An 87,095-nucleotide genomic window follows, 5' to 3' on the forward strand; every position below is an offset into this window, starting at 1 on the left:
TGCTTGGTGTAAATGACTATGACAAATTAAATTCCAGCATAGAGAATTATATTGAAGGCAGAGAGCGGATATACAAGTTTACAGGGTATAAAAATTCAGTGAATGACGGCGACAGAATGCCTGTGGGAGCCTGTAGCACAGCTTATGTTAGAATTGCGGAAGGATGTGATAACTTTTGCACCTATTGTATAATTCCTAAAATAAGAGGTAAATATAGAAGCAGGGATATGGAATCAATACTTGAAGAATGCAGAAATTTATCACGACTTGGCACAAGGGAAATAATACTTATAGCACAGGATGTAACCAGGTATGGAATTGATATTTATGGAAAAAAGGTACTTCATGAACTTATACGCAAGATATCTAAAATAGATGGTATAAAGTGGATAAGACTATTGTATTGTTATCCGGAAGAAATAACTGAAAATCTGATTGATGAGATAGCAAGAAATGATAAAGTCTGTAATTATATAGATATACCGCTGCAGCATATAAGCGATAAAATTTTGAAGGCCATGGGAAGAAAAGGAACAAAATCTCAAATAATAGACAATATTGAAAAGTTGAGGTCCAGGGTTCCGGGGATTACGATAAGAACGACGCTTATAGTTGGCTTTCCGGGAGAAGATGAAGAAAGTTTTCAGGAACTGAAAGACTTTGTAGCCGGTATGAAGTTTGAAAAGCTCGGGGTGTTCAAATATTCCAGAGAGGAAGGAACTCCGGCGTATAGTATGAAGTGGCAGGTAAGTGAAAGCTTAAAGCAAGAGCGCGAAGAAGATATAATGCTTCTTCAACAGAACATATCTAGAAAAATAAACAGAAGTAAAGTTGGAAAAACATATGATGTAATAATAGATGGAATAAAAGATGAATTTTACTTTGGAAGAAGCTGTGAAATGTCACCTGAGATAGATGGGTGTATATTTGTAAAAAGAGAAAGTGGAAGAGAAATCAAAGATGGTACTATATTAAAAGTAAAGATAACGGATAGTTTAGAATATGATTTGGTAGGAGTTGTATGTGATGAATTTAGCGAATAAACTTACAATTATTAGGATAATACTTGTCCCTGTTTTTTTGGTGTTTATGGCAGTAGAAGGGATACAGTATTTCAAGATTATTGCGATTGTGGTATTTATTATAGCTTCTATAACCGATAAACTTGACGGATACATAGCAAGGAGCAGAAATCAAATAACACGATTTGGAAAGCTCATGGATCCTCTTGCAGATAAACTTCTTGTAACAGCAGCACTTGTATCCCTTGTAGAATATCACATAATACCTGCATGGGTGTCAATGATTATAATAGCAAGGGAGTTTGCAGTTACGGGACTTAGAACAGTTGCAGCGGCAGAGGGAATAGTAATAGCTGCAAGCCCATGGGGAAAGGCAAAAACTTTTACACAGATAATTGCAATTGTAATTGCGCTTTTAAATCTCAACAGTAAAGATGTTTCAATCGATTTTTTAGGAAAAATTACATGGAATTTCAGCAGCTTTTTTAATGTACTCACACTTGTTACAATGGGAATTGCAATAGTTATAACCATAATATCCGGTGTAGATTATTTTGTTAAAAATAAAGAGGTTATGAGACCAGACAAATAAGAGTTTAAAGTAGAGTTTTAATTCATCTGCCAAAAGTCAAGGTTTGTGGATTAGAACTCTAAAATTATGTCCATAATTAAAATACAGCTTTGATAATTTAAATAAAAGTATAATAACTGTTGACTACAAGTTTGCTATGGTATATAATTAACAGGAACATACGTTCGAGTATGAAAGGATGTGAAATTTTTGGCAAGTTTAAATAGTGAAAAATTAAAAGCCATAGAGTCCGCAATGGGACAAATAGAAAAACAGTTTGGTAAAGGTTCTATAATGAAGCTTGGGGAGCACAGCACGCTTGACATTGATTCTGTGCCAACAGGATGCCTTGATCTTGATATAGCACTTGGCATAGGTGGTGTTCCAAGAGGAAGAGTAGTTGAGATATTCGGACCTGAATCTTCAGGAAAAACTACGGTTGCACTGCACATTGTAGCAGAAGCCCAAAAATGCGGAGGAGCAGCAGCATTTATAGATGCGGAACACGCACTTGATCCGGCTTATGCTAAAAATCTTGGAGTTGATATTGAAAATTTGATAGTTTCTCAGCCGGATACTGGAGAGCAGGCGCTTGAAATAGTTGAAGCACTTGTAAGGTCAAATGCTATAGATGTGATTGTAATTGATTCTGTTGCAGCTCTTGTTCCAAAGGCTGAAATAGAAGGTGATATGGGAGATTCCCATGTTGGACTTCAAGCAAGATTGATGTCTCAGGCACTTAGAAAGCTTACTGCATCGATAAACAAGTCAAGGTGCGTGACTGTATTTATAAATCAGCTTAGGGAAAAAGTAGGAATTATGTTTGGAAATCCTGAGACGACTCCGGGAGGAAGAGCTCTTAAGTTTTATTCGTCAGTGAGAATGGATGTAAGGAGAACTGATTCTATTAAACAAGGAGACAGTATAGTTGGAAACAGAACAAAGGTAAAGGTTATAAAAAACAAAGTTGCACCTCCTTTCAAACAGGCTGAATTTGATATAATGTACAATCAGGGTATATCACAGGAAGGAAATGTGCTTGATGTAGGAGTTCGTGAAGAATTCATACAAAAAAGCGGATCCTGGTTTTCATATGGAGAGGTAAGGCTTGGTCAGGGAAGAGAAAATGCAAAACAGTTTTTCAAAGAAAATCCTGATATAAGGTATGAAGTAGAGAATAAAATACGAAAAAAATATAATCTCCCTCTTGCAAAATTTGAAAAGAAGGACGTTGCCGAGAAGAGTGTAGGTGAAAATGGGACTGTGAAAGAGGAAAAGCAGAATAACAAATAGCTGCTCAATATTTTGCAGGCTGAAATTTACTGTATTATATTAACTTGACAATGATGAAAATATAATATAAAATTAAGACAAATTCTGGTTTATCATGTATTTAGAAATCGCCAATTGAATAATATGACACCTTTTCTATGCTTGTATACAATTAACCTATTATATAGATGCATAAAATGTAGAGCAAAGGAGGTGTTCATGTGAATTCTGTATTGATATATGAAATTATTGCTGGTTTAATAATAGCAGTTATAATATTAGTCGAGTTTTTTGTAACAAAGAAAAAAGCTTCTGATATAAAAGAAAAGGCTCTCGAGGAGTCTAATAATTTGAAAGATAAATCTAAAAAAGAAGCTGAATCCCTGAAAAAGGAATCTATACTTGAGGCAAAAGATGAAGTTCATAGATTAAGAAATGATTTTGAAAAAGAATCTAGAGATAGAAGGAATGAAGCTCAGAGACTTGAAAGAAGACTCATCCAAAGAGAAGAACTTCTGGACAGAAAAAACGATGCTCTTGAGAAGAGAGAAAGCAATTTGGATAAAAAACAGCAGAGTATTCAAAATATGCAGTCTAGTGTTGAAGAACTTTACAAGAAGCAGAATGAAGAACTTCAAAGATTATCTGGACTTAGTAGTGAAGAAGCGAAGGAAATGCTGCTTGAAAAAGTTCAAAAAGAAATAAAACACGAGTCTGCAATTATGATTAAGGAAGTTGAAACCAAGGCTAAGGAAGAAGCCGATAAAAAGGCAAGGGAAATTATAACCTGTGCAATTCAAAGATGTGCAGCGGACCATGTAGCTGAAACTACAGTTCATGTAGTAGCTCTTCCTAATGATGAGATGAAGGGAAGAATAATAGGAAGAGAAGGTAGGAACATAAGAACTCTTGAAACACTTACAGGCGTCGATTTGATTATTGATGATACACCGGAGGCTGTAATATTATCCGGTTTTGATCCTATAAGGCGTGAAGTAGCTAGAATAGCACTGGAGAAGCTTATAATTGATGGAAGAATACATCCTGCGAGAATTGAAGAAATGGTTGAAAAAGCTAAAAAAGAAGTGGAAAACGATATTAAAGAGGAAGGCGAGCAGGCTACCTTTGAGACAGGGGTGCATGGTCTGCATCTCGAAGTAATAAAGTTGCTTGGAAGATTGAAATACAGAACCAGCTATGGTCAGAACGTATTGAAACATTCTATAGAAGTTTCATATTTAGCTGGTTTAATGGCATCAGAAATAGGTATAGATCCTACTGTTGCAAAAAGGGCAGGATTGCTTCATGATATAGGAAAAGCTGTAGATCATGAGGTAGAAGGACCACATGCTGTTATAGGAGCAGAAGTTGCCAAAAAATATCATGAATCTGCTGTTATAGTAAATGCCATAGCAGCACATCATGGAGATGTAGAATTTCAATCTTTGGAGGCAGTACTTGTTCAGGCTGCAGATGCAATTTCGGCAGCAAGGCCTGGAGCTAGGAGAGAAACGCTTGAAGCTTACATCAAACGTTTGGAAAAGTTAGAAGAAATAGCAAATACATGTGAAGGCGTAGAAAAGTCATATGCCATTCAAGCGGGAAGAGAACTTAGAATTATGGTTAAACCAGAAGATGTTGACGATGCAGGAGCCGTTGATATGGCAAGGAATGTAGTTAAGAAGATAGAAAATGAGTTAGAATATCCTGGTCAAATCAAAGTAAATGTAATTAGAGAAACTCGTGCAATTGAATACGCAAAATAATAAAATTAATAATTGAAGGACAAATATTCCTTTTGGATTTACTTAAATTACAAGGCTTTGAGAAATCTAAAAGGAATTTTCAATTTTTTGTAGAATATTATAAAGTAACAGCAATAACAAATAAAGTTATTATATAGGAGGATTATTATGGAAGTATTAAAAGTTTCAGCAAAATCAAGTCCAAATTCTGTAGCAGGAGCGCTGGCAGGGGTATTGAGAGAGCGAGGAGCAGCTGAAATACAGGCTATAGGGGCAGGTGCCTTAAATCAAGCAATAAAAGCTGTAGCAATAGCAAGAGGGTTTGTTGCACCTAGTGGAATCGATTTAATATGCATTCCGGCTTTTACGGATGTTGAAATAGATGGTGAGGAAAGAACAGCAATAAAATTGATAATTCAACCAAGATAATATTTTTTTTTGTGGGGTCTGATAAGGTTATCAGGCCCTTATTATTTAAAAGTAAAATGCTATAATACATATATATTTTATATTGACTATATTGTACACTGTGTTAAAATTAAAAAGATGTACAACTTTATTGTATATAGGTAGGTTAGTAGGGACATATTTGTTTTGGGAGGAATTTTATGATTGATTTTTTTAAGCTTATGAGACCAAAACAGTGGATTAAGAATTTTTTTGTATTTGCTGCAATTATTTTTTCAGGAAATCTTTTGAATGTGGATCTTATTGTTAAAAATATATTGACATTTGTTACCTTTTGTATTACATCTTCAGTTATATATGTGTTGAATGATATAGTTGATGTTGAAAAAGACAGGTGTCATCCGGTAAAAAAGAATAGGCCTATTGCCAGTGGACGTATAAAAATGGTATGGGCTGAAATATTTGATGTGATTTTATTTGCAGTTGTTGTTTTTGTCAGCCTTAAATGGTTGAATGCAAAAGTATTTGCTGTAATGATTATTTATATTGTAATTAATGTATTATATTGCTTTAAACTGAAAAATGTAGTTATAATAGATGTTATGGTAATAACCTTTGGTTTTGTGCTGAGGGTGGAAAGTGGTAGTCTTTCTACTGGAGTGTCGGTTTCACCGTGGTTGTTTTTGTGTACAATACTTTTGTCGTTGTTTATAGCTCTCAACAAAAGGAAAAGCGAGATTGTAACTTTAAAGGACAGAAGTGGAAACCATAGAAAAATACTTGAGCAATATTCAATTCAAAACATTGATAAAATGCTTACTATAGTAAATCCGTCAATATTGATGGCATATTCACTATATACCTTTAGTTCTGTACAAAGCAGAACAATAATGTTTACAATACCCTTTGTACTTTATGGGATGTTCAGGTATGAATATCTTGTAGATAAAGAAAATATAGGAGGGAAACCAGAGGATGTTTTTGGGAAAGATAAACCTTTTTTAATAAATATGATTTTGTGGATTTTGAGTGTATTGATTATAATATATTTAAAACTCTAGAAAGGACGTCATTTTTACATGGAAATAACAAGCTTATTAAAAGGCGGAGCCTTTAAAAAGACAAGAGGACGTTTTTTACAAAAAAACGGATCGCATAAGAGTAGCAGTAGTCATTATTATGGTCTCATTATGACAATCGGAATGATATTATCGGTATTATGGGTTGTGTTTATAAATTCGATGCCTTTTTCTGATTTTAGTTATTATTACAATATGGCAGTTGATATAGCAAATGGAAAACCGTGGGGCGATACGTATACTTCGCTGGGATATTCCATAGTTCTTGGAGGAATATTCAAGTTGTTTGGAGCAGGTGTTCTTAAAGCAAAAATATTTAATATATTTTTGACTTTCATAAGCTATGTTCTTTTTAAAGCAATGTTATATAGGATTGATTTAAAAGAAAGAGACAGGAAAATAATATTTGCAATATTTGTTTTTATTCCAAATAACATATTTTATAATAGTATTCTTGGAACAGAACTTCTTTTTACAACTATTCTTATTGCAATCACGTGCATATATATGAGTGATGTTAAATTTAAATATGTCTTTATCGGAATACTTTCCGGACTTAATACTATGATAAAGCCGTTTTTTATAGTGTTTTTCTTTCTTATATTTCTTGTAGAGCTTATAAAATATAAAAAGTTAATCTCTTCTATAAAAAACGCAGTAGTAGTTCTCTTATTGACAGCTGTTGTAATCGCCCCGTGGATATATAGAAATTCGAAAATGATGGGCCAGATTACATATGTTTCAAATAATGGTGGCATAGTGCTTTATATAAACAACAATTCACAAAATACAAAAGGAAGATGGATGTCTGCTGCAGATGTAGAAGATTCAATTGTAAATACAGATGCATATAATAAGGCGAATATGACTGAGAAAAATCATATGCTGGCTTCTGAGGCAAAAAAGTGGATAAAATCGCACCCTGTCAAGTTTGTTAATCTGGGTTTTAAAAGACTCTTTAACACTTATTTTGTAGGAGACGATGTAATTTACAGTACATATGGAAGTGGAATAAGTCATAGTTTAAAAAATATATTTATATTGATTGCGAATTTAGCCAGAAGTGTAGTATTTTTAATAGCTATAGTATATATACTTTCTTACAGTGTATATATACTTGCCCAAATTATTGCTGGAAAGTCACAGAAATTGAATTTATTTGATTTATATGGTGTGGTATTGTTCTTTATGTTTACATGCGTTTATTTTATAACTGAAGGACAGGGCAGGTATTCTTATCCTTTGATATTTATATTTATATATTGGTTTTATAATGCTATTCGAAAAACAATCCTCAGAAATATCTAGCAGAGGATAGGAAATGGAAGGTTTTATATGTTTTTTTTAATACTTGTTTCGGTGTTTTTGGGCGCGGCAGGCCAGATACTTGTAAAGTATGGTGCCTCAGGTCTTGATATTGATTTTACTTTTAGACATATCATTCCAAGCATTTTGAATATACTTGGGAATTTGCCGGTTATGCTTGGCATAATATCTTATGGTATAAGTTTTTTAATATGGATAAAAGTTTTAAGCAAGGTTGAACTTAGTTATGCATATCCAATGGTGAGCATGGGATATATAATAACTATGATATTTTCATATTTTCTTTTCAAGGAAAATATATCACCTGCAAGAATTATAGGGGTAGTTCTTATAATAGCAGGAGTGGTGCTAATTTCAAGAAGTTAGCTTAATTTTTAAAATACTTTATTATAAAGTAATGGAGGAGTTAAAATGATTTTATCAAGAAAAGCTGAAAAAATTCAAGCTTCAATAACTCTGGAGATAACAGCCAAGGCAAAGCAGATGAAGTCCCAAGGTATTGATGTAATAGGTTTTGGCGCAGGAGAACCGGATTTTAACACACCGGAGTATATTCAGAATGCGGCAATTGAGGCTATGAAAAATGGATTTACAAAATATACACCGGCATCTGGAATTATAGAGCTCAAGAAGCAGATAGTAAGCAAGTTTAAAAATGAAAATAAATTAGAGTATGATACGAGCCAGGTTATAGTATCTACCGGTGCAAAACAATGTCTGGCCAATGCATTTATGTCAGTTTTAAATCCAGGAGATGAAGTTATTATACCGGTGCCTTACTGGGTAAGTTATCCTGAACTTGTCAAACTTGCAGATGGGATTCCTGTTTTCGTAACTACAGATGAGAAAAATGGATTTAAGTATAAGGTAAATGAGCTGCAAAAGTATGTAACTGAAAAAACAAAATTAATCTTGATAAATAGTCCAAACAATCCGACAGGTAGTATATATACACGAGATGAGCTTGTGGCAATAGCTGACTTTGCAAAGAAAAATGACATTTTAATATTGTCGGATGAAATATATGAGAAATTAATATATGGATCTCAGAAACATACGAGCATAGCAAGCATATCAGAAGATGCGTTAAAAAGAACCATAGTTATAAACGGTGTTTCAAAAACCTATGCCATGACTGGATGGAGGATAGGATATGCTGCATCTGGAAACAAAGATATAATAAAGCTTATGTCAAACATACAGAGTCATACAACATCAAATCCAAATTCCATTGCACAGTATGCATCTCTTGCTGCTTTAAAGCAGGATAGCCAGGAAGTTAGAAACATGATATCGGAGTTTGACAAAAGAAGGAGATATATGGTTTCTACGATAGACGGGATTGAAGGAGTGTCACAGTTTAAACCGGATGGTGCTTTTTATGTGATGCTTAATATATCGGAAACTTTTGGTAAAAAATATAATGGGAATATAATAAAAGATTCACTTTCATTTTCGAAGCTTCTTCTTGAGAATGAAAAAGTGGCAGTGGTTCCTGGAATTGGTTTTGGAATAGAGGGGTATGTAAGATTGTCATATGCAACTTCAATGGAAAATATAGTTGAGGGACTTGAGAGAATAAAGAAATTTATATACAATATTGACTGATTTTATACTAAATTTGTTGAATAAGATAGAAAAATGAAACAAAATCTAGTTGAAACATATAGAAAAAATGGTATAATTAATAGAGAACGTTTTAAATGCTAAATCTATAAATTAGGGGTGAATTGAATGGTATCTAAAGAAGTTGTAGTTAAAAGTGCTACTGGACTCCATGCGAGGCCTGCTACATTATTGGTAAAAAAGGCATCATCTTTTAAATCTGACATGTCAATTGAATTTGATGGAAAAAAAGCCAATATCAAAAGTCTTATAGGAGTGCTTTCACTAGGAGTTACAAAGAATTCAACTGTAAAAGTTGTGGCATCTGGAGACGACGAGTCATTGGCAGTTGAAGAAATAGCTAAGTTAATAAATTCATTGGAATAGTGAATTAAATAATTTACATAATAAAGGGCCGTATAGGCCCTTTATTTATATCATTTTTTCCTGCAGGTTTTGAATAAGAATATAATCATATCTATTGCTGCTGCTCCTATAATTATGTAAATTATTCTTCCAATCAGGTTAAGTGGTTCCCCGAGAAGTATTTGTAATAAATTATAGTTTAAAATCCCCGTTATTCCAGTATTTATTCCTGTAAGTACTATGAGAATAAGCGAAATCTTGTCTATTATATTGAATTTATACATTATAGTTTTAGCCTCCCTATACTTGTTCTTCATTAAATTATATTATGGGCTATGAAATATAGAACTATAAAATATTTTAATGTAAAATTATTATATGGTATAATATGAATAAAACTATAAAATCAATTACCTACGGAGGAATTTTCAATATGAGAGATACATATGACACACCTTTGAATTCAAGGTATGCATCAAAGGCAATGAGTTACATATTTTCTGAAAATAAAAAATTTACAACATGGAGAAAACTTTGGATAGCACTTGCAGAATGTGAAAAGGAGCTTGGACTTAACATTACAGACGAGCAGATAAAAGAGCTTAAGGACAATGCAGATAATATAAATTATGAAGATGCTAAAAAAAGAGAAAAGGAAGTAAGACATGATGTAATGAGCCATATTTATGCCTATGGACTTCAGTGTCCTAAGGCAAAGGGAATAATACATCTTGGGGCCACAAGCTGTTATGTAGGTGACAATACTGATCTTATAATCATGAAAGAGGCACTTGTTCTCATTAGGAAGAAGGTCATAAATGTTATAAATCTCCTTTCAAAATTTGCAGTTAAGTACAAAGATCTCCCAACCCTTGGTTTTACACATTTTCAGCCGGCACAGCTAACTACAGTTGGGAAAAGGGCATCGCTTTGGATACAGGATTTATATCTTGATCTTGAAAATCTTGAATTTGTAATAGAAAATATGAGATTTAGAGGTGTAAAAGGGACTACAGGTACACAGGCAAGTTTTATGGAACTTTTTGATGGCGATGAAGAAAAAGTAAAGAAGCTTGACAAGATGGTAACTTCCAAGATGGGATTTAAAAAAGAATTTATGGTTACAGGACAGACATATTCAAGGAAAGTCGATTCTATAATATTGAATACCTTGTCTGAGATAGCGCAGAGTGCATATAAATTCAGCAATGACATGAGACTTCTTCAGAACATGAAAGAGATGGAAGAGCCATTTGAGAAAAATCAGATAGGTTCATCAGCCATGGCATATAAGAGAAATCCTATGAGATGTGAAAGAATGGGATCACTTGCAAGGTATATAATAGTTGATGCGCTTAATCCTGCCATAACGGCATCTACTCAGTGGTTTGAAAGAACGTTGGATGATTCTGCCAACAAAAGAATAGCAATACCAGAGGCATTTCTTGCACTTGATGGGGTACTTAATTTATATATGAATGTATCCGAAAACATGGTTGTATATGAAAAAGTTATTAAGTCACATGTAATGAGAGAGCTGCCTTTTATGGCAACTGAAAATATAATAATGGAATCTGTCAAAAAAGGGGGAGACAGACAGGAACTCCATGAGAGGATAAGAGTTCATTCTATGGAGGCTGCCAGAAAAGTTAAAATGGAAGGTGCTGAAAATGACTTGATAGATAGAATAACCAAGGATTCTTTCTTCAAACTTACAAAAGACGAGATAGATAATCTTGTTGATCCTGGAAAATTTATAGGCAGAGCCAGTGGACAGGTTGATGAGTTTATAAAAAATGATATAAAACCAATACTTGACGGCAATAGAGATTTGCTTGGCGAAGAAGCACAAATAAATGTATAAAAAATAAAAAATTATAGGGTGCAATTTGCATGATGAGTTTCATATTATATAATATGTGCTTCTATGGAGGGGTAGTCTTTGAGCAGACATTATGGTGATGATGATTTTATGCAGCTTGCACTTTACATGTTTCCAAGGTACATGAAGAGGATAAGAAGATATTATAAAAAATATGACAGAAGGCATATAGAAAATAAAAAGCCTGTCGAAAATGAAGAAAATATATTAATAGATAAAAACATGTTGAGGGAACTTATAAAGAAGAGCCTTTTAAATCCTCCAGAACCGAATCCAAAGTTAAAAAGTGAGAATGGCAAAAGCCAGAATGATAAAAGTCAGGATAAAGGCAGCAACAGGAAGAATGGCAGTTCAAAAAAAGAAGTGGCCAGCGGCAAGACTTTGAAAAAGGAGAAAAGAAAACACATGTATAAAAGTACTACAAAAGTAAAGGTGAGATATGCAGAGACAGACAAGATGGGAATAGCTCATCATTCTAATTATTATGTATGGTTTGAAGAAGCAAGAGGGGACTTTATAGAAAAGACTGGTATTACTTATAAAAATATAGAGGAAAAAGGTATAATGATGCCTATCGTTGAAACTTACTGCAAGTATTTAAATGCGGCCAAGTATGACGATGTATTGAAAATTGAAACGTCAATCTTCAAATTGAGTCCAGTGAGAGTGTCACTTGAATACAAGGTGAAAAACAATGGAAAACTCATAGCAAAAGGAAAGACATCACAGACTTTTATAGACAAGAAGTTTAAGATAATAAATATAGAAAGGGAATATCCTGATCTATGGGAAAAATTTAAATCACTTGAATAGAAATAGTGCTGCAGTGAAAACTTGATTTAAGCTTTTATCGCAGCACTTTGTTTCAATGTATTTTATTTTGATGTGGATTTTAATTTTTCAAGACCTATGTTCAATCTTCTAAGAGATTCTTCTTTCCCTATTATATCTGCAATTTCGTATGCACCGCCGGCGGAGGACTTTTTACCTGAGAGAGCAGTTCTTACAGGCCAGAGTACAACACCGTTTTTAACTCCGAGTTCTTTTACAAGGTCCATGCAGGCTTTTTCTATATTCTCTATAGTCCATGGATTTATTGCTTCAAACATAGGAATTGTTTTTTCTAAAACCAAGGTGGAATTTTCAATGTTTGTTTTCATCCTCTTGTGTGTATAAATATCTGTTGTATATTCAGGAAGACTTCCAAAGAATTCAACCATGTCTGGAATTTCATCAAGAGTTTCAATTCTCTGCTGTACAAGTTCGCTTATTTTGTTAAAATCAAGTTCTTTTGAAATACTGCTCTTATAATAAGGCAGAGCCAGCTCGGTAAATTTTCCTGAATCCATCTTTTTTATATATTCGCCGTTCATCCATTTAAGCTTTTGACTGTCAAATATTGCAGGAGATTTGTTTATATTTTTGTAGTCAAATATATCTACAAGTTCTTCAAGACTGAAAATTTCATTTTCACCGCCGGGATTCCATCCAAGAAGGGCTATGTAGTTTAAAATTGCATCTTTTAAATAGCCTTTATTCATCAGGTCTTCGAAGGAAGCGTCACCGTTTCGTTTGCTTAGTTTGTTGTGTTCATCTTTCATTATTGGAGGACAGTGAACATATATTGGAACATTCCATCCAAAAGCTTCATACAATCTGTTGTATTTTGGTGATGATGAAAGATACTCACTTCCGCGTACAACATGAGTTATGCCCATAAGATGGTCATCTACAACATTTGCAAAATTATAAGTTGGAAAACCATCAGATTTTATAAGAATCATGTCGTCAAGTTCAGAGTTGTCTACTGATATGTCGCCGTATATTTCATCGTGAAAGACAGTTTTACCGGTTTCGGGATTATTTTGACGTATTATGTATGGAACTCCTGCTTTCAAATTTTTTTCTACTTCGTTCTTTGATAAATGTAAACAGTGTTTGTCGTATTTATAAGTGTCTTTTTTATCTTCAGCATCCTGTTTGAGTTTTTCCAGCCTTTCTTTTGGACAAAAACAGTAATATGCTTCACCTTTTTCTATTAGTTTTTTGGCATATTCAATATATATGTTTTTTCTTTTGCTCTGAACATATGGGCCTACAGAACCACCTATATCAGGACCTTCATCGTATTTGAGATTTGTAATTTTTAAAGTATTGTAAATTATATCTAAAGCACCTTCTACAAATCTACCTTGATCTGTATCCTCTATTCTGAGTATAAAGTCGCCATCTGCATGTTTTGCAATCAGATAGGCATACAGAGCTGTTCTTAGATTACCAACATGCATATAACCTGTTGGACTTGGTGCAAATCTTGTTCTGACATCAGACATTATTATATCCACTCCTATTATTTTTAAAGTAAAAACCTCTCATCAAAAGACGAAAGGCCAATTTAATTACTATTAAATCATATAATAGTTGGCTTTTTGTGTCAAGACGATTTTAAACATGACAATATAAATCCAGGCTTTAAAATTATTGGAATTATTGGTATAATTAAAAGAGTATACATACAAAATTTTATAACAGCAGGAGGTAAATCTATAAATGAAGAAGAAACTGATATTAATATGTACATGTTTCTCTATAATTCCAATTTTACTGATTAATCTAGTGTACTATTTTTCTGTAATCGCGAATGATTTTAGTACAAGTTATCCTGTAATAGGATCAGTAATTGTTGGAATCGTTTTTTTTATTGCAGCATGTACAGTAGGAAACAGCATAGGAACTGCAGAAAAAGATGATGCTACTCAGGAATATACAGATGAAATTGGCGAAAATAACGGATATGAGGGAAATAAGACCAATTTTGAGGAAGCTAATGTAGATGAAAACAAAGTTGAAGCTCTAAAATCTTCTACAGGTGATTTGAGAAACAAGTCGGAAATGACAGCATCCACTGCTGGTGAAGTTGCATCTTCGATACAGGAAATATCAAAAAATGCAGAAAGTCAATCTAGCAGAATAGTCGATGTTGTAACTCTTATACAAAATTTAAAGGATGAAATAGACACTGTAAAGAATAAGCTTGTCACCATAGCTGAAAGTACTAAAGATACAGAAGGAAAAGCTCAGGAAGGCGAAAATAAAATTTATAAACTTATAGATTTTATAGTCAATATAAAGGGATCATTTGATACAGTAATGACTAAAGTGGACAACTTGTCTAAAACAGTTTCAGAAATAGGTAAAATAACAGACGTAATATCTGGAATATCAGAACAGACAAATCTTCTGGCACTTAATGCATCCATAGAAGCTGCACGTGCAGGTGAACATGGAAAAGGATTTACAGTGGTAGCTGATGAAGTAAGAAAACTTGCAGAAGAGTCAAAAACTTCTTCCGAGAAAGTAATAAATCTTGTAAAATCCATAAGCACAGAAACAAATGATGTTATTGAAAATTCAAAAGAAATAAGCTCCATGCTTGAAAATCAAGCCGAAGCGGCAAATGATACTATAATGTCTTTTGAAGAAATTGTAGGATCTATAAAGTCAGTACCAGGACTTGTAGATGAAGCAGGAGAGTTTATGGACAGGACACTTGACGATAATAATAAGATTCTTGACACCGTAGAAGAAGTGTCGGAAGCATCACAGAATGTGTCTGCTGCATCTCAGGAAATAGCGGCATCGTCTGAGGAACTTCTAACTACGACGGAAGAACTTTCAAACTTGTGTTCAAAGATAGATGAACATATGGTTGGACTTATATCCAACGGAAATTAAAAAAAGGAGTAGCTTTCTAGCTGCTCCTTAAACATTTAAAAATGCTTTTACTTTCCGTCTTATAAAATACGCAACTATTGCTATTACAGCAAGTACAGCTATGTAGAAGGGGAGACTTTTCTCGAATATGACTTTTGATGAAATATCCGAATAAAGATAGTAGTCTTTTGAATAGTTTCTCTGCTTCACGTTTAATTTTCCAATAGGTGTATTGCCCTTAAGTTTACTCGTATCTACATTGTATATCGATGTAGTTTCCTTGATTTCACTATTGTTTATAGAGTTATTGTAGTATTTTACATCCTGTGATATGCGTATTGGAACTTTTAATTTTACAGATGGCCCGAATCCTAGCGGCTTATATTTTAATGTTTTATTGCTTACTATTGAACCTTTCTTTATTAATATTGAAGGTTTTTCTTTATAGCTCCAGTCTATTATTCTTTTCATGTCATTAAAAACGTAACTATCTAAAGGATCATACACCGAGTCCATCACAACCCCTAAAATTTTTCTGCCGGAACGTTCATACACTGTTACAAGGCATCGTCCAGCAGGAACAGTGTATCCGGTTTTACCGCCTATACATCCGTCTTTTCCGAGAAGCTTGTTTGTATTTTTAAGAGGAAGGGTTACTCCCTTTGAAGTTTTTATTGTTTTAGTCTTTGTATTTATTGTTTTTCTTATCCATGGTATTTTAAAAGCGTGTTTTGTAATTATGCTCATGTCATATGCGGTTGAGTAATGATTTGCGTTGTGAAGTCCATTTGGTGTAACAAAATGTGTATTTTGAAGCCCAAATTCCTTTGCCTTTGCATTCATCCTAGAAGCAAAATCGGGAACTGTTTTAGATACATTTTCAGCTATCATGTATGCTATATCATTTGCAGAATGCATTAACATGCCGTACATTGCAGATGAAGCCGTCATTGTATCTGAAACATCAATCTTGTGAATGTCACTGTTTAAGGAGGAAGGCGGCTGAAGCTTGGCTCCTTTTGTGTATTTTAAAATTGAAGTTTCTTTTTTGGTTTCGCTTAAAATTATTGCCGTCATAAGTTTTGTAGTACTTGCAGGGTATACTTTTGTATCTATGTTTTTTTCGTATATTATTTCTCCGGTTTGCATATCTACTGTAATTGCAGATTTCCCGTATATGCTTGGAGGAGGGGTGTTTTCTGCAGCTTGGACACCAATGTTGCAGCTAAAAAATATTGTAGCAAATACGGATAAATTTATAATGAATTTATTTTTAATCAATTTAATCAGCTCCGTTTATTCAAGTTAATATATATTTATTATGAAAGAATATTATAATATGAATATAACATTAAAAGTATATCATTAAGAATTATATTTTACAATTATATGAATAGGGTGATTTATATGAGGAACATAGGCGAAATATTCAAACATAGAAAGGCGGATATCATGGGAAGTTCAAACCAAGCCGCAGTTATGATACTTCTTGCAGATTTCGAAGATAACCCAAACATAATATTTGAGGTAAGGTCAGGAAAGCTTTTACACCAGCCTGGAGATATATGTCTGCCTGGAGGAAAGATAGAGAGTGGTGAAAGCAGAAGAGATGCAGCTATAAGGGAGACTATGGAGGAACTGAGCCTGAAAAGGGAGAACATTGAGTTTTTGGGAGATTTGGACTATATGATAACGCCATTTAATTTTGTAATGTTTCCATTTGTGTCGAAGCTTAAAGAAGGGTATGAAATAGCTCCCAGCAGGGATGAAGTGGACCATGTATTCAAAGTGCCACTCAGTTTTTTTATGGAAACTGAGCCTCTTGTGTATAAATGTCCGCTTGTTCGCAAGATAGATGACAAGTTTCCATATCATTTGATAAACAATGGAAAAAAGTATAGTTTCAGGGAAGGAAGCATAGTAGACTACTTTTATAAGTATGATGATTATGTTATATGGGGATTTACAGCAAAAGTGATGAAAAGTTTTGCTGATATAATAAAATCATACAGTTAAATGTTTAAAAGCTTTCTTGCTAGAATAAAATATTGTAACAAGAAAGCTTGATTTTAATTATTCTTCGTAGGTTTTTGAATATTTGTGAAGAAGATCTCTCTTTAAGTTCCAAAGTTTCTCTGAGAGGTCAACGTAATAGTTATGAGGATTTTCAAGTCTTAAAACCTCTGGCCACATTTTTTCTGTTTCAGATTTTACAACTTTTTTGATTTCAGCCACGGAAGGACTGTTATAGACAAGTTTTCCATTGTCAAATATTTTCACCATTAATTCTCTGGCATAGTAATTTTTTAACTTTTTCTTTTTCCACGTGAATACAGGGTCAAATATTTCAATTGGTTTATCGGTGTCTATTTTTTCGTCACGCAGGGTTATAAGATCTGCTATGGCTTTGTTTTCTTGGTTATCGTACAATCTGTATATTTTTTTGAATCCTGGATTTGTTATCTTTTCTTCATTTTCGCTTATTTTTATCTTAGGAACTATGTCTCCATTTAAGCCCTCAACTGCAGATAGCTTGTATACACCCCCAAATACGGGTTCAGACTTTGCAGTTATAAGCCTTTCCCCAACTCCAAAGGAATCTATATAGGCACCCTGACTTAGGACATCTCTTATTATGAACTCGTCAAGTGAATTTGAAATCACTATTTTCACATCCGGGAAGCCGGCATCATCAAGTATTTTTCTGCATTTTTTAGTGAGATATGTAATGTCTCCGCTGTCTATCCTTATTCCTTTTGGTTTTATTCCCTTTGGAAGAAGATATTCTTTGAATACTTTTATAGCATTCGGGAGACCTGATTTAAGAACGTTATATGTATCTATTAGAAGGACACAGTTTTCAGGATATATTTCAGCCCAGGCTTTAAAGGCTTCATATTCCGATGGAAAAAGTTGAATCCAGCTGTGAGCCATGGTTCCTACTGCAGGTATTCCAAACATCTGTTCAGATATGGTACAGGCAGTTGAACTACATCCGCCTATAACGGCAGCTCTTGCCCCATATACGGCACCATCATATCCTTGGGCACGTCTTGAACCAAATTCCATAACAGGCCTTCCTTTTGCAGCACGACATATTCTGTTTGCTTTTGTAGCAATGAGTGTCTGATGATTTATTGTGAGAAGTATCATGGTTTCAACAAATTGGGCTTGTATTGCAGGTCCTCGCACGGTTATCAGAGGTTCATTCGGAAATACAGGATTGCCTTCTGGAATTGCCCATACATCGCAGGCAAATTTGAAATTTTCTAATAACTCTAAAAATTTTTTCGAAAACTCACCTTTTGTTTCTAAATAATCTATGTCTTCTTTAGAGAATTTTAAGTTTGACAGATATTCTATTACCTGCTGTACTCCTGCCATAATACAGTAACCGCCGTCATCAGGGATTTTTCTGAAAAACATATCAAAATAAGCAATTCTATTGCCTAGATTACTTTCTAAATACCCGTTTCCCATGGTTAATTCATAAAAATCAACTAGCATAGTTAGATTTCTACTATTCCTTACGTCAAAATTTTTAATGTTCTCCATAAATAAAATCTCCTCTATTATGTTTTGATTATTTTCAATAAGACAATAATTATGTATATACACATTGTAATACTTTGGAGAATTTATTACAATAGTTAGATTTAAATGGATTACATTATTTAGGGAAGTGAAAATTGTGAGGCTGGATCAAAAACAAAAAGACGCAGTTTATACGAATTATGGAAAAGTGGTTGTATGTGCTCCGCCAGGTTCGGGAAAAACTACGGTTATAATAAATAGAATTTGGAACCTTGTTCAAAATATGGGAGCCGATCCTAAATCAATACTTGTAATAACTTTTACGAGGGCGGCGGCTTTAAATATGAGAGAAAGATATGCTAAAATTTCGGGAATTGTAGATAATACGCCTTGTTTCAGTACATTTCATTCATTTTTTTATAAAGTTTTATCCAGAGCAGAAAACAAAGATATAGATATAATAGAGCAAAATTGTTCAATCGGTATAATAAAATCCACGTTGGAACAATATATGGATTTTGTAGATGATGAATACGCAGTAAGGGTGATTGGAGAAATATCACGATTCAAGACAGGACATTCAAATCTTGAAAATTTTAAGAGTAAAATGGACAAAAGTGTTTTTATAAAGTGCTTTAAATGTTACGAAAGATATAAACGTGAAAACAATAAGGCCGATTTTGATGACTTGCAACTTCAAGTGGGAAAGCTTTTTCTAGAAAACAGGGCAGAACTTGATTATTGGAGGAATTTGTTTAAATATATACTTGTAGATGAGTTTCAGGATTCCGACAGGTTTCAAATAGATATATTGAAGCTTATATCAGATGGAAATTCAGTATTTGCAGTTGGAGATGAAGATCAATGTATTTATGGATTCAGAGGTTCCGATCCTGTATGCATGATAGATTTCGAAAAGTATTTTCCTGGAGGAAAAACCCTGTTTCTTGATGTAAACTACAGAAGTATGAAAAATATAGTGAACTTGTCAATAAGGCTTATAGGCTGTAATGAGAAAAGAAATGATAAAGTTATAAAATCGGATAAGTCAGACAGCGGAGAGATAAATATTGAAAATTTTAAGGATGAGTATGCAGAGATTTCACATTTATCGTCAAAGATAGAGAAACTAGTAAGTTTAAACAATTATAATTATCAAGATATAGCGGTTTTATACAGGAGTAATTATGAAGTACGGAATATAATTGATGATTTTTTAAAATCAAATGTTGATTTTAGATTTCTTGGGGAAGGGTATGATTTTTTCGAACATTTTATATGCAGAGATATTGTTTCATATCTTAAACTTTCACTTGAAGGATATGACAAAGATAGCTTTTCAAGAATAATAAACAGACCTTCAAGGTACATTAGCCGAATTAATATTAAAAAAGTTTGGGATTACCCTGTAAGGGAAAATTGCTTTGACACACTGAGGACTATAGGAGAAATTTCGATACCACAAATCAAAGTTGTATCAAAACTCAAGAAAGGTATAAAAAAGTTGAGTAAAGTTCCACCGCTTAGGGCAATAGACATGATATTATACAGGCTTGGGTATTACATATACATTGAAGAATACTGCAAAGGCAGCAATTTAAAAATGTCACAGCTTAAATATATAGTGGATGAATTAAAGGAGGAGGCTTCAAAGTTTTCAACTATCCTGGATTTTATAGAACATGTAGAAAAGTTCTCGGAAAAGGTGAAAGTGGCTCAAGAATCAGAAAAGGGGGTTCTTTTGAGTACCATTCATGGTGTAAAGGGAATGGAGTTTAAGAATGTTTTTATTATAAATTGCTGTGAAGGAATTATACCACATGAGAGCAGTATGGAAAGTATGATAGAGGAGGAGAGAAGACTTTTCTATGTAGGAATTACAAGGGCTATAGACAATTTGTATTTATATTCTACAGACAGTATCAGGGGAAGCAAAAAGAAAGTGTCAAGGTTTATAAAGGAGATTACAAGGAGTGTATGAGATATATATTTCCACTTTTTTACTGTAAAAACATATTAATATGTTATAAAATAACAATATAATTTGAAATTTTATGTAAAACTTTAAATAATTATATAAGAGATATAAATATAAGTGGTAAAAGAACCAAAAGACTTATGAAAAAATTAGGCATAAAGTCCACTGTTTGCAAGAAATTCAGGATATATAACTGGAGGAAAAATGAGAAATGAGAATAGTAATAACTTTTAAAGTGGAAGATTCTATAACAATAAATATACAATATAATCACATGCTACAAGCTATAATTTTAAAATGGTTAAATGACGAAAATTATCAAAAATTTATTCATGATACAGGTTATAAATTGGGAAATAGAAAGTATAAGTTATATACATTCTCAAGACTTCAAGGGAAATTTAAAATAGATTCAACAAAAGGGGTGATAACATATTATGATGAAGCTAGACTTGAAATTGCTTCTCAGGATGATAAATTTTTAAGCTATCTAATAAATGGGATTATTATCAAAGATGATATATATATCGGTAAGAATAAATTGACAATACAAAATATAGAATGTCAAAATGATCATTTAAAATCAGGAGTAAAAATATATACGAAATCTCCTATTACAGTTTATAGTACTTTTGAAATTTTGGATAAAAAGAAAACGTATTACTATACACCTTTTGAAAGGGAATTTTCAAAACTTATAAGGGAAAATTTGATTAAAAAGTATAGAGCGTTATACAATAAAGAACCATCAGATGATAGCTTTGAAATAAATTGCATTAAAAACTCAAAATTAAAGGAAAGGATAATAATTTATAAAGGGATAGTTATAAAAGGATGGGTTGGAGAGTTTGTTTTAACTGGATCAGAAGAGCTCATAAATATTGGGTATAATTCGGGCTTTGGATCTAAGAATTCTCAAGGATTTGGTTATGTCTCAAAATGCAAAAATAAAGAGGTGAAGGTAAAGTGCTTGAGGGAATAATTCAAATAGGTAATTCTATGCTTTTAAATAATGGAGACATGCTTTCAAATTTAATAAAAAATGTTCCATTGACTAATAAAAAAGGAAATCAGATGTATGTATTAAAATTATGTTTTGATACAGTAAAAGATGAATTTTATATAGATACAAATGAAGAGATTAATTCAAAAACGGCAGAAAACTATTTATTTATAGGATCAGCAGATGCATCAGCGTCGGCACAGTGGTTTGTATCAAGCAATTCATATGTATATCATTTAACCGAAACATTTAGTAATTTAATAAACATAGATTTTGGGTGTGAATTAAATGCAAAAATTAAAAAAGTATTTGAAAATTTTTATGTTGATTTAGGAGATAAATTTAAATCAAATAAAAATCGATATGTGTTAAATTATAAAAAATGTGGAGTTGGAGAAGACGTATTAGATACACTAGATAGAGTTACCGGTGCTGAAACAGAAGAGGATGAAAAACAAAAACTTAAAAATATAATAACGAAGCTTAGAAAAGAATATTTTAGACAATTTGAGAATTATATAAAAACTGAATTTAACATAAAAAAGGATGAAATAGGTCTATATACTATTTTTATAGATGGGATTTCGTTAAGTAATTTTAAAGAATATAAGGATGCCGTATTAAAAAGTAAAAAGAAAAACAAATCTAAACATAATATAAAGGGTTTCTGCAGCATGTGTGGAAGCAGTGAGAGACTTACATCAGATTTATCAAAAATGAAAATTAAATACTATACTACAAATCAAATAATATTTGCAAGTGGTTTGAAAGATTATGGAAAAAACATGCTGCTTTGTGAGAAGTGTTTGGATAAGTTGATTGTCGGTGAAAATTATATACAAAATAAATTGAACACACGGCTCTCTGGGTTTACAGTGTATTTAATTCCACATTTTGTATTTGGAGAGCCTATAAGTAAAAAAGATATGGATAGAGTATCAGATAGAATAAATAACTCCTTTAATACAGTTAAAAATTTAACTGGAATAGATGACTTTAAAACTGAAATTCAAAATATATCTGATATAGTTAATGAAAACAATTATTTTTTAATAAATATAATATTCTATAAAAGAGCTAATAAAGTTACTAGAGAAACCAAAATTCAAAAATTCATTAAAGATGTAAATCCATCTATATTTGAAAAGATAATGAATGAGTCATATACAATATCAAAATTGGGGAAGAAGATAGTGAACAAAAACTATAAAGTAACTGTGGATTTACAGACATTTTATTTTATGACACCAATTAGAGTTAAAAATTCTAAACCCATGAATTACAGAAAACTTCTTCAAATTTATGATGCAGTTTTAACACAGAGAAGATTGAAATTAGGAGAGTTTATACAGGGTGTACTTTCGTGTATTAGAATTCAGTTTTTTGATAAACAGGGATACAATGTAAATTCAAAGACAGGAATACATTCAACAATACTTAAATCTAATTTTTGTATAAAATTTTTGAAAGATATAGGATGTATTGAGGAGGAAGAAAAAATGGACACTTCTGATTTAAAAGTAAAGGATGATATTAAAGATTATATTTTGGAAATGGAATATGATGAGCAGCAAAGTGCAATGTTTTTGCTGGGATATCTTATAGGAGAAATAGGAAATGCTCAGTATAAAAGAATGGGAGAAGATAGAAAGCCAATTTTGAACAAGCTTAACTTTGGAGGAATTGATAAAAATAAAATTATAAGACTAACTAATGATATTTTTAATAAATTAGTTCAAGAAAAAATAAGAAAATATAATGAAGTTACTTTTTCAGAGTGTAAGAGGCTGCTAGATTTAAATAAGGATTCATGGAAACTCAATAAGCAGGAAAATTTATTTTATGTATTGTCAGGATATGGATATGATACTACAAGGGCAATGTTAAACAAGGGAGGAAAAGAGAATGAATAATAGTGAAATTTTATATTTATATGATGCTAAACTTACTAATCCAAATGGTGATCCAGACGAAGAAAATAGACCTCGAATGGATTATGAAAGAGAAATAAATCTTGTTTCTGATTTGAGAATGAAAAGATATATAAGAGACTATCTAATTGATATGGGATATGAATTGTTTGTTTCAAAAATTGATGGACAATCTGTAACTGCAGAAAGAAGAATAGAAAAATTGGGCAAAAGTGACAGTGATACAATTTTGGACAGTCTTATTGATGTAAGACTTTTTGGAGCGACAATTCCCATTAAAAAAAACAATAAAAACTTTATAGGACCAGTTCAATTTAATTGGGGATATTCCTTAAATAGAGTGGAACTTTTAGAAGCAAGTATAACATCACATTTTGCATCGGGAGAAGGAAATAAGCAAGGAGCAATAGGAAAGGATTATAGAGTCAAATATTCTTTTATTGCGTTCAGTGGAGTTATAAGCGGAAAAAGAGCAGAACATACAAGGCTTAAAGATGATGATGTAAAAATTTTGGATAAGGCCATGAGGTATGCAATACCTGAATTAGCAACAAGAAGTAAGATTGGTCAGTATCCAAGGCTATATATTAGAGTTGAATATAAAGATAGTGAGACTATACTTGGAGATCTAAGAGACTATCTTAAATTTTCATCTAATGATGAAAGTGTACGTGATATAAAAGAAGTAAAGCTTGATGTAACAGAGCTTAAGAAGTTTCTAATCAAACATAAAGATAGAATATTTAAGCTTAATTACTTTGCAGATGAAAAGCTAAATATTTTAATTGATGGGAATAAGGTTACATTTGAGGAGGCATTTTCTGAATTTGAATTAAATGAAGTAAAGTAAGGTGAAAAATATGGATTTATTGATATTAAAAGTAAAAGGCAGATTTGCACATTTTAAAAAGTTTTATACCAATTCATCTTCTCTGTCCTATTCAGTACCTCCAAGAACAACAATAGCAGGATTAATTGCAGCTACTCTAGGATATGAAAGAGACAGTTACTATGATTGTTTTTCTAAGAAGAATATGAATATAGCTGTAAAAAAACTTGGGGTTATAAGAAGGATAATGCAGAGTGTAAATTACATCAAAGCTACAAATCCTAAGGGGATACTGTGTCCAAAGGAACACACACAAATTCCTATAGAAATTTTAACTGGAGATGAGGGAGTTCAATATATTATTTATATTAACTGTACTGATAGAAATATAATGGACAAGTTAGAATATAGGGTTAAAAAAAAGAAATATGTTTATTCACCATATCTTGGAGCTGCAGCATTTAACTGTACATTAGAATTTTGTTCAAGAGTAAATGCACAAATATGCAAAGAAAAAGAAGTTATAGAGGTATCTACACTAGTAAATTCAGATTATATAGTTAAAGGAAGCATAGACATATTTTCAAATGAGAGAGCTAAACTTTTGAAAGAAAGAATGCCTGTTGAATTTTCAAAAGACAGGGAAATAGGTAAGATGGCTTCGTATATATATGACGACAATGGAGGAAAATTAAAGTTGAGTATTGCTTCAGAATTTGTAAAACTTGAAGATGAAAATATAGTGTTTATGTAGGAGTTGATATTTTGAAATTTTATTCACATCCAAACAAACTGCTATTAACCCATTTAAAAGAGGTTAATAATATATCTCAAGCATACTGCGATAAAGAATATAGTAAAGCTCAGGAAATATTGAGCTTTACACATGACTTTGGCAAATACACTACATTTTTTCAAAAGTATATACTTGGCAGTGATAAGATAAAAAACGACTTAAATGGACATGGATTTATTTCTGCACTATTTGGGGCATATATTGCCCTAAATTTATATGGAGATAATATTTTGCCTGTTATAATATATAACTCCATACTGCATCACCATGGCAGTATAAAAAATGTTGAATTAAATTTGCCTAAAAATTTTAGAAGAAATGTAATAGATAGACCGGATCTTCGAGAAAAAGTTGATACTGCGTATACTCAACTTGATGACATAGAGAAAAACAGGGAATTTATAAGAAATGACTATAAGAGAATTGGGTATGATATTTATTTTGATGATTTTCTAGCAGAAAAGCCAGTTGAAAAAATATTAATTAGGCTTAGAAAAATTCATTATAAATTTGATTATTATAATGAAAATGAAGAGGCATATTTTGTAAATCAGATGTTGTATAGTTCTCTTATAGCGGCTGATAAAATCAGTGCTGCCAATATATTAATTCCAGAAGTTAAATTTGCAGATTTTAACACCTTAAATTGCACTAAAAACAGTATATTTAGAGATAATGAAAAGAAAAATATCGATGTAATTAGAGAACAGATATTTAAAGAAGTACAAATAAAACTTAAAGAGGTATATAAAGATAGCAATCTATTTTCAATAACATCACCAACTGGCACAGGAAAAACCTATTGTGGATTCTTTGCGGCTTTAAAGCTTAGAGAACTTCTTACGGAAAATAGAAAAATAATATATTCACTTCCATTTACATCTATTATAAATCAAAACTATTCATCAATATATTCTCTTTTTGAGAAGATCCCTAATTTTAAAAAAGAAAGCAGTGAATATATAATAAAACATCATAGTTTGGCAGATGTGGAGTACAGCAGTGAGTATGAGAATTATACGAAGGTTAAAGCTGAAATGTTAATAGAAAATTGGAATAGTGGTATTGTAGTAACTACTTTTGTACAACTTCTTCAGACATTAATAGGAAATAAAAATAGGATGCTCAAAAAATTTAATGCACTTAAAAATTCAATAATTATTTTGGATGAAATACAAGCTATAGATATAAAATATCTGAAACTTATAGAATTTATTCTTATATCGTCTAGTAAATATCTAAATTGCAAGATAATAATGATGACCGCAACTAAGCCTATTATACTTTCAGAAGCAGTTGAACTTTTAAAAGACAATAAAAAGTATTTTGACATGTTTAATAGAACCTCAATTATTCCGGAGATTAAACCTTTGAAAGTAGAAGATTTTATTGAAGAGTTTTATGAAAAGGTTCAGGATAAATCTTATCTTATAATATGCAATACGATAGGGCAGTCTTTAAAAATTTATAGAGAAGTAAAAAACAGTGGAAGAAAAGTGATGTATTTATCAACGAATATTTTACCTTGTCATAGAAAGGAACGCATAGATGAAATTAAACAAAGGCTTGAAAAAAATCAAAAAATAATAGTAGTATCAACTCAGGTTGTTGAAGCTGGAGTTGATTTTGACTTTGATATTGTAATTAGAGATATAGCGCCGATTGATTCAATAATACAGGCAGCGGGAAGATGTAATAGAAATGGAGAGAAAGATTTAGGTAAGGTATATGTTTATTCAATGATAGATGACAGAGGAATGTATTATGGGAGTAGGGTTTATGGCAAAACCTTGATAAATATAAGCAAAAAGCTGCTGGAGTGTAGAAATACTATAAGCGAAAATGAGTATTTTTATTTTATATCAACTTATTTTGGTGAAGTTAATAAAAATAAAAATCAAGAAGCTTCTGAAGAATTTATAAAGTCCATTGTAAATATGTATTTTAGTGATAGGGATTACAGCATAGATAAGTTTTCACTCATAGAAGAAAAGAGTAATTATGCAGAGGTGTTTTTTAGAATAAATGATGAGGCTGAAGATATCTATTGTAGATTGTTAAAGGTTCTTAAGATAAAGGATATTCAGATTAAAAACGAAAAAATGCTTGAGATAAAAAATAAAGTTAGAGAATATACTTTGTCTATTCCTTTTAAGTATATAGATAGAGTAAATGACAAAGATGATATTATATTGAATCTTCCCAAAAGTGCTTGTGATGTCTATTATGATGATATGACCGGGTATAAGAGAGAAGATGATGATGACTTTTTTGTTATGTAGGGAGTGATATTATGTATGTAAATGGAACGATGGTTTGGTATTATAATGTGTGTAAAAGAGAAGTATGGCTTATGTCAAGAGCTATAGTTCCTGACCAGCATGATGAAAATATAGATATAGGACGTTTTATACATGAACGTACATACAGCAGAAATGATAAGGAAATCAGTTTTGGAAATGTAAAGTTTGATGTTATTTTTAAATCTAAGGATCAGATAACAATCGGTGAAACTAAGAAATCATCTAAATATGCTGAAGCTTCGAAATGGCAGCTTATGTATTATTTAAATGAATTAAAAAATGCGAATATAAAGGCTAAGGGTGTTTTATTGTATCCAGAGGAAAAAAAGAAAACTAATATAAAACTTACAAAAGATGACATTTGTAAATTAAATGAAATAAGTATTGATATAGAAAAAATTTGTAAGATGGATAGTCCGCCTACCGTCAAAAAAGTGGCGTTTTGCAAAAATTGTGCTTATAGAGAGTATTGTTATTCATAGGAGGATATTATGAAAAAGGATATTTATATTTTCAATGATGGTGATTTGAAAAGAAAAGATAATACAGTTTATTTTGAAACTCAAGGCAGAAAAAAATATTTACCTATTGAAGAATTGAACAATATATGGGTGTTTGGTGAGATAAATTTAAATAAAAAGTTTCTTGATTTTGTCTCGCAAAAGGAAATATGTATACATTTTTTTAACTATTATGGATATTACACTGGAACTTTTTATCCACGAGAACATTTAAATTCTGGATATGTAATATTAAAGCAGGCAGAGAATTATCTTGATTATGACAAAAGGCTTAGAATTGCGAAGATGATAATAGAAACTGCTGTTGAAAATATAATAGTCATTTTAAGGTATTATAATTCAAGGGGAGTAAAACTTGAACTAGAGCTTGATGACATTAGACAGAAAAAGGCATCTATGGATACATGCAGTACGATAGAAGAGCTTATGGCTGTTGAAGGAAATATTAGACAAGAGTATTATACATGTTTTTCTAGAATAATAAAAAATCCTGAATTTGAATTTAAGGTTAGGAGTAAAAGACCTCCAAGAGATAAGATAAATGCACTTATTAGTTTTGGAAATTCAATGATGTATACTACTGTTTTAGGAGAAATATACCAGACGCAACTAGATCCAAGAATAGGATACCTTCATTCTACAAATATGAGACGTTTTTCGCTAAATCTTGATATAGCTGAGATATTTAAACCTATAATAGTTGACAGAACTATTTTTACTATTTTAAATAGGAATGAATTAAATGAGAAGGACTTTGAATCTGAGCTTAATGGAATAATGTTAAATACCAGAGGAAGAAAAAAGTTTATAGAAGAATATAATAACAAATTATTAAAGACAATAAAACATCCTAAGATAGGCACTACTGTTAGCTATAAGCGTATAATAAGACTTGAACTTTATAAACTTCAAAAGTACATAACTGAGGATGAACCTTATAATGGATTTATTGCGAGGTGGTAGCTATGTTTGTTATACTAGTATATGACTTTGGGGAAAAACGTGTTGGAAGAGCCCTTAAAAAATGTAGAAAGTACCTAACTTGGGTTCAAAATTCTGTTTTTGAGGGAGATATAAGTGTTGCTAATTTAAAAAAGTTAAAATGTGAGCTTTCTGATATTATGGAGCGAAGTGAAGATTCCGTAATAATTTATACTTTCAGAAGCACAAAATATTCTAATAGAGAAGTTCTTGGAGTAACAAAGAATAAGCAGGATATATTTCTATAAATAATAATGAATTATTTTGTCGTCGACCTTTAGTAGTGCAAAAAACACTGAGGGTCGACGACTTTTTATATTGGCTTAATCACAAGGATTAAAAACTTTGAGGCGATTTTTGAAAAAATTTTCAATACAGTTGCTTTTTTAAAGAAGCTGATGTATCCTATATTCGATGGGGTTTTTAGAATACCTATGAGGAATTGAAACACGTTCTTCTATAAAAGCAAAAACGTTAAAAGGCTCCGTTTTTAGAATACCTATGAGGAATTGAAACTTGCAAATAAGATATAATTCTTTTCTGTCACCTTTTGTTTTTAGAATACCTATGAGGAATTGAAACTCCAACATATCATCTAAAACAAAATAATCTGTATTTGTTTTTAGAATACCTATGAGGAATTGAAACTTCACTAGGGGAAGAGCCAGAATCTGGTTGTGACTGCGTTTTTAGAATACCTATGAGGAATTGAAACCAGGAAAAAAATAAGACAGATAAAGTCGATTGGACAAGGTTTTTAGAATACCTATGAGGAATTGAAACCTGTGGTTCCTATATGCTAGTACAGCATGGGCATATGGTTTTTAGAATACCTATGAGGAATTGAAACCAAAACCAAGTCGAGGAGATGAAAGCGGATGGCACAAGTTTTTAGAATACCTATGAGGAATTGAAACATGACAATGACACTTTGGATTATAACGCTAAACTGCGTTTTTAGAATACCTATGAGGAATTGAAACGCCTATAGAGTTAACAAAGCTAATTCCATAGGCTCGTTTTTAGAATACCTATGAGGAATTGAAACTGACATTTACGCTTGGAGCGTTCTTTTGAATTGCTAAGTTTTTAGAATACCTATGAGGAATTGAAACCCAAGCATTCCTCTCGGATGCCCATGTTTCCATGTAGTTTTTAGAATACCTATGAGGAATTGAAACCAGCAGTAAGTTGTATACAGAGGCTAATGACTATAGGTTTTTAGAATACCTATGAGGAATTGAAACTGCTGATGTGTAAGTTCTGACAATTCTTCAGCCGAAAGTTTTTAGAATACCTATGAGGAATTGAAACAGGCTAGGAGCCAATTGTCCAACCAGTTTCATGGTTTGTTTTTAGAATACCTATGAGGAATTGAAACATAGTTGGACAAGCTAATTTATCTGCAAGATATTCAGGTTTTTAGAATACCTATGAGGAATTGAAACCGAGCTAAACCTGAGGCGTCCGCTGAATTAAGTTCGTTTTTAGAATACCTATGAGGAATTGAAACCATAAAGGTATTGTATGTGTAGTGCATTTGTAGTACTGTTTTTAGAATACCTATGAGGAATTGAAACTTTGTTACCTTGTTCTAATTTATAGTTGGTTACATAAAGTTTTTAGAATACCTATGAGGAATTGAAACATAGTCTCCAATCACGTAAGTTAAATATTTTTATATGTTTTTAGAATACCTATGAGGAATTGAAACCGGAACAAATTGCATAAAATAATAGATTCTAAAAATCGGTTTTTAGAATACCTATGAGGAATTGAAACCAAGTTTTCCTACATTATTTAACTTATAGGAAAGCAGGTTTTTAGAATACCTATGAGGAATTGAAACAAAGGAGATATCCCGGATATAAGTTTTGTAAATGGGTTTTTAGAATACCTATGAGGAATTGAAACATTGTTTCTAATGCTGTAGATAAATCGGGAAATGTTGAGTTTTTAGAATACCTATGAGGAATTGAAACTCTCCTGTATGATATAATTTTAATACTAAATTTTTAAGGTTTTTAGAATACCTATGAGGAATTGAAACTAAATAATAAGAATAGCAAAGAGAACGTTCAAGCCGCGTTTTTAGAATACCTATGAGGAATTGAAACTAGGCATTGACATGCATGCACAAATGCAGACTAGAGCGTTTTTAGAATACCTATGAGGAATTGAAACAAATATTCCTGTTCTTTCTTCCAGTCCTTCATTTTTTGTTTTTAGAATACCTATGAGGAATTGAAACTACTATAATAGCATATAAAGCAAATAAGAATGCTATTGTTTTTAGAATACCTATGAGGAATTGAAATTTATAATAACCCTCTCCGGTAATCTTTTTTCTTTGTGTTTTTAGAATACCTATGAGGAATTGAAATCTTAAACCATATTTGGCTTTAAGCACATGATCTGAGAGTTTTTAGAATACCTATGAGGAATTGAAATTTTGCCTTTGCAGTCCATTTAATTTTATTTCTAACATGTTTTTAGAATACCTATGAGGAATTGAAATATACACTCTGTAATGCACTTGTTTCTGTCTCTAATGGTTTTTAGAATACCTATGAGGAATTGAAATAATTCTCCATCAAGTTCAAATGATTACTTACGCTTCGTTTTTAGAATACCTATGAGGAATTGAAATACATACTTGGTTGAGTTACTATATATTTTTCTTCCGTTTTTAGAATACCTATGAGGAATTGAAATCTGTATAGCACAAAGTCCTCTTTCGCCTGCTCCTTGGTTTTTAGAATACCTATAAGGAATTGAAATGAACGTGACGCTGGCTTTTTATAAAGATATAAATTATCTTCTGCTGTACTTGGCAAAGATGGCTGTAGCTTTTTTTAATATATCAACTGATTCCTCTAGGCCAGCTATCTTTTTTGCTTTTCTATAAGCTGTCGTTCAAGTTTATCTATCCTTGACTTTTCTGGATCTTCTTTTCTTTTTCTATTATTTATCCAGTTTCTTAAAGTCTGATCGTTTATTCTCAAATCATTTGATACACTGATTATAGACCTACCTTCTTCTAATACAAGTCTTATAGCATCAGTTGTAAATTCTGCATTATACCTTCTACCATTACCTGATATTTCTTATCTCCTTCATATGATTATTATATCTAACTCATATGTGTTCATCAATTCGAGTATATGTCAATGCCTTTAAATTTGCAGTCAAAACTTTTAAGAGTTCTTCAGGAAAAAGAAATAATGAGGCTTGGAGGAACTAAGAGTGTTAAGATAGATGTAAGAGTAATTGCTGCTACAAATGAGAATTTAAAGAACTTAACAGAAAATGTTAAGTTTAGAGAAGATTTATTTTATAGACTAAATTTTGTGCCTATAAAAATACCTCTTCTTAGGGAAAGAAAAAAAGATATATCTATTCTTTGTAGAAAAAATTAATACAAATTATGGGAAAAACAAAATATTATAGAGTGACTAATGGTAATGGATGATCAAGGCTATATAACTTTTAGCAGTGTAAAGAAAGTACTTGGAATTAACAATTATGATGAAGTAAAAGTTGAAGCAGATAATTTGAACTTAAAGTCGGCAGTGAGTTTATTAGAAAAAGATTTAAAAAAGTATGGGAGTACATATAAAGCTGCAAAAGTTTTAGGTGTTACACAACATACAGTTTCTAGAAAAGCGAAAGCGTTGGGTATAAAATTTGGCAATAAGTAGTGCATTTATTATTATATTTATAATCATACGCAAAGAGTATGGACATAAAAGAAATAGTGTATAAAATATATACATGCATGAAAAATATACAATATTTTATAATTACCTAGTACTATGATAAAAATATAACCAATAGTATATTATGTATAGAAAATATACACATTTATAATGTATAAATTATAAAGAAATAAATTAGTAGTTGTTACCTAGAATAAATTAGAGGGGTATCAGTGCATATTTTTAATGTTTATTTTGTTGATCACAAATTATTGGCACGATTTTTGCTTAATATATTGTGCAAGGGGTGAGTATATGGAATATAAAAATATTAAATTTGGGACGCAGAATAATGTGGGTATATTAACCATTAATAGACCTAAAGCATTAAATGCACTTAATACAGAAGTATTGAATGAAATTAATCTATGTATAGATGAGATTAATAGTAATAAAAATGTTTACATACTTATAATTACAGGAGAGGGCAAGGCATTTGTGGCTGGAGCAGATATAGCTGAGATGAAAGATAAAACTCCAGATCAGGCAAGAAAATTTGCTGAATTAGGATTGTCTGTATTTAGAAAAATTGAGCTTATGGAAAAGCCTGTTATTGCAGCGGTTAATGGTTTTGCATTAGGCGGAGGCTGCGAACTATGCATGAGCTGCGATATAAGGATAGCATCAGAGAAAGCTAAATTTGGACAACCTGAAGTTGGTTTGGGCATTATACCAGGATTTGCAGGTACTCAAAGACTTTCAAGATTAGTTGGTACTGGAAAGTCAAAAGAATTAATATATACAACTGATATGATTAATGCTGAAGAAGCAGAAAAAATAGGATTAGTTAATAAAGTAACTCCACCTGATCAATTAATGATTGAAGCAAAAAAAATGGCAGAAAAAATTGCTCTGAAGGCTCAAGCAGCTGTAAGGTATGCTAAGATATCAATCAATAAAGGTATTGAGACTGATATAGAAACAGGCATGACAATTGAAAATCATCTATTTAGCTTATGTTTTTCAACTGATGATCAAAAAGAAGGAATGGAAGCCTTTTTGAAAAAAAGGAATCCAAATTTTAAACTGTAGATAGTTATGATCTTTATTATAAATAATAATTTTAGGAGGAAGCTACATGAAAGAAGTTGTTATAGTAAGTGCAGTTAGAACCGCAGTAGGAAAATTTGGAGGAACACTCAAGGATGTACCAGCAGTCGAATTAGGTGCAGTTGTAATTAAAGAGGCATTGAAAAGATCAGGCGTTAAACCAGAAATGGTAGATGAAGTTATAATGGGAAATGTTCTTCAAGCAGGACTTGGACAGAACCCAACAAGACAAGCTCTTATAAAAGCGGGCATTCCAGAATATGTACCTGGATTTACAATAAATAAAGTATGTGGATCAGGTCTTAGAACGGTAAGTCTGGCAGCCCAAATGATAAAAGCAGGAGATGCAGACATAATAGTTGCAGGTGGAATGGAGAACATGTCAGCGGCTCCATATGTGCTTCAAAAAGCAAGATGGGGACAGAGAATGGGAGACGGAAAGTTAGTAGATGAAATGATAACAGACGGATTATGGGATGCTTTTAATGGATACCATATGGGTATAACTGCTGAAAATGTAGCTGAGAAATGGAACATAACTAGAGAAGAACAGGACGCTTTTGCAGCAGCTTCACAGCAAAAAGCAGAGGCAGCAGTAAAAAGTGGAATATTTAAGGATGAAATTGTCCCAATAGTTGTAAAAGCTAGAAAAGGTGAAATAATATTTGATACAGATGAATTTCCTAGATTTGGAACAACTAAGGAATCACTTGCAAAATTAAAGCCTGCATTTAAAAAAGATGGTACAGTTACAGCAGGAAATGCTTCAGGAATTAATGATGCAGCAGGAGCAATAGTTGTTATGAGTGCGGATAAGGCAAAGGAATTGGGAATAAAACCAATGGCAAAGATACTTTCTTATGGATCAAAGGGCCTGGACCCATCAATAATGGGATATGGACCATTCCATGCAACAAAGAAAGCGCTGGAGAAGGCTAATTTAACAGTAGAAGACTTGGATTTAATAGAATCAAATGAAGCTTTTGCTGCACAAAGTTTAGCTGTAGCTAAGGACTTAAAGTTTGATATGGATAAGGTAAATGTAAATGGAGGAGCAATATCAATAGGCCATCCAATAGGAGCATCTGGAGCTAGAATTCTTATAACACTTTTATATGAGATGCAGAAGAGAGATTCCAAAAAAGGTTTAGCAACTCTGTGCATAGGCGGTGGAATGGGAACAGCCATTATAGTTGAAAAATGTTAGAAAAAATAAAATAAATATATTATAGGAGGACTTTTTATGGATTTCACATTGACAAAGGAACAAGAACTTGTAAAACAAATGGTAAGGGAATTTGCTGAAAATGAAGTTAAACCAATAGCTGCTGAAATAGATGAGACAGAAAGATTTCCGAAAGAAACTGTAGAAAAAATGGCTAAGTACGGAATGATGGGAATACCTTTTTCAGAAGAATATGGTGGAATGGGAGGAGATGTGCTTTCTTATATAATAGCTGTAGAAGAATTGGCAAGAGTATGCGGAACTACTTCAGTAATACTTTCTGCACATACATCTCTTTGTGCATCAGTAATAAAGGAACATGGTACAGAAGAGCAAAAGAAAAAATATTTAATTCCTCTTGCAAAAGGAGAAAAACTTGGTGCCTTTGGACTTACAGAGCCAAATGCTGGAACAGATTCATCAGCGCAACAAACCCAAGCAGTTCGTGAAGGAGATTATTATATCTTAAACGGACAAAAAATGTTCATAACAAATGGAGGAGTTGCAGATGTATTTATAGTATTTGCAATGACAGATAAGAGTAAAGGGAACAAGGGAATAACAGCGTTTGTATTAGAAAAAGGAATGCCTGGATTCTCAATAGGAAAAGTTGAAAATAAAATGGGAATAAGAGCATCATCAACAACTGAATTGATATTTGAGGATGTAAAGGTTCCTGCTGAAAATATGATAGGAAGAGAAGGAAAAGGTTTTAAAGTAGCTATGCAGACACTTGATGGTGGAAGAATAGGTATAGCTGCTCAAGCTTTGGGTCTTGCAGAAGGAGCTTTAGATGAAGCTGTAAAATATATGAAAGAAAGAAAACAATTTGGAAGACAACTTTCTAAATTCCAGGGCTTAGCATGGGCTGTTGCAGAAATGGATACTAAAATAGAAGCTGCAAGGCATCTTGTATATAAAGCAGCAATGAAGAAGGAAAAAGGACTTCCATATACAATAGATGCAGCAAGAGCAAAATTATTTGCAGCAGATACAGCTATGGAAGTAACAACAAAGGCAGTACAGTTATTTGGAGGATATGGATACACTAAGGATTATCCAGTAGAGAGAATGATGAGAGATGCAAAAATAACTGAAATATATGAGGGAACTTCACAAGTTCAAAAGATGGTTATATCAGGAAGCAAATTAAGATAGGAGGATTTTTAGATGAATATAGTTGTTTGTTTAAAACAAGTACCAGATACAACAGAGGTAAAAATAGATCCAAAGACAGGAACACTTATAAGAGAGGGAGTTCCATCAATAATAAATCCAGATGATAAAAATGCATTAGAAGAAGCATTAGCATTAAAAGATAATACTGGAGCAAAGGTTACAGTAGTAAGTATGGGACCTCCTCAGGCACAAGCTGCTTTAAGAGAGGCAATAGCAATGGGAGCTGATGAAGCTATATTGTTATCTGATAGAGCTTTTGGAGGAGCAGATACTTTAGCGACATCACATGCACTTGCAGCAGCAATAAAAAAATTGGATTACGATATAGTGTTTGCAGGAAGACAAGCAATAGATGGAGATACTGCTCAAGTAGGACCAGAAATAGCAGAACATCTTGGAATTCCTCAAATAACATATGTTGAAAAAGTTGATGTTTGTGCAGATGAATTAAAGGTTAGAAAGGCATGGGAAGATGGATATGAGGAGTTAACTGTAAAAACTCCAGTTCTTTTAACAGCAATAAAAGAGTTAAATGTACCACGATATATGCATATGAAAAATATATTTAAGGCATTTGACAAGGAAATAAAAGTTTGGACTGCAGCTGATATAGATGTAGATAAATCCCTTTTAGGATTGTCTGGATCACCAACAAAGGTAAAGAGATCATCAACAAAACAGGCAAAAGGTGCAGGAGAAATTGTGAACAAGCCATCCAAAGAAGCAGCAGGTTATGCAATTTCAAAATTGAAGGAAAAACATTATATTTAGGAGGTTTTTTAGCATGAATATAGCAGATTATAAAGGTGTATGGGTATTTGCTGAACAAAGAGATGGAAAGCTGCAGAAAGTAGCATTAGAACTTTTAGGAAAAGGTAAAGAATTAGCAGATAAATTAGAAACAGAGGTAACTGCAGTATTACTCGGAAGTGAAGCGGATGATATAGCAAAAGAATTAGCTTCACACGGAGCAGACAGGGTAATATATGTAGATAGCCCACTTTTGAAACATTATACTACAGATGGATATGCAAAAGTTATATGTGATCTAGTAAATGCAAGAAAACCTGAAGCATTACTTGTAGGAGCAACATACATGGGAAGAGATTTGGGCCCAAGAGTATCAGCTAGACTTTCAACAGGACTTACAGCAGATTGTACAGGGTTAGATGTGGATTCAGAAACAAAACATCTTCAAATGACAAGACCTGCATTTGGCGGAAATCTTATGGCTACAATAGAATGTTCGGCAAATAGACCTCAGATGTCTACAGTAAGACCTGGAGTATTTGAAAAGTTAGAAAAAGATGAATCAAGAAAATGCGATATAGAAAAAATAAGTGCTGATTTGAAAAAATCAGATATTAGAGTAAAGGTTAACAATTTAGTTAAGATAGCAAAAGATGTTATGGATATAGGAGAAGCTGAATTCATAGTATCAGGCGGAAGAGGAATAGGAAATAAAGAAGGATTTGAAGTATTAAATAAATTGGCTGATGTTCTTGGAGGAGCAGTAGCTGGTTCAAGAGCTGCAGTAGAAAATGGATGGGTAGATAAAGCTTGTCAGGTAGGACAAACAGGACAAACTGTAAAACCTATAGTATATATTGCATGTGGAATATCAGGTGCAATACAGCATTTAGCAGGAATGCAGGATAGTGATTACATTATAGCAGTAAATAAAGATGAAGGTGCTCCAATAATGCAGGCAGCAGATTTGGCTATAGTGGGTGATTACAACAAAGTAATTCCAGAGATGATATCTCAGCTTGAGAATATGAATAACTAGAAAATTATAAAACCTTGATCTTTATGAGATCAAGGTTTTATTTGTACAATTTTAAATATATTTTGCCAAATGTTACAATGTTTATCAAGATTTAATTTGGATTAATGGTTGCTATTATAGTATAATCGTTTTAAACTTAGCTGATATAATTGTCCAGCATTTTGGGAGTGATATTTTCAATGATTGAAGAAAAAACGTTTAGATTAATTGAGGAGAACATTTGTGAAGGTATAATAGTAATAGATAAAGATGGCAGGATTACTGATATTAATAAATCCGGAGAAGATCTTCTAGGGATAAATAAAAATGATTGTATAGGAAAGGGAATTAAGAGTGTTATTCCGCAGAGTAAACTTTTAGGCACTTTAAAGGAAGGCAAAATTGAGCTTAATATGAAATTTTTCTTAAACGGTAGAGAGTTTATTATTAGTCGTATGCCTATTATATCAAGTGAAGGTCAAAATGGGGCAATTGCTCTTTTTCAGGATATAAATATTTATAGAATGTTAAAGAATAGAATAAATTCTGATAGGATGAACTTTGATATTTTAAATACAATTATAAATACTATAAATGAATGTGTTGTTGTGATAAACAAAGAAGGAATAATAACAATGATGAGTAAAGCCTACAAAGAGTTTCTTAATCGTTTTAATCCTGAGGGAAAACATGTAACTGAGGTTATAGAGAATACGAGACTGCACAAGGTTTTGAAAAGCGGAATTATGGAGGTTGGCGATATACAAGAAGTAGATGGAAATAAAATGATATCCATGAGGGTACCCATCAAAGAAGAAGACAAAATCGTTGGAGTTATAGGAAAGATTATGTTCAAAAATGTCGGAGATTTGCGTTCTTTAAATAAAAAACTTAACAATCTTGAGAGAGAAGTTGAATTTTACAAAAGCGAGATGAATAAAGAGAATGTAGCTAAGTATTCTTTTGATGATATAATAGGAAAATCTGATTATGTAAAACAATCAAAGGCATTAGGAAGACGAGCTGGAAATACGAATTCAAATGTGTTAATAGTTGGCGAGAGCGGTACAGGAAAGGAGCTGTATGCTCATGCTATACATAATTCTGGTAAGAGGGTATTAGGACCTTTTGTAAAAGTGAATTGTGCAGCAATACCATCAGAATTACTTGAATCCGAATTATTTGGATATGAAGAAGGAGCTTTTACAGGTGCGAGAAAGGGTGGCAAAAAGGGCAAATTTCAGATGGCAAATGGCGGGACTATTTTTCTCGATGAAATAGGTGATATGCCAATGAATATGCAGGTTAAGATATTAAGGGCAATTCAAGAGAAGGAAATTGAAAAAGTTGGTGGAAATATCTTGATAGATGTGGATGTTAGAATAATTGCTGCAACTAATATAAATTTAGAAAAAGCAGTAGCTGAGGGAAAATTCAGAAAAGATCTTTATTATAGGCTAAATGTTATCAAAATTGTGCTTCCGACATTGCGTCAAAGAAAACAAGATATACCAGAACTGGCTAATATGCTAAGGATAAAAGTATCCAATAGGTTGGGAATATATGTTGAAGGAATATCAAACGAAACGATTGAATGCCTTACTAATTATGATTGGCCCGGAAATACAAGGGAATTAGAAAACATAATTGAAAGGGCGATAGATTTACTTGATTCAGATTTAATTATACAACCAAAACATTTACCAAGAAGGTTGTGTAAAAGTAAAATGAAATCATATGTAAAAGAGAACAGATATTTAAAGGACATAGTTAGTGATGTTGAAAAAAGAGTTATTTTGGAATATCTAGATAAAACTCGGTGGAATAAAAATAAAACTGCAAAATTGCTTGGAATGAGCAGAGCCAGTTTATATAAGAAAATAGAAAATTACAAATTAAGTAATAATCAAGATATATATTAAAGATTTTAGTATATATTTTTATATCGTTTATTTAAGGAGAGTGAATAGATATGAAAAATGGCAAGAACTATTCAAAATATTTTAAAGAATTGATTGAATATATAAATAATATTAATCAACTCAAAATTGACCATAAAAAACATATAATTGATAAGATAATTTCTATCCAAAAACGATTAAAAGAAGAAGAAAAATATGATTTTAAAGAAATTGTTGATAATTTATATGATGGTGTTTATATTGCTGATGGGAATGGTGATACATTATATGTGAATAAAGCATATACAAATATGACTGGATTGAAAGAAAATGAAATCATAGGCAAAAATGTAAAATATCTTGTAGAAAATGGAATTTATCATAATGCTGTTACACCAGAGGTTATAAAGCAGAAGAAGACTATTACTTCAATAGGAAAAGCACGAAATGGTATAGAAATGCTTATAACTGGAAATCCAGTTATGTCGTCAAGTGGAATTGTGCGTGGAGTTGTGGTTATTGATCGTGATATAAGTGAACTTGCTAAAACGCAGAAAGAATTGGAACTTTCTCAAAAAAAGATTAAAGTAGTTGAAAAGATGAGAGCTAAAAGAGAGCGAGAGATAGAACATTTAAGAAAACAGCAGCTTAATAATAATTTTATTGGAAACAGTGAAGAAATGAAGGAAGTTTCAAGATTAATAAATAAAGTAGCCAACTTTGATGTGACGGTTCTTATAACTGGAGAATCTGGTGTTGGGAAAGAGGTTGTTGCAAATCAGATTTTTATGAATAGTTCGCGAAGTGAAGAACCGTTTATTAAAGTAAATTGTGCAGCTATTCCTGCAAGTTTATTAGAATCCGAATTGTTTGGATATGAAAAAGGAGCATTCACTAATGCTACTTCGTCAAAAGCAGGATTCTTTGAACTTGCGGATAAAGGAACATTGATGCTTGATGAAATTGGTGATATGACACTTGATCTTCAGGGAAAGCTATTAAGAACTATTCAGCATAAACAAATAGTTAGAGTAGGGGGGAGAAAAACGATAAATTTAGATGTTAGAATAATTGCTGCAACTAATGTAAATTTAAAATGTATGGTTGAAAAAGGAAAGTTTAGAGAAGATCTGTATTATAGAATAAATGTTTTTCCTATTCATATTCCTCCTCTTCGATTAAGAAGAGGAGATATAGATGATTTATTAAAACATTTTTTTGGAATTTATAACAATAAATATGGAAAAGAAATTTCGATTACAAATGAGGCAATAAATGTGTTTAAAGAGTATAAATGGCCGGGAAATATAAGAGAACTTCAAAATATAATTGAAAGGATAGTTATTATCTCTGATTCACATGCTTTAGTTGGTTTAAATCAAATAATTGGATTGTTAAATATAAATAATAAAGTGAATATAATAGATCATGAAAAGATTGAGCTAGAGAAATTTGGCCTTAAAGAAACTGTTGAAAGTGTTGAGCGTGATTTGATAAAGAAAGCACTGCAAGAGGGCGGAAGTACTAGAAAAGCTGCCAAAATTTTAAAAATAAGTCAATCATCTGTTGTGAAAAAGGCAAAAAAGTTATCTATTGATTTAACAAATTAGTAGAGATAATTTGAATACTAATAGAATCGATGCGAGTATTAATGAAATCGTTTTTAAAAATACACGTATGATAAGTAATAACAAAGGATTAGGTGTAATATTATGTGCTTGTGAGAGAAAACATTGATGAATATATTCATCAATGTATTTTTTTTTGACAAAGAAAACGTTATCGAATGGCGACTGTGATTTGGCATGTGAATTGCTATATAAATATATGAAAACGTAAATATAAATAAGATAGTGAAAGGATGTTTTAAAATGGAAAAAACAATTATTACAGCTGCATTAACGGGAGCGTTTCCTCAAAAAGATAAAAACCCCAATATACCTACTACACCTCAAGAAATTGCAGAAGAAGCATATAAATGCTGGCAGGCTGGAGCAGCAATTGTGCATCTTCATATGGTAGATGAGGACATAAAAGGAACGATGGATAAAAATAGATTTGCTGAAACAGTAAAATTAATCAAGGAAAAATGTGATGTGGTTATAAATTTAACTACTTCAGGTGATTTGAATGCTACAGATGAAACAAGAATGGAACATCTTATTGAATTAAAACCTGAAATGGCATCTTATGATGCAGGTACAATGAATTGGATGAATAATTCAGTATTTTTCAATACACCAGCATTTTTGGAGAGATTAGGAAACTGCATGCTTGAAAATCATGTAAAACCTGAAATAGAAATATTTGATGCTGGTATGATATACAACACATTATATTATTTAAAGAAAGGTTCATTAAAAGCGCCAGTGCATTATCAATTAGTACTTGGAGCAGCAGGTGGAACAGCAGCTACTGTTGAAAATCTTGTATATTTAAAGAGCTTGCTTCCAGAAGGATCAACTTGGTCAGCTTTTGGTATAGGAAAACAACATTTACCAATACTTTATGCAACTATTGCACTTGGCGGACATATTCGTGTAGGATTAGAAGACAACATCTACTATTCACATGGCAAAATTGCTAAGTCAAATGTAGAATTTGTAGAAAGAGCAGTTAGACTTATTAAAGAAGCTAACAGAGAAGTTGCTACACCAGCAGATGCAAGAAAAATATTAGGTCTTTAAAATTTATATCAAAGGGGAGAATATCAAATGATTAAAAAAATTGCAGTAATAGGCGCAGGTACAATGGGCCACAGTATAGCAGAAAATTTTGCTCTTTATGGATATCCTGTAAATTTATTTGATACTAGTGAAAAAGCACTTGCTAGTGTAAAAGACACTATGAAGATAGAACTATCAGAATTAGTTGAAGAAGGTTTATTTACTAATGAAGATGTTGAAAAAGCTCTAGGCAACATTACACTTTTTAATGATTTAAAAGAAGCAGCAAGCGATAGAGATTATATAATTGAAGCAGCACCAGAAAAAATGGAATTAAAACAGGAACTATTCAGCAACTTAGATAAATATGCACCTGAACACGCTATACTTGTAAGTAATACTTCCAGCTTAAAATTAGATGAGATGATGAAAAAGGTTAGTGAAGGAAGAAAAAAGAGAATGATGGTAAATCATTGGTATAATCCAGCACTTTTAATGCCTATTGTAGAGTTGTCTTTTTTTGGAAATATGCCGGAAGATATATTTGAAGAAGTAAGGGATTTGTTTAAATCTATTAAAAAGCAGACTGTTAAAGTATTAAAGGATGTACCTGGCCTTGTTGCTAATCGTATTCAACAGGGAGTAGCTAGAGAAGTATTCTCTCTTATTGAACAGGGAGTAGCTGAACCAGCTGAAATAGATAAGGCATTAAAATTTGGACCAGCATTTCGTTATGCTACAACTGGACAATTAGAGGTTGCTGATTTTGGTGGATTGGATATATGGTGCACAGTAGGAGATAACTTATTAAAAGCAATGGATAATTCAACTCAATCAAATGCAATTTTGCGTCAGAAGGTTCAAGAAGGAAAGCTTGGAATTAAATCTGGTGCAGGCTTTTATGATTATAAACCAGAAGAAATTGAGAAACTTAAAAAAGAATTTAACAGAAGATTAATGCATCAATTAAAAACTTCAGAATTTTATGTAAAATAGAAGATTTGTAAAAAACTATAATGTTATAGGATTGCAAAAGAAGTTATATTGTAAGCTTTTGAATCCTATAACACTTTGGATAAATAAAAAAAGATAAACAAGAGAGGATTGGAAAAATTATGATAAAGAAAATGCTTTCATTTTTCTTAAAAATTATGCAGAAGTATTTACCTAGTCCATTTACTATAGCTTGGATAATCACTTTATTTGTTGCTATTATGGCGTTAATATTTACACCTACAACTCCAACAAAGATTGTTGAATATTGGGGTAATGGATTATGGGACTTATTATCGTTTGCAATGCAGATGTCACTTATGTTAGTTAGTGGATATGCACTGGCATCATCTAATGTAGTACAAAAAGGTTTGAAAAGATTAGTTAGAATTCCAAAGACTCCAAAACAGACAATTTTATTTGTTGGTTTCGCATCAATGCTATTATATTATTTAAACTGGGGACTTGGACTTATAGCTGGAGGATTACTTGCGAGAGAAGCAGCAAAATATCATAAAGATACAGATTTTCGTCTTCTTGTAACAGCAGCTTTTGCAGGTATAATTATCACACATGGAGGATTGTCAGCATCTGTACCTTTGTTAATAAATACACCAGGACACTTTGCTGAAAAACAAATAGGACTGGTTCCTCTTACACAGACTATTTTTGGACCACAAAGTTTATTTATAACAATTGCTTTAGTTATAATTGTGCCACTTTTCTGCTTGCTTATGATGCCTAAAAAGGGTGAAGAAGTTATAGCTGATCCGGCTTTGTTTGAAGATGATGATATAGAAGAGGAAACAGCAGTTGATTCAAAGAAGTTAACTTTAGCAGATAAACTAGACAGAAGTAAGATTTTAAATATAACACTTTGGATTCTAGGTTTATGTTTCATTGTAATGTATTTTTACAAGAATGGATTTAATTTAAATGTAAACACTGTTATATTGATATTTATAGTTCTTGGAGTGTTATGCCATGGTTCGTTAAATAAATACGTGGCTGCATTTAATAAAGGAACTAGTACAGCTGGCGGAATAATACTACAATTTCCTTTTTATGCAGGAATCATGGGAATTATGGAAGGCAGCGGACTTGTTACTATGATTTCTCATTGGCTTCTTAGTGTTGCAACTCCAAAAACATTTGAGTTATTTTGTTACTTCTCTTCACTTATTATTAGTATATTTGTACCTTCAGCAGGTGGACACTGGGCTGTACAGGCACCATTTATGCTTCCAGCAGCACATGCGTTAGGAGTAGAACCTTGGAAGGTTGCAATGGGAGTTGCTTGGGGAGAGAGTATATGGAATGTTGTTTGTCCGTTCTGGGCATTGCCATTACTTGCAATTGCGAAGTTAAATATACGTGATTTGATTGGATTCTCTACATTATTATTTATAATTGGAAATGTAGTTGCAATTGGTGGAATATTGATTTTCCAATAAAGATTAAAGTGGTATAGTATAGCCAACAGCAAATAATTATGTATTGGAAAGGATAATGAATAATGAATATTAAAAAAGTATCAGTTTTGGGTACAGGAACTATGGGACATGGTATAGCTTTGCTTTCTGCGAAAGCTGGACTGGATGTAGTTATGTACGGAAGATCAGATGCTAGTTTGGATAGAGGCTTTAATAATATAAAGTCTAGTTTAAAACGATTAGAGGATGAAGGAAAAATATCAAAAGAGAAAAGCTCTGAAATACTAGGAAAAATTAAGGGCGTTAAAACTATAAATGAAGCGGCTGAAGGTTCTGATTTTATAATTGAATCTTTAGCAGAAAATCTTGAATTGAAGCAGGATATATTCAAACAATTAGATAAAATTTGTCCAGGAAATATAGTACTTGCAAGTAATACGTCAGGCTTGAGTCCTACAGATATAGCAAAAAATACAAAACATCCTGAAAGAGTTGTAATAGCTCATTTTTGGAATCCGCCTCAGTTAATACCTTTGGTAGAGGTAGTTCCAGGAGAAAAAACATCTAATGATACAATGGGAATTGCAATGGAATGGGTTGAATTTATAGGGAAAAAGGCTGTTCGTATGGAGAAGGAATGTTTAGGCTTCATAGGCAATAGACTTCAGCTTGCTCTTTTGAGAGAAGCTCTTTATATAGTAGAAAAAGGCTGGGCAAAACCAGAGGAAGTTGATAAGGCAATGGAGTATGGTCATGGAAGAAGACTCCCTGTAACGGGTCCACTATGCAGTGCGGATTTAGGAGGTCTTGATATATTCCACAACATTTCAAGCTATTTGTTTGAGGATTTATGTAATTATACACAGCCGTCTAAGCTTATGCAGGATAAAGTTGAAGCTGGAAAATTAGGAAGTAAAAGCGGTGAAGGTTTTTACAATTGGACACCTGATTTTACTGATAAAAAACAAAAGGAACGTACGGAAGTATTATTGGAATTTTTAAAGAGAGATGGATTAGAAAAGTAAATTTATATATTAAATTAAAGTTATAATTGTGAGATTTATTTGATATGCGCATAGAAAATAAAATAGCATCCAGGATAATGATGATTAAAAATTAGGACAGGAGGGTATAAAAATGAAATCAAAAATTATGTCGAAAGAGCAGGCAATGAGCTTAATAAAAAGTGGCGACACTGTTGCAATAGGCGGATTTGTCGGATGCGGCCATCCTGAAGAACTTACTATAGAAATTGAAAAAAAGTATTTGGCTTCGCAGGAACCTAGGGATTTAACATTGGTTTATGCAGCAGGTCAGGGAGACAGCAAGGACAGAGGACTTAATCATTTAGCACATGAAGGCCTGTTAAAGAAGGTAATAGGAGGACATTGGGCACTAGTACCAAAACTTCAGCAATTGGCATTAGAAAATAAAATACAGGCATACAATTTACCTCAAGGAGTTATATCACACCTTTATAGGGATATTGCAGCGGGAAAGCCTGGCACACTTACTCATGTAGGATTGAAAACATTTGTAGATCCTAGAAATGATGGGGGAAAATTAAATGAGGTTACTAAGGATGACATAGTACAAGTTGTAAATATTGGTAACAAAGATTATTTGTTTTACAAAGCTCTTCCTATAGATGTTACAATTTTAAGAGCAACTTATGCAGATGAAGATGGAAATTCTACTCTTGAAAAAGAAGCGGCACTTCTTGATGGAATATCTATGGCTCAGGCTGCAAAGAATTCTGGAGGAAAGGTAATATTACAAGTTGAAGGAATAGTAAGTAAGGGTTGTCTTGATCCTAGAAAAGTTAAGATACCGGGAATATATGTAGATGCTATAGTTCTTGTGGGTGATAAGGATAACAATCATATGCAGACTTTTAGTGAAGTGTATAATCCGGCATATTCTGGTGAAGTTAAACTTCCAGTAGATTCTATAGGAGCTTTGAAGCTTGATGAAAGAAAGATCATAGCAAGAAGAGCAGCTATGGAGCTTAGTACAGGCGATGTTACTAATCTTGGAATAGGTATGCCAGAGGGAATAGCTATGGTAGCCAATGAAGAGGGAATTGGAGATAACATGACCTTAACTATAGAAGCAGGCGGTATAGGAGGAGTTCCAGCTGGAGGCTTGAGTTTTGGAGCTTCGATAAATCCTGAATGTATACTTGATGCTGGAAGTCAGTTCGATTTTTATGACGGGGGAGGACTTGATATAGCATTTTTAGGGCTTGCACAATGTGATAAATCGGGAAATATAAATGTTAGCAAGTTTGGACCTAAAATCGCAGGCTGCGGCGGTTTTATAAATATAACTCAAAATGCAAAAAAAGTGGTTTATTGTGGAACATTTATGGCTGGCGGATTAAAGATAAATGTTGATAACGGAAAGCTGGTTATATCCAATGAAGGAAGGTTCAATAAATTCATTAAGAATGTTGAACAGATAACATTTAGTGGAGAGTATGCAGTGAGTATTGATCAGCCAGTTCTTTATATAACAGAAAGAGCGGTGTTTAGATTGACTAAAAATGGTTTGGTATTGGAGGAAATTGCTCCAGGAGTGGATCTTGAAAAAGATATATTAGCTCATATGGAGTTTGAACCAATAGTATCTGAAAATTTAAGATTAATGGATGAAAGAATATTTAGAGACGAGCCTATGGGCATAAAAAATTCTATAGCTTAAAGATTAAATTTTAAAATTCAAGTGTGTTATATAAAATTGTAAGATAAATGATATATAATATGCTTGAATTTTCTGAACTGTTATATTAAATTGACGATTTTTGTTTAAAGGGAGTGAAAATATGATTCTAAAAAGTGCAGTAGAACATATAAAAAAGATGTGCGAAACGCAGGCAAATATGATATCTGGAGGTGTAATATATTTAATCAGTGATGGGGAGAAATTTATTTGGAAAAAGGCATCCGAAGAATTTGATTTGGATATATTTGACGTGGGAAAAAAATTGAATGCCGATAGTGTGAATATGAGAGCTATGAGGGAAGGCAAAACGTTAGTTGAAAATATAAAAAGATCAGTATATGGAGTTAGATTAAGAACTATTGCTGAACCAATAGCGGATGATGATGGGAATATTAAAGGGGTATTTTCGTCTGTGTTTCCCATAGTGCATCCGCTGTTAAAAGCTTTTAATGATTTTGCACCGGTTTTGTCAGAGATGTTCCCAGACGGTGCTGTGCTATATACTACTGACTCACATAAAATTACGGATATGCAGCACTCAAGCGATTTTCAGCTTCCTCAGCTTGTAGTTGGAGAAAATTTTAAAGAAAATACATTATCGGATATGGTAATTAAAGGTAAAAAACCTCTATCTAAAGAGTATGATGATTCAGTGTGGGGGGGAGTACCGGTTCTTTCCGTATGTCACCCTTTGTTTGATCAGGAGTCTGGGGAGATAGTTGGAACATTTGGTTTGATTATTCCCAAAATTGCTGCTATAAATCTTAGAAGAATGGTTGAAACTATGGAAAGTGGTCTTGAACAGATAACTTCTACAAGTTCTGAATTGGCAGTATCTGCTTCAAATATACATATAAATGAACAGAGTCTTAACCAAAATATAAGTGAGATATCTGAAATTTCAAAGAAAATAAATGAAATATCTTTGTTTATAAAGGATATATCAGATAGAACAAATATGCTTGGATTAAATGCTACAATAGAGGCTGCAAGAGTGGGCGAAATTGGAAAAGGTTTTGGAGTTGTAGCAGATGAAATTAGGAAATTGTCTATGCAGACTAAGGATACAGTTCCTAAAATTCAGAAGCTTACAGACGAAATTATAATCAAAGTAGATGAGTCTAGTGAAAAAAGTTTAAATTCTTTATCATCAAGTCAGGAACAAGCTGCAGCTACAGAAGAGATATCAGCAAGTATAGAAGAAATTACTTCTATGTCTGAAGAAATAAATAAGATTGCACTTAAATTGTAGTAATTTAACATGTTGTGCTAAGAAGATAAATTTTCATAAATAGGATAGATACTCCATTATAAAAAAATATAGTTATTAATCCCCACATGGATTTGGCAAGTACTCTTTGTATATTTAGATGACTGGATAATATGGGCTGCAAGAAAGAAATAGCAAAAGCTGTTGTTGATATCAAAGATGTTTCATAAAGCTATACTAGGTCAGTGGACAAAGGACATAGAGTGGCTTAGTACAAGAAAAGAATGGAAAAATTTAAAAAGTATAGGTTTAGCTGTGAGGAAAAGTGAAAATAAGGGAAAAATAATAATTCAAAAAAAGGTATTGAAAGTATGCATTGGGTGCTTGATGTAATTTTTAACGAAGATTCCAATAGAACAAGGAAAGAAAACAGTCCTGAAAATCTGGCATATATGTTTTCCCCATATCATTGGGATTTTTGGTGATTTTTTAATGATAAGGTAACATAATTGCCGGAGTTTTTCTATATGTTACTGATATGTTATGAATTATAAAAATAAGAACTTAGAAATTGAAAAGAGTATCTAATATTATAAATAACTGAAAATTAATATTATTTATAATATTAATATCAATTAAAATATTAAATTTAAAATATCACTATTTTATAAAAGTGTTGATGAATAGATCAATATATGGTACTTTAATATAGTGGTAAAAGGAGTTAAGATGATTTTTATCCGATAATATTTAAATTGGAAAGGGGATGGATAGAAAATGGGAAACGATAAAAAATTAACCTGGCAGAGTCTTGCACTAATGGCTTTTGTTAGTGTGTGGGGGTTCGGTAATGTTGTAAACGGCTATGCAACACAGGGAATGAAAGTAGTAGTATCATGGATACTAATGTTTTCACTTTATTTTGTACCTTATGCTTTAATGGTAGGTGAAATGGGATCTACTTTTAAAGAAAGTAAGGGAGGGGTAAGTTCGTGGATAAAAGTATCTATTGGACCTACTTTAGCTTATTTGGCAGGATGGACTTATTGGGTAGTACATGTTCCGTATTTAGCACAAAAACCACAGTCTGTTCTAATAGCTTTAGGTTGGGCTGTTAAGCAAAATGGAAATTTTGTTAAAGGCATTAGTCCAATGATATTGCAGCCAATATGCCTGATTGTATTTTTAATATTTCTATGGGTTTCTTCTAAAGGAGTGAATTCTTTAAAGAAAATTGGTACTGTAGCAGGTATATCTATGTTTGTTATGTCAATTTTATATGTAATATTAGCATGTGCAGCTCCAGCATTAACTACTGCACACACATATAAAATTAGTTTTACTTGGAATTCACTTATGCCTAATTTTAATTTCGATTATATGACAAGCTTAGCTATATTGGTGTTTGCTGTAGGTGGATGTGAAAAGATGGCACCTTATGTAAATAATATGAAAAATCCTTCACGTGATTTTCCAAAAGGTATGATAGTTCTTGCAATAATGGTTGCTGTAACAGCTTTATTAGGTTCTTTTGCTATGGGAATGATGTTTGATCCGAATAATATCCCAAAAGATTTGATGATGAATGGTGCATATTACTCATTCCAAAAATTAGGGCAATATTATGGACTTGGAAATTTCTTCCTAATAGTATATGCAATTGCTAATATGTTGGGACAAATATCAGCATTAGTATTTTCTATAGATGCTCCAATAAAAGTTTTGTTGTCTGATGTAGATCGTAGATACATACCAGAGTCATTAACTAAAGTTAATGAGAATGGCACACCGATAAATGGGTATAAATTGACTGCAATATTAGTTGGAATAATAATAATAGTACCTGCTTTAGGTATAGGAGACATGAATTCATTATTTAACTGGTTATTGAGATTAAATGCTGTAGTTATGCCTTTAAGGTATTTATGGGTATTCTTAGCATATATGGCATTAAAGAAAGCTGTAGAGGGTAAATTCAAATCAGCATATCATTTTACTAAGAATAGGACTTTAGGTTTTTTAGCAGGGTTATGGTGCTTTGCATTCACTGCTTTTGCATGCATTATGGGTATGTTTCCTAGTGGAGTTAAGACTTATTCAGGAGGATGGTATTTTCAGATAACGCTTAATATATTAACACCTTTCATATTAATAGGGTTGGGACTTATATTACCTACAATTGCTAAGAGGTCAAATAAAAGTAATAATATTAAAACAGAAAATTAATTTGTTTTTAAAATGCAAAAAATAAAGCCTGTTTATGATTTTTCATAAATTAGGCTTTGTTTTTAATATTAAGCTATTAAGGTAGAGCGAAAATAATGCATAAAAGTATTTAAGGTGCCTATATTAGAAATTGTCCATAACTTATATATCTGTCTATTTGACAGTTATTGGTTTAATTAAAGCCCGTTTTCTGTCATATTTGATCCAAAGATTTTTGCTTTGTTTCAACTCCCAAAATTGCAATTATGAGAGCTACTACTGCAAGTATTACGGCTAGAGATATAAATACAACCTTGGTGTTGTAATTTTTTAATATCCAGGCAACACCATAAGGAGTGAATATAGTTGCAAGTCTTCCTATAGCATTGCAGAAACCGGAACCTCTGAGCCTTATGTTTGTAGGAAAGAGTTCTGGAACATAAATTGCAAGGCCGAGAGTTAAAAGTATATATATTGTTATTGTAAGAAAGAAGCCTATTGTAAGGATTAACCACATTGTATTCTGTGCAGCATATGCATATCCAAGAAAACCAGCTACGAGCATAAAGAAGGTTATGCACCATTTGCGTCCAAATCTGTCTACAATGAAGCTACCCATAAGTGCACCAAGTGGGGCACCAATCATCATTATGGTTGTATATCCAAGAGAACTAGATACATTTATTCCTTTTCTTAAAAAGAAAGTAGGAGCCCAGCTTACAAATGTATATATAAGTGTGTTTATAGCGACTAAAATTACACAGCCTACCACTGTTCTTGAAATCATGTTCTTTTTAAAGAGATCTGAAAATTTTCCTGAATTTTTAGATTCTTTATTTTCTGTATTTAAAAGTACTGGCTGTGGTATTTTGCTGCCAGCTTCAATTTCAGCATTCTTGTAAAATATAGATACAACTTGTTCTGCTTCAGCTTTCATTCCCTTGGATTCATACCACCTTGGAGATTCGGGCATGTCCTTTCTTAAAATCCATACAATAATTGAGAATACACCTACAAATATAAACATCCATCTCCAGCCGAATCTAGGTATTATAAGATATCCGAGAAAGGCTGCTGCAGGAGTTGATACGTTGGTTATTAAAGAGAGCATGGAAACCCACTTTCCTCTTGTTTTTGACGGAACAAATTCTGCAAGAAGTGCATATCCTGTTACAATTTCGGCACCGAGACCTATTCCCATTATTCCGCGGCAGACTATTAAAAAAATCATATTTGGCGAAAATGCACCTACAAGTGATGCTCCTCCAAAGATTAAAAGGTTCAGCTGGTATGAAAATTTACGTCCGAGTTTATCACCGAGAAAGCCTGTAATAAGCGATCCTATTAAAAGGCCTATAAAAGTAACAGATATAAATGTTGCGTTCAGGCTCATGGTGGACCAATTGCTTTTCAAAAGCACTCCAAGTACACCTCCGGCAAGGTATACGTCAAATCCATCCAAAAATATTCCAAGACCTATAAGCCATAAAATTTTATAGTGCATCTTAGATATGGGTACATAATCCATTTTTTCACAAATACAATTAACTTCCGACATTAAAACTACCTCCACTCAAGATAAAATAATATTCTAATTATTGCAAAAATTTTTGAGCCTATTTTAAAGGCTGTTGAACTAATTTATAAAAAAGAGCATAAAAAATAGACCTCTCCATGGGGCGAAGGTCTGTCGCGGTACCACCCAAATTTTTTGCTTGTAGTTATAACGGTATTTATTATACCGGCTTGATCCTACTGATGTTTCAGAAAGCAATTCAAGAGTGAGTTTCAATATAATATAAATATGGTTTTTCACCGACACCATTCTCTTTGAAATATAATTATATTTACTGTTCTCTATCATGATTTTTGTGATTTTTATTAGATTATAAAAGTAAATAAAAAAGCGATATCAATTCTCTTGGAGCGAGAAAAAATACCGCGGTACCATCCAAATTTGTTCTTGTAAACTTAACGATTATTAAAACCGGCACGGCCTACTCTAAGTTCAGCTTGCAACTCAGGGAAGAGTATTCAACATATGAACAATGTGAATTTTCACCAATCAATCACTCTCTTTAAATATCATATATCTACTTTGTTCCCATCAAAGTTTTTATGAATTACGTTTTCCTAATTATAATATGAAAATTGATTGTTGTCAAATTATTTTCATAAAGCCGTTTTTTCCTTATCTACAATATACCATGTGTTATTAACTTTTTTAATAGTAAATTTTATCGGCACATCAATTGAAATTATTTTTCGGAGTTTGTTTATTGAAAGTAGAAAAAGTAAATATTAATAAAATACTTAGTATAGAAATTAATATGTTTTTTTCCCTTGAAGTCAACATCATCACATCATAAAGTATAGTTTAATAAGGCATATAACTATAACGATACAGTATTTGCATTAAAAAATAATAGACAGCCATTACCGATAGCCATCTATTATTTGAGAATTTTATCTATATAATTTTTTCAATCAATAAGGTTTATTTATTGTACCAATCACCAAATCCATTATGGAACCTATCTTGAATTTGACAGTCTGCACCTCTTCTAAAATGGTGGAAATGGCCGTGTTTCATAAAATGTGAAAACATCTGTCTGTGAAAGTCCGCAGTGTCTTCCCCGAATTGTGATTTAAGGTTTTCAATAATACGATTGAGATATTCATGTAAATTTGACAGTTCATCATCATTTAGGCAGTCAAACACTTTTTCCAATTCACATGATTTATCGTCTTCTATTTTATCAGTTGCAGCAACACCTTTTTCAGTTAATTTTACATTGAAACTGCGATGGTCTTCATTTGATATTTCACGTTGAATATACCCATTCTTTTCTAGTTTGTTTAGAAGTTCAGCTATAGCTTGTTTACTCATATCCAACAGGTAAGTTAAATCTTTTTGGCTGATTTCGGGTTTTATCTTTAAAATTGCAAGAATACGTCCCTGACCTCTGTGGGGATTGCTAAATGGTCCAAAGTTTCTGAGACTTTGCATTTGATGGCGGTGTAGCAGCATATGCAAGTGTGTGAGTTGCTCTAAAATTTCATTTCTTGTTTCACTCATAAAAAATACATTCCTTTCAATAATTTTTTGATCACCTAGGTATATTCGTCAAGTACTTGACTATAATATAATATTAAAAAAGAAATAAGTCAAGTACCTGACTATATTTTTTTAATAAAACACTTTATTTATATGCGATTAAGATATATAATAAGGTCAGAGGATAAAAGGTAGCGATCCTTTAATTTTATGCTTTGCATGTAAACGTTAAACATTGATAAGCATAAAACATAGGGGTTTTTAACCAAGTAAATTCAGACTGTTTAGGCATTTTGACCGCATGAAGTTAAAAAAAATTGATGCATTTTGTTAAAAGAATTATTAAACACTTGAAGCATCGGATAGATTGTGATAAAATTTTAACTAAAGTGGTAATACCATTAAACAAGAGTTTTGTAGAAATTAATCGAGACTAAAGTTATGGATTGGTACTTTGAAAAACTTGGAGGTATTTAGCTTGCAGCTATGTGGCTGCAAAAGTTTTGAATACACACTAGTTCTATTAAAATATTTTAACAATATAATATAAAGGAGAGGGAAAATATGCAGATTCTGTTATGTGTAAAACAGGTTCCAGACGATTCCGTTGAAATCCATTTGGATTCTAAAACGAAAAAACCTAACTTGAATGGGGTCAGTTTAGCAGCAAATGCATTTGACACATATGCATTGGAGATGGCAGTCCGTTTTGTGGAGGCAAATGGCGGAAGTGTCAGTGTATTGAATGTCGGAGCAGAAGATTCTCTGAATACATTGAAAAATTGTCTTGCTGTTGGAGCTAAAGAGGCCTTTTTTGTAAAGGATGATTCATATGCAAATCTCGATGCTATGGGAGCGGCTGAAGTATTAGCTGATGCTGTTTGCAAGATTGAAAAAGACAAGGGTCAAAAATTTGATTTGATTCTTTGTGGAAAAGAGTCGACGGATGAAATCACAGGTCAGGTAGGGCCTATGCTTGCTGAAAGACTTGCAAAAGGCTTCGTAAGCAGTGCAGTTGAAATCGATTTAAAAGATGGGGGATTGGAAATACATCAGGAAACTGAAGAGGGATACAATGTAGTTTCTTTGGCATCTCCAGCTGTGGTTACAGTAAGCAAACCAGATTATGATCCACGTTATCCGACTATCAAAAATAAGATGGCAAGCCGTAGGGCAGTTATTCCAACTTATTCGGCAGCGGATATAGGAGAGGCAAAACAAATTAAAGTACATTGTATTGAATATGTTGAACCTCCTAAGAGAAAAGCTGGTATCAAAATTCAAGAGAAAGATGCGTCACTTGCAGTAAGCGCTGCTATTGATCAAATGAAAAAAGATAAAGCAATCTAATTAAGGAGGAGAACAGAAATATGAAAGCATTATTGTTTATTGAAACAGATGGAAAAAAAGCATTAGGCGGAAGTATTGAATTAATTGGTGCGGCAAAATCTCTGGATGCGGAAGCAACAGCCCTTGTGGTGGGATGCAAAGATGCTGCAAATGAGGTTGCTGAGTTTGGAGTTCCTGTTATTTCTGTAGACGCTGCTTCAGATTGTGATACAGTAACTGAAGTATTGACGCAAACTGTTAAAGAGCAGAATCCAGATATTATTTTAATAGCTAATACAGCTTTGGCTGAAGATCTTGCACCTCGTGTGGCAGGACGTATGAGCTTTGGATGTGTGAGTGATGTAACAGGAGTCAATAAAGATCAGGATAAGGTTGTATATACAAGGCCTGCTTACGGCGGTACTGTTCTTGAACATATAGAAGTGGATGGAACAGCTGTAGTTACAGTTAGGGGCGGAAGTTTTCCAAAGCCTGAAGTTTCTTCAAATGCAGGCGTTGTTGATAAAAAAATTGACATTCCATCCGATGCTGTAAAAGCTAAAATTGTGGATACAGTAAAAGACATTTCAGAGTCAGTAAATCTGGAGGAAGCACAAGTTATTATTTCCGGTGGACGTGGAATGGGAAATGCAGAAAATTTCAAGCTTATAGAAGACTTAGCAGAGGTTCTTGGTGGTGTAGTAGGTGCAACTAGGCCAGCTATTGAGGATGGATGGATTTCGCGTGCACATCAAGTTGGACAGTCAGGAAAGATTGTAGCACCACAGCTATACATTGCATGCGGTGTTTCCGGAGCTACCCAGCATACATCGGGAATGTCAGGTTCTAAGTATATTGTTGCAATAAATAAGGATGAGGATGCTCCTATCTTTGAAATTGCCGATGTAGGTATTGTTGGAAATGTAATGGACATTCTTCCGGTTATGATTGAAGAAATGAAGAAAGCAAAGTCAAAATAATTCCCAGCAACTTTTGGTTTAGAAATTAGGGAACAATTATTTATGATTTTATTTTGTATATAAAATAATGCTCCACAAAAATGGGCATTATACTATAAAAAATAGAATAGAAAGGAATGATTATTAATGCCAGAGTATAATCAATTGACAGAAGAATTAATTTCGAAATTACAGGAGGCAGCTCCAGGACATATTTTGACGGGTGATGACATAAACGAGGATTATTGTCATGATGAGATGCCTATCTATGGAAAAGCAGCTCCAAATGTTGTGTTTATGGCACATTCTACAGAAGAAGTTGCTGAAGTTGTAAAGATATGCAACGAAAACAAAATACCTGTAACTCCAAGAGGAGCAGGTACAGGACTCACAGGAGGAGCAGTTCCTCTCCTAGGCGGTGTTTTGATAGATCTTACCAAGATGAACAAAATACTTTCATATGATATGGAAAATTTTGTTGTACATGTTCAGGCTGGTGTTTTATTGAATGACCTTGCAGAAGACTGTTCAAAACAGGGATTGCTTTATGCACCTGATCCTGGTGAAAAATTTGCCTGCCTTGGAGGAAATGTTTCTACAAATGCTGGTGGAATGAGGGCTGTTAAATATGGTGCAACTCGTGATTATGTACGTGCAATGACAGTTGTTCTCCCAACAGGAGAGATTACTAACTTTGGAGCTACAGTATCAAAAACAAGTTCAGGCTACAGTCTCTTGAATTTGATGATTGGTTCGGAAGGGACTCTTGGGATTATTACAGAGATCACTTTAAAAGTTATGCCGGCACCAAAGGTGGCTGCAAGTTTGATTATTCCTTTTGAAAATTTAGATGATTGTATTTCTGCTGTTCCTAAATTCAAAATGAACCATATGAATCCACAAGCATTGGAGTTTATGGAAAGAGAAATTGTTTTGTCAAGTGAAAGATATGTTGGTAAAAGTGTGTTCCCTCAAAAGGTAGATGGGGTAGTTGCAAATGCATATTTGCTTGTTACATTGGATGCAAATGATGAAGATGAATTGAATGATCTTATTGAGCAGGCAAGTGAAATAGTGCTTGAAGCAGGTGCAATTGATGTTCTTGTAGCTGATACTCCTGCAAAAATGAAAGATGCATGGGCTGCACGTTCAAGTTTTCTTGAGGCAATAATGGCAGAGACAAAATTGCTTGATGAGTGTGATGTTGTAGTTCCAGTTAATAAGATTCCATCATATCTTAATTTTGTAAACAAAGCAGGTGAAGACTGTGGTTTGACTATCAAAAGTTTTGGTCATGCAGGTGATGGAAATCTTCATATATATCAATGTAGTAATGATTTGGAAGAGTCAGAATTCAAGTCCAGAGTGGATAAATTCTTCAATATTATATATAAAGAAGCAACTAACTGCGGCGGACTTGTTTCAGGAGAGCATGGAATTGGAAGTGGAAAAATAAAATATCTGGCAGATAGTGTTGGAGAAATAAATATGGATTTGATGAAAGGAATTAAAAAAGTGTTTGATCCTAATTCCATTATGAATCCAGGAAAAGTATGCTGTGAGTTGGAAGGCAGCAATTAACAAAAATACAATTATATAAAAATAGAAGGGTAGGAATTAACATGGATTTTAAACAAGATGAGAATCATGAACAATTACAAGAAATGTACCGTGATTTTGCAGAAAAAGAGGTAAAGCCAATCGCAAAGGAAATTGATGAAACCATGCGTTTTCCGAAAGAAAATGTAAAAAAGATGGCAGACATGGGAATGCTGGGAATACCATTTCCAGAAGAATTTGGTGGAGCTGGAATGGATACATTGAGTTACGTACAGTGTATAGAAGAACTTTCAAAATGTTGTGCAACAACTGGTGTTATTGTTTCAGCACATACAAGTCTTTGTACAACACCAATATTTAGATTTGGTACAGAAGAACAGAAAAAGAAATATTTAAGTTCTCTTGCTTCAGGTGAAAAACTCGGTGCATTTGGTCTTACAGAACCTTCCGCTGGAACAGATGCTTCTATGCAGAAGACAACAGCTGTACTTGAAGGGGATCACTATGTATTAAATGGAAGTAAAATATTTATTACAAATGCAGGATATGCAGATGTTTATATTATATTTGCAATGACTGATAAGAGCAAAGGAACGAAAGGTATCTCGGCATTTATAGTTGAAAAAGATTTTCCGGGATTTTCCGTTGGAAGTCATGAAATGAAGATGGGAATTCGTGGATCTTCTACATGCGAATTGTTCTTTGACAATTGTATAGTACCAAAGGAAAATCTTCTTGGACAAGAAGGAAGAGGATTTAATATAGCAATGGCAACTCTTGATGGAGGACGTATAGGGATAGCTGCACAGGCTCTTGGAATTGCAGAAGGTGCAATAGATGAAACTGTAAAATACGTTAAAGAACGTATACAATTTGGACGCCCAATTGCTAAATTCCAGAACACACAGTTTGAACTTGCAAAAATGCGTGCCAATACAGAAGCTGCAAAGCTTTTGGTATACCAAGCTGCATATGCAGAGGATAATTATGACAGATTTACACAATATGCTGCAATGGCAAAATTGTTTGCAGCTAGAAATGCAACTGATGTAACAAGCAGATGCCTTCAGTTGTTTGGTGGATATGGATATACAAGCGATTACCCAATTGAAAGAATGATGCGTGATGCAAAGATAACGGAAATTTATGAAGGAACATCCGAAGTTCAGATGATGGTTCTTTCAGGATGGATGCTTAAGTAGTAATATAGGAACTCATTGAAGCATATACATGTTTGTAAAAATCAAACTTGTATATGCTTTTTTTATGATTTATACTGGGATTTTTTAATTTGAGCTGTGCTTGATAAAATCTTTTAATTGCTTTAAAGTGTCAATGTCAAGAATTTCAAGCAATTTTTTTAATTTCTTAAGTTCATGGGCGCTTAGTCCAGGGCAGCCAGGATCGCCTTTAGGACCTCTAGGTCCAGGGCAGCCAGGGTCGCCTTTATCACCTTTAGGTCCCATGCAGCCAGGATCGCCTCTATGTCCTCTTGGACCTATGCAGCCAGGATCACCTTTAGCACCTTTTGGCCCTGGACAGCCAGGATCGCCTTTAGGACCTCTAGGTCCGGTGCAGCCAGGGTCACCTTTGTCGCCTTTTTGGCCTTGACAGCCGGGATCACCCTTATCACCTTGAGGGCCCTGAGCACCAGTATCGCCTTTGGCACCTTGAGGACCAACAGCACCCTGAACACCCTGGGCACCGGGATCACCCTTATCACCTTGAGGGCCCTGAGCACCAGTATCGCCTTTGGCACCTTGAGGACCAACAGCACCTTGAACACCCTGGGCACCTGTTTCACCTTGAATACCTTGGGCACCAGTAGGACCAGTAGGACCTATGCTGCCAGTGTTACCGGGATCACCTTTATCACCTTGGGGACCTTGAGCGCCAGTATCGCCTTTGGCGCCTTGAGGACCAACGGCACCTTGAGGGCCCTGAGCACCGGGATCACCTTTTATGCCTTGAGGGCCGGCAGGGCCAACAGGACCTATGGAACCCGGGCAACCGGGACAGCCAGTATCGCCTTTGGGGCCTCTTGGACCCATGCATCCAGGATCACCTTTAGCACCTCTTGGACCGGTGCATCCGGTATCGCCTTTATCACCTTTAGGACCTTGTTTTCCACAAATTGTTACACATCTAGTACAATGTTTGTCTTTTGAGTTATCATGGCATTTTGAACTGTATGAATTTTGTCTCTCGATTTCTTCAAAATCAATTTCAGGTGAGTCGATGTTTTCAAAATTAGGATCGGACTCATGTTTACTTCTTGAGTGACTTGATTTTTTATGCCTTGCCATATTTCCCTCCCCCTTTTTAAATAAATGGTTAAAGTGTTTTAAATAGAAAAATAAGGCTTTCTTAAGTTAATAAATTACTGCTCAGTACATAATATGGTTATTTAACGATATTGCAACAAAATTATATTTATTTTTGCTGCTAAAATTCAATATAAAATAAGATGAATTATTGAATGATGTATTTTGATATGTGATATACTTTTAAATAAAATAGACAGGATAGTTTATTATATTTAATATATATGTTATACTATGTATATAATGTTATGGCATATATTTCTTTTGTGATATTGTTAAGGAGGAGTTTTAAATGGTTGCTTTTAAAAAAGTATGGGACGATGTATGTGGTATAATAACAAATAAAAAATTAGAAAACGTTGAAATAGTAGAAGGTTTTGACAGTGGATTTGTATTAAAGGTTGAAGAAAATATTCATTTTATAACAAAACAGGATTTTGTAGATTTTTGGTGTGGAATGGTATGTGAAAATAAAATAGACAAGGAAAGAGTAATGAATCATGGCAATTCGGATAAAAAAATTGTATATGATATTTTAAAACAGCTTCCGTATATAAATGAAAAAGAAGAAACTCTTAAAATGTCTCAAAACTTATGCTAGTATTTGTTTTTGTGTGACTTTGGAATTTTTATTTAAGCAAATTTTAAGAAACTAGTTATAAAATAATCTTAGATATAATTATTTTATAACTAGAGGAGATGTGCAAAATGAATATTTCATCCGTATCGAGTGTGTCGGCGAATTCTGCTTCTCAGTCAAGTTCAAGTGGAGTATCAGATCTTGAAAAGCAAGCACAGGAAATTCAACAGGAAATACAAAAGGAAAATTCAAGTAATGATGATTCACAGACAAAGCAGAGCAAGGTTCAGCAGCTTCAGGCAGAACTTCAGTCGATACAGTCTGAAATACAGCAAAAACAATCACGTCAGGGATCAAAAACATCTGAAAATATAGCTGCCAAAAGCGATGTAAAAAATTCAAATGTAAGTTCATCTGACAAAATCGATGCATTTGCTTGAATCATAAGCAATCTGCGGCAAGTTATCCATAATTCTATAAGTGGATGACTTGCCGCTTTTTTTATCTACACTGGTTTGGTTTACAAATATACCATAATTAATTATAATATTTGTAAGATGGAATATTATTTTCAAATACAAGTTTTAAACAGAAAAAGAGGTAAATATTATGGATACCGCCAAACTTAGTTCGCAAGATGTAATATTTGCATTGGATATAGGTACACGTACTGTAATAGGTACAGCTGGAATTGTAAAGGATAAGAAATTTAACATAATATCAGAGTATTGTCTTGAGCATACTGAAAGGGCTATGCTGGACGGACAGATTCACGATATTGGACTTGTAGCTGCAACTGTGTCTTTAATAAAGCAGAAAATAGAAAAAGACCTTAATATGAAAATGGAAAATGTGGTTATAGCTGCAGCTGGAAGGTTTTTAAGAACTGTTGTTTCAAAAGAGTCCCTGAAAACGGATTATGATAAGGAAATAGATAAATATACTATAAGAAGTCTTGAACTTACAGCAGTAAATTCGGCAGAAAAAAAGGTCAATAAAGACACCAAGGGAAGATTGTATTGTGTAGGATATAGTGTAAAAAATTATTATCTGAATGGATATTTAATAGGAAATTTATTATCACAAAAAGGTGAGGAAATTTCAGCAGAGGTTATAGCAACATTTCTTCCAAGGTCTGTAGTTGACAGTTTGTATTCAGTGATGGAGAAGGTTGGACTTGATGTTATAAGCCTTACTTTGGAGCCTATAGCTGCAATGGAGGCAGCTGTTCCTAAAAATTTGAGAATACTTAATCTCGCACTTGTAGATATAGGTGCAGGTACCTCGGATATTGCCATAAGCAGCAGTGATACAATAAGTGCCTATGGAATGGTACCTAAAGCAGGAGATGAAGTTACAGATGCAATAGCACAAAGTTATCTTGTTGATTTTAACACAGCTGAAAGTATAAAAAAGAAATGTACGATTCAGAAAGAAATAACATATACTGATGTCCTTGGTTTAGAAGGAAAAACTACAAGTGAAGATGTAATAAAATTGATAACTCCTGTTGTATATAAAATATCGGAAGAGATAGCATCGAGGATAATAGCGTTGAATGGAAACAAATCACCAAATGCTGTATTCCTTGTTGGTGGAGGAGCACATACACCAAAAATTCACGAGTTTTTAGCCGAGAAGCTGAATATACCGGAAAAGAGAATAGCTATAAAGGGCAGAGAGTCTATTAAAGATTGTGTATGCATTGATAATTCACTTGAAAGCACTGGTGTTACAGTTCTTGGAATTGCACTTGTATCAATAAGAAAACTTGGACATGATTTTATAGATATAATGTTGAATGGAACAATAGTAAGCCTTTTTAATTCACATAAACATACGGTTATGGATGTGCTGCTTCAAGCAGGAATAAGTCCTAAGGTGCTTATAGCCAAAAATGGTAAAAATATAAGATTTGTACTTAATGGAATAAAAAGGGTGGCTTTTGGTACTCTTGGAAAGAATGCTGTAATTACCATAAATGGATTTGAAAAAAGTGTTGATGAGGAGATAAAAGAAGGAGACAAGGTAAAACTTGATTATGCATCAGATGGAAACAATGCAGAACCGAGGATTATAGACTACATAACCCAGGCATATTGTGTTAGCTTTTTCATGAACAATATAATGGAGAGTATGGAACCAATAGCATATGTGGATGAAAATCAAGTAACAGTTGATTATAGGATAAAAGAAAACGACAATATAAATATAATAATTCCTAAGACCATAGGAGATTATAAAAAGTACATAGGAAATTATGGTGATGAAGCTATTTACTATCTTGGAGACGAAATTCTTGGTGATGAATATGTTATAAAAGAAGGCGACAGAATATCAAGAATATCTGAAAAGAAAGAAATTGAATCTCAAGATAAAACTGAAATTGCATTGGATGAGTTAAAGCAGGATAAAGTACAGGAACTTAACAAATCGTCGGAACTGGAATCTCAAAATGAAATTTTCAAAAAGGAAATTTCAAAACTTGCGCGTGAGGAAAATACAATTACTGTAATTGCAAATGGAAAGCCTGTAATATTGAAAGGAAAAGAAAAGTATATATTCGTGGATATATTCAACCATATTGAGTTTGATTTGTCGAGGCCAAGAGGAGAATTGTATATGCACATAAACGAAAAGAGTGCAGGATATTATGATGTGCTTTCAGATGGAGACGTAATAGACATAGGCTGGAAATAAAATTTTATTTAAATAGTTTGGAGGACATATATGGAATTTGATTTCTTAAAGATGGCAAAAGCCATGAAAAGTGAACTGATTGGTATAAGACGGGATTTTCATATGAATCCTGAGCTGGATTATGAGCTTTACAGAACTCAGGGAAAAATAAAGCAATTTTTGGATGCGGAAGGAATACAGTATGTTGAAGCTGCTGGAAGTGGTATATGTGCCACAATACATGGAAATGGAACTAAAACCATTGGACTCAGGGCAGATATGGATGCACTCCCTCTTCAGGATATGAAAAAATGTGATTATGCCTCAAAAGTAAAAGGAAAAATGCATGCATGTGGACATGATGCCCATACAACAATATTGCTTGGAGTTTCAAGAATATTAAATGGCATAAAAGATAGCCTTAAGGGTAATGTAAAGCTCTTTTTTGAACCTGCAGAGGAAACTACAGGTGGTTCAAAAGTAATGATAGAAGAAGGGGTGCTTGAAAATCCTCATGTTGACAGAATTATAGGATTACATGTTGAAGAAGGGATAGAAACAGGTAAAATAGGAGTAAGATATGGAGTTGTAAATGCAGCTTCGAATCCATTCACTATAAAAATAAACGGCAAAGGTTCCCATGGAGCAAGGCCGCATGCGGGAATCGATCCTGTAGTTATAAGCAGTTATGTTGTAATTGCGCTTCAGGAAATAATAAGCAGGGAAATATCACCTACAGAAGGGGCTTTAATTACAGTGGGCTCTATAAATGGAGGAACAGCCCAGAATATAATACCGTCAGAGGTTACTATATCTGGAATAATAAGAACCATGAAAACCGAGAACAGGGAGTATGTAAAAAAAAGATTGAGAGAGGTTGTAGAAGGTGTGGTTTCTTCAATGCGTGGAACATGCAGCATAGAAATAGAGGAAAGCTATCCATGCCTTTACAACGATAATAATGTTATAAGAGACGTGGTGTCTTCTGCATCCGGTATCATAGGCGAAAAAAATATAATAAATCTCGAAAACCCGAGCATGGGAGTGGAGAGTTTTGCATATTTTTCCATGGAAAGGCCGTCGGCATTTTACTATCTTGGAAGCGGAAACAAAAGCAAAAATACAGTTTATCCGGCTCATGGAAACTTATTTGATATAGATGAAGAATGTATTCCCATAGGAACTGCAATTCAATGCAAAGCGGTATATGATTTTCTTAGATAATATATAGTTGTATTTTATTCCCCGCAGGATAGCGGGGCTTTTTAATGTAAAGTTTTGATGACCATTTAAGTAAAAGGATTGATTTAGATTGAAGTATTATTATATAATAAATTGTTGGACAAAAAAATGAAACGTATTATAACTTTCGTAGGAGTGAGTGAATGAAAATAGATATAGGAAATAATGAATCTGGTCAAAGACTGGATAAATTTCTGAGAAAATGGCTTAAAGATGTACCCTTGAGTGCTATATATAAATCTATAAGAAAGGGTGACATAAAGGTAAACGGCAAGAAGAAGAAAGAAAAATACTTTCTTGAACTGGGGGATGTTGTAGAGGCACGTTATATAGTTTCAAATGTAAAAAAACGTGAATTTAAAGGCGTGGAAACTGGAGCACTCAAAGTTGTGTATGAAGATTCCAATATGCTTCTCCTTGAAAAGTGGCCTGGAATCCTTGTACATTCAGATAATAAAAAAAAGGAAAGCACTTTAACAGATTATGCACTTTCATATTTATATGACAAAGGTGAGTATTTACCGGGCGAGTCACTTACTTTTAAGCCTTCGCCATGCAACAGACTTGACAGGAATACTTCGGGAATTGTAGTATATGGTAAAAATTATGAGGCGCTTAAAGTGCTGAACCAGATGATAAGGGAACGTGACATAGATAAGTATTATATTGCAGTTGTAAGAGGAAGACTTAAGGATGGAAGATATACTGCATACATATGTAAAAACAGGGAAGAAAATGTATCAAATGTTGTGGATGAACCGGGAAAGAATACAAAGGAGATATGCATGGAAACAAAGACACTGAAAAGCTGTGGAACATATTCCATGATAGAAATAAATCTTCTTACTGGAAGAAGTCATCAGCTCAGAGCACATCTGGCGCATCTTGGAAATTCAATTATAGGGGATCCAAAGTATGGTGACGGGAATGTAAACAGTATTTTTTTCAATAAATACGGACTTGAATATCAATATTTGTATGCCTATAAATTTTATTTCAAAAATTGTACAAATAACTTTTCGTATATTGAAGGTAGAACGGTAACGGCATCACTGCCTCCTATGTTTAAAAAGATAAAGAGTGACTTATTTGAAAAGTTTTAAGCTGTAATAGGGGGGTTGAATATGAAAGAACAGTCAACAACTAAAGGTTTTGCCATATTGTCTGCAGCTGGAATGGTTACAAAGGTAATGTCACTTTTATATATACCGTTTTTGCTCAGAATAATAGGTGATGTTGGATATGGAATATACGGAGCTACTTATCAGATATATACGTTCGTGTTTGTAATAACAAATTCGGGCATACCCGTGGCAATATCAAAACTGATATCTGAGATGAATGCTGTTGGGGACTATAAAAATTCAGTAAAAAGTTTCAAAATAGCGAGGTTTATGTTAATTGTACTTGGAGTTATGATGATGCTTTTCTTGATTTTGCTTTCAATGCCTCTTGCAAAATTCATTAAATTTCCAAGAGCCTATCTCTCGCTCGTTTCACTGGCACCTGCAATACTTTTTACGTCAGTATCTTCTGCATACAGAGGATATTTCCAGGGAAATGGAAATATGACACCTACGGCCGTATCTCAGGTTATAGAACAGGGATTGAATATTGTATTTTCAATAGTATTTGCAGCAATTCTCATGAAATATGGAATTGAAGCAGGATGTGCAGGGGGTACTATAGGTACTTCTCTTGGGGCTTTATTTTCTGCATGTTTTCTCATGTTCTGCTACAACAATTACAGCTTAAATACAAGATATCAGAATGTGGAGCAGAAAACAGCGAGAATAAGCACAAAGCAGATAGTAAAAAAGATTATAAATTATGGAGTTCCTATAACTTTGTGTGTTGGGATGACTTATGCTGGAAATATAATTGATGTTTATAATACAAAAGCACGTCTTATGGTAGGTGGATTCAATGAAAATACTGCTACGGCACTTTATGGGATTCTTACAAAGTACCAGCAGCTTTTAAATGTTCCAATTACTATAATATCTTCTCTTGCCATGGCAATATTGCCTGCGATATCCGCAGCTTCAGTTGTCAATGACAAGGTGGAAGTTGAAAATCGTATAAACTATTCCTTCAGATTGTGTTTTTTAATAGCTGTTCCGGCTACTGTAGGTTTTGCAATCTTAAGCCAGCCAATTTTCTATTTGTTGAAATTTGGTGATGGTGCGCGCATAATGACTTTTGGATCGGTTGTACTTGTGCTTATGGCTGTCATGCAGATACAAACAACAATACTTCAGGGAATAGGAAAGCTTTATGTGGTTGCAGTTTATTCTGTGATAGGAATTGCATTTAAAATTGCAGTTAATTATGTGCTTATAGCAAATCCAAAAATAAACATACTTGGAGCTGTGGTTGGAACCATTTTCGGGTACAGTATACCGATACTATTAAACTATCGTAAGATAAACAAATCACTTAATGTAAGAATAGATGTTGTGATTCATGCGGTTAAACCTGTAATTTCATCTATAGCAATGGGAGCCTGTGTATTTCTTACATATTATCTTCTGAACATACTGACAAGCTTTATAAGTCCAGGTTATGTATCAAATGCAATATCAACTATAGGTGCAATTGTGGTTGGCATGTTTACATATGCTTTTGTCATGGCTTCCATAGGGGGAATTACAGCGGAGGATATGGGAAGTCTTCCAACGGCTTTGAGAAAAATCATGCCTAAGTTTATACTTTCACGTATAAAATAGTTAAAACAATCTGAAAGACAGCTTCTAGAAGGGATTATAGAAGTTGTCTTTTATTATTTCCTTCATATTTAGAATAAAACTTGTAGCTGAGGTTATTATAAGACTTATGCCGCATCCATATATATTTATGCTTGGGATTGCAGTTAAAATATATACAAGTATAAGATCTTCTATTGAGACTATTATTGAGTTTTTTAGAATTATATTTTGTTTTCCTATTCCATTCAATATACCAAAGGTGGCTATTGACAGGAAGCTTAACGGTGCACACATTGAAGCAAATCTTATATAGTTTCCAAGGTCGTTCCTTTTGTAGAAAATTTGTCCGAGCTGATGCGGAAACATGAAGCATACCGCCATGGTTGTGATACCTAAAAAGGCTGATATTTTCAGTACCTGTGAAATCCTGTTTTCAACTAAAAAGTAGTCTTTGGAGCTGAGTTTTTCAGATAGATCTGGAATTAGTACTATTGATATTGAATTTAGTATAGTTGATGGAAAAAAGACTATACTAAGTGACATTGCCTTGAATTTCCCGATCATTGAAAGGGCAATATTGTAGTCAATCCCGGAGGATACCAGTCTTCTCGGTATTATGAGTGCAGAAAGTGCAGAGAGTGCAGTTGACAGAAAGCCGTTTATACAAAGTGGAAATGAAACAACGAGTATGTCAAACAAAAGCTGGAACTTGTCTGGAACATAATTATTGGGAATTATGTATTTCCTCTTTTTTATTCTGTATACGGAATATAAAAGTACAAGGCTCGTAAATTCACCGAAAGTAAGAGTCAAATATGCAGCTGTTACAGTATTTTTTACACCTTTTAGAGAGAAAGCGGATATTATGCTTATTATTATGACTATTCTTAAAAATTTTTCAAATACATCTACAAATGCTGGAATTTTAACGTCTGATGTTCCATAAAAATATCCTTTCAATATACAGGAAAGTGAAATAAAAAACATTGCAGGACATATTACCTGTATTGAGTGAACAGCTCTTATATCGTCTATTATATTCATACCTATAAATTTTGCATTTATGAATACAAAGCATATTATTATGAGTGATAATATTGAATCAAATAGAAACGATACGGAGATTGATCCTTCTAAATTCGAGAAATCATCCTTTCCAAAGTATATGGCTGCCGTTTTTGAGATGGAAGTTACCATCCCGCCGCAAATAAGGCATATGAAAAGATCATAAATCGGCATTATAAGGTCGTAGAGACCCATGCCTTCTGCCCCTAGATATTTTGAAAGAATTATTGAAAATACAAAGGCAAATATGTTTGTTATTAGGTTCGAGAAAATCATAATAAGTGAACTCTTTAAAAATCTATCCTTTTTCATAAGATACTCCTGAGTTTTAAATTTGGGTTGAAATTCATGTATTTGTTAAATAATTATGATTTAACAGCAGGATATATTCTACAATTCGGATTATGTATATATAAATGAGCGTATATGAATAAATATCAGGAATATAAAATATATATATTTTGAAAGACATGAATTAGGAGATTTGAATATATGAAAAAGTTATTAAAGGTTACATTACTGGCAGGGTTGGTAATTTTAGCCGCATATGCAATAAAGATCTATTTTTATAAATGGCATCCTAGTATTGGTATTGATTTGATTAATAAAGATTTGAAAATAAGTCAAAAATACAAAGGATTGAAAGGTGCAGTTGATTTTACAACAGATGGGTTTGGAAATTATTATATAGCTTATAATACGGGGATTCAGTTTATAGACAGCAGTGGCAAAAGTCACAATTTAATTGAAAATAAAGATTTTGATATAAGCAGTATAGACTACAATGGGGGCAAAGTATATTATTCTTCTAAGGATAGTATATATTGCTATGATATGTTGAAAAATAAAAACGAAAAGTTTTTTTCTGGAATTCCAAACTATGGTGATTATAACAGGAGCATTGTGAGAGTCAGGGGAAATTTGATATATGTTTCAATAGGTGCTGCTACAAATTCAGGTGTGGTAGGCAATGATAATAAGTGGAAAGAAACGGAACCCTATTTTCATGACATGACACCTTATGATGTGACTTTGAAGGGTGAAAATTTTGGAGATAAAAATACTGGAGTTTTTCAAAGCTATAAGACAAAAAGTATAAGTGGACAGATAGTTTCTTCTCATTTTCCAGGGAATGCATCTATTATAACTATAAACCTTAACAATAGGAAAGCCAATACATTTGCCTGGGGTATAAGAAATGTGAAGGGCATGGATTTTAATGATGAAAACAAGCCTGTCTGTTCTGTAGGAGGTATGGAAGAAAGAGGCGCAAGAGCAGTATATGGTGACAATGACTACATATATGAAGTAAATGGGGGATATTGGTATGGATGGCCTGATTACAGCGGAGGGGATCCTATTACATCTCCAAAGTTCAAGAGCAGAAAGAATTTAAGCTTTGTATTTGAAAATCATCCTAATATGAATCCGCCGTCACCTGTGTATCAAGGGCAAAATGTTTCAAGTCTTGGAAGTCTTGCAGTTGACAGTTCAGGGAACATAGGAGAAAAAAACTGTATATTTTTTTATAACAGAATATACAACGCAGTGTATAGTTTTGAAAAATCACGAGTTGAAAAAACAGAATTGAAATTGAAAAAGGGATCAAATATAAGCAGTATGAAAATATATAATAAAAATCTGATGATGCTTGATAGCGGCAGTGGATATATGTATAGTATAAGTAGAAGAGATGCAGGTATAAAAGATATTAATTATGAACGTTTTAACAGTATATATGTATATCTTATTATATGCGGAATAGCTTCTATAGTGCTTGTATTAAGAATCAAACGAGATTGAAATTAATAATGAAAAGAGGTAAATCATTCTTAAGATGAAAGGAAAACTCGAGAGAACTTATGGTGGAGCGGTAAAAAAACTGTTTTTTGCAGTTAACCCTCTAAAGAAAAAAATAATGAAAACAAACTGCACAGTTCATAAGTTTATAATGATAAAATCTATTGAAATACTTAAAAATGACGGTTATTTAGAAGAGGCTGATTATTTTAGAAAAAATATACTTAGTTTAAACTCAGGTGTAAGTTGGGCTGATCAGGATTTTAAAAGTTCGAATCATTTCTATCATGTAAGTCGTGGAAAAGGATTATATGGTTTTTCAGATGCTCTTACAGAATGCACACGATATTATAAAAAATCAATTTTATTTTTGGAAAAAGATGATATTGATAAATCCATGTTTTATTTCGGAGCAGCCTGTCATCTTGTTCAGGATGTTACAGTTCCACAACATGTGAATAATAATCTTTTAAAAAGTCACAGAAGATTTGAAATGTGGATTATAAGTAAACTGATGTCCGATTATTCATTTACTGCAGTAGACAATCTTGTTAGATATGACACTATTGAAGATTATATAAAGAACAATGCAATAATGGCCAACAGTACCTATATAAAAAATTCCAGCATAAGATCCAGAGAGGAAAGGTATTGGAATATTGCATCAACCATAATCAAGGAGGCCGAGAGAACAACTGCAGGTTTCATGCTTGATTATTACGATAAAATTAAGCTGTTTTAAATTCTTCATTCATTTGAAGGATTTTTTTTTATTTTAGAGAATTTATCATATATGGGTCATTTACTTATTATGGAAAATACCGATTAGGGGGAGTTTGATGATTAAAAAGGAAATTTTTATAAACATGGAAAATGAAATATTTAGAGGAAATCTTCTTGACATAGGCCTGAAGAACAGCGGGATAGTCTACAATATATACAAGGAATTTAATCATGACATAAATCTTGAGTACATAAATGGGGAGGAAGAGGAAAAAAATATAAAGGAATCAAGTTACGATGTATGTATACTTATGTTTTCTTTGAGCTCAATATGGTCAAAATCTAAGAGAAGGTCCGTGATAGAGTGTGTTCACAAGTATTTGAGACATGGGGGCATGCTTTATATATGGGATATAGATAAAAAGCCGGGCAAATTGTTTATAGGAAATATAAAAATACTTATGCCGGGTAAGAAACTCAGAATTATAAAGATAAGAAATATAAATGCTGTTCAGAATGTTTCAAAGGAAATTGTTTTTAATATGATTAAAAAGTATTTTGAGATAAAGGAGTACAACTTCACCGAAAATATGTATCATATAGAAGCGATGAATATAGCAAATAACAGTGAGTCACTTAAAGAAGTTTCAGTCAGCGAGGAAACATAGATTGTGTCATGATACTGTTTTTTAGCGCCAAGGTGAGGTAAAATAAATATGTATATTGGTTTAAAAATGACATAACGAGGAGAAAATATATGAAAGTTGTACTTGTAGGCATAAATGCAAAATTTATTCACAGTAATCTGGCTATAAGATATTTAAAGGCATTTACCGGTAATTTAGAATATGAATGTATTTTAAAGGAATTTTCAATAAATGACAGAAAGGAAAGAATACTTGAAGAAATAATGGAAGAAAATCCGGATTTTGTAGGGTTTTCCTGTTATATATGGAATGTGGATTTTTCAATTGAAGTTGCGAGACTTATAAAACTTGTAGCACCTCAAGTGAGAATATGCTATGGGGGACCGGAGGTTTCCTATGAGCCTATAAAATTTTTGAAGAAAAGTTGCGGAAATTATGTAATATATGGCGAAGGTGAAAAAACGTACAGTGAATTAATTCAGGAGGAAATTAAATTCAGAAAATGCAAGTTGAATGAACATATGTTAAAGCTTCAAAATATAAAGGGTCTTTGTTTTAGGGACAATGACGGCAGCATTGTTATGAATGAAGCAAGACCTGAGGTGGACATGAATGAACTCGTATTTCCCTATGAGAAATGTGATGATTTGAAAAACAAGATAATATACTATGAAACTAGCCGGGGATGCCCGTTTAAATGTAGCTATTGTCTATCTTCAACAACAGGCGGGGTTAGATTTTTAAATATGGAGAGGGTTAAAAGGGAACTGAATTTTTTAATTGAAAAAGGATTTAAACTTATAAAGTTTGTTGACAGGACGTTTAACTGCAATAGCAAATTTGCCGTTGAACTTTGGAAATTTATAATAGACAAGGATACAGATGCCACCTTTCATTTTGAAATTTCTGCGGATATTTTAACCAATGAGGAGATAAAAATATTGAATAGTGCACCTAAAGGAAGGATACAGCTTGAAGTTGGTGTACAAACCACCAATTCAGAGGTGCTTTCGAATATAAGTAGAAATGTTGAATTTTCTTGTATTAGAGAAAAGGTTCGCAAGGTCGCAGAGCCGAATAACATAAGTCAGCATTTGGATCTTATAGCTGGTCTTCCAGGAGAAAATTTTGAATCATTCAGAAAATCTTTTAATGATGTATACAGTATATCTCCATCTGTTATACAACTTGGATTTTTAAAGGTGCTTAAAGGTTCATCAATGAAAAAGAATGCAGACAGATGGGGTATAGTGTATTCGCCGTATCCACCTTATGAGGTGCTTAAGACCGACTCCATTATGTATGGAGAATTGAGAATTTTAAAAAGAGTGGATAAGATGGTTGACAAATATTATAATTCAGGAAAATTTTCACACATTATAAGTTACTTTGTAAATAAGTTTAATACGCCTTTTGATTTTTACAAAGAGCTTGGAGGATTTTTTTACGATAGTGGATATTTCAAAAAAAGTCTTTCAGCGTCAAAATACTATGAGGTATTTCTGGAATTCAATCAGAAATTCATGAGGCAGGATAGTTATTTGCTCCGGGAAATAATAAAATATGATTATTTGAAATTCAACAAAAAAAGGTGGCTTCCAGAATTTTTGTTTCAAAACAAAGTAAAGAGCGAGGAAAAATTTATAAGAGACAAGATAAAATCTGGTGAAATAGACATAAATGAAGATTATCATATTGAAAAGTTTTTTATTGACGTAGATAAATTAAGAGAAGAAAATACAGCAGTAAAAAAAGAGGAATATGTTATATTTTATGGTGAAAGTATTAAGACTGTAGTTTTGGATGGAAAGGGAGATGAACGTGTTTATAATTGAGGATAAGGCATTGGAATATGCACTTGAAAATAAAGGTGGATTTGTAGTAGATACAATTTCAGCATCGGGAGGATGCTGTTCAATGGATGTTAGAGAAATATGTGTGAGGTTTGTAGAAGATTTTCCAAAGAAATATAGAGGATACCAGTTGAGAACATACAAGGGTGTGGATGTTCTTATAGAAAATGGTCTTGAGGTAGAAGAGGATGTTATGATATATAAAAAAATACAGCTCCCTCTTATAGGAGTTGTATTTTCTGTGAAAGGAATTTCTGTAAAATATCTTTAGTTTGTAAGTTTGTAGAGTTTTTTTGCTCTTTCCATATAAAGTATTCCATCAAGATGGTCTATTTCGTGACAGAAAGCTTTTGCAAGCAGCCCGTCTGCTTCATAGGAGGTTTCTTTTCCATCAAGGTCTAATCCGGTTGCAGTTACTCTTTTAGGCCTTATTACAATGCCTTCATAGCCAGGATAACTTAAACAGCCTTCGATACTTTTTTCTTTTCCAACTTTTTTTATTATCTTTGGATTTATAAGAATTATGGGTTTGAAATTCTCTTCTTTCAAATCTATTAGTATAATTCTCTTTAGTATTCCTATTTGGGGAGCCGAAAGGCCTATACCACCTGGATCCTGATTCAAGGTGTCTTTAAGGTCCTTAGCCGTTTCGCGAATTGAATCGTCTATGTCAAATACCCTGCGGCTGACCCTTTTTAAAGTTTTATTTCCATATTTTAATACTTCTTTTACTGCCAAGCTGTGTACCTCCCTTCCTATATAAATTATAACATTCATCTGTATTTTCAATCAAATCATATGTGGCATTTTTTGAACCCTTGACATATGTGTCTGTTAAATATAAAATTTAGACTTGTATAAGTGTGAAAGGGAGGAGCGGGGTTATGACCATAAAAGATGAAGACATGGATAGGGAGAAAAAACATCTTGAAGATACGGAAAAATGGATAAAAGGTCAAATTACAGATATAACCCAGGAAGATTGCAGGCTCAAAGCGGAGATAGACAGTCTAAAGAAACAGTTTAAAGGAAAATATAATGATGAACTTGAAACTAAAAAGAAGCTATACAATATAACGCATCAGGGTCTTGAAAAATATATGGAAAGTCAGGCTAATCCTTATTTTGGGAGGATAGATTTCAGGGAATATAAAAGAGATGAGGAAACATTTTATATAGGAAAATTTGGACTTGGAGATATGGAAAATGGAGAAGAGGTTGTAATAGACTGGAGATCACCACTTGCGGATTTGTATTATAGTGGTACTTTTGGTGATGCATTTTATAGTGCGCCTTCAGGAATTATAAGTGGAAAGCTTAATCTTAAGAGAAAGTTTCTTGTAAGAGATGGAGAACTTAAAGATGCTTTTGATGATGGAATAAACAACATAATACTTAGGTCCTCAACACAAGATGGAAATGAACTTATGGATGAATTCTTGAAGCTGAACCTTGAGGGAAGTGTAAGTACTAAGCTTAAAGATGTAGTTGCCACAATACAGAAGGAACAAAATGATGTAATAAGAACTGAGAAAAATACTGCTCTTATAGTTCAGGGGTCTGCTGGATCGGGTAAGACTACAGTGGCGCTTCACAGGCTTGCTTATTTGCTTTACAAGTATAAAGACAAGATATCTGGAAGAGATATTTTAGTTATAGCACCAAACAGGCTTTTTTTGGATTATATATCCGAGGTACTGCCGGATCTCGGAGTAAACAATGTAAATCAGATAACATTTGAACAATTGTGCAGAGATATAATAAACATAAAATTTAAGATAATTACTAAAGACAAAAAGCTGTCTCTCATAGTTGGGGACTCAGATGAAAAATCGCTTATTGTTGAGAGCGCAGGACTTAGGGGAAGCATTGAATATAAGCGTTTTTTGGATGAGTATGTAGAGTATTTGGAAAACAAAGATTCAGATATAGATGATATAAAAGTTGAAAATTATATTTTGTTTGGAAAAGAGGAAATAAAAAGACTTTACTTGAAAGATATGACGAATTTTCCTATAAAGAGGAGAAAAGAAGAGATAGAAAGATATTTTAAACTTAAAATAGATGATAAAATAAAAAATATTCTTGGCAAAATTGATTTTACCTATGAGTATAATGCAGCAAGAGTTAAGAAAGTAATGGATGATTCAAAAGAAAGAAGAAAAAAGCTTTCAGACATATATGATGAGAGAGATGAAAAAAAGAAGAAGCTTGAGGTTTCTGCAAAGAAGTGTTTCGAGGAATATTTTAAAAACTGGAACAAAATTGACTCGAGAACTAAATACAGTGAATTTTTAAATGATGAAGAATTGTTTTTTAAAATAACACGAGGCGATATAAGTAAAAAGTTATGGCAATATATGAAATCTGAATATGAAAAAAACATTGAGGATGGTTTGATTGACAGTGATGATCTTGGGTGTCTTGTATATTTGAAGTTCAAGATCGAAGGGGTACCTGAAAAATTTAAATACAAACATGTTGTAGTAGATGAGGCTCAGGATTACAGTGAACTTCAGTATTGTGTAATGAAGGAAATTACGACGAATACTTCAATGACTATAGTCGGAGATATAGGACAGGGAATATACTGCTATAAAGGAATAAACAACTGGCAGGATTTGATTAAGGATGTGTTTGGTGATACTTTTAAATATGTAGAGCTTAGAAAAAGTTATAGATCTACTGTGGAAATAATGGAATTTGCAAACAAAGTATTAAAATTTCAAAAAAGCAATTTAAATCCCGCAGTTCCCATATTGAGACACGGAAAAGAACCTGAGATTATTAATTTCAATACAAACAGGGAATTTGGAGAAAAACTTGATAATGTTGTAGATTATGTATTAAAAAGCAATAAAAAGAGCATAGCTGTAATAGGAAAAGATTATAATCAATGTAGGAAAATAAGAGATTATCTTAGAAAATACAGCAGCCATAAATGGACGCTTGTAAAGGAAAATGATAAGGATATTAAACTTGATTTTATAATAATACCTTCATATATGACTAAGGGTCTTGAATTCGATTGCAGTGTGATTTACAATTGTAACGAAGAAAATTATAAGAAAACACGACTTGATCAAAGAATTTTGTATGTAATTCTCACAAGGGCGCTTCACTTTGAGTATGTGTTTTATTCAAGTAAGATTTGTGAAATGTTGAATTGACACAGTTTTGCCCGGGTTTTTATGAAGTTATTGGAAACTGCGTTTGACGGAGATTTAGAAAAGTCAAGAGCTAGTAGACATCTGTCTCCGGTGATATTGCAGAATAAGCTCGTCCAGTTTTTTACTGCATTTCACTACGCTTGTGTCCGTAAGGTTGTTTTCTCTGATAAGTTTATATAACATATCTTTTAATTTGAATATTTCAGTCTCTATGTTTTTCAAATTATTATCCATAACAATTACCTCGTAATTAAAATTTATTTAATATCTAATTATATTTTAACAGATAATATAAGATTAAACACAAATTTTGTAAGTCAATAATGTACACATTACTACAAGAATAAACATAATCTCTGTAGATAAGGTGTGGACTATTCTGTGGAAAAAATGTGGAAAACCATAAAATGTGTCTTTATATATTGATATAGAAGAGTATGTGAAAAGTCAAAAAAATAAAATATTGTCAAAAACTTTTTGTAATATTTTATAAAGTAAAACATATAACGTATTTTTTGAACTTTTGTGTTATAATATATGAAATCAAAAAAGTGTAGTGTAGCATATATAGACAGTGCATATCGGGAAAGATTAAATTAGGGGGATAATTATGGGAGTAACTGTAAAAAAGATGATAGAAGATCTAAATTTAGAGGTAATTAACAAGGGAGACAAAATAAATGATATAAATGTAAGTGATATAAATAGGCCGGGACTTCAATTCAGCGGATTTTACAATTACTTTGCGAATCAAAGAGTACAGGTTGTTGGAAAAGCGGAGTGGAGTTTTTTGGATGCAATGCAAACGGATTTGCGTGAAAAAAGGCTTAGAAAATATTTTGAGTTCTACAATCCATGTACGATAATAACAAGAAATCTTGAGCCTCATAAAGAGCTTTTATACAGTGCCAGGGAATATAAAAGATGGGTTTTGAGGACTGACATGATATCTACAAGATTTGTAAACAAACTTATGAATTACTTAGATTACAATTTGGCCCCGGAAACAAGACTTCACGGAGTACTTGTGGATGTGTACGGAGTTGGAATACTCATAACAGGTGAGAGCGGAATAGGGAAAAGTGAAACTGCACTTGAACTTATAAAGAGAGGACACAGACTTGTTGCAGATGATGCAGTTGATATAAAGGAAATAGATAGTGAACTTCATGGATCTTCTCCATATATAACCTCAGGTATGATAGAAGTGAGAGGCATGGGCATAATAGACATACCTGCACTTTACGGGTTGAGTTCTGTACTTAAGAGAAAGACCATTAATCTTGTTATATACATTGAACAGTGGAAAGAGGAGCAAAATTATGACAGACTCGGCATTGACAAAGAATATGTTGAAATATTGAATGTAAAGATAAGGAAACTTACTCTGCCTATAAGGCCTGGGAGGAATCTTGCAGTAATAATAGAAGCTGCAGCTGCTAATTTCAGATACAGCTTGATTTCAAAAGTGACTCCGGTAGATATAATAAGTGAAAGAATAAAACAGGTTGAGGATAAAAGGAATGATATAAAAGATGAACGAGAAGAGTGAGATGAGAAAAAGTTTTTTAGCTTTGAGGGATGGATATGATGTATTGTCTAGAAAAAGGCTTGACGATATTGTGTTTGAAAAGGTATTGGAAAGTCAAGAGTACAGAGGTGCCGGCTGTATATTCATATTTGTGAGCTATAAAAGTGAAGTTGACACACAGAATATAATAAAATTTTCACTTTCTTCAAAAAAGCGAGTATGTGTTCCAAAAGTAGTAGGACCGGGTATTATGAAAGCAGTTGAAATAAAAAAAATTGAAGATCTTGTTCATGGAAAATTCAATATACTTGAGCCTAAAAATACAGATAGTATAGTTGAACTTCAAGATATAGACCTTTGCTTTGTGCCTGGGGCGGTTTTTGATAAATTTGGAGGCAGAATAGGGTACGGAGGCGGTTATTACGACAGATTTTTAAAAAATCTTAGGCAAGACAGTATAACAGTTGGATTGTGTTACGATTTTCAAGTTGTTTGCAAAGTTCCAATGGAGAAGCATGATTTGCGTGTAGATAAAATAATTACAAATTGATGTATGCCACCGGATTAGGCTGGAAATGAGTAATAATTGTAATTTTTGAACAAAATAATTACAATTGTGTATTTTACTGATACAGCTGTACTGGTGGTGTTTTTTTTGAAAGTAATAGATATTAATAATTTTATAAATGTAGTTTGTGAAGACATAAGGGATGACAAATATTACTGGATTATTGCAGATGGAGATGAGATTGGAGAGATCGGAAAGTTTATAGATATTGATGATGAAAGCATAGATGACTGTAAAAACTTTTCTAAATCACCAAAGGTAAGTTTTTTTAATGATTATATATTCATACTTTTAAATGTACTTACCTATCCTCATGGGATAGTTGTTTCAAAAGAAGTATACATATTTTTAACAAAAAAGTATATAATAACAATTTGTAGGGGTAGTATAGATATTTTAAATCAACTGATTGATGATATAAAAAGTTCCAGAAATTGTTTTATACTTAAAGACAGACGCCAGCCGGATATACTTTTTTACTATATCTTTGACAGGATAATAATAAGAAATTATGAAATAATATCAAAGCTCGAGGCAAAGGTGGATGAAATAGAAATAAATATACTGAGAGATCCAAGAAAAGAACAGCTTAATAATCTTATAACACTGAGAAGGCAGGTGTATAAGGTTCGCAAGTACATAAATCCACTCAGGCACATAGGTGATAGTCTTGTTATGAATGATAATTTCATAATAAGCCGAGAAAATTTGAAATATTTTATAGGAATAAGCAAGAAGATAGAAAAACTTATGCTGTCTCTTGAAAGCCTTGTACAGGATCTTGCAATGGTGAGAGAAGCATTCGAATCGGAAGTGGCAAACAAGACAAATGAACTTATGAAGATATTTACTGTTGTAACCAGTATATTTATGCCTCTTAATCTAATAACAAGTATGTATGGCATGAATTTAAAGGGCATTCCATTTGTAGAAATGGAAAATGGATGCCATTATGTAATCATACTCATGGTTGTTACCGCATTTATTTTAATAGTTGTATTTAGGAAAAACAAGTGGATTTAGGACCTGTTGGAAAGTAATTTTAATGTTTGGTATAATATAACTGAAATATATGATTTATGTTTTTAATCCAATGGTTTATATAAATTATACGAGGAGAGATGAACATGTCAAAAAATTTGCAAAAAAAATATGATTATGCCTGGGATAAATATTCCAAAGATAATCTGAAAAAAGTATTTAAGCTTGCCGACGAGTATAAAAAATTTATGTCAAATTGTAAAACAGAAAGGGAATGCACAAGGGAATTCATAAAAAGAGCAGAGTCAAATGGATACAAAAATATCGAAGAACTTATAAAAAATGAATCGCGATTAAAGCCGGGAGATAAGGTTTATGCAAATAATAAGGATAAAACCCTAGCTCTTTTTGTAATAGGATCGGAAAACATAGAAGAAGGTATGAGAATACTCGGAGCACATGTAGATTCGCCAAGACTTGATCTTAAGCAAAATCCTCTTTATGAAGATACGGATCTTGCAATGTTTGATACTCATTATTATGGTGGAATAAAGAAGTACCAATGGGTTACACTCCCACTTGCAATTCATGGGGTTGTGGTCAAGAAAAATGGAACAAAAATAAATGTGGTAATAGGTGAAAATGATGATGACCCTGTAGTTGGGGTATCTGATCTTTTAATACATCTTGCAGGAGAACAGATGAACAAAAAAGCATCAAAAGTGGTTGAGGGTGAAGATATGAACATCCTTGTAGGCAGTATACCTGTAAAAGACAAAGATATGAAAAACAGAGTGAAAGAAAACATACTCGAGATATTAAATGAAAAGTATAACATGAAAGAAGAAGATTTTGTATCATCCGAATTTGAAGTGGTTCCAGCAGGAAAAGCCAGGGATTATGGAATAGATAGAAGTATGGTTATGGCTTATGGACATGATGATAAAATATGTGCATATACATCCTTTGATGCAATGATGAATGTTGAAAAACCTGACAAGACGTGTGTTACGCTTCTGGTTGATAAAGAGGAAATAGGAAGCGTGGGGGCTACGGGAATGCACTCCCGCTTTTTTGAAAATGCAGTTGCCGAGGTAATAGAACTTATTGGAGAGTACAGCGGACTCAAGTTAAGGAGAGCTCTCACAAATTCAAAGATGCTGTCTTCAGATGTAAGTGCCGCCTTTGATCCGAACTATCCTTCAACTATGGATAAGAACAATGCAGCCTATTTTGGAAAAGGCGTAGTGTTCAACAAGTATACTGGAGCAAGGGGCAAATCAGGATGTAATGATGCGAATCCTGAATTTATAGCCGAGATAAGAAAAATAATGGATGATTGCGATGTTTCATGGCAGACTTCGGAGCTTGGGAAGGTTGATCAGGGCGGTGGAGGAACCATAGCATATATACTTGCGGAATACAATATGCAAGTTATAGACTGCGGAATAGCACTTCACAATATGCATGCTCCATGGGAAGTGGCAAGCAAGGCCGATATATACGAGGCGGTAAAAGCGTATACTGCATTTTTGGAGAGAATTTAACAGAATGAAAAATATGTGGATGAATGTTCATCCACATATTTTTTTTAAATAGAATTTAGCTTGTTTAGAAATATTTCGATTTTATCTTCTTCAAGATATACTTGTCCTGGATATATACCATGCTTCGAGTCATTTTCATCAATTCCATGAAAATCGGAGCCGGCAGATACAATTTTGTGATATTCATTTGCAAAGTTTAATAACCTGAGTGTGTCATCCTGAGTATTTGCAGGATAAATTGCCTCTATTCCGTCAAAAGGCATACTTATGAGATCTTGTATGTTTGGTCCTTTTACAAGGACGGGATGTGCAAATACTGACATGGCCTTTGTTGATTTGAGAAGCTCAATTCCGCTTATTGTATCAAGCTTTTTGTTTGGCACATAAGCAGGACAGTCATCACCTATGAAACGTGAAAATATATCGTTGAATGTGTAATTGTAACCTTCATTTATTATGGATTTTGCAATATGAGGTCTTGCAATTATGCCTTTCGTGTCTCTGGCAACTTTTTCGAAGTCAAGGCGTATGCCGAAAAAGTTATATAAATTTTCTATTATTTTTTTTGCCCTTTCTCTTCGAAAAGCACTCATTTCCTTGAGAAAATTTTTAAATTTCAAGCTTATGCTTTCTAAATCTTTAAAATAGCCGAGTATATGAATACTTCTACCTTTGTATAAAGTTGACAGTTCTATTCCAGGTACAACTTTTATTCCTATTGTTGAACCTTGAAGGACGGCCTCCGAAAGTCCTGATACTGTATCATGATCTGTAAGTGACATGATGTCGAGTCCCTGAGCCTTTGCAAGATTTACCACTTCTGCCGGCGATAGTTTCCCATCAGAAGCATTTGAGTGACAGTGAAAATCACCTTTTTTATACAATAAAATCACCTGCCTGCTAAAGTATCTGATGTACTTATTATACTATTTTGCAGAAACGATGCAAATTTTATTTGAATTTTACAATTGCTCTATAAAGTAGGACAATTTCATGTAATTTCATAGAGTAATTAATAAAAAAAAGACCAAACTTATAATGCAAGGCAAAAAATAAGTCACTAAAAAAATTAGGAGGGATTATTTATGTCAAACAGCAGAGGAAACAAGGTACTTGTACCTCAGGCAAAAGAAGCTTTGAACAGGTTTAAAATGGAGTCTGCAAAAGAAGTTGGTGTAAATTTGAAAGAGGGATACAATGGCGATATTACAGCAAGAGAAGCAGGTTCTATTGGTGGAAATATGGTTAAGAAAATGATACAGTCTTATGAACAGGGATTGAAATAACTTTTGTAAATATATGGATTTAAACAGCTGATGGAAATAACCTCGATAAGTAAATGCATTTAAACTTTGGTTTTTGTATTTACTCATCGGGGTAATTTAAATTATAAAGTTTAATGAGGTGATAGTTATGTCATTGAAAAATGCAATGACGGCGGATTTTTTACGTTCTGCCTATTCGGGAGAAAGTATGGCACATATGAGATATTTAATTTGGGGTGAGGCTGCCAAAAAGGACGGCTTTCCGAATATATCCAGACTTTTTTATGCGATTTCAGATGCAGAGTGGGTTCATGCAAAAAATCATTTTAATGTTCTTGGTGACCAGATAGGAGATAGTACTGCAACTGCAGGAGGTGTATTTGGAATTACAAATACTGCTGAAAATCTTGAAGGTGCATTTAATGGAGAAATGCATGAAGTGGATCAGATGTATCCTGTATATCTTGAAACTGCAAGGTTTCAGAAGGAGAAGGAAGCAGAGAGATCTTTTTATTTTGCAATGAATGCGGAAAAAGAGCATGCAAAACTTTTTAAAAAGGCACAAAAGGCTGTAGAAAACGGAAAAGATACTGATTCTTCACGAATATATATATGTCCTGTCTGTGGATTCACAGTAAGCGGAGATGTACCGGAAAAGTGTCCAATATGTGGTGCATCAAAAAACATTTTTAAAGAATTCTAAAATTTATAAATAATTTTTTGGATTTAGGTAAAGCTAATGTATAGGTAATAGTTATTAAATCTAAAATCAATGTTTTAAGGAGTGATTACTGTGAATGATACAAACAGCAATAATAGTGAAAAGTCTTCTGTAGGGAGATATATTATAAGGCTAATAATTACAATGATCATACTGGCAATAACATCATTTTTAACGCCTGGCTTTAGTATAGTCGGTTTGTGGTCATATCTTGCAGCAGCAGTAGTAATAAGTGCAATAGACTTTTTTGTGGAGAAATTCATGGGAGTCGATGCATCACCTTTCGGAAAAGGACTGAAGGGATTCGTAATTGCAGCCATTATAATATATATAACTCAGTTCATAGTTCCAAATATGAGGGTATCTGTAATGGGAGCTATTTTATCGGCACTTGTTATAGGAGTACTTGATGCTATAATGCCTAGTGGTGTTATGTAGAACGTATTTGTCGAAAAAACAATAATATTACAGAAAAGCGGGTATTATATATTGAAAGCATGTAATACCCGCTTTTTAGTTTATTCATAAGTATGATATAATCTATTGTATAAATTATGAAATATAAACTGAATAGAGGTAATATTAAATGTTTGAATGGAAAGATAAATATAGTTGTGGAATAAAAAGAATAGATGACGAGCACAAAAGACTGTTTGAGATAGGCAGATCAATATATGATTCGATTAAAGGCGAGGACAATGTTATTTGTATTGACAATATACTTGATAATATTGATGCACTAAGAGATTATACTATTTATCATTTTGAAGATGAGGAAAGACTTATGCAGTTGTATTCTTATCCAGGATATAAACAGCAGAAGATGGTTCATGATAAGTTTATAGATACCATCGAAAATCTTGATGTGGATAAGATAGAGGAAAATCCTCAAGAAGAGGTACTGAAAATACTTGATTTTGTATACAACTGGATAAGCCAGCACATTTTAGGAATGGATCTTAAATTAAAGGATTATTTTGAAGAACTTAAGCCGTCTAAAATATTAAAGAACGGTTAAGCGGGTAGCTGATTATGTATAATGTTGAAAATATTTATAAAGTGAGGGAATCACATCTAAAATCACTTGCAGCAAGACAGAGTAGTTCGATAAAAAAAGTGAGTACTATGAGATTTTGCGTATTCATATTGTTTGCAGTGGCAGCAATTTTGTTTTATGAATATGATTATATTTACTTAAGCATGAGCTGTGTAGTCATGTTTGCAATTGTGTTTATATTTCTTGTAAAAGTTCACGGTAAATTCAAGTATAATCTTGAATTTACGAAAAAACTCATAAGCATAAATTATAAGTCCATTAAAAGGTGCAATGGAGAATGGATAAATTTTGAGAATGACGGTAAAGAATTTTTAGACAAAGAACATAGATATAGCTTTGATCTTGATGCGGTTGGCAGGGGTTCTGTGTTTCAGTGGATAAATACATGCAGTACACATTTTGCACAGGAAGAGTTAAATAATATACTGACAAGAGAAAAGTATCACAATAGCCGGGAGAACATAATGAACAGGCAGGAAGCTGTTGAAGAGCTTTCAAAGGAAATAAATTTCAGGCAGAGACTTGAATGTGAAGCTGATTTTGCAGGTGATGTACAGCATGATGAAATAGAAAAACTTCTAAAGCTGCTCAATGTACCACAAAAAAAAGTTTACACAAACAGATATATTATTACACTTTTTAAAGTTATACCTCCAGTCATATGGATTGTTATAGTTTTATCGTTTTTTTTAAAGATGCTTCCCAACTATGCAGGATATAGTGCTATTCTTATAGCTATACTCATTTTATCCTTTGATTTTGGGAACAGGGCTGAAAGCCTCGGTATACTTTTTATGCTGAAGGAAAATATAAGTTCTTATGAGAATATTATAAACATGATATACAGAAAAAAATTTTCATCCAAACTCTTAAACGAACTGTTGGAAATTTACAATACTAAAAGGTGTGCAAAACGTAAATTTATTCCAATGACTGAACTTGCAAAAATAGCAAGGAATATTGCGGAAAGAAAGAATATGATGTATATTCTTTTAAATATATTTTTCCTGTGGGATTACCAGTGTATGTTTTCACTTGAAAAATGGAAAACTGAGAATGGAGCAAGTGTTCAGGAATGGATTAGTACGGCTGCGAAAATTGAAGCTTTGTGCAGTCTTGCAGTTGTTAATTTTGATCACAGGGATTGGTGTCTGCCGAAAATCATGGAAAAACCATTGACTGTAGAGGCAGTATCAATGGCTCATCCACTTATAAGGGGAAAGGCTGTGCATAATGATCTTTACATAGGTAAAGGATCAAAGGTACTTATGATAACCGGTTCTAATATGTCTGGTAAAAGTACTTTTTTGAGGACAGCAGGCGTGAATTTAATGCTTGCTTATGCTGGTACGCGTGTGTTTGCAGAGCATTTTTCATGTTCAATAATGAAAATTTATACTTGCATGAGAATAAGTGACAATCTTGATGAGAATGTGTCTTCCTTTTATGGAGAAATTTTAAGAATAAAGTCAATTGTAGAGGCTGCAGGAAAAGGTGAAAGTATATTTTTCCTTTTGGACGAAATATTTAAAGGCACAAATTCTTTTGACAGGCACCTTGGAGCAAAGATACTGATAAACGAATTAAAGGACTTCAATTCATGCGGTATGGTGTCTACACATGATCTTGAATTATGTGATATGGAGGATAGCGGCGGTTCAGATATTAAAAATTATCATTTTAAGGAGTATTATGAAAATAATAAGCTTCATTTTGACTATAAAATAAGAAGAGGTGTTTCAAAAACTAGAAATGCACTTTACCTTATGAAAATGGCAGGAATAGATGTGCCTGATAATTTAAAGGATAAGCAGGGAGAATAATTCTCCCTGCTTGGTATTTTATTAGAAATTGTCTGAGAGAAGTTCAAAGTATGATTGTGGATGGGCACAGGCTGGACATAATTTAGGTGCGGAGGTTCCCTCATATATGTATCCACAGTTATTGCATTTCCATTTATACACTGTATCTTTGCTGAAAACTTTTCCTTCTTCAATATTTTTAAGTAATGTTCTGTATCTTTCTTCGTGATGTTTTTCAACTTCTGCAATTTTCCTAAAGACTGATGCTATAGCAGGGAAACCTTCTTCATCTGCCACCTTTGCAAATTCAGGATAGAGTTGACTCCATTCTTCATTTTCACCATTTGCAGCTGCTTTTAAGTTTGTTTTTGTATCACCAAGTGCTACTGGATATGAAGCTGTTATTTCGACTGCTTCCATGCACAGATCCTCATTTGCAAACTTAAAAAATCTTTTTGCATGTTCCTTTTCATTATTTGCAGTTTCTATAAATATATTTGAAATCTGAACATAACCTTCTTTTTTTGCGGCAGAAGCATAGAAGGTGTATCTGTTTCTGGCTTGTGATTCACCAGCAAAAGCTTTCATTAAATTTTCTGCAGTTTTAGTGCCTTTTAAAGATCCCATAAAATAACCTCCTAAATAATGTTTTTTATAGTATAGTACAACTATATATATAAATTCAATAAGTATTTTGTAAATCCTTCTTGTTTGATAATTTTTTTGTGTCAAGCATTTTTGAAAATGTCCCAAAAAGTTTTAATTATTAGCACCAGTTTTTTGCTGGTGCTTTATTGTTTTGATGCTATTAATTTAAGGTATGGCAAACAAACCTTAGAAACAATTAATTTTTAAAAAATAATTTCGTAAGTTTTTTATGCTATCTTTTCTTTTTGTCTATGAACTTGCTTATTACAGTAACGTTCAAATGAAGCCTGTTTCCATGGA

77 protein-coding genes, 1 CRISPR repeat array and 2 other annotated features (1 of these 80 only partly in view) are annotated in these 87,095 nt (G+C 32.9%); of the genes, 64 read left to right on the plus strand and 13 right to left on the minus strand.

Features of this window, described 5'->3' with window-relative positions; translation table 11 throughout:
* The 10 genes from rimO to AC4CVH_RS02980 all read left to right on the plus strand — a co-directional run.
* Positions 1-1,043, plus strand: the 3' portion of a protein-coding gene (gene rimO, locus AC4CVH_RS02935) for a 30S ribosomal protein S12 methylthiotransferase RimO (protein ID WP_490786220.1). 301 nt of this gene lie to the left of the window's left edge; 1,043 of the gene's 1,344 nt are visible here — the last part of the coding sequence; its start codon lies off the left edge, out of view; the stop codon is at positions 1,041-1,043.
* Positions 1,027-1,614, plus strand: coding sequence for a CDP-diacylglycerol--glycerol-3-phosphate 3-phosphatidyltransferase (gene pgsA / locus AC4CVH_RS02940; protein WP_490786221.1), 588 nt, complete (start codon positions 1,027-1,029; stop codon positions 1,612-1,614). Before rimO ends, pgsA begins: the two co-directional genes overlap by 17 nt.
* A gap of 189 nt (positions 1,615-1,803) precedes the next feature.
* Entirely contained in the window at positions 1,804-2,886 is a 1,083-nt protein-coding gene (recA, locus tag AC4CVH_RS02945) for a recombinase RecA (protein ID WP_490786222.1), read from the plus strand.
* 200 nt (positions 2,887-3,086) lie between these two features.
* The gene (gene rny, locus AC4CVH_RS02950) at positions 3,087-4,631 is read left to right on the plus strand and encodes a ribonuclease Y (RefSeq protein ID WP_490786223.1); all 1,545 of its coding nucleotides are present in this window, start codon (positions 3,087-3,089) and stop codon (positions 4,629-4,631) included.
* 147 nt (positions 4,632-4,778) lie between these two features.
* Positions 4,779-5,039, plus strand: a complete 261-nt coding sequence (locus tag AC4CVH_RS02955) for a stage V sporulation protein S (protein ID WP_182088075.1) — start codon at positions 4,779-4,781, stop codon at positions 5,037-5,039.
* A 179-nt stretch (positions 5,040-5,218) separates the two neighbouring features.
* The gene (locus AC4CVH_RS02960) at positions 5,219-6,079 is read left to right on the plus strand and encodes a decaprenyl-phosphate phosphoribosyltransferase (protein ID WP_490786224.1); all 861 of its coding nucleotides are present in this window, start codon (positions 5,219-5,221) and stop codon (positions 6,077-6,079) included.
* 129 nt (positions 6,080-6,208) lie between these two features.
* Positions 6,209-7,405 carry a hypothetical protein gene (locus tag AC4CVH_RS02965; protein ID WP_490786311.1) on the plus strand — a complete coding sequence of 399 codons (1,197 nt, stop codon included), beginning with the start codon at positions 6,209-6,211 and terminating at the stop codon, positions 7,403-7,405.
* Between the two features lie 27 nt (positions 7,406-7,432).
* A complete protein-coding gene (locus AC4CVH_RS02970; protein ID WP_490786225.1) occupies positions 7,433-7,789 on the plus strand; it encodes an SMR family transporter in 357 nt (118 codons plus the stop codon).
* A gap of 45 nt (positions 7,790-7,834) precedes the next feature.
* On the plus strand, positions 7,835-9,031 hold the full coding sequence (locus tag AC4CVH_RS02975) for a pyridoxal phosphate-dependent aminotransferase (RefSeq protein ID WP_490786226.1): 1,197 nt from the start codon (positions 7,835-7,837) through the stop codon (positions 9,029-9,031).
* Positions 9,032-9,157: 126 nt separating this feature from the next.
* Entirely contained in the window at positions 9,158-9,415 is a 258-nt protein-coding gene (locus AC4CVH_RS02980) for an HPr family phosphocarrier protein (RefSeq protein ID WP_490786227.1), read from the plus strand.
* 50 nt (positions 9,416-9,465) lie between these two features.
* On the opposite strand, the gene AC4CVH_RS02985 is transcribed toward AC4CVH_RS02980, so the two are convergent.
* Complete coding sequence (locus AC4CVH_RS02985; RefSeq protein WP_490786228.1) at positions 9,466-9,678, minus strand: DUF378 domain-containing protein; 213 nt, start codon at positions 9,676-9,678, stop codon at positions 9,466-9,468.
* A 149-nt stretch (positions 9,679-9,827) separates the two neighbouring features.
* Between AC4CVH_RS02985 and purB the strand changes: the two genes are divergently transcribed.
* Together purB and AC4CVH_RS02995 are read left to right on the plus strand one after the other, a co-directional pair.
* Positions 9,828-11,258, plus strand: a complete 1,431-nt coding sequence (purB, locus tag AC4CVH_RS02990) for an adenylosuccinate lyase (RefSeq protein ID WP_490786229.1) — start codon at positions 9,828-9,830, stop codon at positions 11,256-11,258.
* A gap of 423 nt (positions 11,259-11,681) precedes the next feature.
* On the plus strand, positions 11,682-12,089 hold the full coding sequence (locus tag AC4CVH_RS02995) for an acyl-CoA thioesterase (protein WP_490786312.1): 408 nt from the start codon (positions 11,682-11,684) through the stop codon (positions 12,087-12,089).
* Between the two features lie 62 nt (positions 12,090-12,151).
* Here the strand turns inward: AC4CVH_RS02995 and gltX are convergent, their stop codons facing one another.
* The gene (gltX, locus tag AC4CVH_RS03000; protein ID WP_490786230.1) at positions 12,152-13,609 is read right to left on the minus strand and encodes a glutamate--tRNA ligase; all 1,458 of its coding nucleotides are present in this window, start codon (positions 13,607-13,609) and stop codon (positions 12,152-12,154) included.
* Positions 13,610-13,826: 217 nt separating this feature from the next.
* On the opposite strand from gltX, the gene AC4CVH_RS03005 reads away from it, so the two are divergent.
* Positions 13,827-15,011, plus strand: a complete 1,185-nt coding sequence (locus AC4CVH_RS03005; RefSeq protein WP_490786231.1) for a methyl-accepting chemotaxis protein — start codon at positions 13,827-13,829, stop codon at positions 15,009-15,011.
* Between the two features lie 27 nt (positions 15,012-15,038).
* Here AC4CVH_RS03005 and AC4CVH_RS03010 read toward each other — a convergent pair whose 3' ends face one another.
* Positions 15,039-16,271: a D-alanyl-D-alanine carboxypeptidase family protein gene (locus tag AC4CVH_RS03010; protein WP_490786232.1), complete on the minus strand. Its 1,233-nt coding sequence runs from the start codon at positions 16,269-16,271 to the stop codon at positions 15,039-15,041.
* Positions 16,272-16,397: 126 nt separating this feature from the next.
* Between AC4CVH_RS03010 and AC4CVH_RS03015 the strand changes: the two genes are divergently transcribed.
* Entirely contained in the window at positions 16,398-17,006 is a 609-nt protein-coding gene (locus AC4CVH_RS03015) for an NUDIX hydrolase (protein WP_490786233.1), read from the plus strand.
* Between the two features lie 57 nt (positions 17,007-17,063).
* On the opposite strand, the gene AC4CVH_RS03020 is transcribed toward AC4CVH_RS03015, so the two are convergent.
* On the minus strand, positions 17,064-18,545 hold the full coding sequence (locus AC4CVH_RS03020) for a nicotinate phosphoribosyltransferase (RefSeq protein WP_490786234.1): 1,482 nt from the start codon (positions 18,543-18,545) through the stop codon (positions 17,064-17,066).
* A gap of 136 nt (positions 18,546-18,681) precedes the next feature.
* On the opposite strand from AC4CVH_RS03020, the gene AC4CVH_RS03025 reads away from it, so the two are divergent.
* From AC4CVH_RS03025 to cas2, 9 genes are all read left to right on the plus strand, one after another.
* Entirely contained in the window at positions 18,682-20,505 is a 1,824-nt protein-coding gene (locus AC4CVH_RS03025) for an ATP-dependent helicase (protein ID WP_490786235.1), read from the plus strand.
* Between the two features lie 208 nt (positions 20,506-20,713).
* A complete protein-coding gene (cas6, locus tag AC4CVH_RS03030; protein WP_490786236.1) occupies positions 20,714-21,484 on the plus strand; it encodes a CRISPR-associated endoribonuclease Cas6 in 771 nt (256 codons plus the stop codon).
* Entirely contained in the window at positions 21,469-23,418 is a 1,950-nt protein-coding gene (locus AC4CVH_RS03035) for a TIGR02556 family CRISPR-associated protein (protein ID WP_490786237.1), read from the plus strand. The genes cas6 and AC4CVH_RS03035 overlap by 16 nt, the downstream gene beginning before the upstream one ends.
* The gene (gene cas7b, locus AC4CVH_RS03040; protein WP_490786238.1) at positions 23,411-24,286 is read left to right on the plus strand and encodes a type I-B CRISPR-associated protein Cas7/Csh2; all 876 of its coding nucleotides are present in this window, start codon (positions 23,411-23,413) and stop codon (positions 24,284-24,286) included. The genes AC4CVH_RS03035 and cas7b overlap by 8 nt, the downstream gene beginning before the upstream one ends.
* Before the next feature lie 10 nt (positions 24,287-24,296).
* Complete coding sequence (gene cas5b / locus AC4CVH_RS03045; protein ID WP_490786239.1) at positions 24,297-25,019, plus strand: type I-B CRISPR-associated protein Cas5b; 723 nt, start codon at positions 24,297-24,299, stop codon at positions 25,017-25,019.
* Between the two features lie 11 nt (positions 25,020-25,030).
* Positions 25,031-27,343 carry a CRISPR-associated helicase Cas3' gene (gene cas3 / locus AC4CVH_RS03050; protein ID WP_490786240.1) on the plus strand — a complete coding sequence of 771 codons (2,313 nt, stop codon included), beginning with the start codon at positions 25,031-25,033 and terminating at the stop codon, positions 27,341-27,343.
* A gap of 11 nt (positions 27,344-27,354) precedes the next feature.
* Positions 27,355-27,846: a CRISPR-associated protein Cas4 gene (gene cas4 / locus AC4CVH_RS03055; RefSeq protein WP_490786241.1), complete on the plus strand. Its 492-nt coding sequence runs from the start codon at positions 27,355-27,357 to the stop codon at positions 27,844-27,846.
* 9 nt (positions 27,847-27,855) lie between these two features.
* Complete coding sequence (cas1b, locus tag AC4CVH_RS03060; RefSeq protein ID WP_490786242.1) at positions 27,856-28,848, plus strand: type I-B CRISPR-associated endonuclease Cas1b; 993 nt, start codon at positions 27,856-27,858, stop codon at positions 28,846-28,848.
* Positions 28,849-28,850: 2 nt separating this feature from the next.
* A complete protein-coding gene (gene cas2, locus AC4CVH_RS03065) occupies positions 28,851-29,114 on the plus strand; it encodes a CRISPR-associated endonuclease Cas2 (protein WP_490786243.1) in 264 nt (87 codons plus the stop codon).
* Between the two features lie 171 nt (positions 29,115-29,285).
* Positions 29,286-31,647: a CRISPR direct-repeat array (repeat unit 30 nt; unit sequence GTTTTTAGAATACCTATGAGGAATTGAAAC).
* 104 nt (positions 31,648-31,751) lie between these two features.
* On the opposite strand, the gene AC4CVH_RS03070 is transcribed toward cas2, so the two are convergent.
* Entirely contained in the window at positions 31,752-31,970 is a 219-nt protein-coding gene (locus tag AC4CVH_RS03070; RefSeq protein ID WP_490786313.1) for a transposase, read from the minus strand.
* Between the two features lie 66 nt (positions 31,971-32,036).
* Here AC4CVH_RS03070 and AC4CVH_RS03075 point away from each other — a divergent pair, with 66 nt between their 5' ends.
* The 16 genes from AC4CVH_RS03075 to AC4CVH_RS03150 all read left to right on the plus strand — a co-directional run bounded on the left by AC4CVH_RS03075 (position 32,037) and on the right by AC4CVH_RS03150 (position 50,999).
* Complete coding sequence (locus AC4CVH_RS03075) at positions 32,037-32,285, plus strand: sigma 54-interacting transcriptional regulator (RefSeq protein WP_490786244.1); 249 nt, start codon at positions 32,037-32,039, stop codon at positions 32,283-32,285.
* A 45-nt stretch (positions 32,286-32,330) separates the two neighbouring features.
* Positions 32,331-32,567 carry a hypothetical protein gene (locus AC4CVH_RS03080; protein WP_490786245.1) on the plus strand — a complete coding sequence of 79 codons (237 nt, stop codon included), beginning with the start codon at positions 32,331-32,333 and terminating at the stop codon, positions 32,565-32,567.
* A 312-nt stretch (positions 32,568-32,879) separates the two neighbouring features.
* A complete protein-coding gene (locus tag AC4CVH_RS03085; RefSeq protein ID WP_490786246.1) occupies positions 32,880-33,656 on the plus strand; it encodes a short-chain-enoyl-CoA hydratase in 777 nt (258 codons plus the stop codon).
* 46 nt (positions 33,657-33,702) lie between these two features.
* Complete coding sequence (locus AC4CVH_RS03090) at positions 33,703-34,881, plus strand: acetyl-CoA C-acetyltransferase (RefSeq protein WP_490786247.1); 1,179 nt, start codon at positions 33,703-33,705, stop codon at positions 34,879-34,881.
* 36 nt (positions 34,882-34,917) lie between these two features.
* Positions 34,918-36,057 carry an acyl-CoA dehydrogenase gene (locus tag AC4CVH_RS03095; protein WP_490786248.1) on the plus strand — a complete coding sequence of 380 codons (1,140 nt, stop codon included), beginning with the start codon at positions 34,918-34,920 and terminating at the stop codon, positions 36,055-36,057.
* A gap of 12 nt (positions 36,058-36,069) precedes the next feature.
* Entirely contained in the window at positions 36,070-36,849 is a 780-nt protein-coding gene (locus AC4CVH_RS03100; RefSeq protein WP_490786249.1) for an electron transfer flavoprotein subunit beta, read from the plus strand.
* A 13-nt stretch (positions 36,850-36,862) separates the two neighbouring features.
* On the plus strand, positions 36,863-37,867 hold the full coding sequence (locus tag AC4CVH_RS03105) for an electron transfer flavoprotein subunit alpha/FixB family protein (RefSeq protein WP_490786250.1): 1,005 nt from the start codon (positions 36,863-36,865) through the stop codon (positions 37,865-37,867).
* Between the two features lie 179 nt (positions 37,868-38,046).
* Complete coding sequence (locus AC4CVH_RS03110; RefSeq protein WP_490786251.1) at positions 38,047-39,768, plus strand: sigma-54 interaction domain-containing protein; 1,722 nt, start codon at positions 38,047-38,049, stop codon at positions 39,766-39,768.
* A gap of 50 nt (positions 39,769-39,818) precedes the next feature.
* Positions 39,819-41,357, plus strand: coding sequence for a sigma-54 interaction domain-containing protein (locus AC4CVH_RS03115; RefSeq protein ID WP_490786252.1), 1,539 nt, complete (start codon positions 39,819-39,821; stop codon positions 41,355-41,357).
* Positions 41,358-41,618: 261 nt separating this feature from the next.
* Complete coding sequence (locus AC4CVH_RS03120) at positions 41,619-42,434, plus strand: beta-keto acid cleavage family enzyme (RefSeq protein WP_490786253.1); 816 nt, start codon at positions 41,619-41,621, stop codon at positions 42,432-42,434.
* A gap of 27 nt (positions 42,435-42,461) precedes the next feature.
* A complete protein-coding gene (locus AC4CVH_RS03125) occupies positions 42,462-43,409 on the plus strand; it encodes a 3-hydroxyacyl-CoA dehydrogenase family protein (RefSeq protein WP_490786254.1) in 948 nt (315 codons plus the stop codon).
* A gap of 119 nt (positions 43,410-43,528) precedes the next feature.
* Positions 43,529-44,860 (plus strand): short-chain fatty acid transporter, encoded by a 1,332-nt coding sequence (locus AC4CVH_RS03130; protein ID WP_490786255.1) that lies wholly within the window; start codon positions 43,529-43,531, stop codon positions 44,858-44,860.
* Between the two features lie 62 nt (positions 44,861-44,922).
* On the plus strand, positions 44,923-45,864 hold the full coding sequence (locus AC4CVH_RS03135; protein WP_490786256.1) for a 3-hydroxyacyl-CoA dehydrogenase family protein: 942 nt from the start codon (positions 44,923-44,925) through the stop codon (positions 45,862-45,864).
* A gap of 112 nt (positions 45,865-45,976) precedes the next feature.
* On the plus strand, positions 45,977-47,542 hold the full coding sequence (locus AC4CVH_RS03140) for an acyl CoA:acetate/3-ketoacid CoA transferase (RefSeq protein WP_490786257.1): 1,566 nt from the start codon (positions 45,977-45,979) through the stop codon (positions 47,540-47,542).
* 121 nt (positions 47,543-47,663) lie between these two features.
* Positions 47,664-48,815, plus strand: a complete 1,152-nt coding sequence (locus AC4CVH_RS03145; RefSeq protein WP_490786258.1) for a methyl-accepting chemotaxis protein — start codon at positions 47,664-47,666, stop codon at positions 48,813-48,815.
* 735 nt (positions 48,816-49,550) lie between these two features.
* Positions 49,551-50,999: an amino acid permease gene (locus tag AC4CVH_RS03150; RefSeq protein ID WP_490786259.1), complete on the plus strand. Its 1,449-nt coding sequence runs from the start codon at positions 49,551-49,553 to the stop codon at positions 50,997-50,999.
* A 193-nt stretch (positions 51,000-51,192) separates the two neighbouring features.
* Here the strand turns inward: AC4CVH_RS03150 and AC4CVH_RS03155 are convergent, their stop codons facing one another.
* Positions 51,193-52,536, minus strand: coding sequence for an MFS transporter (locus AC4CVH_RS03155; protein ID WP_490786260.1), 1,344 nt, complete (start codon positions 52,534-52,536; stop codon positions 51,193-51,195).
* A gap of 114 nt (positions 52,537-52,650) precedes the next feature.
* Positions 52,651-52,851 (minus strand) — a binding site (T-box leader).
* A 46-nt stretch (positions 52,852-52,897) separates the two neighbouring features.
* Positions 52,898-53,098, minus strand: a binding site (T-box leader).
* A gap of 377 nt (positions 53,099-53,475) precedes the next feature.
* Complete coding sequence (locus AC4CVH_RS03160; protein ID WP_490786261.1) at positions 53,476-54,057, minus strand: MarR family winged helix-turn-helix transcriptional regulator; 582 nt, start codon at positions 54,055-54,057, stop codon at positions 53,476-53,478.
* A 543-nt stretch (positions 54,058-54,600) separates the two neighbouring features.
* Between AC4CVH_RS03160 and AC4CVH_RS03165 the strand changes: the two genes are divergently transcribed.
* From AC4CVH_RS03165 to AC4CVH_RS03180, 4 genes are all read left to right on the plus strand, one after another.
* Positions 54,601-55,386 carry an electron transfer flavoprotein subunit beta/FixA family protein gene (locus AC4CVH_RS03165; protein WP_490786262.1) on the plus strand — a complete coding sequence of 262 codons (786 nt, stop codon included), beginning with the start codon at positions 54,601-54,603 and terminating at the stop codon, positions 55,384-55,386.
* A 20-nt stretch (positions 55,387-55,406) separates the two neighbouring features.
* Complete coding sequence (locus AC4CVH_RS03170; protein ID WP_490786263.1) at positions 55,407-56,345, plus strand: electron transfer flavoprotein subunit alpha/FixB family protein; 939 nt, start codon at positions 55,407-55,409, stop codon at positions 56,343-56,345.
* A 126-nt stretch (positions 56,346-56,471) separates the two neighbouring features.
* The gene (locus AC4CVH_RS03175) at positions 56,472-57,905 is read left to right on the plus strand and encodes an FAD-binding oxidoreductase (RefSeq protein WP_490786264.1); all 1,434 of its coding nucleotides are present in this window, start codon (positions 56,472-56,474) and stop codon (positions 57,903-57,905) included.
* A gap of 41 nt (positions 57,906-57,946) precedes the next feature.
* Positions 57,947-59,086 (plus strand): acyl-CoA dehydrogenase, encoded by a 1,140-nt coding sequence (locus AC4CVH_RS03180; protein ID WP_490786265.1) that lies wholly within the window; start codon positions 57,947-57,949, stop codon positions 59,084-59,086.
* A gap of 84 nt (positions 59,087-59,170) precedes the next feature.
* On the opposite strand, the gene AC4CVH_RS03185 is transcribed toward AC4CVH_RS03180, so the two are convergent.
* Positions 59,171-60,190, minus strand: a complete 1,020-nt coding sequence (locus AC4CVH_RS03185) for a collagen-like domain-containing protein (RefSeq protein WP_490786266.1) — start codon at positions 60,188-60,190, stop codon at positions 59,171-59,173.
* Positions 60,191-60,500: 310 nt separating this feature from the next.
* Here AC4CVH_RS03185 and AC4CVH_RS03190 point away from each other — a divergent pair, with 310 nt between their 5' ends.
* The 6 genes from AC4CVH_RS03190 to AC4CVH_RS03215 all read left to right on the plus strand — a co-directional run bounded on the left by AC4CVH_RS03190 (position 60,501) and on the right by AC4CVH_RS03215 (position 67,438).
* Positions 60,501-60,809 (plus strand): hypothetical protein, encoded by a 309-nt coding sequence (locus AC4CVH_RS03190; protein ID WP_490786267.1) that lies wholly within the window; start codon positions 60,501-60,503, stop codon positions 60,807-60,809.
* A gap of 107 nt (positions 60,810-60,916) precedes the next feature.
* Positions 60,917-61,228: a FlxA-like family protein gene (locus AC4CVH_RS03195; protein ID WP_490786268.1), complete on the plus strand. Its 312-nt coding sequence runs from the start codon at positions 60,917-60,919 to the stop codon at positions 61,226-61,228.
* A 169-nt stretch (positions 61,229-61,397) separates the two neighbouring features.
* Positions 61,398-63,488 carry a cell division protein FtsA gene (locus AC4CVH_RS03200; protein ID WP_490786269.1) on the plus strand — a complete coding sequence of 697 codons (2,091 nt, stop codon included), beginning with the start codon at positions 61,398-61,400 and terminating at the stop codon, positions 63,486-63,488.
* Positions 63,489-63,518: 30 nt separating this feature from the next.
* A complete protein-coding gene (locus AC4CVH_RS03205; protein ID WP_490786270.1) occupies positions 63,519-64,691 on the plus strand; it encodes a M20 metallopeptidase family protein in 1,173 nt (390 codons plus the stop codon).
* Between the two features lie 161 nt (positions 64,692-64,852).
* Complete coding sequence (locus AC4CVH_RS03210) at positions 64,853-65,812, plus strand: RluA family pseudouridine synthase (protein WP_490786271.1); 960 nt, start codon at positions 64,853-64,855, stop codon at positions 65,810-65,812.
* 21 nt (positions 65,813-65,833) lie between these two features.
* Positions 65,834-67,438 (plus strand): putative polysaccharide biosynthesis protein, encoded by a 1,605-nt coding sequence (locus AC4CVH_RS03215; RefSeq protein WP_490786272.1) that lies wholly within the window; start codon positions 65,834-65,836, stop codon positions 67,436-67,438.
* Between the two features lie 24 nt (positions 67,439-67,462).
* Here the strand turns inward: AC4CVH_RS03215 and spoVB are convergent, their stop codons facing one another.
* The gene (gene spoVB, locus AC4CVH_RS03220; RefSeq protein WP_490786273.1) at positions 67,463-68,794 is read right to left on the minus strand and encodes a stage V sporulation protein B; all 1,332 of its coding nucleotides are present in this window, start codon (positions 68,792-68,794) and stop codon (positions 67,463-67,465) included.
* 180 nt (positions 68,795-68,974) lie between these two features.
* On the opposite strand from spoVB, the gene AC4CVH_RS03225 reads away from it, so the two are divergent.
* The 5 genes from AC4CVH_RS03225 (at position 68,975) to AC4CVH_RS03245 (ending at position 73,776) form a co-directional block, all read left to right on the plus strand.
* Positions 68,975-70,285 carry a hypothetical protein gene (locus AC4CVH_RS03225; RefSeq protein WP_490786274.1) on the plus strand — a complete coding sequence of 437 codons (1,311 nt, stop codon included), beginning with the start codon at positions 68,975-68,977 and terminating at the stop codon, positions 70,283-70,285.
* A gap of 34 nt (positions 70,286-70,319) precedes the next feature.
* Positions 70,320-71,024 (plus strand): zinc dependent phospholipase C family protein, encoded by a 705-nt coding sequence (locus AC4CVH_RS03230; protein WP_490786275.1) that lies wholly within the window; start codon positions 70,320-70,322, stop codon positions 71,022-71,024.
* Between the two features lie 97 nt (positions 71,025-71,121).
* On the plus strand, positions 71,122-71,673 hold the full coding sequence (locus AC4CVH_RS03235; RefSeq protein WP_490786276.1) for a class I SAM-dependent methyltransferase: 552 nt from the start codon (positions 71,122-71,124) through the stop codon (positions 71,671-71,673).
* 89 nt (positions 71,674-71,762) lie between these two features.
* A complete protein-coding gene (locus AC4CVH_RS03240; RefSeq protein ID WP_490786277.1) occupies positions 71,763-73,487 on the plus strand; it encodes a B12-binding domain-containing radical SAM protein in 1,725 nt (574 codons plus the stop codon).
* Positions 73,468-73,776: a hypothetical protein gene (locus AC4CVH_RS03245; RefSeq protein ID WP_490786278.1), complete on the plus strand. Its 309-nt coding sequence runs from the start codon at positions 73,468-73,470 to the stop codon at positions 73,774-73,776. Before AC4CVH_RS03240 ends, AC4CVH_RS03245 begins: the two co-directional genes overlap by 20 nt.
* Here AC4CVH_RS03245 and def read toward each other — a convergent pair.
* Positions 73,773-74,243, minus strand: coding sequence for a peptide deformylase (gene def, locus AC4CVH_RS03250; RefSeq protein ID WP_490786279.1), 471 nt, complete (start codon positions 74,241-74,243; stop codon positions 73,773-73,775). The two genes, AC4CVH_RS03245 and def, sit on opposite strands and share 4 nt — an antisense overlap.
* Before the next feature lie 146 nt (positions 74,244-74,389).
* On the opposite strand from def, the gene helD reads away from it, so the two are divergent.
* Positions 74,390-76,675 carry an RNA polymerase recycling motor HelD gene (gene helD, locus AC4CVH_RS03255; protein ID WP_490786280.1) on the plus strand — a complete coding sequence of 762 codons (2,286 nt, stop codon included), beginning with the start codon at positions 74,390-74,392 and terminating at the stop codon, positions 76,673-76,675.
* A 63-nt stretch (positions 76,676-76,738) separates the two neighbouring features.
* Here helD and AC4CVH_RS03260 read toward each other — a convergent pair whose 3' ends face one another.
* Complete coding sequence (locus AC4CVH_RS03260; RefSeq protein ID WP_490786281.1) at positions 76,739-76,909, minus strand: Spo0E family sporulation regulatory protein-aspartic acid phosphatase; 171 nt, start codon at positions 76,907-76,909, stop codon at positions 76,739-76,741.
* Between the two features lie 376 nt (positions 76,910-77,285).
* Between AC4CVH_RS03260 and hprK the strand changes: the two genes are divergently transcribed.
* The 4 genes from hprK to AC4CVH_RS03280 all read left to right on the plus strand — a co-directional run bounded on the left by hprK (position 77,286) and on the right by AC4CVH_RS03280 (position 81,302).
* Entirely contained in the window at positions 77,286-78,227 is a 942-nt protein-coding gene (gene hprK, locus AC4CVH_RS03265) for an HPr(Ser) kinase/phosphatase (protein WP_490786282.1), read from the plus strand.
* The gene (locus tag AC4CVH_RS03270) at positions 78,211-78,756 is read left to right on the plus strand and encodes a 5-formyltetrahydrofolate cyclo-ligase (protein ID WP_490786283.1); all 546 of its coding nucleotides are present in this window, start codon (positions 78,211-78,213) and stop codon (positions 78,754-78,756) included. Before hprK ends, AC4CVH_RS03270 begins: the two co-directional genes overlap by 17 nt.
* 96 nt (positions 78,757-78,852) lie before the next feature.
* Entirely contained in the window at positions 78,853-79,797 is a 945-nt protein-coding gene (locus tag AC4CVH_RS03275) for a magnesium transporter CorA family protein (protein ID WP_490786314.1), read from the plus strand.
* Positions 79,798-79,901: 104 nt separating this feature from the next.
* Positions 79,902-81,302: an aminopeptidase gene (locus tag AC4CVH_RS03280; RefSeq protein WP_490786284.1), complete on the plus strand. Its 1,401-nt coding sequence runs from the start codon at positions 79,902-79,904 to the stop codon at positions 81,300-81,302.
* Between the two features lie 44 nt (positions 81,303-81,346).
* Here AC4CVH_RS03280 and AC4CVH_RS03285 read toward each other — a convergent pair whose 3' ends face one another.
* On the minus strand, positions 81,347-82,186 hold the full coding sequence (locus AC4CVH_RS03285) for a PHP domain-containing protein (protein ID WP_490786285.1): 840 nt from the start codon (positions 82,184-82,186) through the stop codon (positions 81,347-81,349).
* A 201-nt stretch (positions 82,187-82,387) separates the two neighbouring features.
* Here AC4CVH_RS03285 and AC4CVH_RS03290 point away from each other — a divergent pair, with 201 nt between their 5' ends.
* The 5 genes from AC4CVH_RS03290 to AC4CVH_RS03310 all read left to right on the plus strand — a co-directional run bounded on the left by AC4CVH_RS03290 (position 82,388) and on the right by AC4CVH_RS03310 (position 86,168).
* Entirely contained in the window at positions 82,388-82,588 is a 201-nt protein-coding gene (locus AC4CVH_RS03290) for an alpha/beta-type small acid-soluble spore protein (RefSeq protein WP_490786286.1), read from the plus strand.
* Between the two features lie 127 nt (positions 82,589-82,715).
* Positions 82,716-83,270 (plus strand): rubrerythrin family protein, encoded by a 555-nt coding sequence (locus AC4CVH_RS03295; protein ID WP_490786287.1) that lies wholly within the window; start codon positions 82,716-82,718, stop codon positions 83,268-83,270.
* A gap of 90 nt (positions 83,271-83,360) precedes the next feature.
* Positions 83,361-83,726: a phage holin family protein gene (locus tag AC4CVH_RS03300; protein WP_490786288.1), complete on the plus strand. Its 366-nt coding sequence runs from the start codon at positions 83,361-83,363 to the stop codon at positions 83,724-83,726.
* A 148-nt stretch (positions 83,727-83,874) separates the two neighbouring features.
* A complete protein-coding gene (locus AC4CVH_RS03305) occupies positions 83,875-84,306 on the plus strand; it encodes a bacteriohemerythrin (protein WP_490786289.1) in 432 nt (143 codons plus the stop codon).
* Positions 84,307-84,320: 14 nt separating this feature from the next.
* Positions 84,321-86,168, plus strand: a complete 1,848-nt coding sequence (locus tag AC4CVH_RS03310) for a MutS family DNA mismatch repair protein (protein ID WP_490786290.1) — start codon at positions 84,321-84,323, stop codon at positions 86,166-86,168.
* Between the two features lie 21 nt (positions 86,169-86,189).
* Here the strand turns inward: AC4CVH_RS03310 and rbr are convergent, their stop codons facing one another.
* Positions 86,190-86,774, minus strand: a complete 585-nt coding sequence (rbr, locus tag AC4CVH_RS03315) for a rubrerythrin (protein WP_490786291.1) — start codon at positions 86,772-86,774, stop codon at positions 86,190-86,192.
* Positions 86,775-87,095 lie beyond the last annotated feature (321 nt).

It is taken from the genome of Clostridium pabulibutyricum (assembly GCF_058242705.1).

Bases quoted from the DNA above. Each gene is read 5' to 3' on its own strand.
- AC4CVH_RS03185 (WP_490786266.1), bottom strand. From the start codon at position 60,190: ATGGCAAGGCATAAAAAATCAAGTCACTCAAGAAGTAAACATGAGTCC.
- AC4CVH_RS03245 (WP_490786278.1), top strand. From the start codon at position 73,468: ATGAACGTGTTTATAATTGAGGATAAGGCATTGGAATATGCACTTGAA.
- AC4CVH_RS02965 (WP_490786311.1), top strand. From the start codon at position 6,209: ATGACAATCGGAATGATATTATCGGTATTATGGGTTGTGTTTATAAAT.
- AC4CVH_RS03310 (WP_490786290.1), top strand. From the start codon at position 84,321: ATGTATAATGTTGAAAATATTTATAAAGTGAGGGAATCACATCTAAAA.
- AC4CVH_RS03155 (WP_490786260.1), bottom strand. From the start codon at position 52,536: ATGTCGGAAGTTAATTGTATTTGTGAAAAAATGGATTATGTACCCATA.
- cas6 (WP_490786236.1), top strand. From the start codon at position 20,714: ATGAGAATAGTAATAACTTTTAAAGTGGAAGATTCTATAACAATAAAT.
- AC4CVH_RS02985 (WP_490786228.1), bottom strand. From the start codon at position 9,678: ATGTATAAATTCAATATAATAGACAAGATTTCGCTTATTCTCATAGTA.
- AC4CVH_RS03225 (WP_490786274.1), top strand. From the start codon at position 68,975: ATGAAAAAGTTATTAAAGGTTACATTACTGGCAGGGTTGGTAATTTTA.
- pgsA (WP_490786221.1), top strand. From the start codon at position 1,027: ATGAATTTAGCGAATAAACTTACAATTATTAGGATAATACTTGTCCCT.
- AC4CVH_RS03095 (WP_490786248.1), top strand. From the start codon at position 34,918: ATGGATTTCACATTGACAAAGGAACAAGAACTTGTAAAACAAATGGTA.
- AC4CVH_RS03280 (WP_490786284.1), top strand. From the start codon at position 79,902: ATGTCAAAAAATTTGCAAAAAAAATATGATTATGCCTGGGATAAATAT.
- AC4CVH_RS03105 (WP_490786250.1), top strand. From the start codon at position 36,863: ATGAATATAGCAGATTATAAAGGTGTATGGGTATTTGCTGAACAAAGA.
- AC4CVH_RS03260 (WP_490786281.1), bottom strand. From the start codon at position 76,909: ATGGATAATAATTTGAAAAACATAGAGACTGAAATATTCAAATTAAAA.
- AC4CVH_RS03230 (WP_490786275.1), top strand. From the start codon at position 70,320: ATGAAAGGAAAACTCGAGAGAACTTATGGTGGAGCGGTAAAAAAACTG.
- AC4CVH_RS03170 (WP_490786263.1), top strand. From the start codon at position 55,407: ATGAAAGCATTATTGTTTATTGAAACAGATGGAAAAAAAGCATTAGGC.
- AC4CVH_RS03080 (WP_490786245.1), top strand. From the start codon at position 32,331: ATGGATGATCAAGGCTATATAACTTTTAGCAGTGTAAAGAAAGTACTT.
- cas5b (WP_490786239.1), top strand. From the start codon at position 24,297: ATGGATTTATTGATATTAAAAGTAAAAGGCAGATTTGCACATTTTAAA.
- AC4CVH_RS03205 (WP_490786270.1), top strand. From the start codon at position 63,519: ATGGAATTTGATTTCTTAAAGATGGCAAAAGCCATGAAAAGTGAACTG.
- helD (WP_490786280.1), top strand. From the start codon at position 74,390: ATGACCATAAAAGATGAAGACATGGATAGGGAGAAAAAACATCTTGAA.
- AC4CVH_RS03165 (WP_490786262.1), top strand. From the start codon at position 54,601: ATGCAGATTCTGTTATGTGTAAAACAGGTTCCAGACGATTCCGTTGAA.
- AC4CVH_RS03190 (WP_490786267.1), top strand. From the start codon at position 60,501: ATGGTTGCTTTTAAAAAAGTATGGGACGATGTATGTGGTATAATAACA.
- AC4CVH_RS03085 (WP_490786246.1), top strand. From the start codon at position 32,880: ATGGAATATAAAAATATTAAATTTGGGACGCAGAATAATGTGGGTATA.
- AC4CVH_RS03075 (WP_490786244.1), top strand. From the start codon at position 32,037: ATGCCTTTAAATTTGCAGTCAAAACTTTTAAGAGTTCTTCAGGAAAAA.
- AC4CVH_RS03125 (WP_490786254.1), top strand. From the start codon at position 42,462: ATGATTAAAAAAATTGCAGTAATAGGCGCAGGTACAATGGGCCACAGT.
- cas4 (WP_490786241.1), top strand. From the start codon at position 27,355: ATGTATGTAAATGGAACGATGGTTTGGTATTATAATGTGTGTAAAAGA.
- AC4CVH_RS02970 (WP_490786225.1), top strand. From the start codon at position 7,433: ATGTTTTTTTTAATACTTGTTTCGGTGTTTTTGGGCGCGGCAGGCCAG.
- AC4CVH_RS03130 (WP_490786255.1), top strand. From the start codon at position 43,529: ATGATAAAGAAAATGCTTTCATTTTTCTTAAAAATTATGCAGAAGTAT.
- AC4CVH_RS03290 (WP_490786286.1), top strand. From the start codon at position 82,388: ATGTCAAACAGCAGAGGAAACAAGGTACTTGTACCTCAGGCAAAAGAA.
- spoVB (WP_490786273.1), bottom strand. From the start codon at position 68,794: ATGAAAAAGGATAGATTTTTAAAGAGTTCACTTATTATGATTTTCTCG.
- AC4CVH_RS03235 (WP_490786276.1), top strand. From the start codon at position 71,122: ATGATTAAAAAGGAAATTTTTATAAACATGGAAAATGAAATATTTAGA.
- AC4CVH_RS03180 (WP_490786265.1), top strand. From the start codon at position 57,947: ATGGATTTTAAACAAGATGAGAATCATGAACAATTACAAGAAATGTAC.
- AC4CVH_RS03195 (WP_490786268.1), top strand. From the start codon at position 60,917: ATGAATATTTCATCCGTATCGAGTGTGTCGGCGAATTCTGCTTCTCAG.
- gltX (WP_490786230.1), bottom strand. From the start codon at position 13,609: ATGTCTGATGTCAGAACAAGATTTGCACCAAGTCCAACAGGTTATATG.
- cas7b (WP_490786238.1), top strand. From the start codon at position 23,411: ATGAATAATAGTGAAATTTTATATTTATATGATGCTAAACTTACTAAT.
- AC4CVH_RS03110 (WP_490786251.1), top strand. From the start codon at position 38,047: ATGATTGAAGAAAAAACGTTTAGATTAATTGAGGAGAACATTTGTGAA.
- AC4CVH_RS02975 (WP_490786226.1), top strand. From the start codon at position 7,835: ATGATTTTATCAAGAAAAGCTGAAAAAATTCAAGCTTCAATAACTCTG.
- AC4CVH_RS03145 (WP_490786258.1), top strand. From the start codon at position 47,664: ATGATTCTAAAAAGTGCAGTAGAACATATAAAAAAGATGTGCGAAACG.
- AC4CVH_RS02960 (WP_490786224.1), top strand. From the start codon at position 5,219: ATGATTGATTTTTTTAAGCTTATGAGACCAAAACAGTGGATTAAGAAT.
- AC4CVH_RS03200 (WP_490786269.1), top strand. From the start codon at position 61,398: ATGGATACCGCCAAACTTAGTTCGCAAGATGTAATATTTGCATTGGAT.
- AC4CVH_RS03215 (WP_490786272.1), top strand. From the start codon at position 65,834: ATGAAAGAACAGTCAACAACTAAAGGTTTTGCCATATTGTCTGCAGCT.
- AC4CVH_RS02995 (WP_490786312.1), top strand. From the start codon at position 11,682: ATGTATAAAAGTACTACAAAAGTAAAGGTGAGATATGCAGAGACAGAC.
- AC4CVH_RS03210 (WP_490786271.1), top strand. From the start codon at position 64,853: ATGAAAATAGATATAGGAAATAATGAATCTGGTCAAAGACTGGATAAA.
- AC4CVH_RS03090 (WP_490786247.1), top strand. From the start codon at position 33,703: ATGAAAGAAGTTGTTATAGTAAGTGCAGTTAGAACCGCAGTAGGAAAA.
- AC4CVH_RS03160 (WP_490786261.1), bottom strand. From the start codon at position 54,057: ATGAGTGAAACAAGAAATGAAATTTTAGAGCAACTCACACACTTGCAT.
- AC4CVH_RS02980 (WP_490786227.1), top strand. From the start codon at position 9,158: ATGGTATCTAAAGAAGTTGTAGTTAAAAGTGCTACTGGACTCCATGCG.
- purB (WP_490786229.1), top strand. From the start codon at position 9,828: ATGAGAGATACATATGACACACCTTTGAATTCAAGGTATGCATCAAAG.
- AC4CVH_RS03150 (WP_490786259.1), top strand. From the start codon at position 49,551: ATGGGAAACGATAAAAAATTAACCTGGCAGAGTCTTGCACTAATGGCT.
- AC4CVH_RS03270 (WP_490786283.1), top strand. From the start codon at position 78,211: ATGAACGAGAAGAGTGAGATGAGAAAAAGTTTTTTAGCTTTGAGGGAT.
- AC4CVH_RS02955 (WP_182088075.1), top strand. From the start codon at position 4,779: ATGGAAGTATTAAAAGTTTCAGCAAAATCAAGTCCAAATTCTGTAGCA.
- AC4CVH_RS03005 (WP_490786231.1), top strand. From the start codon at position 13,827: ATGAAGAAGAAACTGATATTAATATGTACATGTTTCTCTATAATTCCA.
- cas1b (WP_490786242.1), top strand. From the start codon at position 27,856: ATGAAAAAGGATATTTATATTTTCAATGATGGTGATTTGAAAAGAAAA.
- AC4CVH_RS03305 (WP_490786289.1), top strand. From the start codon at position 83,875: ATGTTTGAATGGAAAGATAAATATAGTTGTGGAATAAAAAGAATAGAT.
- AC4CVH_RS03100 (WP_490786249.1), top strand. From the start codon at position 36,070: ATGAATATAGTTGTTTGTTTAAAACAAGTACCAGATACAACAGAGGTA.
- AC4CVH_RS03120 (WP_490786253.1), top strand. From the start codon at position 41,619: ATGGAAAAAACAATTATTACAGCTGCATTAACGGGAGCGTTTCCTCAA.
- rbr (WP_490786291.1), bottom strand. From the start codon at position 86,774: ATGGGATCTTTAAAAGGCACTAAAACTGCAGAAAATTTAATGAAAGCT.
- AC4CVH_RS03015 (WP_490786233.1), top strand. From the start codon at position 16,398: ATGAGGAACATAGGCGAAATATTCAAACATAGAAAGGCGGATATCATG.
- AC4CVH_RS03020 (WP_490786234.1), bottom strand. From the start codon at position 18,545: ATGGAGAACATTAAAAATTTTGACGTAAGGAATAGTAGAAATCTAACT.
- AC4CVH_RS03175 (WP_490786264.1), top strand. From the start codon at position 56,472: ATGCCAGAGTATAATCAATTGACAGAAGAATTAATTTCGAAATTACAG.
- AC4CVH_RS03295 (WP_490786287.1), top strand. From the start codon at position 82,716: ATGTCATTGAAAAATGCAATGACGGCGGATTTTTTACGTTCTGCCTAT.
- cas2 (WP_490786243.1), top strand. From the start codon at position 28,851: ATGTTTGTTATACTAGTATATGACTTTGGGGAAAAACGTGTTGGAAGA.
- AC4CVH_RS03135 (WP_490786256.1), top strand. From the start codon at position 44,923: ATGAATATTAAAAAAGTATCAGTTTTGGGTACAGGAACTATGGGACAT.
- AC4CVH_RS03140 (WP_490786257.1), top strand. From the start codon at position 45,977: ATGAAATCAAAAATTATGTCGAAAGAGCAGGCAATGAGCTTAATAAAA.
- AC4CVH_RS03115 (WP_490786252.1), top strand. From the start codon at position 39,819: ATGAAAAATGGCAAGAACTATTCAAAATATTTTAAAGAATTGATTGAA.
- AC4CVH_RS03240 (WP_490786277.1), top strand. From the start codon at position 71,763: ATGAAAGTTGTACTTGTAGGCATAAATGCAAAATTTATTCACAGTAAT.
- hprK (WP_490786282.1), top strand. From the start codon at position 77,286: ATGGGAGTAACTGTAAAAAAGATGATAGAAGATCTAAATTTAGAGGTA.